Here is a 113,586-nt window from a genome sequence, read left to right as displayed (position 1 = left end):
GTCCCGGCCACGGATAGTAGGGGCTGCGGACGAACACCGATCGCCGGTTCTTGGTGTCGTACGACGTGATCATGAAGGGCCCGTTACCCACGGGCATCCGGCCGAATTCCTCGCCGAGGCGTTCGACCTCCTCCCGCGGCAGGGCCGCCGCGTAGGGCTGGGCCATCAAACTCGTAAACGTCACGTCCGGCGCCGACAGCTCCACGATCAGGGTGAGATCATCCTGCGCATAGACGCCGGGAAGCGCGGTCGAGATGCCGGCGAGATAGTCCTCACTTCCCACTATCGAGCCGAAATAGCCTGACGCCCAAGACTCTGTCGCCGGATCGAGGAGTCGCCGCCACGCGTACACGTAGTCGTCGGCGACGACGGGACGTCCGTTGTGGAACTTGACGTCGGGACGCAGTCGAATGACGTACCGAGTACCGTCTTCGGAAATCTCCGGGAGCGCGGCTGCCGCTGCGGGCGCGGGCCCTCCCGCCTGTCCCTCGAACCGGAACAGCGGGAGATAGAGCAGGCTTGTCACGGCCTCCCACGAGTGCAGGTCGTAGCCGAGTTGCGCGTCGTAGGAGTTGCCCTCCGCGGTCCACGCGGTGACGACACTTCCACCGCTGCGGCCGTGCACGACATCGCCGGGCCCCGGCGGTGCCCCCGGGATGCCGGACGGGGGTCCGACCATCTGAGCGCCGGGGGCTGTAGTGCGTCCACAGGACGCCAGTGCGAGCGCTACTGCGCCCACGCCGCCGAGCGCGAGAAATTTTCGGCGACTGACTGCATCGAAACTCACGGATCCGCTCCTTCTAGGGCCTCGAGTCGGTAGGTTCTCACCACCCCGGCCTGCAAACTTTCAATCTGTGAAAGCCACTTTCGTTATTCATAGTAGCGCTGAAGTGACCGGCGCCACAAGGCTTCACAGGGAATCGACACCGAGAATTTCGTCTGAAATCCGGAGCCAGCGCTGAATGTTTTTGACCTCGAGAAATTCACGGAGACCGTGCATTCCGAGTTCTCGACCGTTACCCGATTGCTTGTACCCGCCGGTCGGCGCGAGCACGTTGAACGGTCCACCGTTGACGACTACGCGACCCGTCTCGAGACGGCGTGCGAGTGCCAGTGCGCGATCGTCGTCAGCGGACCACACCGCACCGCTCAACCCGTATATCGAACTGTTGGCGATCCGCACGGCGTCCTCGTCGTCTTCATAGGAAATCAGCAGGGCAACCGGCCCGAAGATCTCTTCGGTTGCAATTGTCATTTCTGGATCGATTTCGGAGAAGACCGACGGAAGTATCCAGAATCCGTTCTCCATCCCGGCCGGAATCCGGTCCGGCGGGCATACCCCGCCGACCACGAGACGTGCGCCCTCGGCGAGGCCGGATTCGAGATGACCGATCACGGATTCGTATTGCGCACGCGTCGCGACGGGCCCGATGTGATCGCCTGCCAGTCGTGGATCGCCGATCGTCCAACGGGACGCGATCTCGGCCGACAACTCCACTGCTTCGTCGTAGCGGGCGGCAGGGACGAGAATGCGGGCACACGACGTACACGTCTGCCCCGAGTTGAAGAACACATCGGCGAGGGCACCGGACAGCACCCCGGCAAGGTCCGTGACATCGTCGACGATGATCGCCGCGGACTTGCCGCCGAGTTCGAGCCCGACTCGTTTGATCGAGTGCGCGGCGGCGATCGACACCTGCCGGCCGGCGTTCGTGGACCCGGTGAGCGAGACCGCGGCAACGTCCGGATGCGCGACAAGCGCCGCGCCCACCACGGACCCGTGACCGGGGACGAGATTCACCAGACCGGCCGGTGCACCACATTCCCGTGCGACTTCCTCGATCGTGGCGACCAGCAGGTACCCGTCGAGCGGTGCGTCGATGCTCGGTTTGAAGACCACCGTGCACCCGCTCGCGAGGGCCGCGGCGATCTTGACCGACGCGAGGTAGAGCGGATAGTTCCAGGGGGTGATCGCCGCCACGACGCCGATCGGCTCGTGGACGATCAGCGAGTTCCCCAGCGTCTCCTCCCACTCGAATTCGTTCACGAGTTTCGCGTAGGACTCGAAAACGGCGACCGCGAGATCGGTCTGCGTGTCGCGTGCGTTGTCTGCCGGCGCGCCCATCTCCAGGCTGATCGCTTCGGCGAATTCGTTACGTCGCAGTCGAATGCGCTCCGCAACCGCCTCGAGGAGCTGGGCTCTGAACTGAGGTGATGTGCGCGACCATCGGAGCCCCGCAGTTCGGGCGGCGTCGACGGCGAGATCGACATCAGCTGCGCCGCCGATGGCGACCTCGCCGCAGACCCGGGCGGTTGCCGGGTTCACCACCTCGGCGACCGCCGGGTCCACCGGCGGACGCCATTGTCCGCCGATGGACAGGCAGTCGTACCGAACCGCGGCCGAACCGGGCGCGAGTTCGGCGGTCACGCGCCTCGGATCCCTTCCGAGTACTTCTCGAGCACCCACTTCTGGAACCCGCCGATGAGCGCCTCGGACTGGAGCATGATCCGCCCTTCGGTCAACGACCCCGAACGGATACCTTGCTGTACCGACTCCACCAGCACACGATCCTCGACGCCGACCTGATCGTCGAATACCAGCATGTCGTCGATCCACTGCTGGGTGACGTCCGCGCTGAAGAAGTAGTCGAGGATCCCGTGGCAGTCGTCGGGACCCGTCGGCACCATCGGACCGATCGACAGGTTCGGCAAACCAGGATTGATGTTGATCTTCAGGTTGGGGAAGATGGCGAAGTATCGACCTTCCGGAACCGCGCCGTCTCGTCCCGTGTACCCCTCGGAGCGAGGGACCGCGTTCTCGGGCAGCGGACGCAACGGTCCGTTCTGCCACGCGAAGGTGTGCTCCAGTTCGAGCTGATAGGCGTCCATCTGGGTGTCCAGCACGTCGCTGAATCCGGGGTGCGCGGTCGGGCAGTGATAGCACTCCAGGTAGTTCTCCATCGCGACCTTCCAGTTGCAGGCGATGTCGTACTCCGACCGGAAGTGAAACCTCAGGTCGTCGACGTCGATCCCGGCAGCCGCGATCAGGTCCGGCACCTCACCCAATTGATCGAACAGATCGGCCGGGGAGTCGGCGAGATGCGCGAACAGGAAGGGCCCCCACGTCTGCGCGGACGCCTTGCGCAGTCCCAACTGCTGTTGTGGAAAGCACTCCTCGGATGCCGAACGCGGTGCACCCTTGAGACTTCCGTCCAGACCGTACGTCCAGGCGTGGTAGTGACACTGCAGGGTTCGACGCTGGCCCTTCTCGTCCAGTACGACCTTGGCCGCGCGGTGCCGGCACACGTTGTGGAACGCATTCAGCGATCCGTCCCGATCGCGAACGATCACGATGGGGACGTCACCGATGTCGGCGGTGACGAACATCCCGGTCTCTTCGACGTCTGCGGCGCGACCGACGTAGTGCCAGCTGGAAGCGAAGATCGCCTTCTTCTCCGCCTCGGCGACCTCGGGAGAGGTGTACCACTCGAGGGGAAGTGTCTTCCCTTCCACCAGGTGTTCTGCAACTCGCGCCGTCTCGTCCGTACTCACGGAGAAGCTCTCCGGTGCAACCGTATCGGTCATGATTCAACCCCTTCCCGCGGTTTGTACCGCTTGGTCTGTGTCGGCGGAGCTGTCCCCGCCGTCGTGCATGGAGACTCCGACCGATCGGCCACCGTCGGCCGCGAAAACCGCCCCGGTGACGTAACGCGATTCGTCACCCAGCAGGAATGCCGCGACGTCGCCGATGTCCTCCGGCGTGCCGAACCGGCCCATCGGGATCAGTTCCAGCATTCGCTCCTTCGCCCCGGGTGTCGAGAGAATGCCGGCCACCGCGTTGTCGGTCGGGACGAAGCCGGGTGCGAGTGCATTCACGCGGATGTCGTTCGGCCCCCACTCGCGTGCCACGGACTTCGTGAAGGCGATCATCCCGGCCTTCGCTGCGGCGGAGTGGGCCACCAGCGGTGCTCCGGTCCACGCGTAACTCGCGACGATGTTGAGAATTACCCCCGGGCGCGACTCCCGGATCAGACGCTTCGCGAAGGCTTGCGAAGCATTGAACGTGCCGTAGAGGGAGATCTCGACGACTGCTCGGAAACCACCGAACGACAGATCCACGGTCGGCGCGGTGAAGTTGCCTGCCGCGTTGTTGACCAGCGCATCCACGCTGGGGAGCGACTCGAACAGAGCGGCGACGCGGTCGTGATCCCGCACATCGACGGCGTGGACCGCACAGGTGCCCGGCGCGTCCGCGAGCCGATCGGCAGCGCTACGGAGTTTGTCGATGTCACGAGAGACGAGGACGACGTGGTGACCGTCGTCGACCATCCGCCGAGCGATACCGAATCCGATACCACTCGCTCCGCCGGTGATGACGACGGTGCGCGGATCGTGCCGGGTCATCGGTCACCCTCGCGTGCTGCTTCCAGCGCCACCACGATCTGGGGTGTCCAGGAACGCAGCGCCTTGATTCGCCGCGAGTATCGCTGCAGGGGAAATTCGAGGGTGAATCCCAGTGCGCCGAGGATCTGGTGGCAGTCCTTGGCGACACCGGCTGCCGTGCCGACCGCACGGCGCACGACGAACTCACTCGGCAGGTCCTCTGCCGCCAGCTGGAGCCCCTCCGTCGCGGTCGCCGCATCCGCGAGCTTTTTCGCGACCGAATCCAGGGCGGACAGCGGCTTTCCGAAGGCGATGCGGTTCTCGGCATGGTTCAGTGCCAGCTCGAGCGCGCCCGCAGCCAGACCAGCGGTGTAGCCAGTCATCGCGGCGTACCAGGCATCCACACTCGCGGACGGGACGGCCTGCGGCGTGACCGGAGTGGTCGACACGATCGAGACGCCCTGTGCGTCGATGTAGTTGACGGGAGTGGCTTCCACCACCTCGACGAGCTGCGCCGCGCCGCGCCCACAGAGCCACACAGTGTCACCCGGCTGTGAGTACCTCGCCAAGGTGACGTCGCCGGTCTCACCCGATGCCACGGCCACGCCGTGACCGAGAAGCGCATCGATACAGTCGACGGAGACCAGTGCCCGTCCGAGTTCGACTGCGCCGGCGCCGAGGAACTCGCTTCCCTGCTGTTCCGATGCGAGATCGAACCAGCCTGCGCGCGAGAGGTTCTCGCGCACCGCGGCATCGCGATCGTCCGAGGGACGATCGGGCGCCCAGGATCCCGATGTCGGGAAAGAACTGCAAATATTCTTCACCGACGACGCGAACTCTCGAACATCGTCTTTCGTCATCGTTACGTTTTCAGTCATCGCGCTGTCGCGATCCCTTCCGAAGTGTGTGTTGCGCTGACGAGTTCGGTCAGCTGCTGAGTGTGTTCACCGAGACGCGGTGCAGAACCGGCGTCGGGTCGGGCATGTCCGTCGATCTTGAAGATCGATCCCAGTACGCTGACGGGACCTATCTCGGGCTGTTCGATCGTCTGCACGAGTCCGTTTGCGCGCACCTGCGGTAGAGAGTGCGCTTGCGTGATCTCGCGAACGGGTCCGGCGGGAACGCCGAGTTCTTCGAACGCCGCGATCCAATGAGAGACGGTATCGGTCTTGATCACCTCGGCGAATCGGTGTTTCAGCGAACTTCGCATCTCCCGTTCCGCCTGGTCGGCGGGCACTGCCTGTGGGTTGACCGCCCACGGGTCGTCGATACCGAGTAGCGCCTGGACTTTCCGGCGCTGCGCCAGATTGAGGCAGGCCAGCGCAATGAATCCGTCCGACGCGGCGTAGCACCGGTAGTACGGCTCCAGTTCGTCCGACTCCGTCACCGTTTCGGCCAATTGCTCGAGTCTCGTCTCGTCGCAGACTCCGGGCGCGTCGTCGAACTCGCCGTCACCGACCGAGACGAACCGCTGCACCTGCACCGCCAACGACGCCCCGAGCAGCGACACCTCGAAACCTTTGGACACACCGGTCTCGTCGTGTCGCCGGAAGCGGTCGGTGAGACCGGCAAGCGCCGCCGCGAAGGTGAGCAGGCCGGCGGTCAGATCGGCCATGGCGATGCCACCGGATCGACGTGGGACCGGGTCACCACTGCGCGCATCCGCGAGCAGGAGTCCGGACGCCGCCTGCGCGATCAAGTCGTAGCCCAGAGTCTGCGACTCGGGCCCGTCGGTGCCGAATGCCGACACGCAGCACCACACCGCGTCGGGGTTGACGGATTTGACGGTGTCGCGATCCAAGCCGAACCGCAAGGCCCGCTCCGGGGGCATGTTGTGGATCACGACATCCGCGGTACGGATCAGCGCACGACTGAAGTCCTGTCCCCGTTCCGTTTTCAGGTCCGCGACCACTGACTTCTTGTTGCGATTCAGCGAGATGAACCATCGTCCGCCATCCGGAGTCAACGGCTCGTAGTGCCGCCAGGCGTCACCGTTCGGTGGTTCCACCTTGATGACTTCCGCGCCGAGATCGGCCAGCATCATCGCCGCGAACGGGCCCGCGACGTACTGCGCGTAGTCGAGGACACGCAGCCCGGCGAGCGGCTTGGCGGTCGGTACGGTCATGACGCTGCGCCTACCCTTCGCCTGGAGATGTTCTTGCGTTGAATGTCCGAAACGCCGCCCGCGATGGTGGTCGCCGCCGCTGCGCGGGCAAGTGCCGCGAGTTTGCCGTCGAGCACTGCGCCCGGGCCGCTTTCGATCAGCGCGCGGGGTCCGAGCACCTCTACGGCCGCGTCTGCCAGTTCCTGCAGCAGCAAGGCGATCGACAGTTTTGCCATCGAGGACTCGGCGCTCGCGTCCTGTCGTGCGTCGAGTCGCTCCGTGGCCCGGCGTCCGTGCAGGCGCGCGATCTGTGCGTCGCCGCGGAGCCCTGCGAGAATCTCGCGATCCTTCGGCGACGTGACCAGAGGGGCCATGTCGTCGAGAAGACGCAGGACGATGCCGACTTTCTCACTGGTGACCCTCTCGAAATCGAGTGTGCCCATGAGAATTTCCCAGCCCGCATTCTCTTCGCCGACGATCTGATCGGCCGGGATGGACACGTCCGTCAGGGTCAGTTCGCCGAGAGTTCCGCCGCCGAGCGTCTTGTGTACGTCCACGACGATGCCCGGCGTCGTGATGTCCACGAGGAAGACGGAAAGCCCACGGTGACGTGCCTCGGTGGAGCCGGTACGGACCGCGAGGTACACCCAGTCGGCGTGTTCGGCGCTCGATGTCCAGATCTTGCGGCCGTTCACGATGTACCGGTCACCGTCGCGGCGCGCCGTGGTGCGAAGTGACGCGAGGTCGGTGCCCGCTTCGGGCTCGGAGAACCCCTGACAGAAGATCATGTCGCCGGACGCGATCTGCGGGAGGAAGATCTGGCACATTTCCTCACTGGCGAACTGAAGTAGTGCATTCCCAATCGTTTTCACCGACAGGAGGTAGCTCGAGAGTGGCAGCCAGTTGTATCCGAGCTGCTCCTCGACGGCGAAGGTGAACAGTGCGTCCAGCCCGCGGCCGCCGTAACGCTGCGGCCAGTGCATCCCGATGAGCCCGGCCTTCCCGTATGCCGCATAAGCCGCGCGGGAATCGGCGTCGGAAGGTGAACCCTGATTGCTCGGCACTCCGCAGCCACTGACTGCAAACTCCTGCGCCAAGCGGGCTGCCGTTGCAGCCGTGTCCTCGAGCGTGAGAGCGGGGTTTGCGATCTCAAAGCCTGCCGTAGTCATAGGCTTGCCTCAACTCCATTTGGTTTCACTGTATGGAAGTAACTTTTGCTATATGAGAATAGCTCCGCGGATTGGCGGGTGTCAATGAAAATTGGGCGCCCGTGCGAAGGTCAGATGTCCAGGACCAGGCGCGGCGAGCAGGACCGCCCGACGCAGATCATCATGACGGCATTGGAAGCCCGCTCTTCGTCCGTGAGCACATCGTCCTGATGCTCCGGCTCACCTTCGACGACACGGGCTTCGCAACTGCCGCAATACCCTTCGCGACATGCCCACGGCCAGCCGGGGACGACCTCGAGCACCCGATCGAGAATCGACTCCCCCTCGTCCACCACGACCGTCGTCCCCGTCGAGACCAACTCGACCTCGAATCGCGCCAACCCGGACGGGGCGCCGGCATCGTCGGTTCGGCGCGTCGAGTCGCCGGGAAGGCGAGCGCTTCCGAAGCGTTCGAAATGCACGGCGCCCACATTTGCGTGATTCGCGCAGCACTCCTCGACTGCTCGCAGCAGCGGTTCCGGACCACAGCAGTAGACCTGCGTACCGGCCGGTGCGTCAGCGAGTGCCCCGGCGATATCGATCCGGCCGCGCGAGGATTCCGGCACGAAGTCCGTGTCACCCCGCAGCTGTCGAAGCTCTTCGAGGAAGGCCATCGACTCGGTCGTCCTGCCGCCGTAGACAACTCGCCAGCGCTTCCCCGCCGCCGCCACGGCACGGGCCATGGGGAGGATCGGCGTGATGCCGATGCCGCCGGCGATGAACAGGTACGACTCGGCGTCGACGAGGGGGAAATGATTCCTCGGACCGCGTACCTCGATCGTCGCTCCCGGGGCGATCGAGGAGTGAAACTCGCGGGAACCACCGCGCCCCTCGGGTTGGTCGAGCACCGCGACCAGGTAACTGCGATCATCCGCGGGATCGCCGCACAACGAGTACTGGCGAGTGAGGCCCGACGGGAGGGTGAAGTCCAGATGGGCGCCCGGTTCCCAGGCCTGCAAGGCGCCGCCATCAGCACGTTCGAAGCGAAACGACGAGATACCGTCGGCTTCGCGCCGCACTTCACGGGTCACCAAGAAGGCCGACTCCGCCCTCCCCGTTGCGCCGTTACTTTCAGGGAGAGAAATTGACTTTCGCATAGCGAGAACAGTACGGACGGCAAGAACTGGCCGTCAACAGTCAGTTGCGGCCTGGAACGACTCGAGGTCGAAGCGGTTAGCGCGCCGAGACCGCTGCTGCCACGTCGCGCAGCATGGCAATCGCCGTAACCCGGAATTCCTCGGTCGCGCGACTGAGCGGCAACGAGATGTTGATCCCGCGCAGGGTCCCGTCCGACTGGGGCGGCAACGCGATCGCGATAGAGGTCAGGCCGATTTCGTACTCTTCGTCCGAGATCGAGATCCCGGTCTTGCGAACCTCGTCCAGCCGCTTCTTCAGCTCGGGCCAATCGGCTGCGGTTCGCTTCGTCGTCCGATGATACGGACCTTCACCGATACGCTCCTTGACCTCCGCGTCGTCCAACTGGGCGAGCAACGCCTTCCCCAGCGCCGTGTTGTGCGCGGAGATCCGCGCACCGATCGTCGCCTGCGGCGTGAGCATGCGCGATCCAGTCACCCCATCCAGGTAGACCACCCACGGTCCGAGCAACATGGCCAAGTTCGTGGTTTCGCCCGACTGGTTCGACAACTCGTGCAGCTTCGGACGTATCACCACGGTCGGATCGCTGCGAGCGATCAACGGTCCCGCGAGCTGCAGCAGCGTGCTGCCCAATCGCAGATTTCGACCGCCCGCGACCGGCTCGAGGAACCCGTGACCGACCAGCGTTCCCACCAATCGGTGGACGGTCGGCATCGGCAGGCCACACCGTGACGCGATGTCACTCTGACTCAACTCCGGATCGTCCTCCGAGAAGAGCTGCAGAATCTCCAGACCGCGAGCGAGGGTCTTGACCGAGCTCGGCGAGGCTTCCGATTGCGCGCGCACGTCTGAAGTGGACATGCACGCAAAGCTACTAGCACCCCGGCCGGGCCGGGACGGCATCCCCGCCGAGCGGGACACAACCTCCTCGGCGTCGCGTACGACCGTGGCCGTCTCCATCCGACCCGGAAACCCGTGCACACCTCGCGGGAATTCGGGTCTTGACGGCCATATCCCCCGGTAGATACAGTTCTCGTCATGCGGAAGCTGATTTCATTCCTCGAAACTTCTCGCTCCTGGGGCGAGACGCGAATGACATCCGGCTGACAGCGCTCATCTCCGACCTGCGCTGCTCCGCGCCGACCCGAAAGGGTGGTGATTCGGCGCCGGTCGTCGAAATCGACAGGTGAGCAGCAGCGCCGCCGGCATTCGTGCAGCGACTCCTGCACTCCTGGCCTCCAGCCGCGTCGAGGCCTCACACACCATGAATCACACTGTGGTTCGAACTTCACGAAGCGGAGAAACAATGCTGGACGTGATAGTCCTCGGGGCCGGGCTCGCCGGCCTCTCAGCCGCGCGGGATCTCATGCATGGAGGTCTCGATGTCCGGGTCCTCGAGGCCAGGGATCGCGTCGGGGGCCGGGTCAAACAGACCCGACTCGACGACGGCCGGATCGTTCAGCTCGGCGGCGAGTTGGTCGGGAGTTCCCACACGTCGTACATCGGTCTGGTGAACGAACTCGGATTGTCGCTGCGTGACAGCTACATCTCCGAACCCGGCCGGACGGTGTGGGATATCGATGGAACCGTCATCCGTGGTGACCAGGCAGCCTGGATGACCGAGGAAGATGTTGCGGACTACGAGCGTGTGACTCAGATGATGGTCGCTCTCGCAAAGCAGGTTCAGCCCGAGAATCCGTGGGCACATCCCGACGCGAACGTGCTGGATTCCCTGTCCTTCGCCACGTGGCTCGACGAGGTTGCGGCCCGACCCGCGGTGAGTCGCATGTTCGAGCTGGCCAAGGCGGGACTGGCGGCGGACGGCACGGCCCGGACGTCGCTCCTGGCCGAGCTGCGCAAGATGTCTTCGGTCGGCGCGACCGCCCTCGAGAGGTATTACGACATCGACCAGTGGACCCGGTCGACGGTTGCGGAGGGTAGCGCAACGGTCGCGCATCGTATGGCTGCTGAGCTCGGAGACCGAATCGAACTGTCGAGCGCCGTCACCGCTCTCCACGTCGAGCCCCACCGAGTCACCGTGGAGCTCCGCGGCGGTCGCACGGTCGCCGCCGCGAATGTCGTGTGCGCGATTCCCGTCGCTCCTCTCAGGCGGGTCGCCATCACCGGGCTGTCGTCCGAGCGCCTCGAATCGCTTCACCGGATTCGCAACTCGCTCACGGCCAAAGTGGTCGCCGCGTACGAGACTTCATTCTGGCGCAGTCAGGGTCAGAGCGGATCCGCCTACGGCGATGGACTTCTCGGGTCCACCTGGGTGCAGGGGCCGGGTGTGCTGTCCGCGCTCGTGCCGCCGGCGCAGTTGTCGTTTCACCTCGCCGGAGATCAGGCTGCGCGTGACGTGGACGCCCGCACGGCATTGTCACGGATGTACGGAGAGGCCGCCGCCCACCCGACGGCACTGTTCACCGAGGAATGGTCCATCAAGCCATACTCATTGGGATACATGGCGCATTACGCTCCCGGTGATCTCTCCGCCATCGGCCCGCTACACGCGGCGCACGAACCGCCGTTCTTCGTCGCCGGATCCGACTACTGGGTCTCCGGATACATGGAGGGCGCAGTCCGGACCGGGCGTTCGGCAGCCCAGGCGGTTCTGCGGCGATAGCCCGCTCGGTCCGCCGGCAGCCCACCTGCCGACCCGAATCCGCGGCAAATTCACTTGATCGACAACATGTTCCGTCATCGCACGGGATCGCCACCGATTCCGTGCGATGACGTGCTGACGGTTCGCTGTCACAATCACGAATGAGGGAATGAATGAGCACAATCCGTAAGTCAGTGCTGCGCCGTGGGGCCCGCGTTGCCGGCCTTGGTGCCGCCGCGGTTGTAGTCCTCGGCCTGATGTCCACGGGTGCGGCCAACGCCGACACCTTCGTGCCGCTGCCGGGTGGCGAAAAGGTCGTCAACGCGGGAAGCGTCACGGCCAAGATCGCCCGCAACGCGGAGAGCGCTCTGGTTTCTCCGTCGCTCGCCGCCAATGGTGCGGGCCGCACAGCATGGGTGTCGGGTGACGTGTTCGCCGAGCTCGGCGGCGAGATCCCGGAGGAAGGCGCAACGCTGACCACCGGTTACATCGTGGGTTGCCAGGCCGACATCACCGGCCTCGAGGGTGGTCTGAGTGCCGATCTCGGTCTCGACTCGCTCGGCCTGGGTGGTTCGCTGTCGATTCCGATCAGCGCCGGTGAGGTGAAGTTCGCGAAGGTGAAGTCCAAGACGGACCTGAAGCCGGGTGTGTCCGCGATTCAGTACCGCGACCAGCAGATCGAGGTCCAGGGTTGCGGCGGCTACGCGCAGGCCCGCGCGTACACGGTCCTCGAGATTCCGGGGAACCACTACGTCAAGTCGACCCTCTACGGGCAGCCGTTCAGCATCGGCTGATTGCTCGTAAGCAGATCCCACTTCACGACTTCTCGCGTCAGCGACTTTCACCCTAGAGGGGAACAATGAACAGCAAGACCCTGCGCCACGGCGCCAAGGCTGCCGGCGTGGTCGCCGCGGCCACCGTCGCGATCGGCCTCTTCTCCACCGGTGCGGCCAACGCCGACACCTTCGTTCCGTTGCAGGACGGCACCGTCACGCAGACGCTGCTCGACGGCACCGTGGTGACCGTGCGCCAGACCGGCAACACCGCGAACATCAGCCCGTCGATGGGTTCGACCCCGCTGCACCGCAACGTGTGGGCATCGGGCTCGATCGACGTCTCCATCGACGGCGGGACCGCGGAGGGTGGCAACATCGACGCCGGGTACATCGTGGCGTGCCAGCTCAACTTCGGTGGCTCCGTCAACGGTGAAGCAGGTGCCAGTCTGACGCCGTCCGACCTCATCGGTGCGGCCACCGGCGGCGCTGCTGCCGCGATTCCGGCCGAGGGTGGTGCCGGCAGCGGCATCACGATCGGACCCGGCCAGGCCACCAACGTGCCGATCCTCGATGTCGAGTACACGGACAGTTATGGCGCCGAGGCGCACACCAGCGACTTCGATTTCGAAGGCAACAGTGGTGGCTTCACCTACTCCGACGAGACGTTCGGCGTCTCCGGTTGCGCCGGCTACGCGCAGGCACGCTCCTATGCGACCGTTTCGGTCTCGACCGACTCGGTCGACGGCGCCGTGACCCTGTGGGGACAGCCGTTCAGCCTCGGCTGACCGCCGGGCACACGGAGGAGCCCACTGCGTTACCGCACGGCGTCGAACGCGCGGCTGCGCTCTACGATCCGCTGCGCGCGGGCGAGCCTGGGCAGATCACTGCCGTCGCCGATGTTCCGGCCGTCGGAGCCCAGACGTTCGATGATGGCGAGTGCCCAGCTGATCTCGTCCCGGCCCGGGCTCAATGCGGCATTGATCGTCGCCGCGTGACTCTCTGCGAGACAGAGCTTTCCGGTCATACCCATCTCTGTCGCAGCGCCAACGCCGGCAATGACGTCGGCGCTGTTTTCGCCGAGGGTGGGCCCGTCGATCGGTGCCGCGATCCCCGCGACTCGGCTCGCGATCACCAGCTGGGATCGAGGGAAAGCCAGGGCAGTAGGAGTGTCGGACATTCCGGTGTCACGACGGAAGTCACCGGTCCCGAAGGCGAGCCGGACGACGGACCGCTCCGCGGCGATGGACCGGTTGCAACGCGCTGACGTCCTCGTTCCAGTGCGTAGTCGTGGCGTCGTTGATGCGAACCCATCCGTTGTCGTCCTCGAGCCAGCGTCTGGTCATGAGGCGGGCCTGCTCCTTGTTCCGCTCCGGCACGCCGTCTTCGATATCGATGATGACCACGTCGGCGTCCGAGTTGTGTGCTGCGCGAAGCCGTTCGTGGTCCACCGCCGGTGCGAGGAGCCATGACCGGGCAAGTCCGTAGGGGATCGCGGGCGTCGAGATAGTCACAGTTGACCTTTCCAGCGGGGCAACGGTCGCTGCCGGGACCGGTGTCACGAAATGTTGTGGCGGTGTCGCTCGTCGAACCGGTGGATCTCGTCGATGACGGTCTCGACGATGCGTGGCCCGGCACCACTGACGGAGGTCGCGACCGCGAGTATGCCGACCGCACCGGGTTTGTCGGCCGGGTGGGGTGTCCAGGCGGGGACCACGCCGCAGTCGACCGTCACGCCGGGCGCCGGCTCTACCCCGCGCCCGTCAGGCGTGCCCGACATTCGCCGGGCGGCGCCGAGCGCAGTACGGGTCGCGGATTCGAGCAGTTCCGCGGCGGCACCGTCGGTCCGGGAGCAGCACATCAGATTTCCGGCGTCGTCGACCACGCTGACGGCGACAGCGGCGTCGAATGTCGCGGCATGGCGCCGAGCGAGATCGAGGGCGAGTTGCGCACGTGATGCGGTGAGTGCCATGGCGTTCTCCGGTGATAGATCGCGGACGATGCGGCTCAGCTCACCTTCTTGATCAGGTCGGCGAGCTCGGCCAGTTCGACGGCGTCGAGGTCGGTCAACGGCGCGCGGACGGGGCCGGCAGGTCGGTCGATCACCTTCATGCCGGCCTTGATGATGCTGACCGCGTACCCCTGCTTCTTGTTACGCAGGTTGCAGTACGGGATCACGAACTCGTTGAGCGCGTTGATGACGAACGCGTTGTCTCCGCTGCGGAGCGCATTGTAGAAGTCGATCGCGAACTTCGGCACGAAGTTGTAGATGGCCGAGGAGTAGGTGGTGACGCCCAGCGCGAGATACGGCAGTGCGAACATTTCGGCGGTGGGCAGTCCGCCGACGTAGGTCAGCCGGTTGCCGAGACTCGCGTAGATGCGCGTCATCTGCTCGATGTTGCCGACACCGTCCTTGAAACCGACCAGGTTCGGGCAGCTGTCCGCGAGCTCCGCGACGGCGGCCTCGGTGTAGACGGCGTTGGCGCGACTGTAGATCGTCACACCGAGAGTGGTTGCGGCACAGACCTCTTTGACGTGGGCGACGAGGCCGTCCTGGCTCGCCTCCGTGAGATACGGGGGCAGCAGCAGGATGCCGTGCGCGCCGACGCTCTCCGCCGACCGGGCCATCTGCACGGCGGTGGCCGTGCCGTACCCGGCGGGCGCGATCACCGGAAGACCGTCGGGTGCCTCCTGCACCGCTGCCCGGACCACCTGCTCCACCTCCGGCGGGGTGAGCGAGAAGAACTCGCCCGTGCCACCTGCGGCGAACAACCCCGAGGCGTCGAACTGCCCGAGCCAGCCGATGTTCCCGCGGTACGCGGCCTCGTCGAACGAGTGGTCATTCTTGAAATGGGTGACCGGGAATGACAACAGACCGGAGCCGAGCTTGTGGGCGATCTCGTGGGGGGACGCAGTGGCCATGGGTTTCGTTCTCCTCGTTCGCAATCGCGTCACTGTCGGTGCGCGCTGTGTCCACAAGGCTAGGAGCGACAACCATTCAAGTCCAACACTAGTTCTGGATCTATTGATGCCCAAAAGGTATTGCGCTCCCTGGACGAACGGGACGCTCGTTCGATCTGACGCAACGAGCGTCCCGTTCGTTCAGGAGAGGTCGAGGGCGGTGCGGACGACGGCATCGGTGTCGATGCCGTGGTAGCGGTAGACGTCGTCGAGGGAACCGACCTGCCCGAACCGGCTGACACCGAGCGCGGCCCCGGGGACGTGGTTGATGCCGGTCAGGAACGCGAGGGTGTGCGGGTGCCCGTCCAGGACGGTCACCATCGGTGTGGCCCGGCCGGCGGGGAATACCTGGTCCAGGATCCAGGACGGGCCGTCGGCGAGGCCGCGGCGGGCCTGCACCGCCTCGAACAACAACCCGGGACTGGTCACACACACCACATCCGCGGCGATGCCCTGCTCGGCCAACCGGTCCGCGGCGGTGAGGGTTTCGGTGATCACCGCACCCATGCCGACCAGCGTGACCGCCGGATCGTCGGTGCGGCGGAGGATGTACGCGCCGGCGACCACCTGACGGCGGCGACGTTCCCGGGCCGCGGGGTCGGTGGGGACCGCGGCGAGGGTTTGATCGACCGGGCGGGTCGACAGCCGCAGGTACGACGAGGAGCCGTCCGGGCGGCCCAGCCGGGAGATGCTGTCGAGCAGCGTCCACTCGACGTCGATCGCGAACGCGGGTTCGTAGCTGACGCACCCGGGCTGCTCGAGGCCGATCGACGGGGTCTTGATCGACTGATGCGCCCCACCCTCCGCGGCCAGGGTCACCCCGGACGGGGTGCCGACCAGGATCGACTGCCCACCCGCGTAGATGCCGTAGGACCAGGGTTCGAGGGCGCGTTCGACGAACGGGTCGTACATCACCCCGATCGGGAACAGCGGCTGCCCCCACCGACTCCAGGTGGCACCGAGCTCACCCATCAACCCGACCAGGTTGGTTTCGGCGATGCCCAGTTCCATGTGCTGCCCGGTGGGCTTTTCCCGCCAGTGCATGATCGTCTCCGCGTCGTCGTCGAACCAGTTGCGCCGCTCGTTCGGCGACCACACCCCCACCTTGTTCAGCCACCCGGCCAGGTTGGTGGTGGAGGACACGTCGGGGCTGACGGTGACGACGCGTTTCGCCGCCTCGGGGGCCTGGCGGGACAGGTCGAGCAGTGCCCGGCCCAGTGCGGCCTGGGTGGTGGACGTCCCCGACGGGGTGCGGCCGATGTCGGCCGGCACCGCGGGCGGGGTGCCGAATTCGACCTTCTCCCGCCGCAACCTGTCCGCGGTCGCCGCACACACCCGGCCCGCCGCGCCGTCGGCCTCGAACCGGGCCCACGGGTGCGCCGGGTCCATGCCCAACTCCGCGGCCAGCTGCTCGTACTGCTGCACCGTCAGCAGCGACGAATGATTCTGCGGATGCCCCTGCGTCGGCAGACCGCGGCCCTTGATGGTGTAGGCGATGATCACCGTCGGGCGGGTGTCGTCGATCTGCCCGTAGGCGGCGCGCAGGGCGTCGAGGTCGTGGCCACCGAGGTTGCGGATCGCTTTGAGGAGGGTGTCGTCGTCGAGGTCGGCGATCAGCGACGCGATGCCCGCGGCGTCGGGGCCGTCGCCGGGCAACCGGTCCCGCACCTGCGCGGCGTCGCAGCGCAGCAGCCGCTGGTATTCGGGGTTGGGCATGTCCAGGATCCGGGTCCGCAGCGCCGGCCCACCGGTCCGGGTGAACAGCGACTCGAGCAGGGTCCCGAACTTCACGGTCAGCACCTGCCACCCGGCGGCAGCAAACATGGCCTCGAGCCGGCCGGCGGCGATGTTCGGCACCACCCGGTCCAGGGACTGCCGGTTCAGGTCCACGATCCACACGATCTCACCGAGTTCGGCGACGGAGGTGTCGAGGATCGCCTCCCACACCGCACCCTCGTCCAGCTCGGCGTCACCGACCAGCGAATACTGCCGACCCGTGCCCGCCGAACCGATCTGGGTATTCACGTAGCGGCGGGCGATGGCACCCCAGATCGGGGCCGTCGCACCGATCCCCACCGACCCGGTCGAATAGTCCACCGGATCGGGATCTTTCGACCTGCTGGGGTACGACTGCAGGCCACCGAACTCCCGCAACGTCGTCAGATACTTCTCGTCCAGCTCCCCGAGCAAGTAGTTGATGCCGTGCAGCACCGGAGAGGCGTGCGGTTTGACCGACACCCGGTCGCCCGGGCGGAGTTGCTCGAACCACAGCGACGTCATGATCGACACCATCGACGCGCACGACGCCTGATGACCACCCACCTTCAACCCCGACGGGTTCGGGCGAACCCGGTTGGCGTGGTGGATCATCGACGTCGCCAGCCAGAGCACGCGCTGCTCGATCTCCACGAGCGCTTCCGGGGTGGCCGCGCGCGGGGTGAGCTGCGCCGTGTGGTCGTCGATCGTGCGGGCGTCGTTCATCGTTTCGTCCTTGCCTGTGAGTTCCTGGCACCGAATCCGATCCTCCTCGGCCCAGTTCGTGAGCGAGGCGGATCGGCGGTGACGGGCAGGCGGACCTGTTGGGAACCGACCTCACCGCATCTTCGAGGTCTCGTGTGCAGATCTCTCACAACAGTCGAACATCGGAACGCACTTTGAGCACTACCGAGCGTCAGGTTTGAGCATATTGCGCATGCTCGGAGCAGCCGCCGTGGTCGGGGGTTGGCAAAATGCCCAGCACGACCGCCGCCGCTACCCTCCGGCGCTACCCTGACCTGGAGGCCACGCACACTGACCCAGGGGGAGAGCTTGACCACCACACCAGACCGTGTTCGCACGGCGTTTCCGGAGATCAGCTCGCGTGCGTGGGAGCACCCGGCGGATCGGGCGGCGCTCGTCACCCTGCGCACCTTGAAGGGATTCGACACCGTCTTCCGGACCATCTCGGGTCTGCTGCAGGAGCGCCAGCACCGGCTGATGTACCTCGCCACCTCGGTGCGCGTCGACGAACGGCAGTTCAGCGATCTCCACGACCTCCGCAGCGACTGCGTGCGCATCCTGGGCGCCGACGAGACACCTGAGTTGTTCGTGCTGCAGACCCCGGTCGTGAATGCCTTCACCATCGGCGTGGACCGGCCGTTCATCGTGGTCACCACCGGGCTGCTCGACGTGATGAATTACGAGGAGCAGCGCTTCATCATCGGCCACGAACTCGGGCACGCGCTGTCCGGGCATGCGGTGTATCGCACGATCCTCATGCATCTGATGCGCTTGGCCGGGACCATCGGCTGGATTCCGATCGGCGGGTGGGCGCTGCGGGCGATCATCGCCGCGCTCATGGAATGGCAGCGCAAATCGGAACTGTCCGGCGACCGTGCCGGATTGCTGTGCGGGCAGGACGTTCACACCGCCCTCCGTGTGCAGCTGAAGCTGGCAGGCGGTTCCCGGGTCAGCGAGATCGACACCGACGCCTTCCTGGCGCAGGCCGCCGAGTACGACGCCAGCGGCGACCTGCGCGACGGAGTCCTCAAGCTCCTCAACATCGAACTGCTCTCCCACCCGTTCTCGGTGCTGCGCGCCGCCGAGCTGAAGAAGTGGGTGGACAGCGGCGCCTACGCAGCGATCCTGCGCGGGGAATACCCGCGCCGCAGCGAGGACGACGACGCCAAGATCAGCGAAGAATTCCGCAAGGCCGCGAAATCGTACAAACAGAATTTCGATACCTCGAACGACCCGTTGATCCGCATGCTCCGTGAGATCGGCAGCGGACTGGGCACGACCGTGGACGCCGTCGGAAACGGCGTCGGCGACGTCGCGGCGGACATCAAGGAGCGGTTCACCCACTGGCGCAGGAATTCCGACGGCAAGAAGGATTCGGACGACGACAGCTAGCCCGGAATCGACCAGAGGCCGGGCGCGGTTTCGCGCGCCCGACCTCTCCGGTCAGTCGGCCATCGCCTCGGCCAGTTCCTCGACCTCCTGGATGACGGGTTCGGGCACCCGCACCGGGCCGGGGGTGTAGGTGACCGACCGCAGCCTGCCGGTGAATCGGAAGGTTCCGCGGCGTTCCCGCAGATCCCACACGACGGGTCCGCGGGCGTCGACTCCCACCGAGATCCCGGTCCACGGCGCCATGCCGACCAGCTGGAACTGGTCGTCGAGGGTGGCCACGTCGGTGGTGACCCCGGCCGAGTCGGTGAGGGCGATGGTGAAGTTCCACCGGACGGATTCGGTGGCCTCCGCCCGGACCTGCACACCCACCACATCCGCACCGAGGGGCGCGGAGGTGTGCGCGACGCGGCCGTAGCTGTTGACCGCGAACACGATCCGGCCGTCCTCGACGTAGAGCACGTATCCGCCGTGAGGGTCACCGTGGGCGACGAGCACCCCTTCGTCGCCTGCGGCGATCGCGTGGGTGGCGACGTCGATGGTGAAGTCGCGGTACTGGATCAGCACACTGGACCGATAGCGTTCCAGCGTCGGCGTGCCCGCGAGGATCTTCACCGGCTCCGCGAGTCGGCGCTCGTCGGGCCGCCGCTGCACGGCCTTGCGGTCGTTGAGGATCGGGAACACAGTGTTGTGCCACGCCGCCTGATCCCAGGCCTCGGCGAGTTCCCGCACCTTCTCGGGAAAGAGATGCGCGACGTCCGTGGTTTCGGCGGGGTCGGATTCGACGTCGAACAGCTGCCACTGCGGATCGTCGACCCGAGTCGGATCCGTGTGCAGCGACAGCAGTTTCCAGCCGTCCCGGTAGAACCCGCGGTGACCGCCGAACTCGGCGTACTGCTCCGTGTGGGGGGTGGGTTGCGCGGCGTCCCGCAGGACGTCGGCGATGCTGACACCGTCACGCTCCTGGGCGGGAAGCCCGTTCCGGTGGCTCGGAGTCTCGAGTCCGGCGAGATCCAGGAGCGTCGGGGTGATGTCGGTGACGTACGAGTAGTGCTTGCGCAGTCCGGTGTCGCCGTCGGCGCGCCCGAGTCCGGCCGGCCAGGACAGCAGGAACGGCACCCGGACACCACCGGCGAACGTCTGCCCCTTGTAGAACCGGAACGGGGTGTTCGACGCCTGCCCCCAGCCGCGCGGGTAGTGGACGCCGATCTTCTCCGAGCCGATCAGTTCCTCGTCGTGCGGAACGTCGCGCACCCAGTCCGACGGGACCGGTCCGTGCACGAATTGGCTGAAGTACGAACGCGTTCCCGCCGCGCCACCCTCGGCGGTGCCCCCGTTGTCGGACGTGAACACGATGATCGTGTTGTCGGTCTCGCCGAGTTCGTCGAGGGTGTCGAGCACCCGGCCCACGCTCTGGTCGATGCTGTCGACCATCGCGGCGTAGACCTCCTGGTACCGGGCGAACCGCAGCTGCTCCTCTTCGGTGAGCTCGTCCCACGGCGGGGCGTCGTAGCCGGGTTCGGTGTTGCGTTCGGCCATCTGGGTTCCGGGCGGAAAGAACCCCGCCTCGAGCTGCGCGTCGAAGCGGCTGCGCCGCACTGCGTCCCAGCCCTCGGTGTAGCGGCCGCGGTACTTGGCGAGGTCTTCGGGCTTGGCCTGGTGCGGTCCGTGCATCGCGATGTGCGAGAAGTAGAGGAAGAACGGCTTGTCGGCGTCATGGGCGCGCAGGCTCTTGATGCGGGCGACGGCCTTGTCCGTGATGTCGTCGGTGACGTAGTAGTCCGACGGATACTCCTCGACGTCGACCACGGAGTTGTCGGAGATCAGCTCGTTCGGGTAGTAGAACGAATTCAACCCTTCGAGCGAGCCGTAGTAGCTGTCGAATCCACGCTGCAGGGGCCAGGAATCGCGGGTGCGACCCGGCGCGAGGTTGGTATCGCGCGCGAGATGCCATTTGCCCACCGCGTGCGTGGCATAGCCGTTCGCGCGCAGAATCTCGGCGAGGCTGAGTGCGTCGTCGGCGAGTTCCATCCGCAGCCCGGGGAAGCCGGGGTCGAAGTTGGCGACGCTGCCGTAGCCGGCGCGGTGCGGGTTCAGGCCGGTGAGCAGCGCCGCGCGGGCCGGTGAGCAGACCGAGGTGGTGTGATAGTTCGACAGCCGGTAGCCGCTGTCGGCGAGCCGGTTCAGGTTGGGGGTGTCGATCTCGGAGCCGAACGGCCCGATGTCCGAGTAGCCCATGTCGTCGATGAGGATGACCACGATGTTCGGCGCGCCGGCGGGGGCTTTCGTCTCCGGCTTCCACCACGGCGTCGACTCCGCACTCGTCCGCCCGATGTGTCCGCCGAATCCGTCGTACCCTCGCGCGCCCGGAGGGATCTGCTGTTCGCCGGAACCCTGCCCGTTCCCGTTCGCTGTCGAATCCGTCACAATCACAATCCCTTTCACTATCCGAGGCATGTTTCCCCAGAGAATCGGAGAAATATTTCCCCGTGCAATCCGGGAAATACTACGGTCGCCCACGAGCCCGTCGAGTAGTTAGAATCATGCAGATTTCAACCACTGTGCGAACTTGGTCGGGCATCCGAGCCGGTGCTAGCTTCGATCCCATGGGCACCCCGACCAGCTGCGACCGCGTCTCCATGCGGTGTCGCTGCCGTAGCTGAACGTCCCCTCACGCCTCTCGTCGTCCGGACAACTCGTTCCGGGGTGTTCACGGGTCCCGCGTATCCCCTGCCCTTCCCACTTCCCTTCGGGTGACTCTTAGGACACAGCAATGTCTTCTCGTTTCCGCACGTCGACCGCGCACCGGCGCCGGGGCCTTCTCGTGTCGGCGGTTGTCGCCGCCCTCGTGGTGCTGGCCACCGGGTGCACCTCGGCGGTCGTCCTGCAGCGGTCGGGTACGGAATCGGTGCTCCAACCGGGAGAGAACGTGCCCACGGGCGGGATGGCGCGGATCGGGGTCGGTGCCGACCTGATCCCCGCGACGTTCCTGTCGCTGGGAAACAACCCGACCAACGGTGGGGTCTCGGCCAACGTCTTCGACACTCTGGTCCAGTACCCGCACGGCAGCCTCGAGCCCGAGCCGCGGCTGGCCACGTCGTGGCAGCTGTCGGACGACGGACGTCGACTGGAGTTGGCGCTGCGCGACGATGTCCGCTTCCACAACGGCAAGGAATTCACGTCGAGGGACGTCGAATTCACGTTGCGGACCTACACCGATCCCAGTTGGAACGCGCAGTTCCGGCGCACCGCGGCGACGATCGCCGCATTCGACACCAGCGACCCTCACCGCATCGTGCTCACCTTGTCGCAGCCGACCGGGAACATCTTCGACCTCCTGGCGGTCGCGCCCATCCTGGACGGCGACACCGTCGACGGGCTGAAGGAGGGGCGGGTGTTCAACGGCACCGGTCCGTTCACCTTCGTCTCCTGGCAGCCGAAGGTCGCGCTGTCGCTGGCCCGCAACGCCGACTACTGGGGCGAGCCGCCCCACCTGGACGGAGTGACGTTCACCGTCGTCTCCGACGATCAGGCGCTGGTGACCAAATTGCGGACCGGCCAGATCGACGCCGCCTACGATCTGCCCTCCCTCGATGCCGAACTCGCCGTGTCCCGTGGCGGATTCCGCTCCCACGTGCTCGAGGGGGCGGAGTCCGATCAGTACATCGGGATCAACGTCTCCGCACCGCCACTGACCGACGTCCGGGTCCGGCAGGCGATCGCGTACGCGATCGACCGGGACCGCATCCTCGCCGACGTGTACCGGGGCAAGGGTTACGCCTCCAGCCTGCCGTGGCCGCGGACCTCGCCCGCCTACGACGAACAGACCGCGAACACCTACGGCCGGGACGTGGAACGGGCCCGCGCACTCGTCGCCCAGATCGGTGACGTCCCGACCATCCCGCTGAACTACCCCGCCGACCGCACCTCCCGGATCATCGCGGAGATCATCCAGGCGAACCTTCGCGACGTGGGCATCGACGTCGACCTGATCCCCACCGACGCAGCCCAGATGACCAGCCTGCTGGTGGCCGGCCAGTTCCCGGGGCTGTGGGTGACCCAGCACGGTTTCGGGCAGATGACCCCGTCCACCCTGGCCGTGGCCGCCTTCCCGTTCAACGCGGTGAAGAACGCCTCCAACTTCCTCGACCCGGAGTATCAGGCGCATGCGGTGTCGGCCTGGCAACAGCAGGACCCCACGTCCCCCGCGGCGATCGACGCCTACCGCGCGCTGAACGCCGACCTGCTGGAGTCGCTGTTCCTGGTGGAGATCGGGGTGGTGCAGACCGAGGTCGTGGTGTCCACCGATCTCGGCGGGTTCGACTGGTCCCGCACCAACGATCCCCGCTTCGACTCCACGTACCTGCTGCGCACCTGATCCGACGACCGCCCGCACACCCACCGACACAGGACTCGACATCATGGTGACCTATCTGGCCAGGCGGCTCCCGTCGGCCGTCCTCGTACTCTTCCTCGCCTCACTCCTCATCTTCGCGATCCTCCGCCTGGTTCCCGGCAGCCCGGAGGAGACGCTCGCCGGGGCGGACGCCTCACCGGAACAGTTGGCGGCCGTGCGTGCCGATCTCGGTCTCGACCGGCCGCTGGTGGCGCAGTACCTGTCCTGGCTCGGCTCGCTGTTCCGCTTCGACCTCGGCAAGTCCTACATCGTCGGAGGGTCGATCGGTGACCTGATCGCCTACGGTGCCCAGAACACGGTCGTGCTGGCAGCGTCCGCCCTGCTGATCGCGGTGGTGTTCGCGCTCGTCGTCAGCACCGCTTCGGTGATCTTCCGCAATCGGGTGCTCGATGCCGTTGTGACGGTGAATAACTCGATCGCGGCGGCACTGCCCATCTTCATCACCGGAACGCTGCTCGTGCTCGTGTTCGGGATCCTGTGGCCGATCCTGCCGTCCGGCGGGACCCCACCGGACGGGTTCCTGACCCGGCCCGACATCGCCGCGCAGTATCTGATCCTCCCGGCGATCACCCTGGCGATCCCGGCGGGCGCCGCCCTGACCCGATTCCTGGTGGAGGCCTTGCACACCGAACTGCGGCAACCGTATGTCGTGACGGCACAGTCGATCGGCGTCGGCCGTCGCCGCATCGTGCTGGCGCACGCGCTGCCGAACGCGCTGCCGTCGGTGTTGACCGTTCTCGGACTGACGGTGGGCGGGCTGCTCGGCGGGGCCGTGCTCGTGGAATCGATCTTTGTCTGGCCCGGACTGGGGCTACTCACCGAGGAGGCGATCAACAGCCGTGACTATCCGCTCGTGCAGGTGTTGCTGGTCCTCTCCGTGGCGGTGTTCGTGGTGCTGCAGCTGCTCACCGACGTCGCGCACGCCTGGCTGGATCCCCGTATCCGATTGGGAGGACCGGCATGAGTGAGCTGGTCGATCGTGATCTGACAGCCCCGGAAGCATCGCTCCCCAGCGGCCCGGCGGACCTCCGGCCCGGCCTCGTCCCGGAGACCCCGGCGGATCGGGATCCACGCCGCAGCACGGAACCGTTGTGGCGCAGCCTGACGCATGGCCGAGGTCTGGCCGGCGCGGTGCTCGTCGGGATCGTCGTGCTGCTCGGGGCGCTCGCCCCGGTGCTGGCTCCGTTCGCGCCGGACGAGCAGTTGGACGCGTCGTTCCTCCTCGGCCCGAGTTCCACACACTGGCTGGGCACCGACGACGTGAACCGCGACGTGCTGTCCCGGGTGTTGTTCGGGATCCGCGCCGACCTGGTGATCGTGTTCGTCGCGGTGCCCGCCGGCGCGATACTCGGATCACTGATCGGTCTGGTGGCCGCCATCCGGGGTTACACCGACGTCGTCGCGCAGCGCGTATTCGACGTGATCCTCGCGTTCCCGGCACTCGTTCTGGCGATCGCTCTGACCGCCGTGCTCGGGCCCGGAGTCCGCGCGATCGTGCTGGTGATCGTCCTCGCCGAGATACCCGTGTTCGGCAGGCTCATACGTACGTCTGTATTGAGGGTGCGCGAACTTCCCTACGTCGAGGCCGCCGTGGTCTCGGGTGCGAGCACCGGCTGGGTTCTCCGCAAGCATGTTCTGCCGAATTCGATCGAGCCACTCGGAGTTCAACTGGCACTGTCGATGTCGGTCGCCGTGTTCATCGAAGGCGCGATGAGCTTCCTCGGCATCGGTGTGGTGCCACCGACTCCGTCGCTCGGCTCCATCCTCAGCGACGGGAACCGCCATCTCGAGACCAACCCGCTGTTCGCGGTCGGCCCCCTGGTGGTCGTCTCCCTGCTGACCCTCGGCTTCCTGCTGATCTCCCAGGCGTTCGCGCACGCCCGGCGCCTGTAGAAAGGACCACCCTCGTGACCGCAGCATCCACCACTCCCGCCCTCGAGGTGACGGACTTGCAGGTGGCGTTCAGCCATCCGCGCCCGGCTGTCCGGAGCATCGGTCTCCGCGTGAACCGGGGCGAGATCGTCGCGCTCGTCGGCGAATCCGGATCCGGCAAGTCGATCACTGCCCGCGCCGCGATGGGACTGCTCCCGCACACCGCAATCGCGACCGGCTCCGTGAAGGTCGACGGCGTCGAGGTGCTCGGTGCATCCGAACGCGAACTCGAGGCCATCCGCGGCGGACGGGTCGCGATGGTCTTCCAGGAGCCGCAGACGGCGCTCAATCCTGTGCGCACGGTCGGCTGGCTGATCGGTGAGGCCCTGCGTGCCCACGGCCACTCGGGCCGGAAGCAATTGCGCGATCGTGCGATCGAACTGCTGACCCTGGTGGAGATCCCGGAACCGGACAAGCGCGTCGACTACTTCCCGCACCAACTCTCCGGCGGCCAGAAGCAGCGTGTCGTCATCGCCCTGGCACTGGCCAACGACCCTGTCCTGCTCCTGGCCGACGAGCCCACCACGGCGCTCGACGTCACGGTGCAAGCCGAGATCCTCGCGCTGCTCCGCCGGCTGCGGGACCGCACGAATGCCGGCATCCTGCTGATCACCCACAACCTGGGTGTCGTCGCCGATATCGCCGACAGCGTGGTGGTACTCCAACTCGGCGAGGTCGTCGAACGCGGTGAGGTCACCGAGATCTTCGCTCGACCCGAGCACGGGTACACCCTCCACCTGCTGGACTCGGTCCTGCGGCTGCCGCAGCCGACCGACGTTGCAGAACCGGTCGCCGAGGTCGCCGACCCGACCACCCCGGTCCTGCACGTCGACACCGTGTCGGTCGTCTACCCGGGCCGGCGCGGTCAGGCCGCGTTCCGCGCGCTCGACAGCGTCTCGCTCGAGCTTGCCGCGGGTGAAGTGCTCGGCGTGGTCGGTGAATCCGGTTCGGGAAAAACCACTTTGGGTCGCACGATCGCCGGATTGATTGCACCGGCGACCGGGACGATCCGCGTGGACGGCCGAGATGTCGCCGCCACCCGCGGATCCGCGCTACGAGCACTGCGTCGTCGGCTGGCGTTCGTGCCGCAGGATCCCGCCGCCTCACTCGATCCCCGCTTCACGCTCGAGGAGAGCATCGCCGAGCCCCTCGACATCCACCGCATCGGCACCCGCGCCGAACGGCGCAAGAAGGTAGTCGACCTGCTGGATGCGGTAAGGCTGCCGGCGTCCTTCGCCACGCGGCTCCCGTCCGAGCTGTCCGGCGGGCAGCGCCAACGGGTCGCGTTGGCCCGGGCCCTCGTGCTCGAGCCCACCCTGCTGATCGCCGACGAACCGACCAGCGCCCTGGACGTCTCCGTGCAGTCCGACGTGCTCGAACTGTTCGCCACCCTCCAGCGGGAGCTCGGTTTCGCGGCCGTGTTCATCAGCCACGACCTCGCCGTGGTCGAGCGGGTGTCCACCACCGTCGCCGTGCTGCGGGCCGGACAGCTGGTCGAGACCGGGCCCGCCACGCGAGTGCTGACCCGCCCTCAGCACGACTACACCCGGCGGCTCGTGGCCGCTCTGCCCATACCGGACCCCGTGGCGCAGCGTGCCCGGCGACAAGCGACGGCAACGTTGTGACCTGCATCGCCGAAAAGCAGGCGCAGAACGTGATCTGCGCTATGAAAGCGGCGACATTTACACGGGCGTAAGAAATCCAGGACAAGCTTTGCGAAGGCTTGTCCACCGGCGGTCGCCGGCAGCGGCAGGCGCTGGTGAATGTGCTCCTGCCCACGTGTGACCGTCCAGAAAGCTGTACCACTGTGCTCCAGCTCATCTCGATACTCGGCTTTCTCCGAAGGGTCGGCTCCACTGCTCTACCGTCGGTGCGTGCTTCGCTGCTTCGCTTCGCGGGGTACCTGGTGCCGATCGCACAGACGGCGGTCACCGCGGGGGCGGCGTGGTGGGTGTCGGTCGAGGTGGCCGGACACGAGCAGCCGCTGCTGGCCCCGCTGGCGGCGGTGGTGTGCCTGAGCGTCGCGCGGGGTGCCCGCAGTCGCCGGGCCGGCGAGCTGATCGCGGGTGTCACCATCGGAACGATCGTCTCGGACGTCGTCGTGCGGTACATCGGCAACGGACCGTGGCAGATCTGCCTCGTGGTGGCGGTGGCGATGTCGTGTGCGGTGCTCCTCGACGGTGGTTCGGTGATCGTCCTGCAGGCGGGTTCGTCGGCGGCGCTGGTCGCGGCCATGGCATCCGCCACCGCCGCGCACCCGTTCGACCGGGTCGTGGACGCCTTGATCGGGGGCGCGCTCAGCCTGGTGGCGCTGTCCGTGTTGCCCACCGACCCCGTGCGACGGACGCGACGGTGCGCCGCCGCCGTGCTGGACAGCGTCGCCGCAGCCCTCCGGCAGACGTCGAAGGGCCTGGCCGCCGGTGATGTGTCCGCACTGGAGGATGCACTTGCACTCGCCCGTTCGACGCAGTCGACCATCGACAGCATGCGCGTCGAACTCCGCTCCGGCTCCGAGGTGGCCCGCATCTCCCCGATCCACTGGCGGGGACGACGCCGCATCGGCCGGCTCGCATCGATCGCCGACCCGATCGACAACGCCGCACGCAACACCCGGGTTCTGGTGCGGCGGGCCCTGATCGCCACGTACGACGGCGAGCGAGTGGACCCGCAGCTGGCGGACGCCGTCTCCGATCTGGCGCACCTCGCCGACCGGATGCGGCTGATGATTCTCGCGACTCCCGCGAAGAAGCCCAACGAAATCCAGATCAGCGACGAACTCGAACGATTCGCGCGCTCACTGCCGCAGCAGGAGATCTCGGCGGGATTCTCCGCGGCGGTCGTCTCCGCGCAGGTCCGATCGATCGTCATCGACTTCTTCGAAGTGTGCGGCATCCCCCGCGCCGTCTGCAGGCCGATGCTGCCCCGTCCCGCCCACTACGCGGGCGCCGCGTAGCCCGGCGGGGGTGCCCGTCTCGTACAGGGACTGACCGCGTCCGAGATGTCGCTCCACAAACCACGTCGATCGAGTTCCGCGATCATGTGATCGGCTCCGGCCAGGATGTGTGTTTCCACGAGCGTCTTGGCCGACCTGGCGGCGCGCTTGCGCAGAGCGGCAAGCAGGCGCGCCTCCTGTGGGGTCGAGATTTGGGCGTCGTGGAGGTTCGGCAGGTTCGCAGTGACCGAATCCAGGAGACGGACAAGCCGAGGAGAGCCGGCGGCGGCGTTGACTTTGCGATGGAAGGCGTGCCCGAGTGCGGCGACATCGTCGGCGTCACCGTGGGCGATCGCCTTCTGGTGGTCTCGGAGAATGGTCGTGAGCTCGTCGAGGTCGGTAGGGCCGATGTTCTCGGCGGCTCGCGAGGCGAGTTCACCGGCCAGCAGCGCATGGGCCCAGACGAGGTCGCGCACATCCTGTTTGGTGAATGGAGCAACGACATAGCCGCGGCGAGGGATCGTCTTTACGAACCCCTCACCGCACAGTTTCAGAAGTCCCTCGCGGACGGGAGTAGTGCTTACTCCGACAGCCTCCGCGATCCGTTCGATGCGTACGAACTCTCCTGGTCGCGCCTTCCCGGCAAGAATCATCTTCCGTACATAGGAGGCCACTTCGTCGGGCAGTTGCTGGAGCGCGGAGGCTGGTTGATCGAGCATCGTCGGTGGACATCTTTCCAGTGTCGGATGGGCCTTGATCAGTGGGCAGCCCGGCTCAGACTGCTTGCGTAGGCGAGGATCTCACGGGCGGTTTTGATGTGGGCGTAGTCGACGTGCATGTCTTCGTACCGGACGGCGGCCAGCCCTTGGGCTTCGACTTCCTCGAAGGCCTCGATCATGCCCGAGTAGAACGCGATTTCGGCGTCGGACGGGCTGAACACCTCGTTGGCGAGTGCGATGTGCGAGGGATGGATCAATACCTGGCCGCGGAAGCCGAGTTCGCGGTTGCGTTCGGAGAAGTTCCGTGCCCCGTCGTGGTCGGTGAGGTCCTGCCACACCCCGACCAGCGGGAATTCGAGACCGTTGGCGCGGGCGGCGAGCAGGGCCCGGCTGCGCAGATACAGGGTCTCCTCCCCGGTTGGGGTGAACTGGAACCCGACGGATCTGGAGACGTCGGCGTCGCGGGCGGTCCCTGCGAACAGGGTCGCCACCCGAGGCGAGGCGACGGCGATCTTCTCGCAGTTCGCATACGCCTCCGCAGTCTCGAGGCAGCAGATGAACTCGAGTTTGCCGGCGTCGACGCCGTTGGCCCGTTCGAAATGGGTGACCAGGGCGTCGAACCGGACGATGTCGTGGGGCCCATAGGTTTTCGGCAGCACGAAGCCGTCGAGTCCGGGGACGGCGACAGCGGCGATGTCGTCGCCAGTGATCCCGGTGTCCAGTGCGTTCAGCCGCACGTACAGTCCGACATCCGCCCCGGCGTCCCGTAGTTGCGCGATGGTCCGGGCGGTCACTGCGCGTCCCTGGTCCTTCAGGTGCTCGGGTACAGAGTCCTCGAGGTCGAGGATCAGGCCGTCGGCACCGGCGGCAATGGCCTTCTCGGCCCACCCCTCCCGATGCCCGGGGACGAACAACAACGAACGAAGCGGTCTCATGGTGTCTTCTCCAGTTTCTTGTGTAGTAATTCCATTCGGATGGCGTCGGTGTCGGCGCCCAACGCCGGGACCCGGCCCGCTGTCGTGGTCCACCCCTGTGCGAGGGCGGGCGGCACCAGGGCAGGGACCGGGCCGGCCGGGGTGTCGACGTTGCGCCAGCGGCCGCGGGCGGCCAGTTGCGGGTGCTCGGCGAGGCCGCGGATCCCGTTGAGTCGGGCGTTGCCGATCCCGGCCGCATCGGCGGACTGCTGGATCTCGGCCAGGGTGCGCTGCGCGCACCAGGCGGCGACGATCGCGTCGAGTGCGGTGCGCTCCCGGACACGGTCGTCGTTGCGGGCGTACCGCGGGTCGTCGGCGAGGTCCGGGCGGCCCAGAAGGTCGGCTGCCAGGCGCCGCCATTCCCGGTCGCTGGTGGTGCCGAGCACCGCGGTCAGGCCGTCGGCGGTCGGATAGGCCCCGTAGGGTGCGACCATCGGCGAGCCCATGCCGACCGGCTCGGGTTCGGCACCGCCGTGGATCACCTGGTTGAGGGCGAAACCCATCATCTCGGCGACCACGTCGAGCATCGCGATCGGGATGACCGCGCCGCGCCCGGTCCGCTCCCGCTCGTACAACGCGGCCAGGATGGCCGAGTACGCATACAGTGCGGTGCCGATGTCGGCGATCGGAATCCCCGGTTTGGCCGGTTGCCCGGGCAGGCCGGTGATGGTGCAGGACCCGGCCTCGGCCTGGATGAGCAGGTCGTAGGCTCGTTTGTGATCGAGCGGTCCGCCGCGCCCGTACCCGGAAATGTCGACGATGATCAACCGTGGGTACCGCCGGGCCAGCTCGTCCACCCCGAGACCGAGCCGGCCGAGCGCACCGGGGGCGAGGTTGCTGACGATCACATCCGCCCGGGTCAGCAGATCACCGAGGAGATCGTGATCGGCCGGGTCCTTCAGGTCCAGTGCAACGGACTGTTTGCCGTGGTTGAGCCACACGAAGTGCGCGGCCAACCCGCGCACCGCCCGGTCGTAGTGCCGGGTCGAGTCCCCGACCCCGGGTTGCTCGACCTTGATCACCCGGGCACCCAGGTCGGCGAGGTGCCGGGTGCACAGCGGTGCGGCGATGGCCTGCTCGAGGCCCAGCACGGTCACCCCCTCCAACGGCCCGCTCATGCGAACCTCGGCTCACGCTTGTCACGGTGCGAGGCAACACCCTCGGTCACGTCCGGGCCCCCGAAGCCGTAGAACTCGAAGCCCAGGGAGGCGTCGAAGAGCGGCATCGCCTGCCGGTACCAGTTGTTCAGGGCGTGCTTGGTGAACCGCAACGCGCTGCGTGACCCGCGTGCCAGGTTCTCGGCAATGCCCAGGGCGCGGTCCTGCACGGCGTCGTCGTCCACACACACCGAGACCATCCCGATCCGTTCGGCCTCCTCGCCGGTGAGGACCTCGTTGGTGAGCAGGTGATACTTCGCCTTGGCCATCCCGCACAGCAGCGGCCAGCAGATCGCGGCGTGATCGCCGGCGGCCACCCCGATCCGCACGTGCCCGTCGACGATCTTCGCCCGCCGACCGGCCACCGACACATCCGCCAGCAGGGCGGCGACCAGTCCGGCCCCGACGGCGGGCCCGTTGATCGCGGAGACGATCGGTACCGGGCATTCGATGATGTTGCGGACCAGATCGCGGGCCTCGTGCATCACACGGGTGCGGGTGTCCCAGTCCTTGACCATCGCGTCGATGAGGTCGAAGCTGCCGCCGGCGGAGAAGGCGCGGTCGCCGGCGCCGCGGATCAGCACCGCCCGCACCGACTCGTCCCGGGCGATCGCCGCCCACACATCCGCCAGCTCGCGGTGCATGTCCGCACCGACCGCATGCAGATCCGGCCCGTCGAGCACGATCCGCAACAACCCATCCGACGGACGATCGATCGCCAACGTCGGGAACTCGTCATACGTCTTCACTGCACTACCTCGACACTCTTCTCGCTTATGTTGTGCAACGGGATGTCTTCGAGCGGTGTCGCCGGGTCGAGTGACGACATGTCCCCCACCGGGTCCCCGAGGAACCGCGCCCGGATGGCGCGGCGCATGATCTTGCCGTTCTTCGTCTTCGGCAGCGTCGCGACCGTTAGGACGGTCGGCGCAAAGGACTTACCGGCGTTCCGCAGCGCCGTAGCCTGCAGATCGTCGGGATCGACACCACCCTCGCGCACCACGGCGAACGCGACGGCACACTGACCACGCAGCTCGTCCGGTACCCCGATCACCGCGACCTCCACGATCCGCGGATCCCGCAGCAGCGCCGCCTCGATCTCCGCCGGACCTACCCGACGACCCGACAGTTTGATCGTGTCATCGGACCGGCCATGGATCCGCCACACCCCGGCCGTGTCGACGCTGGCGAGGTCACCATGCACCCACACGTCGTCCCACCGCTTCCAATACGTTTCGAGGTACCGGTCACGGTCCTGCCAGAACGCGTGGGTCATGCCCGGGAACGTGTTCCGGACGGCGAGCTCCCCCACCTCGCCGACTAGGGGCGCACCGTCCTCCCCGAGGACGACCGCATCGACGCCCGGCAGCGCCCCGTTGAACGCGGCGGCGGCCGTGGGCAGGAACGGGTACCCGATGACGATGCCGCCGCCGACCTCGGTTCCGCCGCTGTAATTGATGATCGGCCGGCGCGTCCGCCCGACCTCCTGGAACAGCCACCACCACGTGGGCTCGTCCCACGCTTCCCCTGTGGAAACGAACGAGCGCAGCGTGGGCATCTCGCGCACCGCTCTGTCGCCGCCTGCCATCAACGCGCGGGCCGCGGTCGGGGCGATGCCCTGAACGGTGACCCCGTTGCGTTCGACGATCTCCCACATCCGGTCCGCGGCCGGGTAGGTGGGCAGACCCTCGACCATCACGATGGTGGCACCGAGCTGCAAAGGCCCGGTCATCAGCAGCGGGCCCACCAACCACCCGAGGTCGGTGATCCAGGAAACCACGTCGTCGGCATGGACATCGAACCCGTAGGCGAAGTCCACTGCGGCCTTCACCCCGAAACCGCTGTGCGAGTGCACAATCCCCTTCGGGCGACCCGTCGTACCGGACGTGTAGACGATGGTGAGCGGGTCGTTCGCCTCGGTCGCCGCCGTCTCCACCGGTGCCGGATTCGGGTCCAGATCGTCGAAATAGACATCGCGACCCTCGGCCATTGCGACATTGGTACCGAGGTGGCGGAGGACGACGACGGTGCGGACCGACGGCGCCGATTCGAGCGCCTGATCCGCGGTCTCCTTCATCGGCACCGGCTTGCCGCGACGGGTCGTGCCGTCCGCGGTGATCAACATGACCGCCTCGGAGTCCTGCAGCCGGGTGGCCAGCGCGTCCGGCGCGTACCCGGAAAAGGTGGGGACCGAGATGGCTCCGATCATCGCGATCGCCAGAAACGCGATCACCGCCTCCGGGACCACGGGGACGAACAGCACCACCCGATCCCCGCGCGTGACGCCGAGTCGGGTCAGGTTCGCCGCGAACCGGCGCACCTCCCGATCCAGTTCGGCGTAGGTCAACGTCCGCCGTTGCCCGCTGTCCCCCTCGTAAACCACCGCCGTCTTGTCCATGAGTTGGCCGACAGCGTGCCGGTGCGCGCACAGGTTCGCGACATTGAGGTGCCCGCCGGTGAACCACCGCGGGAACGGTTTACCGTCGGACTCGTCACGGACCTTCTCGAACGGCGCGTCGAAGGTGATCTGCAGATCGTCGACGACATTGCGCCAGAACCGTTCCGGGTCGGCAACCGCCGACCGGTTCAGCTCGTCGATGCTCTCGTGTCCCCAGCGCCGCATTGCCGACAGCAACCGGCTGCGGTCGACTACCCTCTCGCTCGGAATCCAGGCGTACCGCCGGTCGGTGTCCTCTTGACTTGTGGTCATGGCGTTCTCTCCTCGACGTGTGCGACCGGTCAGGCGTGGACCGGTTCGGCCGCCGTGCGCTTGAGCATCAGCCCGGCCCGGCGGCACTCGCACACCACCTCGTCACGCTGGTTGATGCCGTAATGACGGAACTGAACAATGCCGGAATCGTTACGGCTCTTGGACTCCCGCTTCTCGAGGATCTCGGTGCGCACCCGGATGGTGTCGCCGTGGAACACCGGCTTGGGGAACTTGACGTCCTCGTAGCCGAGGTTGCCCAACGTGGTGCCCTGCGTGGTCTCTGGCACCGAGATACCCGACACCAGGCCGAGGATGAACAGGCTGTTGACCAGACGCTGCCCGTAGATCGAGCCCCTGCTGTATTCCGCGTCCAGATGCAGCGGCGCCAGGTTCAACGTCATCGTGCTGAACAAGACGTTGTCCGTCTCAGTCACGGTGCGGCGGGTCGGGTGGTCGATGACCAAACCCGGCTCGAGCTCTTCAAAGTACAGACCGGGCATGGGAAGTCCTTTCAATTTCGGCAGCATCGCTGCTGCCGGTGTCAGTACGTAGTGCGCGAGTTGCGCACTACGTGTTGCGGTAACAGTGTTTTCACGACCATGGGGTCAAACCCGTTCACTGGCCGTTTCGGTGGAGGTCTCAGGGCTCGAGTTCGTACCACTGCTTCGCAGCAGCACGCGGTTCTTCTGGTCGAACAGGACACCGACAACGACGAGGAGCGCACATCCCATCAGGAGGAGGGAGACACCCCAGGTGGCGTGTCCGGGGGAGAGGGTGACGATCGTCAAGGCCGCCAGTGGGGCGAGACCGCCCGCGATGGCACCACTGACCTCGCGTCCGGCCCCGAGACCCGAGGCTCGCACGTCGGTGGGGAATTGCTGTGCCATGAAAGGACTCGACGCCACGATCATGATCGGGGCCAGGATGCCGGTGCCGAGAATCAAGATAGCCCAGACGAATACCGGCTTCCCGGTATCGAGCACCCAGAACATCGGGAATGCAATCAACAGAACGCTGACAGCAGCGAACAGCATGATCCGCCGGATATCGACCCGGTCACACAGCCTGCCCACCAGGGGCACCACGGCAATTGCCACCGCGCTGGCCAATGCGACGCCGAACGACCCCACGTTCGCAGGCACATCCTGGAACTCACTGAGGTAGGAGAGCGAGAACGTCTTGAACGTGTAGGAAATCGCCGCGTAGCCCGCATACACTGCCGCAACAACCAACAGCCCACGCCAATCGGATCGCAGTAGATCACCGAAGATTTTGCGGCTCCTACGTTGGGGTCGAGCTGCTGCAACACGCTCGAATTCCGGGGTCTCCGGCATGTTACGGCGTATCCAATAACCGACTCCGACGAGCACGAAGCTGGCAATGAAAGGGATTCGCCAGCCCCAGCTGTACAGGAACTCGTCGCCGAAGCTGGTGACTGCGGTAACCGACAATGAGGCGGCCAGCAGTCCGATCTGGACACCGAGCGCAGGAAGCGAGGTGTAGCGGCCCCGGGTCTTCGCACCGGCATGCTCGTAAGACACGGCGATGGCGCTCCCGAACTCGGCGCCCGCACCGAATCCTTGAATCACCCGAAGAATCACCAAGAGAACCGGTGCGGCGACTCCGATCGTTGCGTAGGAGGGCAACAGCCCGATCAGACCCGAGGCTCCTCCCATGATCAAGAGGCTGAGCGAGAGCACAGTCTTGCGACCGATCTTGTCGCCCATGATGCCGAAGACGACCCCACCGAGCGGACGGGCCAAGAACCCGACGGCGAACGTGGCGAATGCAGCCAAGGTGCTTCCGGCGGAGTTGCTCGACGGGAAGAACACCTGCCCGAAAACCAGCGCTGCCATGGACGAATAGAGGAAGAAGTCGAACCACTCCAGCGCGGTGCCGATCACGACGGCCGCGCCGATTTTCTTCATGGGTGTTGGCGGTATTGCCTGTCCGGGAACGTCTCCTGGCTGCGACATCGATTCGATTCCTTTCGGATGCTGAGTCATTGCGTACCTTGCGACTGCTTGATCGCGTGCGTGGTTACCAGTTCCGCGATCTCGTTCGCGTCGAATCCCCAGTCGCGCAGGGCCTCGTCGGTGTGCTCCCCGGGCCGCGCTGCCGGGAGGGTGACCTGTCCCGGGGTGCGCCCGAAGCGCGGCGCCGGCGCCGCCTGCAGCACGCCGTCGAGCGGGACGAATGCCGAGCGAGCGACGGCGTGCTCGTGTTCGAGCGCCTCGTCGAGGGTCAGGACCGGGGAGAAACAAGTCTCCAGCGCCTGCAGCCTCGTCACCCATTCCTGGCGGGTCCGGGTCCGGAAAATCTCGGCGAACCGCTTGCGGGTGTCCGCCCAACCGCTCTGATCCATCTGATCCGGCAGTTCGTCCAGGGACAGGCCGAGGGCTTCGACCAGCACCGCGTAGAACTTCGGCTCGTTTCCGGCCACCGCCACCCACAGGCCGTCCGAGGTCTCGTAGGTGCCGTAGAACGGCGCGCCCCCGTCGAGCCGGTTGGACTCGCGGCGGTCGTGCCACGCATCGATCTGCCGCAGCCCGTGGAACATCGACCCCAGCAGCGAGGCGCCGTCGACCATGGCCGCGTCGACGACCTGACCCTTTCCCGAGCGGGAGGCCTCGAGCACGCCCGCGACGATCCCGAACGCCAGCAGCATCCCACCGCCACCGAAGTCGCCGACGAGGTTGAGCGGCGGGACCGGACGGCCCTCCGGGCCGATGGCGTGCAGCATTCCGCTCAGAGCGAGGTAGTTGATGTCGTGTCCGGGTACCTGGGCCAGCGGGCCCTCCTGACCCCACCCGGTCATCCGCCCGTACACCAGGCGCGGATTCCGGGCCAGGCACTCCTCGGGGCCGATGCCGAGGCGTTCGGCGACCCCGGGCCGGCTGCCCTCGATCAGGGCGTCGGCCTGTTCGACCAAACGAAGGACGACTTCGGCACCGTCGGGGTTCTTCAGGTCGACGGCAACCGAGCGCCGCCCGCGCCGGTTGACGAAGTCGATCGCACGCGCACCGTCGGGCTGCGCACCGACGTGGTCGGCACGGTCGATGCGCAGGACCTCCGCGCCCATGTCGCTCAGCATCATCGCGCACCAGGGGCCGGGGCCGATTGATCCGATCTCGACGACCTTTATCCCGTTCAGCGGTCCCATGTCAGTTGTACTCCACGGTCTTGCCGACGACGCGCAGTGCATCGACGGTCTCCTCGACGAGCCGGTCGAGCACCTCGGCGGCTCCGGGTAGGTCGTTGATCATTCCGGCGCCTGCTCCCGACGGCAGGCTCATGTGGGACTTCAGGTGAGCGCGCATGGCGGCGTACTTGAAGGGCATCGTCAGCACCCGCTGGACCGGGTAGGGGGACAGCTCGTTCTCGTGGCCCTCCCACACCTCGGTGAAGCGGTTGCGCAGCATCCGCACGTGCAGCCCGTCGAACAGCAGCGAGCGCAGCGTCGAGTCGTATCCGGCCTCGACTACGGCCTCCTTGAACTCGTCTTCCGATCCGGATTCCTTGGTGGCGAGGAACCGGGTACCGACCCACACTCCCTGTGCTCCGAGGGTCAGGCACGCGGCGATCTGCGCGCCCTTCACCAGCCCACCGGCCGCCACGACGGGCACTGTGGAGAACTCGAGCACTTCAGCCAGCAGGGTGATCAGGCCGACATCGCCGGTGTGACCGCCGCCCTCGGTGCCCTGCACGATGATGAGGTCGGTGCCGCTGCGGATGGCGCTGCGTGCGTGCTTGGCCTGACCGACGATGCTCATCACCTTCGCGCCCTTGGCGTGGCAGGCCTCGACTACCCAGGTGGGAGTGCCAAGCGCGCAGGCGATGATCTCGACACCGTGATCGAGGGACAGCTCGAGCTTCTTCTTGTTGTCGGCGAGGCTGATCGCCTGGTCGGTCGTCGGCACGACCTCGATCCCGTTCTCCCCCAGTTCCTTCTTCAGTGTCTGGAGCGGGCCGGGCAGCTCCGGGATCTGTACGTCGTCCAGGCCCTTGGGCGCGTTCGCGGGAAAGCCGAGATCGACGCACAACGGCCGATCACTGAGGGTGCGGAACAACTTGATTTCCTCGTCGAGTTCCGCTGGCGTGATGTCGATTCCGCCGATCGATCCCAGACCGCCGGCATTCGATACGGCCGCTGCGATACGCCCATAGGCGACGTTCCCCATCCCGGCCTGCATGATCGGCACATCGATGCCCAGCAGGTCACAGAGCGGCGTCCTCAAAATGGGTGACATGGTGTTCCTTTCGTTCGTTCTTCGTCGCGACCGTGGGTCGGACGCAAAACTCAAGAGATGCTGGTGATTTGGGCGGGTGCGCGGTGGACGACCCGACTCGCGTGCAGTGCGCGTACATCGTCGTCGCTGTAGCCGGCTTCGTGCAGGACCTCGTCGGTGTGCTCGCCGAGGTCGGGCGCATAGCCGCGTGGGCCGGTGTCGGCCGCCGCGAATCGGATGGGGTTGTTCGGCGCGCGATAGCTACCGTGTGTCGGGTGGGTCAGGCTGATCACCGCGTCGTTGGCGATGACCTGAGGATCCTCGAGTGCGTCCTCGAGGCGGTGGATCGGGCCGCACGGCACCCCGGCGGCTTCGAGGTCGATCAACCAGGAATCTGCTGGGCGTTTGCCGAAGATGGTCTGCAGGCGCTCGCACAACTCTCCGCGGTGCTCGATTCGCCCGGTGTTGGTCCGGTATCTCGGGTCGCGGAAGTCGCCGTACTCGTCGAGCATCGGCAACAGCTTCTGCCAGAACTTGTCGCTGAGGCAGGCTAGGACGAAGTACTTCTGATCCGAACCGAGAAACGGCTGGTACGGCACGAGCTGCGGATGCCCACCACCCTGCGGGCGGAACGGGACCCTCGTCTTGTCGTACACCGTAATGTAGTTCGCGAACGTCGCCACTTGACCGTCGAGCAGATTGATGCTGATCTTGTCGCCGTGACCAGTTCGGTCACGCAGCCGCAGCGCCGCGCACACGCCGAAGCCGAGGAGGAAGGATCCGACGAAGTCGGCGATCGGAACCCCGACCTTCACCGGACCACCACCGACCTCCCCGGTGACGCCCATCAACCCGCTCAGCGCCTGCGCCAGGATGTCCATACCCGGCTGGTGGGCGCGGGGACCTGTTTCCCCGAAAGCGGTGATAGAGCAGTAGATCAGGCGGTTGTTGAGTCCACGCAAGGTGTCGTAATCGATGCCCATTCGCTCGACGGCGTCCGGCCGGAACGCGACGACGAAGACGTCGGCGTCGCGGACCAACCGGGTCAGCACTTCGTAGCCCCGCTCGCTCTTCAGGTCCAATGCAATGGATCGCTTGCTGCGATTGACCCCGAAGAAGTACGCGCTCTCACCCTCACCGAAAGCGCTGTCGACATACCGGAAGCTGTCGCCCTCCAGCGGCTCGACCTTGATGACATCGGCGCCGAGGTCGCCGAGAAGTGAAGTGCCGTAGGGACCGGCCCCGACCTGAGACAGGTCGACAACCCGTACACCCGTCAACGGGAGGACGTCACCGGCGTCGGCCAGGCCGTTCGCCCGGTCGTTGTTCTTCGACATTGCGTGCTCCTTGTCGTGAATTGGTTCGGTTGCAGGAACCGCGGTCTCAGGTCGGTCCCGGGCTGGATTCACAGTGGCGGTCGGTCCTCACCAGCCGCCGAAGGACAACCCGCCGTTGACACTTACCGTCTGCCCATTGATCTGCCCGGCTTCGTCGGAGACCAGGAATGCGACAACGTCGGCGACCTCGTCGACGGTCGGAGGCCTCCCCTGCGGGAACCGTTCGGCTGCCTTGGCGAACAGCTTCTGCTGAAAGTTCTTGTTCGAGAAGATGCGATCCCAGGACGGCGTGCCGGACGTGAGTGTCATGGCGACGCTGTTCACCCGGATCTGCCAGCGGCCAAACTCCCTGGCGAATACTTTGGTCATCAGGATGTATGCGGCACCTGCCGCGCCCATCACAGATTCCCCCGGCGTCGGGTGTCGTGCGGCGTCGGTCGAGAGCATGACGATCGAGCCACCCCGGGCGCGCAGTGCCGGAATCGCGGCGTGGACCGGGAAGAGCCGTGGGTACAGGCGCGAGTTGAACGCCGCCTGGATCTCGTCCGGGGTCATCTCCGCGAACGGTTTCGCGCCGGGCTGCCCCTCGGCCCCGGCACTGATGACGATGTCGAGAGCGCCACCGCTCCGCGCGGCGGCCCGGTCGACGGCCGCGCCGATACTGCCGGCGTCTCCGGAATCGGCGGCCTCGAAGTGGACGTCGTCGGATACCGCCTTCAGACGAGCGAGCGCATCCTCTCCACGTTCGGGGGTGCGACCGGTCACGGTGACGCTTGCACCCGCGCGCGCCAGCCGGATGCCGGCCTCCAGCCCCACGCCGCCGGTACCCCCGCTGATGAGGGCCGCTTTGCCCGCCAATTCATGTTCCTTCATTGTGTTTACCTTTCGAGATCGGGCCACCGCCGGCCGGATGGCCGCGGCGGTTGGATGCCGGATTCAGGATGGGAGAGTCGATCTCAACGTTGCGCGATGTTCCGGCGCAGCAACCGCGATGAGGCGTTCCGCGCGCTCACGGAGAGTTGTCGCACGGAGATCGGCGATGCCGAATTCCGTTACGACGAGATCGATGTCGCTCTGCAGCGAGGTCACCGGCCCACTGAGTCTGCCGACGACCTGGCTGGTGTCCCCGGACGGACTAGTGGCCGCCATCGCGACGATGGCGAGACCGGACTTTGCAAGACGGGTGGCGCGAAAGGTATCCACCTGGCTGCCCACGGCACCGACGTAGCGCCCCTTTATCACCTCGGAGTTGACCTGGCCGAGGAGATCGACCTCCAGCGCCGAGTTGACCGCGACATAGGGGTTGCACTCTGCCACTGCCGTCGCCGACAGAAGCTTGCTTATCGGCACGAACTGGATCGCGTCGGAGTCGTGGACGAACGAATACAGCGCTGGGTCGCCCAGAGCCATCCCTGTCACGCAGGCCCCTTCCGCGGTGTCCAGGGCACCAGCGTCGTGCAGGTCGAGCAGCCAGTTGCCGACCAGGCCCGAGCGCACCCGCAGTCGTTGGTGGGCAAGGAGTTCGGTCGCGATCGCGTCTGCCAACGTGCCGATCCCGAGCTGGATCGTTGCACCGTCGGGGATCATGGAAGCGACGTTGCGGGACAGAACCCGCTCGGCCGTAGACGGCGGCCGGGACGGAGTGCCCACGACGGGACGGTCGGTGGCTATCGATGCCGTGATCTGCGAGCGATGCAGCCGCCATTGCCCGCGCGTCGACGGCAGGTTCTCATTGATCTCCGCGAGAACCACCCGGGCCGACTGCGCTGCGAGAGCCACATAGTCCACGGAGGCGCCCACACTGTGATACCCGTCCGCGTCGGCAGGCGGCAGCTGCAGCAGGACGACATCGGCCGGGATTCGGCCGCTGACCACGTGCTGTTCGAGCTGGCTGTAGTGGCATGGCATGACGTCCATCAGCCCGTTGGCCGCCAGCGGCCGCAAAGGGCCGTGCGCTGCATATCCGACAACCCGCGGCCGACCGGCGGTGACCTTCCCCCACGCATCGCTGAGCGAATAGCCGCACACCGCCGTCAGTCGCTCACACTCACCCGCCGCCTCGATGAGCCGGGCGACAAGTTCCGGAGGTTCCGCCGCTGCCTGACCGATCACCACGGTGTCGCCGGGCAGGAGGTAGTCGGCGATGTTCAGTTCTGCCCTACGTCCCACCTGAGGCAGGCCCTCGGCGGGGGTGTGTGAGGGGAGGTGTTCCTGCTGGTCACACTGACCCTGTTGTCGGAAACTCATGAGCACCATCGTGCGTTGATGAGACGCCGATCACTCGGGGGTGAATACCTGTATCCATACCTGTACGCGGTTCCGCTTACTCCCGCGTCTGGCTACGTTCGGCTACCCACACCGCGATCTGGGCACGCGAACGGAAGCCGAGCTTGGTGAGGATCCGTTCGACATGGCCTTCGGCCGTTCGCTGGGCGATCACCAGCTTGCCGGCGATGTCGCGGTTACTCATACCGCCGGCGACGAGCTCGGCAACCTCGGTCTCTCGAGGAGTGAGCCGGACAGGCTCGGAGGGGGGACGCGCCGCGGGTGGTTGGCTCGGGCCACCGACCGCGTACTCGAGTGTCTCTTCGACAGAGAATCCGGCACCGCGACTGAACGCAGCGTGGTAACTAGCTTCGCTCAACGCCTGGCGGATTGCCTGGTCGACGAGTTCCGTGTCGAGGCTGCGGACCACGGCCTTCGCGAAGATGGCCGCGGAACCGCGCCATCTCGCATCGGCCGCTCCCCACAGACACGCGGCCCGCTCGAAGTCCCCCTCGGATGCGGCCACAGCGGCCAAAGCCTCACAACACATCGCAATTCCGGCGACGAAACCGACCGAGTGAAAGAGGGTCAGGGCCTCACGCAGCCGTACAGTCGCTCGTTCCTGCTCTCCTTTGCGCCAATCCTGGAGCCCAGCGATCCACAGGCCACTTGCGGTGCGGAAAGGTGAACCGTGCTCTATGGCCAGTGCGAGCGAGTCCTCTGCGAACTCGGATGCTCGACGATCGCCCATGCCGAACGCTGTGACGGCCGCCCGATACAGGGCCTCACAGGCCCCGGCAGCGTTGCCCACCTCCCGGCAGATAGCTGCGGCTTCCCGTGCGAGTTCGAGCGTTCGAGCACTGTCGCCCCGGAAGAAACTTGCTCTCGCGATGCTGCAGGCAGCGTCGGCAAGGACCTGCTGAAGACCCAACTGCTTTGCCAGAGCTTCGGACTCGATTGCCCGCCGCTCCCCTTCGTCGCCGTCGCCCATGAGTGATGCGGCATAGCTGCACGCCGCCGAGGCGCGAGCCCTGATCTCGCTCGGTTCGAGGTCGAGATCCAGTGCGGTGCTCAGCCACCGGTACTCCTCGACGACGAAACTCGCGCCCACCCGATAGAGTTGTAGTGGCGAGACGATCTCCAGAACCGCCGTGAAATCCTGCAACTCGGTCTGGCAGAACTCCACGGCAGCACGGATGTTCGCGTGTTCCCTCCGCGCACTGCGCGACCACTCGAGTTCACGCGGACTGAAGTAATCCGTGCTCCCCCGGAGCGCGAGAGCACGGAAGTAATCGCGATGACGCAACCGTACGACTCGCTCCTCACCGGACTCACGCAACCGCTCGGCACCGAACTCGCGAAGAAGCCCGAGCATTTGAAGTCGGGCCGCACGCCCGTGCGCCTCGCCGTCTCTCGTCACGATCGACTTGTCCACGAGTCCGGCTATCAGTTCGAAGACCTCTTTTCGGGGAACGGCATCGCCGGCGCACACCTCCTCTGCGGCGCCCACCGTGAAGCCGTCCGCGAACACGGAAAGCCGCGCCCACAGGTCCTGTTCGGCAGCTGAGCACAGTCGGTAACTCCAGTCGACCGTCGATTCCAGCGTCCGATGCCGCTCCGGGGTGGTGCGCAACGCACTCACCAGCACGTGGAAGGAATCGTCGAGCCGAGCGAGGATGTCCTCCAGCGAATAGGCCCGCAACCGGGCGGCGGCGAGTTCGATCGCCAGCGGAACGCCGTCGAGGCGCTGGCAGATGCTCGTCACGAGCTCCCGGTTACCCTCGTCGATCGCAAAGCCTGGAAGCGCCGCGGCAGCCCGCTCCGCGAACAGGGCCACGGCATCGGAACCCGCAGCAAGCGGCCGCCCGGGCACGGGTGTGGGCAGGGGCCGGACCGGGAGGACCAGTTCACCCTCGACGCCCAGCACCTGTCGGCTCGTGGCCAGGACCCGGAGAGTCGGCGCTGCCGTGAGGAGCTTGCTCAGCAACGCGGCGACCGGCTCGATTATGTGCTCGCAGTTGTCGACGACCAGCAGCAGCTGCTTGCCCTGGAAGTGATCGACGAGGTCGATGACCGGGTCAGTGGTGGTGTGGAAGAGCCCGAGCGCGGAAGCCATGACCGACGGCGCCATCTCACCGGTGGCAAGATCGGCCAACTCCACCAGCCACACGCCGTCGGAAAAAGACCGACGAACCTCGGCAGCGATCTGCCGGGCCATGCGGGTCTTGCCGACTCCGCCCGGTCCGGTCAAGGTCAGCAAGCGGGCCGACCTCAGCAGTTTTCCGGCTTCGGCAAGCTCCCGGCGGCGGCCGACGAAGCTCGTGACCTCGGCCGGCAGGTTTCCTCGAACGCGCGCCGTCATGTTCGCATCGTGCCACCACCCCGGGCGACTGTGAACCGGGCCGGCTGTTCGGCTCTCCCGGCTCTGGGGCGATCTGCCGAAAGGGCCCGAGTGGTCGGTCGCGGCGACCTCAGGGCATCTCGAGCCGGCACTGTTCCGGCGCGCGAGAGTTGTCGATGACGCAGAACCGGTTGCCCTCGGTATCCTCCAGCACCACGAAGTCCGAGTCCTCGGGGTACCGGTCCCACGGCACACGCCGCGCACCGAGACCGACGAGTCGTTCGATCTCCGCGGCCTGATCCGCGCTGTCGCGGGCGTGCAGGTCGAGGTGCAGCCGAGGTTCGGGTTCCGCGTCGTGTTCGCTCTGCTGGATCGCCAGCAGTGGCCGGCCGTCGGGCAGCGTCAGGTTGGTGAAGTCGTTGTCGCCGACGGGCGGGAGCGCAGTCAATCCGAGTGCCTCGGTCCAGAACCTGGTTGCACGCCCGATGTCGCGTGCACCGATCACGGTCGTTCCCAAGATGAGCATGAACCGAATTTATCCGCTGCGCCGGGCCGGGGTGGACGATGTGGGGTGTGGAATTCGACGACCCGGTGTTGCGTCCCCTGGCCGAACGCTTGTGCGGCATCTACGGCGTCGTCGGCGTCACCCTCGGCGGCAGCCGCGCCCGAGGGACACACACGGCGGAATCCGACTACGCCCTCGGGGTCTACTACCGCGGTGCCCTCGACACCGACGGGCTGACCCACCTCGCGCAGGAATGCGCCGGCGCCGGGGCATCTGCGACGCGGACGGGTGAGTGGGGACCGTGGGTCGACGGCGGGGCGTGGCTGTCCATCGACGGCCGGGCGGTCGACTGGCTGTACCGCGACCTCGACCGGGTGACCGCGGTGTGGCAGGACACCCAGCAGGGTGTGTACGGGTTTCACGCCCAGACCGGTCACCCGTTCGGGTTCGCGGACTTCGCCTACGCGGGCGAACTCGCGTCGGCGGTGATCCTCGCCGATCCGTCCGGACGCATCGCTGCTCTTCACGCCGACATGCAGCACTACCCGGACCCCCTGCGCGAAGCCCTGGTGCGGCGACTGTGGGAGGCGGACTTCGTCACCATGCTGGCCCGCAAGGCGATCCCGCGGGCCGATGCGACGTATGTGGCGGGGTGCCTGTTCCGCGCGGTGTGCCTGTGCGCGCACGCGCTCCACGCGCATGCCCGGCGCTGGGTGATCAACGAGAAGGGGGCTGTGACCGCCGCCGGTGCCCTGCCGAACGCACCCACCGACTTCACCGCTCGCGCTCACGCCGTTCTCGGCCGGCTCGGAACGACGCCCGACGAACTGACCGCCGCCGTCACCCTGGCCGAACAACTCGTCGACGACACCCGGAACGCCTGCCCCCTGACGTGAGCCGTGCGAACCCTCAGGCGTTCTCCCCGAACCGCCCGCGGGCCTCGACCGGAATCAGCGGCTTCTCCGCCCGCGCCTTGATCTGCTGGACCGCCCACGTATTACCGTCGGGATCGGCGAATCCGAAAAAGGTTCCCCCGTCACGCTCATCGAACACGGTGATCTCGCTGACCTCGACACCTCGATCGAGCAACTCCTGGCGGGCTGCGGCGGCGTCGGCGACCACCAACTGCAGTCCCCTCATCGACCCCGGCGCCATCTCCGTCTGCGATGGGAGATCACCGATCACGATCGAACAGCCCGAACCGGTGGGGGTCAGCTGAACGACGTGCATGTGCTCGTTGGCGGTGTCGTGATCGAGATGGAAGCCGAGCTTGTCGCGGTAGAACGCGACCGATCGATCGATGTCACTGACGGGCAGAACGACCACTTCGAGTGTCCAGTCCATGATGCGAGTTCCTCCGTTTAGGCGAGGAGCAAGATTGCTCCGCATCAGATGGTGGCGCATCGATGGCGTCGCTGCCGTTGATCCGCCGAGAAACCGTCGGCGATCCCGCGGATGATGTGGATTCTTCGGTTACAGCCAGTGCTGGCGCTTGAAGACACGGAACAGGGTCACCGAGGTGGCAAGCATCAATACCAGGGCAAGCGGGTAGCCGACCGTCCAGTGGAGTTCGGGCATGTGGTCGAAGTTCATCCCGTAAATCGTTCCCACGAGTGTAGGGGCGAAAAGGATGGCAGCCCAGGCTGAGATCTTCTTGACCTCTTCGCTCTGTGCGAGGCTGGCCTCGGTGAGATGGCGCATTTCCTCGCTCTGTTGTTGCCCGACCAGGGTCGCGTGAACGGTGAGAGCGGTTTCGAGGTGTGCTCGGAACGAATCGGCCTTCTCGACCAGGCGCAGGGAATGGTCGAGTACGTCACGCAGGTGGCGTTGAAGTTCCAGGTCGACGTTGTATTTGTCGGATCCGCGTTGAAGGGCTTCGAGGATGTCGACGAGCGGGTGTGTGGCACGTTGGAACGCGATCACCTCTCGGGAGAGTTCGTAAATTCTGCGGGCGACCGCTTCCTTGCCGGTAAACAGTTGGTCTTCGATCTCGTCGAGGTCGTTTTCCAGCCCCGCGGCGACCGGCAGGTACTCGTCGACGACCTGGTCCAAGATCGCGTACAGAACCGCCTCCGGACCCAGTTTCAGCAGGTGTGGAGATCGTTCGAGCCGGTGGCGCACGCGGCTGAGGTCAGGGGATTCAGCGTGGCGGATGGTCACCACGAAGTCCGGGCCCACGAAAATGTGCACTTCCCCGAATTCGACCTTCTCCACGTCGTCGAGATAGCGGGCCGGGCGGAGGACGACGAACAGCGTGTTGTCGTACCGTTCGAGTTTGGGGCGCTGGTGGGCGGCGATGGCATCGTCGACCGCCAAGTGGTGCAGCTCGAACTCGCGCGCGACCGAGCTGATCTCGTCGAGGTCGGGCCGATACAGCCCGATCCAGGCCATACCGCCGCGCTCCCGCAGGGTCTCGTAGGTGCAGTCGAGGCTCTCGGGGTTGTCGGTACGCCTCCCGTCGACGTACACGGCGTTGTCAACGATCGTCATGTCAACCACATCCCTGACTGCGGGCGGCAACTATTGCTTGCGCCGAGGGCACACCTCATTCCACCACCGAGCGGAGCAAACGTGGCGTCAGTCTTGCGGATTCCTGCGGCATGAAAACGTCAAGATCAGGACGAAGAAATCATCGAGGCAGAGCCCTGCCCCGCCGGCGGTCCATCAGTCGTTCGTCCGGTAGAGACGCCAGAACCACCACGTCGCCCCCGCCAGACACAGTCCTCCCGAACCGAAGGCCCCCACCGCGAGGAGCATGGTTCCGAACGCACTCAACGCGATAAGGCCCGCCAACTGCAGGACAACGGAGAACTGCATACCGCGACTATCGATCACCTTGGTAGTCGACGCAAGCCGCCCTCTGCCGCTTCAGGTCGCGAAGGGGGTCCGCGCGCTTCATCGCGGGCGCATATGGATCTCGCGAAGAATGCGACGGGCCTCTTCTCACGCGCCCGCCGGCGGTCGACGCTGATCTGGTCAGTTTCACGACATCGCCTGAAGGGAAGTCTTTGTCATGGGTGATCTCCTGATCACAGTCCTGCTCCTGGGATCGTTCATCGGGGCCGCATTGATGATCCGCTACATCAATACCCGCACCGCCCGGCCCGCCACCGCCCGGCAACGCACGCGGGTGACTGCTGCGGACGAGAAGTTCCCCCGGGAGAGCCGCTCAGCCCGTCTGTGATCTGCGCCGCCGCCCACCGCCGCCGGCGTGTCAGGACTCGATTCGAATCCGTCAAGATGACATCAAGGCCCTATGATTCGCCGGTCGCTGTCCCGACTCTGATCGTGTGAGACATGCAGTCATGATCGGCCACCGAGGTGTGGCGTCGTCGCAGGCCCGTTCTCGACGCGGCGAAGGGAGAGGGAAACTTTCCGTTGCAACGGGTTTGGCAGGGCTTTCCCTCGACGCGATGGCCTCGGTGCCCTATGGGCCCGAGGCCATCGTCCTGGTACTTGCGGTGGCCGGAGGATCCGGGCTCGGGTTCACCGTCCCGGTCACCGTCGCCATCGCCGCGCTCCTCGCCGTGCTGGTCGCGTCATACCGTCAAGTGATCGCCGCCTTCCCCAACGGAGGCGGCGCCTACGCAGTAGCCCGGAGCCGACTGGGGCGGCGAGCGAGTCTGACCGCAGCGGCGTCGTTGATCGTCGACTACGTCCTCAACGTCGCGGTATCGATCGCCGCCAGTGTCGCGGCTCTGACTTCGGCGTTCCCCGCTCTGCTCCCGTACACCGTCTGGATCGCACTGACAATCCTGGTCGGCATCACCGCCTTGAATCTCCGGGGGATCGCCGATTCCGCTCGCGCGTTCATGGTTCCGACAGTCGTCTTCGTCGCAAGTATCTTCACCGTGATCGTTGCGGGGCTGCTGCGTTCGGAACCGGCCCGCACCATCGGGGAGGGCGCCGTCGGGTCCAATGCCCAGACGATCGGAATTCTTCTGCTACTCAAGGCTTTTTCGAGCGGTTGTGCCGCGCTGACGGGCGTGGAGGCGATCGCCAACGCGGTCCCGAGTTTCAAGAAACCCGGGGTGGTGAATGCCCAGCGAGCCGAGGTTGCACTCGGTCTGCTCCTCGGAACGACGCTTCTCGGGCTGGCCGTGCTGATCGAGAAGTTCTCCCTCGCCCCCGTGGAGGGCACCACCGTCCTCTCGCAGCTCACCGCGGCCTCACTCGGTGACGACGCCGGGTACTACATGGTCCAATTCGCGACGGTGGTCCTGCTGGCCCTCGCGGCGAACACCTCCTACGGTGGGCTGCCGACGCTGATGCGCGTCCTCGCCGACGACAATGTTCTGCCACACCGATTCGCCCGGCGCGCTTCTCGGGACGTGTATCGGTACGGTGTGCTCGCGCTGGGCCTTGCCGCCGGGGTGCTGCTGATCGGATCCGGCGGGAACATGAATGCGCTGGTTCCGCTGTTCGCCATCGGCGTGTTCGTCGGATTCACCCTGGCGCAGCTCGGGATGGTGCGGCACTGGCTCGCCGTGCGCACGCGGGTGGAGATGGCGGGGCGCCCTCAACGGGGCGGGGGCGGTCCTGACCGGGGTAGCGGCGCTGGTGACGACGGCAATGAAATTCGGGGAGGGCGCCTGGCTGATCGTCGTGGCCCTACCGCTGCTGGTGGCCGGCATGGAACGGGTACGCGCGGCCTACGAACACCTCGGTGACCGGCTCACCGTCGGCCCGCAGCCCATCGACCCGCGCGTCATCGGAGCGCGGCCGACGGTGTTGGTGCCGGTGTCCGGGGTGACCGAGCTCAGCCGGATGGCGTTGTCCGCGGCCGTGACCATGACGGCCCGACCGGCCGCGATTCGCGTGTGCCTGCCAGGCGAATCCACCGCCCACTTCACCCGGCAGTGGCAGGACCGGTACCCCCACACCGAACTGATCCTGATCGAGGACACCGACAACTCGGTCGGACTGTCGCTGGCCCGGTATGTCCGCACCCACTACCCCGACCAGACCACCTTCGTCGTGCTGGCCACCATCGAACCCACCACGAGCTGGCACCGGTTGTTGCCCACTCACCGGGCCGGCGAGATCGCGCACGCACTGCGCAAACACAGCAACGCGATGGTGTGCCAGGTCGCGTGTCGCATCGACCCGGCGCACCGAGATCCGCGCCTGCGCGCATGACGAGCGGCCGCGGGGTCAGCCCGGATCGCATACGTATGGATATCGCGAAGAATTCATCGGACGGTGGCCGTCGGTGGCACGGAAGGCGCACCCTGATGTGGTGCGAGAAACGCACTACCCCAACTGTTTTCCACCACGATTGGCCCCTGATCCGTCTTCGGCTCGAGGTTCGAAAGGTCATCGCATGTTGCTTCCCATGTCGCCGCTGGATTCGATGTTTCTGCTCGGAGAGTCTCGTGAGCATCCCATGCATGTAGGTGACGTGCAGATTTTCCAGCCCCCGGAGGGGGCCGATGCGCGGGATATGCGAGCGCTGCTCGACGCCGCGCTCACCGACACCGATCAGGACGTGGCCTCGAGACTGGCTAGACGGGCCAGGCGATCGTGGACCTCGCTGGGTCAGTGGGGCTGGGAATCGGACACGCGCATCGATCTCGGGCATCACGTCCGCCACGACGCCCTGCCCGAGCCCGGAGAGGAGGCGCAATTGCTGGCCCTGTGCTCTCGTCTGCACAGCACCCCGCTCGATCGCAGCCGACCGCTGTGGGAGATCCACCTGATCGAGGGATTGCGCGACGGACGGTACGCGACCTACACCAAAATCCACCACGCCGTCGCGGACGGCGTCAGCGCGATGACGATGTTGCGCCGCGCACTCAGCGAGGACCCGGACGAGCGCGGCATGCGCGCGTCGTGGCAGCACTCTCGCCCGCGGCACCCGGGCCCTCCGGTCGATGCGGTCGAGGCGGTCGATCTGCCGAGGGCTGTCATCCACGCCGCCCGCAGCACGGTCGGCGAGTTCGCCGGACTCGTCCCCGCCCTGGCCCGCACTCTCACCCGAGCGGCGCGTGAGCAGGGTGGGCCACTCTCGCTCGCTGCCCCCAAGACCATGTTCAACGTACCGATTTCCGGATCACGCCAGTTCGCGGCCCAGAGCTGGCCTCTCGAGCGGTTGCGCCTGGTCGCGAAGCTCGCCGACGCCACCATCAACGATGTGGTGCTGGCCATGTCAGCGGGGGCGTTGCGCAGCTACCTCCTCGAGCAGGACGCGCTGCCTGCGGAACCACTGGTCGCGATGGTGCCGGTCTCGCTACGCGACGAGAAGCAGGCCGCCACCGGCGAGCGCGGCGGCAACGACGTCGGGGTGTTGATGTGCAACCTCGGAACCCATCTCCCCGAGCCTGCGGATCGGCTGGACACCGTGCGCACCTGCATGCGCGAAGGCAAACAGGCGATGGCGGCGATGAGCGGTGCACAGATCCTGGCGATGAACGCACTCGGCGCGGGTCCTGCCGGGGCGAGCATCGTGTTCGGGCACAACTCGCGGCTACGTCCCCCGTTCAACCTGATCATCTCGAACGTTCCCGGCCCGCGCCACCCCCTGTACTGGAACGGAGCGCGCCTCGACGGGCTGTACCCGCTGTCGATCCCGGTCGACGGACAAGGACTCAACATCACGTGCACCAGCAACGACGACACCATCTCCTTCGGAATCACCGGGTGCCGCCGTGCCGTGCCGCAACTGCACACGCTGACGACCCACCTGGGTGACGCCTTACGCGCACTCGAACACGCTGCTGGAATCTGATGTCTCGGAACACACTCCAGTGCAGTCGGATTCGCAGTACGCCAAGACAACGGAACTGTCAATTGACGAAGATCCCGGGCCGGGACACTGCTGGACATTTGAGCCGAAGTGGCTACCAGCCGCGCAGCCGGTCCGGGTTGACGCGGACGAGCGTCGAGTAGTCGGTCCGGAACTTGTCGGGCGTGTAGTCCAGACCGGCCATGTCCTCCCGGTACTTCTCGACGTAGGTCTCCCACTCCTCCGTCGAGGGACCGTCAGCGTCGACGTGAGCTTTCCCGGTGAACACCGACACGTCACCACCCTTCGCGCTGCTGTTGAAATTGAGCGCGACCTGCGGATTCTTGCCGATGTTCGTCAGCTTGGCGGTGCCCGGTCGACTGAAGATCAGGAACTCGGTGCCCGACCAGCTGAACCACACCGGTGTCGGAACCGGCGTGTCGTTGCGACCGACGGTCGTCAACCACACGATGGCCTCGCTTGCCAGCCGGTCGGCGAGGATTCGGTCATCGCGGACGCTGAAAGAGTCATTGCGTTCTCCTGTGTCGTTTCCGATGATCCACCGGTATCAACCGCCTCATCGCGCGCAATCTTCCCAACCCTCGGTTCGACGCGGACCGAAGCTCCACTCAACCGTGCGTATGCAGCGGCTTCCCCGACAACGTCAGCATCGCTTCGCCCAGTGCTTCGTTCTGGGTGGGGTGCGCATGGACGAACGGTGCGACGTCGGTGGGCAGGGCCTCCCAGGCGACGGTCAGTTGGGCCTCGCCGATCAACTCGCCGACGCGGTCGCCGACCATGTGCACACCCACCACAGGGCTGGTGTCGCCGGCTCGGACGACCTTGATCCCACCTGAGGTCTTCAGGATCTGGCTCTTGCCGTTGCCTGCGAGGTCGTAGACCACGGTGGTGGCGTCGCCGTACCGTTCGCGGGCGGCATCTTCGGTGAGTCCGACGGACGCGACCTCCGGGTGCGAGTACGTCACACGCGGAACGAGATGCTCGGCCACGGGAGCAGGATCGAGGCCGGCGATCTCTTCGGCGACGAAGATGCCGTGCTGAAAGCCGCGGTGCGCCAGTTGAAGTCCGGCCACGATGTCCCCGACGGCATATACACCGTCGACGTGGGTGCGCAGCCGCTCGTCGGTGACGACGAACCCGCGGTCCAGGGTGATGCCGTGTTCGGCGAATCCGGCGTCACCGGTGCGCGGCCCACGCCCCACCGCCACGAGCAGAACCTCGGCCTCGAGGGTGTCGCCGTCGCCGAGTTCCACGAGAACACCGTCCGCGGTTTCCTTTGCCGCCGCGACAGTCACGCCCGTGCGGGCGGCGATACCGCGCTTGCGGAATGCGCGTTCGAGTTGCTTCGAGCACCACGGATCCTCCGCCGCGACCAGGCGAGGGAGCGCCTCGATCACAGTCACCTCCGCGCCGAACGACGCCCAGACGCTGGCGAACTCGACGCCGATCACACCACCGCCGAGAACGATGGCCTTCTTCGGGACGAACCCGAGGTTCAGGGCTCCGTCGCTGGTGACGATGCGCTCACCGAGCTCGATGGACGGCACTGTCCGGGCGTAGGAGCCGGTCGCGAGCACCACGGACGTCCCGGTGTAGCGGGTGCCGCCCACCTCGATCGTCCTGTCTCCGAGATACTTTCCGTGCCCGTTCACGACGCCGATCTTGTGATGGGCGACCAGACCCTGCAGTCCCCTGTGCAACCGGTCGATCGTGCCGTCCTTGTAGTGGTGCACCGCCTCGATGTCGATGCCGTCGAACGTCGTTCGCACGCCGAAGGCGGCACCGGTTCGCGTGGTGTCGGCGACCTCGGCGGAATGGAGCAGCGCTTTGGTCGGGATGCACCCCCGGTGCAGGCAGGTTCCGCCGATCTTGTCCGCCTCGATCAGCGTGACCGACAGGCCGAGCTGCGCGGCCCGGAAGGCGCAGGCGTAACCGCCGGAGCCGCCGCCGAGGATCAGGACATCACTGTGCGTGTCGGTCATCTACAGCCTCCCCAGCACGGTGATCGGATTCTCGATGTAGTCGGCGAACAATCTGAGGAACCCGCCCGCGACGCCGCCGTCGCACACCCGGTGGTCGAAGCTCAGCGACACCTGGGTGACCTTCCGAACGGCCAACTGCCCGTCCACGACCCACGGTTTGTCGATGATGCGGCCGACCCCGAGGATCGCGGCCTCGGGATGGTTGATGATCGGGGTCGAGCCGTCCACACCGAAGACGCCGTAGTTGTTGAGGGTGAACGTGCCGCCGGTCAGCCGTGCCGGCGGAAGGGTCCCCTCGCGGGCGAGCGCGGTCGTTTCCTGCAGTTGCCGTGCGAGTTCGACAGTGGTGAGCGTGTCGGCGTTCTCGATCACCGGGACGACCAGGCCGCGCGGTGTCTGCGCCGCGATGCCGAGGTGGACGTGACCGTATCGAACGATCTCGTTGCGTGCGGTGTCGACGGTCGAGTTCAGTTCCGGGTACTGCTTCAGCGCCGCGAGGGCCAGGCGGCCGAGCAGCGCCATCAGGCTCACGCCGGCGTCGGCGTCGAGCGCGGCGTTGATTGCCCGGCGGGCGGCGAGGAGATCGGTGGCGTCCACGTCCACCCAGGTTGTCGCGTCCGGGATTTCGCGTCGGCTCGTCGACAGCTTGTCGGCGACCGCTTTCCGCAGCCCCTTGATCGGAATCCGCTGCGCGTCGGCCGTCTCGGGCGGCGTGGTGAGTGCCCGCTCGACGTCGGCGCGGTTGATCACACCGCCGGGACCGCTCCCGGACAGCCTCGACAGATCGAGACCGTTCTGGCGCGCGAGGTTGCGGATCACCGGCGAGATGACCCGCACGCCGCCCGTGGACCTCGGCGAAGGCGTGACATCGGGACGGCGCACACGCCGCCGTCGCACACGTGTGTCTTCGCTGGTGCCGTACCCGATGAGGACGTTGCCCGAGCCGGCTCGTTCTTCCTCCCGGTACTGCTCGTGTGCGGCGGGTGTTCCGCTGACGGTGATCAGCGGGGTGCCCACCTGCAGCGTCGAGCCTTCGTCGCCGTGCAGGGAAATCACCGTGCCTTCGAACGGAATCGGCACCTCGACCGCGGCTTTCGCGGTTTCGACCTCCACGACCACCTGGTCGATGGTGACGGTGTCGCCGACCCGGACTTTCCATTCGGCGATGTCGGCCTCGGTCAGTCCCTCGCCGAGGTCGGGGAGCAGGAACACCTGATCGCTCATGCGGTCACCGCCCAGCGGGTGTCGGCGGAGTCGTTCCACTGCAACCGGTCGACGCTGTCGAGGACGCGGTCGACGCTCGGCAGGTGGAGGCGTTCGAGTTTCGGCGCCGGGTACGGGATGTCGAATCCGCTGACCCGCAGCACCGGCGCGTGCAGGTGATGGAAGCAGCGTTCCTGGACGCGGGCGGCGATCTCGGCGCCGACGCCGGCGAATCCCTGTGCCTCCTGAATGACGATGCAGCGGCCGGTCTTGCGGACCGACGCCATGACGGTCTCGTCGTCGAACGGCACGATCGACCGCAGGTCGATCATCTCGATGTCGTGACCCTCCTTCGCGGCGGCTTCGGCGGATTCGAGCGCGACGGTCACCGACGGCCCGTACGCGACGATGGTCGCGTCCCGGCCGGCACGCCGGACGGCGGCCCGCCCGATCGGCGCGCCCACCGCGAGGTCGACGTCGGCGCGGGAGAAGTACAGGCGTTTCGGTTCGAGGAAGATCACCGGGTCCGGGTCGTCGATCGCCTCGCGCAGCAGGGTGTAGGCGTCCTCGACGGTGGCCGGGGCGACGACCTTCAGACCGGGAGTGTGGGCGTAGTAGCCCTCGCTGGAATCGCAGTGGTGCTCGACCCCACCGATGCCTCCGGCGAACGGGATCCGGATGACGATCGGCACGGACAGCGCGCCCTTGGTGCGGTTCCGGATCTTCGCGACGTGGGAGACGATCTGCTCGAACGCCGGGTAGGCGAACGCGTCGAACTGCATTTCGACGACCGGCTTGAACCCGGCCATCGCCATGCCGATCGCGAAGCCGATGATGCCGGATTCGGCGAGCGGGGTGTCGAAGCACCGGTCGTCGCCGAAGTCGCGGGTCAAGCCGTCGGTGACGCGGAAGACGCCGCCGAGGGTGCCGACGTCCTCGCCGAAGACGACGACGTTCTCGTCGGCGGTGAGGGCGTCGCGCAGCGCGGTGTTCAGGGCCTGGGCCAGGGTGAGCACGGGCATGGTGTCAGTTCTCCTCGGACTCGGCGGCCAACTCGGCCTGGACCTGTGCTTGCTGCTCGCGAAGTTGCGGGGTGGGTTCGGCGAAGACGTACCGGAACAGGTCCATGGGGTCGCCGGCTCGGTCGACGTTCATGCCGGCACGCAGCGCCGACGCGGCGGCCTCGGCGTCCGCGGTGAGGGCTGCCGACGATTCGTCGTCGAGCAGGCCCTTCCCGCGCAGGTACTTCTCCAGCCGGGCCAGTGGGTCGCGTCCGAGCCACTGCTCCACCTCGGACGAGTCGCGGTAGCGGGTGGCGTCGTCGGCGTTGGTGTGCGCGTCGATCCGGTAGGTGTGGGCTTCGACGATGACCGGGCCGTTACCGGCACGGACGAATCTCGCGGCCTCGTCCATCACGGCGAGCATGGCCACGGGGTCGTTGCCGTCCACCTGCTCGGAGCCGATTCCGTAGCCGACGCCCTTGTGCGCCAGGCTGGGTGCGGCGCTCTGCCGGGCGAGGGGCACGCTGATCGCGAATCCGTTGTTCTGCACCAGGAACACCACCGGGGCCTTGAACACGGCGGCGAAGTTGAGGGCCTCGTGGAAGTCGCCCTCGCTGGTCGCGCCGTCGCCGCAGAACGCCAGGGCGACGGTGTCGTTTCCCTTGCGGTGTTCGCCGTAGGCGACACCGGTCGCGTGCAGCAACTGGGTGGCCAGCGGGGTGCACTGCGGTGCGCTGCGGTGGGCGGCGGGGTCGTAGCCGCAGTGCCAGTCGCCGGCGAGCATGCTGAGGATCTGTACCGGGTCGATGCCGCGGGCGGCGAGGGCCACCGAGTCGCGATAGGTGGGGAACATCCAGTCGCCGGGGTGCAGGCTCATCGCCGCCGCGATCTGGCAGGCCTCCTGACCACGCGACGACGGATAGACAGCCAGCCGGCCCTGCTTGGTCAGAGCTGTCGCCTGCTGATCGAAGCGCCTGCCCAGCACCATGTTCCGGTACATCTCCACCAGACGGTCGTCGGCGGGTCTCGGATACCGGGCCTCGCTCTCGGTCAGCTCGCCGGCCGCGTCCAGATACTGCACCGCACGCTCGGCGGGAAGGAACTTCCGATACGGCCTCGCCACCGGCGGCTCTACGAGCGTCACGACTACCTCCAGATGCATTGTGTTCGTCAATGCTCGCAACAGAACGACCGATAGACAACGACAAGGAAGAATCAGAGACAAACGGTCTAGAATCAGCTCATCGGGAGCAGAATGTCTCACCGGAGTGTGAGCGACCACAGCAGGGATGGACAGATGGCCGGCGACACAACCGACACGTACGAACTCGACGCGATCGATCGACGCATCATCAAGGAACTCGTCGCCGACAGCCGCATCTCGATGCGAGCGCTGGCGGAGAAGGCGCACATCTCCCGCGCGCACGCCTACGTCCGCATCGAGCGGTTGCAGGAGGCGGGAATCATCGAAGGCTTCACCACCCGGATCTCGCACTCCAAGGCGGGACTCGGCTCGTCCGCCTTCATCGCCCTCTCGATCCGGCAGGACTCGTGGCGGGGCATCTCCACCCAGCTCCGGACACTGCCCTTCGTCGAGCACTTCTCGCTGCTGGGCGGCGATTTCGACGTTCTCGTCCTGGTGCGCGCACCGGACAACAGCGCACTGCGCCATGTCGTCCTCGAACGGTTGCAGAGCCTCGAAGGGGTGCAGTCGACCAAGACGTGGCTGATCTTCGAGGAAGACAACGGGCCGGGACCGGAATGGGTTCGTTGACGGGGCGGATAGGATTCCGTCATGCGCAGCGACCTGATGAAGAACGCGGAACGCAGTGGTGAACCGGGCACCTTCGTGCTACAGAATCCCCGAATGCTCAAGGTGGACTTGGCCGGAACCAGCGGCCACTTCTTTGCCCGGCAGGGGTCGATGGTCGCCTACCAGGGTGACGTCGACTTCGCCTACCAGGGCAGCGGCGGCGTCGGGAAGTTCTTCAAGAAGGCGCTGACCGGCGAGGGCATGTCGCTGATGAAGGTGTCCGGCAGCGGCGACGTGTTCCTCGCCCGCGACGCCGACGAGATCTTCCTGCTCGAACTCGAGGACGAGTCGGTGACCGTCAGCGGTTCCAACGTTCTCGCATTCGACAGTTCGCTGAGCTGGGACATCAACCGCGTCGAAGGCGCGTCCATGCTCAGCGGCGGACTGTTCAACACCACGTTCACCGGCCGCGGCGTCCTCGCCGTCACCATCTACGGCACCCCCGTCGTCCTGAACGTGGACACCCCCACCTACGTCGACATGCAGAGCGCGGTGCTGTGGTCGACCGGCCTGAATTCGACGATCCGCAAGACCGCGAAGATGGCCGCCGCGATCGGCCGAGGTTCCGGTGAGGCCTATCAGCTGTGCCTCACCGGAAACGGCATCGTCGTCGTCCAGGCGTCGGAGGGGCACCCGGTTCCCAAACCGTGAGGGGTCTGCCGACCCAGCCTTGGTGAGGAGGGTTGAACCGTTCAGGTTGCGCAATCCTCAGATCCGGCGCATCACCGATACCACCTTGCCCAGGACGACTGCGTCGTCGCCGTCAATCGCGGTATAGGCGGGATTACGGGGCTCGAGGAAGACGTGGCCATCGCGGCGCCGCAGCACCTTCACAGTGGCCTCGCCATCAATCATCGCGGCGACGATCTCGCCGGAATGGGCTTCGTCCTGGCGGCGCACCACAACGACATCGCCATCGCAGATCGCGGCGTCAATCATCGACTCGCCGCGCACACGCAACCCGAACACGGTGCCGGAGCCGACGAGCTCGCGAGGGAGCGTCAGCATCTCATCGGCGTGCTCCTCCGCGAGGATCGGTGCGCCGGCAGCGATGTCGCCGACTACCGGTACCGTCACATTGTTGTCGGACGAGCCTCCGTGCTTCGCCTCGGACAGGAACGGGCGCACGTCCAACTGCCGAGCCATGGCCGTGCCCCTGCGGAGAAAGCCCTTTTCCTCGAGGCTCTTCAGATGCTTGGACACCGACGACGCCGACCGCAGGCCCACCGCGTCCCCGATCTGTCGGGTGCTCGGCGGGCATCCGTGTGCAGCCACCCAGTCCCGGATCGTTGCCAGAATCCGCTGCTGGCGGGGTGGCAGGGTGGAGGCGTCGAGGCCGCCGAACATGTCGAGATCGTCGTAATCGGTCACCGAAGAATGGTAGGGGGTGACGACAGCCCCCTCGAGCACGGCGTAAGGCCGGTCGATGCGTGGTGCACCTGCCGGATCGTTCGAAAACCCGGCGGCACCTCCCGAGGAGATGCCGCCGACGGAAACCTCGACCTGGCGGGGAGCCCTTTTCGCTCACCCTGCCCGGGTGCGGGCGAGAGCGCCGACCGCGACGTCGACGATCAGGAACGCGAGGAGGCTGAGGCCGAGCAGCGGAACGAACCAGCCGACGAGGACGACGCAGGCGACTCCGGCCACGGCTGCGGCCGGGTGGATTCGGCGCCAGGTTCCCCGCATCGGCGGCCTGCCCACTGCCCGCGCGGTGCCGCGGGTGGGCCGGCGCCGCCACCACAGGAGGTAGCCGCGGACGATGACCGCGAGCAGTGCCACCGCGAGGGCGGCCAGGACCAACTGGTTGAGCAGGCCGAACAGCAACCCCATGTGCAGGGCGATGCCCCAGGAGGTCAGCTTCGCCGCGAGCGGCCAGTCACCGAATCGCGACACGTCCGTCACAGTGCCCGTGGCCCCGTCGACCGCGATCGAGTCGGTCGAGAACTGCCACGGTTCGCGGGTCTGGGTGACCGTGAACGCGGTGCCCGCGTCGGCGGGAACGGTCGCCTCGACAGCACCGGTGACACCGCCCCGCCGAGCCACGTCGAGGACGGTATCGAGTTCGCCCACGGTGCTGTCGACGATTCCCGGATCCGACGCGGGGATGTGCCCTGCGCCGTGCCCGCCGTGATCGCCCGATGCGGCGGCGCCGGAAGCGGGCGCCGAATCCAGCGTCTTGTCGATCTTGGGGGTGGTCCAGCTCAGGGCGGTACGGAGTTCGTCGACGTTCTCGCCCGCGTACCGCGACCACGTCAGACCCGTGGCCGAGAGGAACACCAGGCCGACCGCGATCCAGATACCGACCACCCCGTGCCAGCTCAGGGTGCGGTTGCGTCCGCGGCTCGACCGGTCGAGCGTCCACAGCCTGGCGGCCTCCGCGTTGCGGGCCCGGGTGGTGCGGTAGCGCTGCACCCACAGGTACACGCCACCGAGCGCGATCACCCACAGCCACGAAGCGGCGAGCTCGCTGTAGATGCGGCCGGGCTCGCCCAGGTGCAGATGTCGGTGCAACTGCGAAATCCAGGTCCGCATCGGCAGCGCCCCACTGCTGCCGTACACCACCAGCTCACCCACCGACCGCGCGGTGTCGGGATCGACGAAGACCGCGAGGCGTTCGGACTCCCCCAGGCTGGGGTCGGTGAACATCACCTGGGTCGTGTCACCCGAATCGGTCGCCGGGCGCACGGCGGCGACGGCGAGATCCGGGCGAACCTGCTGCGCGGCCCGCACCTGTTCGGACATCGGCAGGTCCGGGCCGGTCGAATCGACGTGCAGGTAGTCGCGGTAGACGAGCTGCTCGACGGATGGTGCGAGGGCGTAGAGGCCGCCGCTGACAGCGGCGATCACCAGGAACGGGGCCACCAGGATCCCCGCGTAGAAGTGCAGGCGCAGGATCAGTGGCCGGAAACTGCGCGGCGGCGAGGAGTCTTTCGACGCAGGGTCGGGCGCGACCGGTGTGTCGCGTTCGAGTTCAGGGATGGACATGACGATCTCGCTTCGAATCGGGTGAGACGGGCACCCAGCGCCCTCGAGGCCGCACACTGCGGGGTGCGCTGGGCACCTCGAGGTCACAGGTCGGGGATGCGCCGACTCAGGAAGGGATCGGCACCGTGACTCACCGGGGAGTCTGCTGGTGCCGTGAGAACACGCCGAACCGACGACCACACGTCTGACGTGTGTGCCGGGAAGGCGGTGAGGAAGGATTCGACTAGACGAGAGCGGGTGGTCCGCGGGTGCCGGCGCCCGCGGCGACCAGCAGCCACAACGAGAGCTTCGCGCGGTAGACCGGGGTCGCCGTCCAGGTGCCGGTGTCGACCTGCAACGGGGCCAGGACGGCGAGAACGATGCGCGACAACGCCGCCAGCGCCCTCAGGCAGGCACGTTCGGCGGACCGGACCAGCACCGCCGCCACCGCGATCGCGGCGAGGTGCGCGGCGATCATCGGGGTGGAGAGCCCGAGGCCGTGGGAATGGTCAGCGGCCAATGCCAGCGTGGTGTGGCCGATCAGCTGCCCGGCTGCGAGCACCGACAGCACGAACAACCATTCGCGGGTGGCCACCCGAACCGCGGCGACCGAAGCGCCGACTGCGGCGCATGCCGCGAGAAGCAGCACCACCGAGCCATCGCTCGGGGGCATTCCGCCTCCACCGATGCCGTGCGCGGCGATGCTGACCGCGCCGGACAGTGAACCCACGAAGGAGCCGCGCACCCGCGCGACCACCTCCAACCGTGAATTCACCCCGCGAGGGTACCGCCTCCGATGCTCACCGCGGGACCCGGCCGCGGTGGGCGAAGCGGGTCAGGCGGTAGTCCCGGCCGCCGGGCGCAGTCGCGCGAGGACGTCCGTCAATGTGACGACACCGGTCAGTTGACCGTTGTCGGTGACGATCGCGAGATGGCTGCGGGTCTCGCGCATGGTGTGCAGTGCCTCGTACACGGCGGCGTCCGCGTCGAGGGTCAGCACCGGGCGCATGAGGTCGGCGGCCGTCACTGCGGCGCCGGCTCGCAGGCTGTCCCGGGCGTGGACCACACCCTTGATCCCGTCCTCGTCGCGCACGAGCAGCCGGAGGTGGCCGCTTCGATCGGCGGCCGCCTTGATCGCCGCCGCAGTCGCATCGGTGGCGACACTGCTCGGGGTGGTGTTCGGCCGCACCATGTCTCGCACGGCGAGCGATTGGAGTTTCAGGGCGCTGGTCAGTTGGCCGTGGTACCGCTCGTCGAGCGTGCCGACGGTCGCCGAGTGCTCGACGAGGTGACGCAGCGCGTCGGGATCCTGCCCGGCCCCGACCTGGTCGACCGGTTCCACGCCGAACCTTCGCAGACACCGGTTCGCCATCCGGTTCAGCACCGACAGCAGCGGGCGGGTGGCCCACATGAACCCGCGCATCGGGATCGCCAGCAGGGTCGCCGATTTCTCCGGGTGCGCGATCGCCCACGACTTCGGTGCCATCTCACCGACGACGAGATGCAGGAACGTGACGATGATCAGGGCGAGGATGAATCCGAGCACGTCCGCCAGCCACAGCGGGGCACCCCACCCCTCGAAGGCCGGGGTGAGCCAGTGATGCACGGCCGGCTTCGTGACGGCACCGAGCGCAAGGGTGCAGACCGTGATACCCAGCTGGGATCCCGCCAGCAGCACGGACAACTCGGATGCGCTGCGCAGAGCCGCGCGGGCCGCCCTGCTGGTGGGGGCGGCGTCCTCGAGCCGGTGGCGACGGGCAGCGATCAACGCGAACTCGATCGCCACGAAGAACGCGCTGGCCGCGATCAACCCGACGGTGACGAGCACGATGACCCACGGACTACTCATCGGTCGAGTCACTCTCCAGGATGCGGAGCCTCACGAACAGCGAGGACGGGACGTGCTTGTCGATTGCCCGCACCTCGGCGGCGAGGCTACGGACGGGTAGGTCGACGTTGTTGATCAGATAGGACGGGTCCGGGTTCAACCGGATCGCGACGACGTCACCGACGACGGGGAGACCGCCGAACCCGGCGATGACGGCACCCGCAAGCGTCTCGAAGTCACCGGGCGGGAGGTCGTGTCCGAGGATGCGCTCCACCTCGTCGATGTGCAGATCGCCGGGCATCGTCCAACCTTCGGACGCCGACCCCGTCACCGAGGCGTCGCCGTCGGGATCGTGTTCGTCGGCGATCTCACCGACGAGTTCCTCCGCGAGGTCCTCGACCGTGATGACACCCGCGAAACCGCCGTACTCGTCGACGACGAGGGCCATCTCGTCCCGGGCAGCTGTCAGCTGTTCCAGCACGTCGGGCAGAGGCAGGGACGTCGGCACGACCACGGCCGTACGGGCCCAGGACGCGGCCGTCCCGTCGGCCTGGTCGCCGAGCAGGTCGTGGAGGTGGATGACGCCGAGCAGATCGTCGGAGGAACTCCCGACCACGGGGTAGCGGGTGTGTCCCGCGCCCATCTTCTCGAGAACACTGCCCAGGGAATCGGTGGCCCGGACGGTGTCGACGTGGGCACGCGGAATCATGGCGTGCCCGGCCGTGCGGGTGGGGAAGTCGAGGATCCGGTCGAGCAGGGTCGACAGTTCCCGCGGCAGCTCACCGGCGTCGCGGGATTCGGCGACGATGTGTTCGAGGTCGCGCGCGGTGGCCGAGTGTTCGACGTCGTGGACCGGCTCGATCCGCAGCGCGCGCAGCAGCAGGTTCGACGACTGGTCGAACAGCCAGATCAACCAGCCGAAGAGTTTCAGGTAGACCGTGGTCGACAGCGCGAGCCACCGGGCCACCGGTTCGGGCCGGGCGATCGCCAGGTTCTTCGGGAAGAGCTCACCGAAGAGCATCTGGACGAAGGTGGAGAACAGGACGGCGAGGACGGCGCCGGCGCCGATCCCGACCGCGGTGGGGATGCCGACGCCGCCGAGGAGCTCACCGAGGCCGCGGCCGATCAGGGGTTCGGCGACGTAACCGACGAGCAGGCCGGTGACGGTGATGCCCAGCTGCGCGCCGGAGAGCATGAACGAGGTGTGGCGAGTGACGCCGAGGGCCCGGGCGGCGCCCACGTCTCCCGCCTCGGCCCGGGCTTTGAGCCGCGAGCGATCGACCGACATGTACGCGAATTCCTGGGCGACGAAGTAGCCGGTCAGGGCGGTGATCAGTAGAACGACGAGGACGCCGAAGCCGATGCTCAGGACGGTCACCATGGATTCACCCGCGCCCTGCGTCCGGGACTGCGGTGATCATTCTGGGGCGGGCTGGGTCTTCGGGGGCGCGAAGCGCTGGTCATGGCTCTCTCTGCAGTCGGGGTACGAATCACCCATAGTAAAGGACTCTTTACTCTTGCCGCCGACGGGATGTGACGCCACAGGAAAGTGTTACAGCCGGATTTCCGGATTGGGGCCGCGGTGAGGGTTACGAAACCTGAGCTTGTTCCGCGCGTGACCATTCGGAAATCACCGAACCGTGTACTTGTTTCAGGTCGGCGGAGTACGCAGTGCACGTTTCCCAGTCGGAGCGAACGGACATCGAAGTCTACGCCCGAGCCGTCGCCCCCCAGCATCTCATCAGCGCGTTCAGGCCCTTCGGGCGCCTCCGCCCCACGAACAACCAGGAGTCCCCTGTGACCGACATCGAGACCACCATCGCCGAGAACATCCAGAAGTCACTCGGCGAGATTCCCCACCCGGTGCTGCCGAAGGGCAGCAACATCTACGGGTCGACGAAGATCTTCCCCGACTACAAGGCCGAGGACGGCGAGTCCTACTTCACGCTGGTGCACGGCATCGCGCACGAATCCTCCGTCAGCTTCGTCGCCGTCCTGCAGGCAACCCGCGCACTGCGCAAAGGTTTCGAGTCCGCGATCTATTTCTACGGCCCCGGCGCTCTCAACTGCCTTGCAACACGCGGTTTTCCGACCACCGGCGACAACGGCTTCCCGGGCGAGCAGAACATCAACGACGCACTCGCGACGTTCATCGCCGAAGGTGGGACCGTCTTCGCGTGCCGCTTCGGCCTCGCGCTGCACGGCGGAAGGGAAGAGGACCTGATCGAGGGCGTCGTGCCCGCACATCCCCTCGATGTGCAGGACGCCATCATCCATTACTCCCGCAAGGGCGCCATCATCAACTCCACATACATGGTCTGAGGTGTGAACCATGAGCGATCTCTCGACACGAGTTGACGTAGCAGTACGTGGGATTCGGTCACTGAACGTCCCGGTGACCCGGACTTCCGGCGCCGGCCCCAGCGACGACGGCCATGTGCTGATCGGCGGGATCGGCGGCGCCATCCCCATCCGGTCCGACAGCCCGTACGAAGTCAGCGGAAACCGCCTGCTGATGAACGGCACCGACATGGGAGTGGAGATCGAGCCGGTACGCCGGCCCCGGTTCTACGACCTGGACACCGTCGACGGCATCTCCTACGAGAAGATCGCCCGGCTGCACGGGACGAACGTCCTCGCCACGACCGTGGTCCAGACCTGCATTCGATACGACCCGGCACAGCGGTGCCGGTTCTGCTCGATCGAGGCATCACTGCAGTCCGGCTCGACCATCGCGGTGAAGAAGCCCGAACAACTCGCCGAGGTCGCCGAAGCCGCCGTGCGCCTCGACGGCGTCACCCAGATGATCATGACCACGGGCACGTCGGCGGCCAAGGATCGCGGTGCCCGTCACCTGGCGCGATGCGTCGCGGCCGTCAAGGCAGTGGCCCCGGACCTCGCCATCCAGGTGCAGTGCGAACCGCCCGGCGATCTCGGGACCATCACGGATCTCCGGGACGCGGGGGCCGATTCCATCGGCATCCACGTGGAGTCCTTGGACGACGAGGTTCGGCGGCGCTGGATGCCCGGCAAGGCGACGGTTCCGCTGGACGAGTACCGGGCGGCGTGGCGCGAGGCGGTACGGGTCTTCGGACGGAATCAGGTGTCGACGTACCTGCTGGTCGGGCTCGGTGAGGATCCCGACGAATTGGTCTCGGGCGCAGCCGAACTGATCGACATGGGTGTCTACCCGTTCGTCGTCCCGTTCCGGCCGCTCGCCGGCACACTGGCCGTCGAGGAGGGGGCGCAGGCGCCGTCGCCCGCCCTGCTCGCCGACGTCACCTCGCGGGTGGCGAAGGAATTGCAGGCGGGCGGCATGCGCGGCGCCGACCAGAAGGCGGGCTGCGCCGCGTGCGGGGCCTGCAGCGTCCTTCAGAATGCCGGAGGCTGACATGTGGGACCTGCCGACCGCCGAGAGCACTCCTTCCGACTTCGCCGTCCTCACCGGGCCGTCGATTCAGGAGTCGCAGCGGAACTTCCTCGTGCAACCCGCCACCGGTCGCGTGATGACCGAGGCGTACCGACGACTGCGGCGTGAGACGTTCGTCGTGGAACAGGGACTGTTCACCGCCAGCGACCGGGACGATGTCGACGACGATCCCCGGACCGTGGTGCTCGTGGCGATCAGCACCACCGGCGAGGTGCTCGGCGGTGTTCGCCTCGCACCGATGACGGACGGCACCGACCTCGGCTGGTGGGCGGGAAGCCGCCTCGTGGTGGGTCGAAACGTCCGGAACAGCAGGGGAATCGGGAAGGCACTCGTGCGCGCCGCCTGCGCCCACGCCGAATCCCGCGGTGTGTTGCGGTTCGACGCCACCGTACAGAGCCAGAACGAAACGATGTTCGCTCACCTGGGCTGGACGCGGATGGGAGACGTCACGGTAGCGGGCGCGCCACACGTGCACATGACGTGGCCGATCGATCGAGTCGAGCGTCTGGTCCAGAGCACGAAGTCGTGTCTGGCCGACACATTGGCACCCTTCGGCGTGCACGGTGAAGCGCTCGGCGGCAGCGGGTTCCGCGGCGACGACGGCGCACCCGTACCGGGCAGCGACCTGATCGCGGCGTGTGACGCCATCCTGCCGTCCATGGTTCAGCGTGATCCCGAGTGGGCCGGTTGGTGCGCCGCCCTCGTCAATCTCAACGATCTGTCGGCGATGGGTGCCGTCCCGGTCGGAATGCTCGACTCGGTCGGCGCCCCGAACACGTCGATCCTGTCGAAGGTGATCCGTGGGCTCAGTCGGGCTGCGGAGGCGTGGAACGTACCGGTACTGGGCGGCCACACCCAACTCGGTGTTCCCGCGGCGCTGTCGGTGACGGCGCTCGGGCGCACCGCGGATCCGGTGCCCGCGGGTGGTGGCCGGGTCGGCGACGAGCTCACGCTCACGGCAGATCTCGACGGGCAGTGGCGGCCGGGATATACCGGACAACAGTGGGATTCGACGTCTCATCGCAGCTCGGACGCACTGCGGGACATGGCCTCGTTCGTCGCCCGCACCCGCCCCGCCGCGGCGAAGGACATCAGCATGGCGGGGATCGCCGGCACCACCGGAATGCTCGCCGAGGCGAGTGGACTCGGCGCCGTCCTCGACGTCGCATCGGTCCCGCGACCGCGCGGGACGACGGCGGGCGACTGGATGACGTGCTTTCCCGGGTTCGCGATGGTCACTGCCGATCGGCGGGGTAGCGCGGTGGCGCCCGCCGGACCGGCCACCTCGGCTGCCTGCGGGGAACTGACATACGAGCCGGGGGTCAGCCTTCGCTGGCCCGACGGCGTAACGACACGCGTGGTGCAATCCACGGTCACAGGATTGGGAAGAGCATGACTGACATCGGAATCTCCGTTGCGGCAGCAGAGTTCGGCCGCGACATGGAACAGGCGTACCGCACAATCGGTGAATTGATCGGGCAGGCGCGGGCGGCCGGGAGTTCGCTACTCGTGCTTCCGGAGGCCTGCCTGGGCGGCTACCTGCCCAGCCTGGGCGGAGGCGACGAAAGCGAGGAGCAGCGGCAGCGTCGGCTCCGCAGCCTCCCGCCCGCACTGGAATTGGACGGGCCCGAGATCCGGCGGGTCGTCGACATGGCCGGCGACCTGGTGATTACCCTCGGATTCTGCGAGGCCGACGGCGCCGACCGGTACAACGCCGCGGTGACGCTGCACGGCGACGGAGTACTCGGCTCGTACCGCAAGGTACACCAGCCGCTGGGGGAGAACCTCTGCTACCGCGCCGGCGACAAGTACGAGGCATTCGACACACCGGTCGGACGGATGGGCATGCAGATCTGTTACGACAAGGCCTTTCCCGAGGCCGCGAGGACGCTCGCCCTCGACGGCGCGGAGATCATCACGTCGCTGTCGGCGTGGCCCACCGCCCGCACCAACCGGGTCGAGAATCCCGAAGACGACCGGTGGAAGCAGAGATTCGACATCTACGACCGCGCGCGGGCCACGGAGAATCAAGTGGTCTGGGTGGCGTCGAATCAGGCGGGGACGTTCGGTTCGCTCCGGTTCGTGTGCAGCGCGAAGATCGTCGGCCCCGGCGGCGAGATCCTCGCCACCACAGGCGTGGAACCCGGCCTCGCCTCGGCCACGCTGGATGTGCAGGCCGAACTGGACGCGATTCGCAGCGGCGGGATGTACAACCTCCGCGACCGCCGGCCGGAACTGTACGGAGACGTCGTCGCGGACAACCGGGTGAGCGGCACCCGGCTCGACGCGACGGCCCGACCGTCGTTCCTCCGCACCACGACAGCCGAACTGGAGCCCGTCGATGCCTGAGATGACGTTCACGGTGCGGTGGCCGGACGGAAACACCCAGTCCTGCTACTCCCCGTCGCTGGTCATGCACGACCACCTGGTGGCCGGGGAGGACTACACGGTCGCCGATTTCCTCACCCGCACGACGACGGCGCTCACCGAGGCCAGTGAGCGGGTTCGTGCCAAGTTCGGGATGTACTGCACGTCCGCGTCCGAGCAGATGCAGGAACTCGAACGCGCCGGCCGCACCCTCGACCCCCAATCCCTCGTCCGGGTCCTCGAGATGAACCCGGCTTCACTCCCCGGAGAGTCGTGATGACCGAACAACACACAGTCGTCGTGATCGGCGGCGGCCAGGCCGGTCTGTCGATCAGCTGGCATCTGGTGCAGCGTGGAATCGACCACGTGGTGCTCGAACGAGACTCGATCGCCCACGAGTGGCGCGACAGTCGCTGGGACAGCTTCACTCTCGTCACCCCGAACTGGCAGTGCACCCTTCCGGGATACAGCTACTCGGGCGGCGATCCGGACGGGTTCATGAACCGCGAGCAGACCTACCAGTTCGTGCGCGGGTACGCCGACACCTTCGATCCTCCTGTGCGCGAAGGGGTCACGGTGGTCTCGGTGCGTCAGTCGGGTTCCGGAGGGTTCGACGTGGACACGACGGAAGGTCCGATGCGCGCCGACCACGTCGTGGTCGCGGTCGGCGGGTATCACACACCGGTCGTGCCCCGGTTCGCCGAACGGCTGCCCGCCGGCATCACCCAAATGCACTCGTCGCAGTACCGGAGCGCCGGCGACCTGCCCGCGGGCGAGGTGATGGTGGTCGGCAACGGCCAGTCCGGCGCCCAGATCGCGGAGGATCTTCATCTCGCGGGCCGCACCGTCCACCTCGTCACCGGTGGGGCTCCGCGGGTCGCGCGGTTCTACCGCGGACGGGACTGCGTGGCCTGGCTGCACGACATGGGCACCTACGACGTCTCGATCGCCGATCACCCGGGCGGTCTGGGCAAACGCGAGAACACCAACCACTACGTCACCGGCCGGGACGGTGGCCGCGACATCGACCTCCGTGCCTTCGCGCTCGCAGGAATGCGTCTGTACGGGCGGCTGCTCGACGTCGTGGACGGAACCCTGCGGTTCGCGCCCACGCTGGAGTCGTCGCTCGATGCCGCCGACGCCGTCAGTCAGAGCATCAAGGATTCCATCGACGCGTACATCGACCGCGCGGGCATCGATGCGCCGCGCGAGGAACGGTACGTGCCGGTCTGGCGTCCCGAACGTGAGGTCACCGAGTTGGAACTGTCGACGTCGGGCATCACGTCGGTGGTGTGGTCCATCGGTTTCCGGACCGACTACCGGTGGCTCCGCGCGGGCGTGTTCGACGGTGAGGGCCATCCCACCCACAACCGCGGCGTCACCGCGGTGCCCGGGCTGTACTTCCTCGGCCTTCCGTGGCAGCACACGTGGGGTTCGGGACGGTTCGCGGGAGTCGCGCGGGACGCGGAGTACCTGGCGGACCGCATCGAACTGGAAGCGGGTGTGTTGCCGGCGACGGCAACACTAGCCTGACGCCTATGGTGACGACACGGTTGGCAGCGTTGGCGGGGCACTTCGGCCGCGACATCGATCGCGCGCTCCTGAAGTTGCAGGCGCTGATCGAGAGTGCGACGAACGACGGGGTGGACCTGCTCGTCCTGCCCGACGCCTGCCTCGGCGGCTACATCTCGGACCTCCGGCGACCGGACACGGAGGAACTCCCACCCGCGCTCGCCGCGGACAGCCCGGAACTGCAGGCCGTCGCGAAGATGGCGGGCCGCATGACGGTCTGCATCGGGTACACGGAACTGTGCGACGGGGTGCGATACAACGCCGCCGCCTGCGTAACCGGCGACGGTGTGCTGGGCAGTCACCGCAAGGTGCATCAACCGGCCGGGGAATCCCTGGCGTACGCAGCGGGTGACTCTTTCACCGCCTTCGACACACCGGTGGGCCGGATCGGGATGCTGATCGACTACGACAAGACGTTCCCGGAATCGGCCCGCACCCTCGCGCTCGACGGCGCGCGGATCATCGCCGCGTTGTCCGCGTGGCCGGCCAGCATCACGGACCGGGCGGCGCGCATGACGCAGGACAGGCAATCACGCCTGTTCGATCTGTACGACTCGGCGCGGGCCGCCGAGAACCAGGTGGTCCTCGTGTCGTCCAACCAGACCGGAATCCAGGGTGGACTGCGGTTCCTCGGTCAGGCCAAGGTGGTGGGCCCGGGCGGCGACGTGCTCGCGCGAACGGGGACGAAGGGCGGCCTCGCCGTCGCCGAACTCGACGTCGACTACGAGGTGAACCGGGCAAGGAAGGTGCTGCGGCACCTGGAGGAGCGCCGCATCGACACCTACCGGAGCCTGCTGGACCGAGGAGAATACTGACGTGCGGATCGCGCTTCTGACCTATTCGACCAAACCGCGAGGCGGAGTCGTGCACACGCTGGCGTTGGCCGAGGCCCTCGCACGGCAGGGCGCGGACGTGACGGTCTGGACCCTGGGCAGGCACGGCGACGCCGCATTCTTCCGTCCGGTCGACCCGACTGTCACCGTGCGGGTGGTGCCGTTCGCACACGTCGACGACGAGACCGTCGGTGAGCGGATCCTCCGATCCATCGAGACGATGCGCGCCGCCTTCACAGCGGAGGCCTACGACATCGTCCACGCGCAGGACTGCATCAGTGCCAACGCCGTCGGGCGGTGCGTGCGAACCATCCACCATCTCGACCAGTTCACGACGCCCGCGCTGGCCGCCTGCCACGAGCGCGCAATCGTGGATCCGTACGCGCGGATCTGCGTGTCCGCGGCCGTCGCCGCGGAGGTCTCCGCCGGGTGGGGTCTCGACTGCGCCGTCATCCCGAACGGCGTGGACGCCGCCCGATTCGAGGAAGCCCGCGAGGACACCGGGCGCCGCTGCAGGTGGGCCGCCGAATTGGGCGACTACGTGTTGGCGGTCGGCGGTATCGAACCGCGCAAGGGCAGCATCGACCTGGTGGAGTCGTTCGCACTACTCGTGAAGGAGCGACCGGACCTGCGGCTGGTGTTCGCCGGCGGCGAGACCCTGTTCGACTACCGGGGGTACCGGGACGAGTTCGACCGGCGGGCCGCAGAGCTGGGTGTGACACCGACCATTCTCGGAACGATCGACGACGCCGAACTCCCCGCACTGGTGGCCCAGGCGCGCTCCTTCGCCTTCCTCTCCACCAAGGAAGGATTCGGGCTGGCCGCGATGGAAGCCCTGGCGGCGGGCGTTCCCGTCGTCGCACGCGACCTGCCGGTCCTGCGGGAGGTCTTCCGCGGGACGGTCCGGTACGCGTCCACTTACGAGGAGATGGCACGCGCCCTGACGGAACCTGCCGACGATTCCTCCCTCGACGAGGGGCGCGCCTTCGCTCGCTCACATCGATGGGACGACGTCGCGCAGAAACATCTCGAGTTCTACCGGGAGGTCGCGGCACACCGCTGACTCAGTCGGCGCTCTTGATGGTCTTCATCGTGATCAACGAGGTGACCCGCGACACCGCAGGGAGCCCGCTGAGCTTGGTGGCCATGAAGTTCTCGTACGTCGCGAGGTCGCGGACCGCCACCCGGATGAAGTAGTCGGGGATCCCGAACAGCCTCCGGCATTCGATCACCTCGTCGAAGGCGGCGACCCGGGACTCGAACTGCTCGATGGTCGCCTGGTCGTTCACACCGATCTCGGCGGTGACGATCACCTGGAAACCCCGATCGAGCGCTTCCTGGCTGACGATGGCCCGGTAGCCGGTGATGACTCCGTCCGCCTCGAGCTTCTTGACCCTGCGCAGGCACGGGGAGGGAGTCAGACCCACCAGATCCGCCAATTCCGTGTTGGTCAGACTCGAGTCATTCCGCAGGTGGTCCAGAATTGCGTGATCGATGTCATCCATTGAACTATTATTGCGCAGAGTGCGGAGAATGGGCATTTGCTCGCAATCGCACACCTGGATAGTTGCTATAGATTTGCGTGGTGATCGATCCAGCAACCCTCTCGACGACCGCAGTCGTCGACTCCGGCCCCCGGCAGCCCCCGGAGTGGCGTCGCGCCCTGCAGGCGTCCCTCCCCGTCGGAATCGGGCTGGTCCCCCTGGGGATCGCCCTCGGGGTGCTCGTCGTCCAGCAGGGGTTCAACCCGTGGTGGGCGATGGTCTTCACCTCGCTGATCTACGCCGGTTCCCTCGAATTCATCGCGGTCGGCATGGTGGCCACAATGACGCCGCTCCCGTACATCGCGCTGACCGCGCTGCTGGTGAATTTCCGGCACGTGTTCTACGCCTTGAGCTTTCCCCTCGACCGGGTGAAGGGCCGGCTTGCCCGTTTCTACAGCATGTTCGCGCTGACCGACGAGGCCTACGCCATGACGGTCACCGGCGACCGGAAGTCGATGTCCGGCCGGGTCATCGTGTACTCGCAGTTGTACCTCCACGCGTACTGGATCGGTGGAGCGATGCTCGGAGCGACCGCGGCGCAATGGATCCCGGAGAACATCGTCGGTCTCGACTTCGCGCTGACCGCACTGTTCGTCGTGCTGTCCATCGAGGCCATCCGCGCCCAGCGTGGTTTCGCGGTTCCCTCGATGGCTGTGATGTGCGCGCTGATCGCTCGACTCGTCGACCCCGGACACATGCTGCCGATAGCGATGGGCGCCTTCGTGAGCCTGCTCGTCATCCGCTACTTCTGGACCCGGCGAAAGGTGCGCACCGATGCCTGACCCCGGTTACATCCTCGCGGCCATCGCGATCATGGCGCTCGTCACGTTCGCCCTGCGCGCCGTCCCCTTCGCGATCGTCATGCCCTTGCGCTCGTCCGCACTCGTCGGCTATCTGGGTGTCTACCTGCCGGCCGGGATCATGCTGATCCTGGTGGCGTACTCGCTGAAGAACGTCTCCGTCACCGCCCCGTCGCACGGGATCCCCGAACTGATCGCGGTGGGTGCGACGGCCACGGTGCACCTGTGGCGCAAGAATGCGGTGCTCTCGATCGTCGTCGGGACCGGGCTGTATGTCGTCCTGATGAACTGGGCATTCGCCTGAGCCCGGCGCGCCTCACGTTTACGATGCAACCACACGGGTAGGCAGGAACCACAAGACAGTCGGCCGTTTCTCGGGAAGGACGCACTGATGAGCGAACAAGATGCACGTTCGGTGACGGGTATTCGGGACAAGGACTACAACCTGATTTGGTTCGTCGAAGCGTCACTGAGCAACGCTCTGCGTCTCGAGGGTTACATTTCGGACGCCGACATGGACGGCGACGCCGAGTTGGCCGACTTCTTCCGCCGCGCCCAGGCCGTGAGCCGGAAGGGTGGCGATCTGGGTAAGGCCATGCTGGCCGCCCGCCTGAAGAAGGAGCAGTAGGCCTCCGCCCCGACTGGCCCGAATCGGAACTCAACTGCTCTGCGTCGGCCAGGGACCGCCGCGGACAGGCCTACCCGCGGCGGTCCGCTTTTCGTTGTCGCGGAACCGCGGCTCGTAGTGATGGAAGAACACCTTGCCGACCAGGTCGCGTCGGCTGTGCACGCCGGTCTTGTCGAAGATGCTCTTCAGATGTTGCTGCACGGTCTGTGCCGACACGTGTAGTTCGGCGGAGATCTGCGAAGTCGACGCCCCTTGCAACACCATCGACGTGACCTCCTTCTCGCGCTCGGTCAGCCCGTACGCCGACATCAGCAGCGGATACAGACGGCTCGGATGTGCCGGCTCCACGATCACCGCGATCCGCCGCCTGCCCGTCGACGTCAGGCATGCCCCGTGCAGCACCAACCACGCCCCCGACCGCGACAGCACCCGCGAGATGGCCACGTCGCCCAGCCGGTCGCGGTCTTCCACGCACCGCAACACACGACCGGCGAGAGTGATCACCGCAGCCGGCAACTCCCCCCGATCCCAGTCCCCGCCCGGCAGATCCACCATCCACCGGTCGACCCCGGGCGTCGCCGATTCGATGTTCCAGTTCTCGTCGAGGACGAGTAGACCCGGCGAATCGGCATACTCCGGTTCCTCGGCCTGACCGCACAGCAGTGCACGGCGGGCACCGCCCGCGAGGACCGGCGCGATCTCCTGCACGAACGACTTCTCGGTTTCCGAGAACATCGGCATCCCCTCGTCGCGATAGAGGCTCAGCGCTCCCCAGGTTTCTCCCGAGCGCGTGCGTAACCGCGCAATCAACTCCTGGTCACCGCCGAGTGTCCGGTTCCTCCGCCAGCGCGGACTTCCCGACGGATCGCCGTGCGCGGCTTCGTGCAACGTGGAAATCCCTTCGGCGGAACGCATTACGTCGGGGACGGACTGAACGTCGTCCTCGTAGTACTCGGCGGCCAGCCATTCCCCGGGAAATTCGTCCATGCCGAAGTGATAGTGACTGGTCATCAGCATGGACACGGGGTCGAGGGTGAACCAGCACGGCGTCCAGTAGTACGGGACGACACCGGCGACGACATCCGACGCGTCCCGCCACAGCGACACCAGGCCGCGGGGTGCGGCGCACAATCGTGCGACCTTGTCTGCCGCGCACTGCACGGAATCCACGCTCACGAGTCAAGCGTACGAGCGCGGATCGGCGCCGGAAATACCAGAATTGTGGAATGGTGCGCCCGCTCCACCGCTCCTAGCGTCGGTGACACGTTCCACTCCGCCACGGCCCCGAAGAGCGAAAGGCAATCCCATGCGTATCAACAGAATCCGACGCGACCTCACGGTACTCGGCGACGAACTGGAAGTACCGGGGATCGGGCACCTACCGGTGAACGCGTACGTTCTCCACGCCGCCGAACCCGTCGTCGTCGACACCGGACTCAGCCTGCCCGGACGCGGCTTCATGGACGCCCTGGGATCGGTGCTCGACCCCGCGGACGTCGAGTGGATCTGGCTGACGCATCCGGACCGCGATCACACCGGCGCGCTGTTCGACCTACTCGACGCGGCGCCGCGCGCCCGCCTGATCACGACGTTCGCGGGCGTAGGCATCATGTCCTGCGCACGGCCCGTCCCGATGGACCGGGTCTACCTGCTCAATCCGGGTCAATCCCTCGACGTCGGCGATCGGACACTGACGGCGCTGCGGCCCCCGCTGTTCGACAATCCCAGCACCGTCGGCTTCTACGACGACCGCAGCGAGGCCTGCTTCTCGTCGGATTGTTTCGGGGCGCCGATGGAGACCGCCGAACTCGCCACCGCCAACGACGTCGGGTACTCGGCACCCAGCGCCGTCCGTGCCGCGCAGCACCTGTGGGCCACCGTCGACAGTCCCTGGGTGCACCTGGTGGACGAGACGAAGTTCCTGCGCACCGTCGCCGCGCTCCGAGCACTCGCCCCGCGATGGATCCTCAGCACCCACCTCCCCCCGGCGGACGGACGCACCGCCGAGTTTCTGGACACGCTCGCCGAGGCACCGAAGTCAGACCCCTTCATCGGGCCCGACCAGGCCGCACTCGAGCAGATGCTGGCCGGATTCGAGCCGGTCCGGTGAGGTCCACGGCAGAAAAAAGCCGCCGACACCAAAAGGTGCCGGCGGCCTCTGCGACGGTGCCGTCATATCGCCTCTCGGCAAGTGGTCGCTCTCGGCGACAATTTTAATGTGGTACCCGGGGTATGTCCGACACCGTCGACGGGTTCAACTGTACCGCCCTCGGACATATTCCGCCCCTTCCGGCGTCACACGTCGCGGTCAGCCGTCGGATACGCGATCGCGAGCAGCGCCGGCGCACCTCGGCCCGGCCAGGTGCCCTCCAGGGTGTGCGAGCCGAGGTCCGCGACCCGATCCGGATCGATCACCCGGAACACCCGGATGCCGATCGCGGCCGTCGTGATGACGGTGGCCGTTCCCTCATTCGCACAGGTCACGGCACCGACGACCGGCACGGTCGAGCCTGGTGAGCCGCTACCCGACACCCTGGTGGTCACCTCTCGGCGCTCGCCGGGTGTGGCGAACTCGAGTTCCGCCTCGGTCCCTCCCGTCAGGATGGCCGTCGATAGCGCACTCGCGTACACGGGGTCGGCGCACGCGTCGTAGACCCACCGCTCACCCAGCACGGAATGCTGCATCGTGGTGATCAGTGACGCCTCCGCTCCGGCCATCGGGGCACCGCGATAGGTCACCGGCACCTGCACGACCTGTCCGTCCGCCGTCCGGACCAGGTGGGTTTCGATGCCGACCTCCCCGGCGGGATCGTCGAACCGGTATGCCCCGACGACTTCCAGGGACGACGCGTCGGCGGACCCGATCCAGGACTGGCGAGGAACCCAGTCGCCGAGCATCTCGGCCTTGGACGGGGACAGTTGAGCGTGATGGATGAGAGCCACCCGGCCGACGGTACCGCCTCACCCGGCAACCGGCGCCGCATCGAGATCGGCGGCGTAGACGGTCATCCAGTGCGGATGCAGCCGGTAGTAGACCACGTCATTGTCCCAGTCGAAGAAATCTTCGCCGTAGAAGCTCTTGAAGTAGGCGAGCAGGTCCGGCCAGTCCGCGGCCGGCTCGCCGTCCTGGGGGTTGAGGATCTCCACCGTGCCGTGCGTGAAGACGCCCAGGTCCTCACCGCGCATGTGCGCGGCGCTGACGGCAGGCCGGGCGGCGAGGTGGCGGGCCTTGGCGGCGCCGCGCGCCGTGCCGAAGTGCCACTTCCCGTGCAGGAAGTGCCCGTCCACACCACTGATCCGCGGTTCGCCCTTGGCCGTGACGGTGGACAGGGCGAGGGTGCACATGCCGGTGACGACCCGGGTGAGCTGCTCTGCGGTCAGGGTGCTCTCGGTGTTGATGATCGAACGCAGATGTGCGGTGGAGCGGGACAGGGAGGCGTCGAGGAGGGTCTGGAGCTCTTCGAGCTCTTCTCGTGTTTCGCGCATGGAGGTCCTTGTCTGTATCCGTGTCGATCCAGGGGCGTCGACCGGTGGAATCATGCTCGCACCGAGACCCTGACATCCTGTGTCAGGAATTGGGTTTCTCGACTCAGCTCGTGGACTTGTTCCCCAGTGCGGACATTCCGGCATCGAAACTCTCCAGTGCCGCGCCGACCGCCGCCGCGACGGTAACCTCGAAGATCTGATCCTCGGTCGGTCCGGCGGCGAGGAGCCGGCGGATGTCGGTGTCGGTGATCGTGTGCGAGGCGTCGCGGACCGTCGCGGCGTACGTCTGCCACGGTTCGGGAAGCGGGTCGCCCGCCGCGGCGGCGATGCGCAGAGCCGGGTCGGTGGTGGCGGGCCGATCCAGCACCGAATGGCGGAGGTTGGCCACGACATCACCACTGTCGTCGGGTTTCTCGCCATCGGCGAGCAGGAACCCGGGAAAGCGGTAGCCGAATCGGTGCAGGGAGCGGGTGCCGCTGTGCAACTGGCCTTCTCGGAGAGTGAAGCCGAACGCGTTGGCCAGGCGGTTGACGATGTTCCACACCAGGTTGACACGCAATGCCTCCAGAAGCGCCTGTTCGGGCAGGTCGGCAACTCCGGCGATGTCGGCGCGGTCCGGCGTGCGGGTTGTCGTGTCGAGGAACTCGCGGACGGCGCTCAGTGCGGGCCGTGCCGATGCGGGATCATCCGGGTCGATCTCGCCGTGGCCCGCGATGCGGGTGAGCTCGGCGTGAGTGTCGATGCAGAACGGGCAGCGGTGCAACTGCGCGGTGCACATCGCGAGGTACTCCCGTTCCGCGGCGGACCAGTACGACTGCCCGCGCATCGCGTCGGCGGTGAGCTCCAACAGCGGACGCGTGAGGAAGCCCGGTCGGTACAGCAGGAGCTTCACGATGTCGGGGCTGTCCACACGCGACATGGTGGAAGTGAGCGTGAGGAACAACTTGGTGCGTCGGGTGTGGCCGTGGTCGAGAATCGACAGTCTCATCGGGGCTCCGTCAGGTCGAGTTCGAGCAGACGTCGGGCGAGGAATCGCCGGTCTGCGGGATTGCCGGCGAGTTCGTGTGCTCGCCGGTAGGCGATTGCCGCCTCGGTGGTCCGGCCGAGGCGGCGCAGCAGGTCGGCTCGTGCCGCGTGCAGCAGGTGGTAGCGGTCGATTCCGTCGATTCCGTCGATCAGTGCCAGTCCGTCCTCCGGACCGGACGCCATGGCTATGGCGACGGCGTGGTTCAACGCCACCACCGGTGACGGATCAACCGCGAGCAACTGGGCGTAGAGGGCGGCGATCCCCGGCCAGTCCGTGTGATCAGCCGAAGCGGCCTGAGAGTGCACAGCGGCGATCGCGGCCTGCAGTTGGTACGGACCCGGTCTTCCCAGGCGTAGTGCCCGATCCAATACGCCGATCGCTTCGATGATTTCGGCGCGATCCCAGCGTGAGCGGTCGTGATCCGACAGCAGCACCACGTCACCGGCGGAGTCGTAGCGGGCGGCGCGGCGCGAGTGTTGCAGCAGCAACAACGCGACCAGTCCGAGCGCTTCCGGTTCGTCGGGCACGAGTGTGGCGAGGAGCTTGGCGAGCCTGATCGCTTCCTCGCACAGCCTGCTCTGTTCGAGCTGCTCGGGGGAGGCGGTGTAACCCTGGGTGAAAATCAGGTACACGACCGCCAGGACCCCGGCAACCCGATCGGACAGCTGGTGATCGGTGGGGACCTCCAGACTGATGCCGGCATCGCGGATCTTGCGTTTCGCCCGCACCAAGCGCTGCGCCAGAGCCGGCTCCCCTATCAGAAACATGCGGGCGATCTGCCCGGCGGTCAGCCCGGCCACGGCCTGCAAGGTCAGGGCGACCCGCGCGTCCTCCGCCAGAGCGGGGTGGCAGCACGCGAAGATCAGGCTCAGCCGCTCGTCACCCAGGCGCAGCAGGCTGTCCTCCCCGATGTCTGTCATCGCCGTCACCACCCTGGACTGTTCACCCACTTGGGCGAGCTTCTCCCGGCCCAGCCGGGCCCGCCGCAGCCGGTCGATCGCGCTGTTGCGGGCCGCCGTGAGCAGCCAGGCGACAGGGTCGTTCGGTACCGTGTCGCCCCACTTGCGCATTGCCAGTGCAGAGGCATCCTGCAGGGCGTCCTCGGCGAGTTCGAAGTCGCCGAGCACGTGGATCAGGGCTGCGAGCATCCGGGCCCGGTGCTCCTGGTAGACCTGCTGCAGCCCGGGCTCGGCGTTCATTCGCCGTCGGCCGTCACATTCGCCGGACGGTGGTCGAGGCCCGGCACGCTGACGATGGGCCGCACCTCGATCGTGCCCTGCTCGGCCAACGGGCACAGGGCCGCCAGCTCCAGTGCTTCGTCCAGATTGCGGCAGTCGAGGACGTATGCGCCGCCGAGGTGTTCGTGGGTTTCAGCGAACGGGCCGTCGGTGATCAGTGTCCGACCGTCCCGAACGCTGACCGTGGTGGCGGTGTGTTCAGGCTGCAGTGGGTGCCCGGAGACGAAGACGCCGCGGCGACGGCACTCGTCGGCGAAGGCGTTCACCCGGGCCAGCGCCTCGGCGAAACCCGGATCACCCGGTTCGGGCCGCTCACAGTTGTAGATCAGCAGCATGTACTGCACAGGTCCTCCTCTCACCCGTATCAATTTCGGCTGTAGAGAATGACGAACAGACCAACCCTATCTCGACGTTTTCGGCCACATCGATTTTGGCGTCGACACCTTCGGTGGCCCCTTGTCCGGTGAAGAATCACAGGAAGGATCGTCCCGGCCCGCGCTCGCAGCGCGCGTTCACGTCATCGGTCAGGAGGAGGGGTCGGGCTGCGTCAGCGTCGCGGTCAGGCCCGCGAGCAGGATGTCGACTCCACGTTCGAGTTCGGCGGCGCCGTCGTAGGACGCCAGCACCGGTGCCAGGCCCCGGAGAAGGGGGAACTCGCCGATCGGCAGGCGGTGAAGGCCGAGGCGCAGAAGGTCGTCGGACTCGTCGGGACGCTCGACGAGTTCCTGCAGCTCGTTGAGGACGTGGCCGTAGAGGAAGCCGAACAACGCCCGATAGACGTGCAAGGCATCGGCGTCGGTGAAACCCGCCTTGGTGAGCAGGGTCAGGATGTTCTCGAGGGGACGCAGGGTGCCGAGTGGCCTGAGCCCGAGCGGCGTCGACAGCGGCCGGGTGACCAGTAGCGGTACCACCTGAGGATGGGCGAGTGCCAACCGGCGGAAACCCCGCGCGACCTCCCGTAGCTGGGTGGCCCAGTCGCCATCGTCGGTATCGACCTCGAGTTCTTCGAGGACAAGCTCGGCGACCCCGTCGAGCAGTGCGGCCTTGTTCGGGGCGTGGCGGTACAGCGTCATCGGGTCGCGGCCGAGTGCTTTACCGAGGCGGCGCATGGACAGCCCGTCGATTCCGTCTCGGTCGATGATCTCGAGCGCGCAGCCGAGTATCCGCTCACGGGTGATCGGGCCACCGTCGGAGTGGATCGAACGACGCTCGGGCACCTTCGCCATCACGACACCTTCCCTCCCTCCTACTGTAGGCCTAAACCGTAGATCTACAGTGTTGACAGGTGGCGAAATGCGGCGTTGACTTAGTAAGTGCAACGTAGGCCGTAGGAGGCCTCATGATCGTCCGAGATCGTCGGAGTCGCAGGCGTGTTGAACTCCGGTATCGACGCACATCGGCCGCCTCCCTGCGTCCGCGCCGGCCGGCACCCAAGAGATGAGAAGCATCGCCATGAGCATCGGGAAGAAGATCCGGCACAAGGCTGAAACCGCTGAAGGCGCCGCCAAGAAGACCGTCGGGAAGGCGCTCGGAAACGAGCGCATGGAGGCCGAGGGACGCTCACAGGAAGCCAAGGGCAAGATGAAGCAAGCCGGCGACCAGGCCAAGCAGGCAGGGCAGAAGATCAAGAGCATTTTCAAACACTGACCCGCACTGCACACCTGCCCGACAACTCAACCCCGTCCCGAAATCAGGCCGTCATCATGATCATTCTCGGAATCATCCTCGCCATAATCGGCTTGGTCGTCAGCGTCCCAGTGCTCCTGTACATCGGGATTGCGCTCATCATCATCGGAGTGGTCCTCGAGGTCATGGGCATGGCCGGGCACGCGGTCGCGGGCCGACGCCACTACTACTGACGCACAGCCGATCCGGGGTGGTTCCGGAGTCTGGAGTCGACCATGGCGATATCCGACATCAAGGAATACGCGCACCTCACCGCAGAGGACGTCGAGGCACTCAGTGCCGAACTCGACGCCATCAGGCGGGACATCACCGATTCACTCGGCGAGCGCGACGCCACCTACATCCACCGAACGATCGCCTTCCAGCGCGCGCTGGATGCCGCTGCGCGGCTGGTGATCCACACAAGCCGGGCGCGAGCCGGGTGGGTCCTCGGGACCACGGCTCTCGCGGTGGCCAAGAGCGTGGAGAACATGGAGATCGGGCACAACGTGTCCCACGGCCAGTGGGACTGGATGAACGACCCGGAAATCCACTCCAGCAGCTGGGAATGGGACATGGCGGGCCTGTCGTCCCAGTGGCAGTACTCCCACAACTATCGCCACCACGTGTTCAGCAACGTGGTCGGGATGGACGATGACCTCGGATTCGGGGTCATCCGCATCACCCGCGACCAGCCGTGGAAGCCGGACAATCTGCTGCAACCGCTGCGGAACCTGTTGTTGGCGGCCACGTTCGAATGGGGAATCGCTCTGCATGGGCTGTATTCCGAGCAGGAGCGCGCCGGCACCGCCGCCGAGAAATCTGCCCACACAAGAGCCCTGCTCGGCAAGATCGTTCGGCAGACGGGCAAGGACTACGTGCTCTTTCCCGCCCTCAGCGGGCGTCGGTGGCGGCGGACGCTGAAGGCGAACCTCGCCGCCAACCTGCTGCGAAACCTGTGGGCCTATGTCGTGATCTTCTGCGGACACTTCCCGGACGGCGCCGAGAAGTTCACTCCCGCGGAACTGGAGAACGAGACCCGGGCGGAATGGTATCTACGCCAGATGCTCGGCACCGCCAACTTCCGAGCCGGCGCCGTACTGGCATTCCTCAGCGGCAACCTCTGCTACCAGATCGAGCACCACCTGTTCCCCGACCTCCCCAGCAATCGATACCCGGAAATCGCGACGCGGGTCCGCGCATTGTGCGAGAAGTACGATCTGCCCTACACCACCGGTTCGCTTGCCAAGCAATACTTTTTGACCCTGCGCACCATCCACAAGCTGGCACTCCCGGACCGGTTTCTGTCCGCGACCGCCGATGATGCTCCCGAGACCGCGTCCGAACTGAAATTCCGCACAGCATCCACCACGCCCGCCGACGGAAGCACCGGGCGTCGCGCGGGTCTCCGCACCGCGCTGCGCGCGGACCAGCGTTGAGCTCTCGACGAATGCGTGCGCCCTGCCCTTCGCCCTCGTACGGGAAGAAGAGGTCGGCGTCCATGGACCGGCATCGCGCGTGCATCCGCCAATCCCAGTCCGATGCGGAGGATGCGACCTGCTGGAGTTCGAACCTGCGCTGAGACAGCCTGCTCGCCTTCTTTCGTGAGAAACGGTATTCGCTCGACGGGAGGTCGTGGTGATCGATGGGGCACCTTCCGGCCATTCGTTCTGTGAAAGGACTGTAAATACGGCCATTAGGTCCAGCGACGCTTCCGATCTCGTCCTGAGGCCTTGAACAGCAAAAATAGGAGCAATACGGGCCAAATCGCGGCACCGAATGCGGGTGGATGTCAACGCGGAGACTTGACCGAAGCGTACATATCAGAGAATATGGCCGTACAAATTTTGTGCGAGTGCGAGGTGGAGTGATGGGCAAGCTGAACGAGGAAGAGGCGTACCTGGTCGAGACGGTGCGCGCCTTCATCGACCGCGACGTGAAGCCGACGGTGCAGGCGGTGGAACACGCCAACGAGTACCCCGAGAAGTGGATCGAGCAGATGAAGCAGATCGGGATCTACGGTCTGGCGGTCCCGGAGGAGTACGGCGGATCACCGGTGTCGATGCCCTGTTACGCGCAGGTGACCCAGGAACTGGCCCGCGGGTGGATGAGCCTGGCCGGGGCGATGGGCGGGCACACCGTCGTCGCGAAGCTGCTGTCGCTATACGGCACCGAGGAGCAGAAGCAGCAGTACCTACCGAAGATGGCGACCGGCGAGATCCGGGCCACGATGGCGCTGACCGAGCCCGGCGGCGGGTCGGATCTGCAGGCGATGTCCACCAACGCCAAGACCGACGGCGACGACCTGGTGATCACCGGTTCGAAGACGTGGATCTCCAACGCGCGGCGGTCCGGCCTGATCGCGCTGCTGTGCAAGACCGACCCGCAGGCGAGCCCCAAGCACAAGGGCATCTCGATCGTCCTGGTCGAGCACGGTCCCGGCCTGACGGTGTCGCGGGATCTGCCCAAGCTCGGCTACAAGGGCGTCGAGACCTGTGAGCTGTCGTTCGACGGTTACCGCACCCCCGCCACAGCGATCCTCGGCGGCACCCCCGGCAAGGGGTTCGCGCAGATGATGAAGGGCCTCGAGACCGGACGCATCCAGGTGGCCTGCCGGGCCCTCGGTGTGGCCACGGCGGCGCTCGAGGATTCCCTCGCGTATGCGCAGCAGCGGGAGAGCTTCGGGAAGCCGATCTGGAAGCACCAGTCGATCGGCAACTATCTCGCGGACATGGCGACCAAGCTGACCGCCGCCCGGCAGCTGACCTGGCACGCGGCCGAGCAGTACGACAGCGGCGAGCGGTGCGACATGGAGGCCGGGATGGCCAAGCTGTACGCGTCCGAGGTGGCGATGGACATCGCCCTCAACGCGGTCCGGATCCACGGTGGCTACGGTTATTCCACCGAATACGACGTCGAGCGGTACTTCCGCGACGCCCCGCTGATGATCGTCGGCGAGGGCACCAACGAGATCCAGCGCAACGTCATCGTCTCGCAACTCGTATCGCGCGGCGGGCTCTGATTCGCGCGACTAGTTGTCCGGCTTCCAGTGAGCGGACGGCCACTCACCGCGCTCGACGGCGTCACGCATCTGGCGGACGAGCAGATCGGCCACCGCGTGGACGGCAGGCGGGATCCGGGGGGGCGCTCGGCAACGCGAGCACGACGGTGCGCTCGACCGCCGGGGAATGGAGCGGCGCCGCACTGAGCAGGCCGCTTGCGACATCACCGGCAACGGCGATGCCCGGCAGGATCGTCCAGCCGTGACCAGCTCGCACGAGTCTCTTCTGGATGCTCACCTCGTTGGTCTCGACGACGATGTTCAGGCCGATGTCGAGTCTCGCGCACGCCTCCGCTACCAATGTCCGAATTCCGTGGGGCGCACTGGGCATCACGACCGGGTGGCTCGCGACTTCCTCGAGGGTGACCGGCCGTCCGGTGTCGAGCCCGCCGTCGGGCGGGGCCACCGCCCAGAGGTTTTCGGCCAGCAGTGCTCGCACGTTGAGCGACGACGTGGATTTCAGGTTGTAGAGCAGGCCGAGGTCGATGTCACCGGCATCGAGCCACTGCCGCACGTGTCCTGCGTAGCCGGACACTATTCGCAGCCGGACGGCGGGATGCTCCTGCAATACGGCCGCGACGAGTCGTTCGGCGAGCAGTTCGGAGGTGGAGGAAAGAAGTCCGACCGTCACGATCCCCTGCAGCACCCTCGGATTCGGGCGGATCTCGGCCCGCGCCCGCTCGAGTTCGGACAGCACCCTCCGGGCGCGCTCGAGCATGAGCCGGCCGGACTCCGTCAACTCCATTCCCGCACGGCTGCGTTCGAACAGTGCAACACCCAGTTCCTGTTCGAGCGTGTGAATTTGGCGTGTCACCGCTGGCTGGACCAAGTGGAGAAGTTCGGCTGCGCGGGTCACGCTCCCGGCGTCCGCCACCGCAACGAGCGCAGTCAACTGCTTGACGTCCACCGGACGACCCACCTTCCCGAGCTACCCGCCGTCCCACACCATCAGCAAGCGATATGCAAGAGCGACATCGATCACAACGAAGAATAGCAATGGTCAGGCAGACGATGAAGTGCGCCTCAACCCAACTCGTGAGCGAATTCTCACGGTTCGGCGAGGAAGCCGATCGCCGCGGCGCCCGCGACAGCGTGCGCTTCCTCGAAGTAGGCGTGCCGTGCACCCGGGAGCAAGAGCATGCGGGAGTTCGGGATCCGCTCGGCGAGCAAGGGGGCGTTGTCGACCGGGGACAGAAGGTCGTCGGTCCCGTGCAGGACAAGGGTCGGCGCACTGATCGACGGCAGCGCATCCCACGCGTCATGACCGTTGCTGGCCCGCAGGTGGGCGAGCTTGGCGTGCGCGGGCATGTCCGGGTCCCCGAGGGTGTTGTAGGGACCGGGATTTCGACCGATCCAGTCCCGCGTGTACATCAACTCCAGCAGGGTGCGGCGCGACCGGTCGGGATCGGGTTGCGCCAGGCTCGCTCGGACTTCGCGGCTGCGCTCCACCGCGTGCGTTCCGCCGGGCGAGGTGCAGCCGAGGATCAGGGCGCGGACACGCTCCGGGTGGCGGGCGGCGACCCATTGCGCCACCCGGCCTCCCATGGACGTGCCGTAGACGTGCGCCCTCTCGAGGTCGAGGGAGTCCAGCACGCAGATCACATCGTCGGCGAACAGTACTGTGCTGTAGTCGGTCTCGGGCTTGTCACTTGACCCGGTTCCGCGGTAGTCCACCGTGATGGTGCGGAAGTGCGTGTCGAAGTCCGCGCGGACGCGGTCCCACCAGTGGTGATTGTTGGCCTGACCGGCGAGTAGCAGCAGCGGCGTTCCGTCGCCGCTGACCTGGTACGCGATACGCGTTCCGTCGGACGCCACTGCATGGGGCACTTCCGTCCCTCAGACCGTGTCTGCCGTGTGCAGCTCGGAGATCGCGCGGTCGGTGTAGCCGAGCTCCCCCAGGATGGCGTCGGTGTGCGCGCCCAGAGCCGGAACCGGGTCGAATCGAGGTTCCACACCACTGAGGTTCGCGGGCGGCAGCAATGCCCGAACCGGGCCGCCCGGGGTAGCCACCTCACGCCAACGGTCACGTCCGGCCAGGGACGGGTGGGACAGAAAGTCCGATACGGTGCCCAGCCTGCCGTTGGCGATCGACACCTTGTCGAGCAGGGCGAGGGCGTCGTCCGTGCTGAGCAGACGCGTCCGCTCGGAGATCAGAGCATTGCATTCCTCACGGTGCGCCACCCGCGCGGAGTTGCGGCAGAAGCGCGGGTCGGTGGAGATCGACTCGTCGCCGAGCACCTCGGCGCAGAACGCGGACCATTCGCGGTCGTTCTGGATCGACAGCAGGACCGTGCCGTCGGCGGTGGGGAACGGGCCGTACGGGGCGATCGTCGCGTGTTCCGCTCCGACCCGGCTCGGCTGCCGGCCACCGTATTCGGTGTAGTAGGCGGGAGATCCCATCCATTCGCCGAGCGCCTCGAACAGAGCGACCTCCACAGCGCGGGCGGTGCCGGTGGTTGCACGCGTGTACAGCGCGGACAGGATCCCGCTGTAGGCGTACATACCGGCCGCGATGTCGGCGATCGACACACCGACCTTGGACGGGCACTCGTCGGGGCCGGTCAGCGACATCAGACCGGATTCGCCCTGGACGAGCATGTCGTAGGCTTTGCGATCCGACCAGGGCCCGGTGTTGCCGTAACCGGACACGTCGCACGGAATCAGCGCGGGGTACCGCTGCTGGAGCGACTGGGCGTCGAGGTTCATCCGGGCTGCCGCGCCGGGCGCCAGGTTCTGCACGAAGACGTCCGCTGTGGACAAGAGCTTTTCGAGGATGTCGCGGCCCTCGTCGGACTTCAGGTCCAACGTCAGAGACTCCTTGGAACGGTTGAGCCAGACGAAGTAGCTCGATTCACCGTGCACGGTCTCGTCGTAACGCCGCGCGAAGTCGCCGGCGTCGGGACGTTCCACTTTGATGACGCGGGCACCGAGGTCGGCCAGCTGCCGGGTCGCGAAGGGTGCAGCAACTGCTTGTTCGATACTCACAACGGTGATCCCCGCGAGCGGTAGGGCGGTCTGCGATGCCATGGAGCCAGCCTTCCTCGAAATGTACGGCCATTTTGCCTCTATGTAGCGACCACCGTCAATCGTGTGGATGACAGGTTTTACACGTACTTGAGGTTGTCGGCCGTACCCGGCCGCGTTCTAGCCGTGGTGGCGGCGGTACGCCTCGACCGCCCCCGGATGGCGAGGGACGCCGGCCGTCTGGATCAGTGATCGGGCGTCGAGAAACTGCGCGCCGACGGTATCGGGGGGAATCAGATCCTGGGCTCGATCGATGAGAAGGTCGACGAGGGCACCGGCCACGGCGTCGGGCAGCTGCGGCGAGGCGACGAGCAGACTGGGAACCCCCACCGTCGCGGTCTCGGCGGTGTCACCGTACGTCCGGGCAGGAACCGAAACCGGTTCGTACATGGGCCCATAGATCCTGCGCATCTCGACGTACTCGACGGACAGGTCGAGTAGCCGGATCCCACCGTCCGGACCGTGCCCCGGCCGCGGAATCGCCGCCGGGGTGGGCACGCCACCGGCCCACAGCGCGGCGGCGACCGTACCGTCGCGCAGGGAGTCGAGGACGGTGGTGAGTGACACCGGGCGCACCGTCACGTCGTCGACGGTCAGTCCGCTCGCCTCGAGGACCCGCCTTCCGGTCTGTGCGGTTCCGGAACCCGGGGAGCCGAGACTGATCGTCTGACCGCGAAGATCTTTCATCGAGCGAATGGGTGAGTGTGCGGGCACCGCGCACTGGAGATAGTTCTCGTACACCCGGCCGATGGCCAGCATCGGAGTAGCCGACTCGACGGCGGAGTCGGCCAGCGTCAGCCCGATGAGTACCTCACCCGACGCCAGCAGCGACAGGTTCTCCAGGGAACCGGTGGTGTAACGCACCGTCAACCGGAGATCCCCACCCGAGGCGGGCGGGACGTCTGCAAGCAACTCGGCGAACTCGGCCTGGAATCCGTCGCGCTCCCCGGACGCGATTTCGTATGTCCCCGTGGGCTGGGTACGTGCGCATCCCGACAGTGCGACAGCTGCGGCCACACCGCCGATGAACTGTCGCCGGCTAATCATCGTCCAGCTTCTCCACGTGCGGTTCGAGCCACAAGCGTACGCGCAGTCCGCCGGCGGGGGCCTCGTCGATGACAAGACGGCCGCCGTAGGCTGCGGTGACGACCTCGACGATGGACAGGCCGAGTCCCGTTCCGGCCTGGTCGCTGGCTCGGAAGAAGCGGCCGGTGAGCTTGTCGCGCAGCTCTTCCGGAACTCCCGGACCGTCGTCTGCCACCCACACGCACACCGGAGAGCGGTCCTGTGACGGCTCCACGACGACTCCGATCTCGATGGTCGGGTGTGGGCCTGCGTACCGGGAGGCGTTGTCGATCAGCACATCGAGCACCTGGGACAGATCGTTCTCGGCGATCGCGACCGGAACACGGTCGACGTCGGGGGCTGCGACCGTGACCAGACGCGCACCACGTTCGCGGGCCGTCACCGACCAGAAGTCGACCCGGTCGGCTACCACCGACAGTGCGTCGCAGGCCGCCTCGGACCGATCGGCCCCGAATCGCGGTGTCTCGGCCGAGGCGAGCGAGAGAAGGCTGTCGAGAATGGTCTGCAAGCGTTTGGCCTCCTCGGTCACGCTGTGATAATCCTCGCGCGCACTGTCCGGTACACCGTCGTCCAGAAGGTCGAGGCGAAATTGCAACGCCGCAAGCGGGTTCCGCAGTTGATGGGCGGTGTCGGCGATCAGGCGCTGTTGCGCGTCCGCTGCCCGCAGCACAGCCGAGGACATCACGTCGAACGAATGCGCGAGGCGACGCACCTCGGGAGGCCCGCCTGCCGCCGTGGCCGGCAGCACCGACTGCGGCGGCGCGGAAGTCTGCGGCATCCCCGTGTCGGGCATCCGGCGGATGAGTTGCACGATCCCCTTGGACAGGTTCGCGAGCGGCCCGAGTACCCACCGGCTCAAGGCGATCGCGAGGACACCGAACGCGACCAGTGCCAGCACGGCGCCGGCCGCGATCACCGCCCATTGCCGGAGGATGTCGGAGCGGGCCTCGGCGGTCGAGGCACGCAGCACGATGGTGCCGTTCACCTGAGCGCCCGACCCCACCGGCTTGACGAACAGGGCCTCGTCGTCGCTCCACGGGAACAGCCGGTCGACGGTGGACACGCGCTCGTTGCGCAGTCCGCTGCGAATCGCGGCGTCGATTCCGGGTTCGTCGCCGTCGAGGCCCACGCCGAGGGTGGGTACACCCCGCGTGGAGACCACCAGCACGCCCTCGCCGTACACGTCGTCGTACGCCTCGACCTCCCCGGCGATCCTGGCGGGGTCGCCGGTCCTGACGTACTCCTCGGCGAGGACGGCGAACCGTTGGATGTCTCCCTCGCGGCCGAGTGTGAACGCCTGCGTCCGCGAGTCCGCTGTCGCGAGCGCGAGGGGAATGGCGAAACTCGCGACCGCACAGGATCCGAGTATCGCGAGAATCAGCAGTAACCGTCGGCGCATGTCGATTCGACCCCGAGGTCAGCACACCCACCGGTAGCCGAAACCACGGATGGTGCTGATCAGCCCGGGCCGGTCCAGTTTGGCGCGCAGAGTGCCGATGTGGACGTCGAGCGAACGCGAAACCGCCACGAACGCGTCCCCCCAGACCCGATCCATCAATTGCTGACGGCTGACAGCAGCCCCCGGGTTCTCGAGCAGGATCTCGAGAAGGGAGAACTCCTTCGACGTCAGGTCCACCTCGGTGCCCGCCACGGTGACGGTGCGGGAATCGAGGTCGACGCGGACGTCTCCGGTGACCACTTCTCGTGGTGCGCCGCCTTCGCCGGCCATACTTCGCCGGCGCACCACTTCGATGCGAGCGAAGAGCTCCGACATCCGCGCCGGCTTGACCAGGTAGTCGTCGGCGCCGCCGCGCAGGCCGCGCACCACCGAACGTTCGTCGTCGCGGGCGGTCAGGATGATGACGGGGACGGCGCTGACCTGGCGCAGCTGACGCAGCACCTCGAGCCCGTCGCGGTCCGGTAACCCCAGATCGAGCAGGACGAAGTCCACCTCGCCGTGGTGCAGCAACAGTTCGGACCCGAACTTCATCCGCACAGGCTGGTGCGCCTGCCGGGTCAGTCCCGCAACGAGTGCGTTGCCGACGCCGTCGTCGTCTTCGACCACCGCGATGCGCATAACCGGCATTGTCCCCCGGCCGCGGTGCGCCGGGGGAACAATGCCGGGGGACGAGGGATCAGACACGCTCGAGTCGGCGGTCGTCGCGGTCTTCCTCGCGTCCGTCGCGGACGGGATTCTCCGTCTCGGGATCGAGGGTGGTGCCGCCCTTGCCCTTGGCCATGAACAGCGCGGCGACCAGGGTCAGTGCCGAGCAACCGACGACGTAGTAGAAGAACGCCGATTCATGTCCGGCCTGCTTGAGAGCGAGCGCGAGAGGCTCGGCCGTGCCACTGAACAGGGCGGCGGTGATCGCGTGCGGCAGGCCGACACCGAGCGCGCGGACCTTCGTCGGGAACAGCTCCGCCTTGACGATCGCGCTCAGCGCGCTGTAGGCGGTCACGATGACCAGTCCGGTCATCATCAGGCCGAACGCGACGAACGCATTGGTGGTGTTGCCGAGAACGGTCAGGATCGGGACGGTCAGCACGGTCGAGCCGACACCGAAGAACAGCATGACCTTGCGGCGACCGATGCGGTCGGAGATCAGTCCGGCCACGGGCTGCAACAGCATGTAGATGAACAGTGCGGCGAAGTTGATCCACGCCACCGTTTCCGGGGCGATCCCCGAGGTGTTGATCATGTACTTCTGCAGGTACGTGGTGTACGTGTAGAACGCGACGGTGCCGCCGATCGCGAGGCCGAACACCATCGCGAGTTGCTTAGGGTACTGCAGCAGCAGTCGCAGGGTGCCGCGCTTGGCCGACGGCTTCGTGCCGGATGCCTTCTCGGCAGCGATCTGGGCCGCTTCCTCCTTGTACTGATCCGACTCGTCCATCCCACGACGGAAGAGCATCACGGTCACGGCGGCGACAGCGCCGATCACGAACGGAATGCGCCAACCCCAGGCCTGCATCTCGTCGATGGTCAGAAGCTGCAGCAGGATGATCTGGACACCGAGCGCCGCGAGCTGACCCAGAATGATCGACACGTACTGGAAGCTCGAGTAGAAGCCGCGTCGACCCGGCGTCGCGACCTCGGAGAGATACGTGGCGCTGGAGGCGAATTCGCCTCCCACGGAGAGTCCCTGGATCAGTCGCGCCATCACCAGCAGCGCCGGCGCGAGCATGCCGATCGCCTCGAAACTCGGTGTCGCAGCGATGATCAGCGATCCCGCGGCCATCATCAGCACCGACAACGTCAGAGCGTTCTTGCGCCCGTACCGGTCCGCGTATCGGCCCAAGATGTACCCACCGATCGGGCGCATCAGGAATCCGACCGCGAAAACCAGTGCGGTGGAGAGAAGCTGGGCAGTCGTGCTGCTCTGCGGGAAGAAGGACGCCGCGAAGAACACGCTGAACGCTGCATAGACGAACCAGTCGTACCACTCGACGAGGTTGCCGATGCAGCCGCGAACCACGTTCGCAACAACCCGCCTCTCGCCGGTCGACGACGCTGGGTTCGAAGTCGTGTGTCGCATGATGTTCCTTCCTCAACTGCTGTGATGATGCATAGTCACTGACACCAATGTGGTCGCCGCCACAGCGAGAGGGAAGGGGTGAGCCGCTTTCCTTACATTCGCTTTAGACGGCACTGCTGCGGGTCGCTCGGAGCCCGGCCGAGGGCGAATCTCATCGACATCGGCTATGCGACCGTGCCACGCACGTTGTCGCCGACGTCAGCGCAGAGGGCTACCGAGATCGGAAGCCGAACTCATGGCCAGCGGGGGCGCAGGCGGCACAAATTCCGGTGTTCGGCGGATGAAGTCGGAGATACGGCTCCACATTTCCGGAGGGTTCGAGTACATCGGAAAATGTCCACTGTCCGTAATTTCGGCGACCTCCACACCATGGGTAGCCAGGTGTTCCAAATAGGACAACGATGCGTTCTGCTGTCCATACATGAACATCTTGGGCGCGGGTATCGCCAGGAAGCGGTTCATCAGATCGCCCTGGTCGGAGAGTTCCACCATCGACTCGAAGATTCCACGCACGGCAGCGGCCCGGACCTTGTGCCGCAGACTGGCGGAATACAGAGCGCTCGAGAAGTACCGCGAATTCCAGGCTCGGTCGATGAATCCGGCCAAGAAGCCTTCTGGGTCGTCGTTGGGATGGTTGATGATCTGGCGACTGAGAAAACAGTCCTCGGGTGCCACGTTCCCTTCGATGTCGATGAAGGAGGCGATCCGGTCGGGGTGTTCGTCACCCAGGATCAGTGCCGTCAGACCGCCCATCGAATGCCCGATGACGTGAAAGCGGTCGATCTCGAGTTCCTCCAGCACCCGTAGCGCCGTGGCAACGAGAAACGGAATGGAAATTCGTGAAAGGTCGGCGCAGTCGGTTTCACCGCAACCTGGAGCGTCGTAGGCGAGAATCGGATGCTCGGTGAGTTCCGCCCTCTGCATCACGTCTGCATAGTCTTCTTTTGTGGAGCCGAACCCGTGAAGGAAGACCAGAGGGACCCCGGTTCCCTCACGGAACATCGCCGAGATCTCGACTTGGACGCCGTCGATTACGAGCGGTAGTCGAAACTTGTTCATTCTCTTCAATTCTGTCACGCGGAATGTCTCCTGCTATCGGTATTCAGTGGGAGTACGCACTCTGACGGCCCGACATCGCCGGAACGTGGATGCCACGCTTCGGCACCATTTCGACGAGATCCCTGCGCCTGAAGCAAACGCTCGGCATTCGCCGCCCAGGTTGTTGCCGCGCCGGCCCTGCCTGCGCGGCCACTCGTTCAACTACTCGATCCCGGCTGCGCGCCGTGACCGGTCGTCCCACTTGGGGTCGACGCCCGCCGTGTGCGGTCCGTGTCCCTTGCGATACACCATGAGGGTCCGTTCGAAGGTGATGACGATGGTGCCGTCCTGGTTGTAGCCGATAGTGCGCACGGTGACGATGCCGATGTCCTTGTGGGACGAGGACTCTCGTTTGGTAAGGACCTCCGATTGGGAGTAGATGGTGTCGCCCTCGAACACCGGATTCGGCAGGCGCACCCGGTCCCAACCGAGGTTGGCGTGCACGTGCTGGGAGATGTCGGTGACGCTCTGCCCGGTGACGAGGGCAAGGGTGAAGGTGGAGTCGACGAGCGGCTTACCCCACGTCGTCTGACTCGAATAGTGCGCGTCGAAGTGGATCGGCGCCGTGTTCTGGGTGAGAAGCGTCATCCACGAGTTGTCGACCGGCAGCACCGTGCGGCCGAGTGGGTGCCGGTACACGTCTCCGATCTCGAAGTCTTCGAAGTAGCGGCCGGGCCAGCCGGTGACCGGGGGCGCCGACTGCTCGACCTGGGTTTCGCTGCTGCTCAAGGTAGTTCTCCTTCGGTAGTTCGTCGCCGACGACGCGACCCGGCCGACGGCGGAGGGAAGAGTGTGTGTTCAGGACCTGACCGCTGCGTACTCGCCGAGCCACGTCAGGATGCTGTCGGTGTGTTCCCCCAGACCGGGTACGGGGCGCATCTCGTGTTCGGCGCCCATCACCGTCACCGGGGGGAGTAGTCCTTCGAGCGGTCCGACGGGGGATTCGAATTGTGCCCACCGGGAGCGTGCCACGAGCTGCGGGTGCTCGGCGAACTCGTCCATCGTGCGCTGCCGGGCATACGCGATCTTCGCCGCTTCCAACCTGTCGACGAGGTCCGCGCCGGTGAGGCCTGCGGCAACGTCGTCGATGACGCCATCGAGGTCGGCGCGGTGCGCGACCCGGTCGGCGTTGGTGACGAACCGCGGATCGTCGATCAGCTCCGGCGCCTGCAGCACGACACGACAGAACACGTCCCATTCGCGTTCGTTCTGCAAACCCAGGTTGACGACCTCCCCGTCCGCCGCAGTGAACGGTCCGTACGGCGCGATGGTCGCGTGGCTCGCTCCCGTCCGCTTCGGCGCCGATCCGCCGTATCGGGCGTAGTAGTCGGCGTACCCCATCCACTCGCCGAGCGCCTCGAGCATCGAGATCTCGAGGTTGGCGCCCCGGCCGGTCCGCCCACGATCGAGCAAGGCGGTGAGGATCCCCGAGTAGGCGTACATGCCGGCGCAGATGTCCGCGATGGACAGTCCGACCTTCGAGGGCTCGTCCTCGGTTCCGGTGATCGACACCAGTCCGGCCTCGCATTGGATCAGCAGGTCGTAGGCCTTGCGTGCCTCGTAGGGGCCGCCGCGGCCGTATCCGGAGATATCGCACGTGATCAGGTTCGGGTGGGTATCCCGCAAGCGCTCGGCCCCGATGCCGAGGCGTCCGGCAGCGCCGGGTGCCAGGTTCTGGACGAGGACGTCGGCGCGGTCGACGAGTTGGTGCAGGATCCGGTTGCCCTCCTCCGAGCGAACGTCGAGCTCGATGCTCTCCTTCCCGCGGTTCGTCCACACGAAATGGCTCGCCATCCCCTGGACCGTTCGGTCGTATCCGCGTGCGAGATCTCCGACACCGGGGCGTTCGATCTTGATTACCCGAGCACCGAGGTCGGCGAGGTGCCGGGTCGCGAACGGTGCCGCGATCGCCTGTTCGAGCGAGACCACCACGACACCCTCCAATGGGCGATGCACAGGGTGGGGAGCAAAATCCGAACGCTCGGTACTCACGTCATTCTCCTTGCCGGGTCGGTCGTGTCAGTGCTGTTTCACTGTCGCGCCCCTGCGTGTGTTTGTGAAATGCCGATATCCGCCGATCCTCATACGTTCCGCGTATAAGCTCAGGCAGTGAACTTGCAGGAGTTGCGATGGTTCGTCGCCCTCACCGAATCGGAGAACATCACCGCTGTCGCCGCGGAGATGCACGTCACGCAACCGACGTTGTCGCGGGCCATAGCCCGGCTGGAGACGGGGTTCGGGGTGCGGTTGTTCGACCGGCGGCACAATCGGCTCCATCTCAACCGGTACGGCGAGATTCTTCGCGCACATGCGTTGCGCGCATTGAGCGAAGTGGATTCCGCGCACAACCGGATCAGCACCCTGGCAGATCCGAACGAGGGCACCGTCTCCCTCTGCTTCCTGCACAGCCTCGGCGAGTGGCTCGTGCCGGAACTGATCAGCAGGTATCGCGCCGAACATCCCAAGGTGAGATTCGAACTACGCGGTGCTGCAGCAGATTCGGTTGCCGACGACATCCGGGTCGGCCGGTCCGATCTCGGTTTCGTAGCCCCCGAGCCCTCCGTCGACGACCTCGTGTGGACACCAGTGGCCACCGAACCGGTTCGCTTGCTCGTTCCTGTCCGTCACCGGCTGGCTCGCCGCAAAACGGTGAGTTTCGCCGAGGTCGCCGAAGACGATTTCGTGGCTCTCACGCCGGAGTACGGGCTGCGCCAGCTCACCGACCGTCTCGCCCGAGCTGCCGGCTTCGCCCCGCGAATCGCGTTCTCGGTCACCGAGGTCGGCACGATGCGCGCCATGATCGCGGCCGGAGTGGGCGTGGGAGTTGTGCCTGCTCCATCTGCGGCCGCGGACCCTCCCGACGGAACTACACTGATCGAATTGCGTGATCGCGATGCGTGGCGAACGATCGGCATGATCCAGGCCGATCGGCCCCTCACCTCCTCGGTCGCCGAAGGCTTTCACAGGTTCGTCCTCGAGACGCTCGTCGAGAACACCACGGGACCCGCCGGGCCTCCTCGACGCGGGTGATCGTGCCGGCCGTCCAGCTCTCAGTCGAAGACACCCCCGGCGCCGGGGGTCAGCGCAGGACGAACGGGTTTCCGGTCGGTGCTCCGATGTTGATCCACACGCTCTTGGTTTCGAGGTACTCGTCGATTGCCTCGGCACCGTTTTCCCGGCCGATACCGGAGTCCTTCACCCCGCCGAACGGCAGCATGAAGCTGACCGCGCGGTAGGTGTTGACCCAGACCGTCCCGGACTCGATCGCCTCCGCCATGCGGAACGCGCGGGGCAGGTCGGTGGTCCAGACACCGGCACCGAGACCGTACTTCGAGTCGTTGGCAATGGCGATCGCCTCGTCTTCGGTGTCGAACGGGATCACCGCCAGCACCGGGCCGAAGACTTCCTCTTGCGCCAACCGGGATTGATTGCTCACCCCGGTGAACACTGTCGGCTGTACGAACCACCCATCGGTTCCGGTGCCGGTGGCCACGCCGCCCCCGAGCGCGAGTTGTGCACCCTCGGCGGTGGCGATGTCGATGTACTCGAGCACCTTCTTGTGCTGGTCACGAGTCGTGATCGGACCGACCTGGGTGTCGGGGGACATCGGGTCACCGATGCGCGCTGTGGAGGCAAGCGCGACCAGCTTGGCGACGACCTCGTCGTGCACGGATCGCTGCACCAGAAGCCGGCTTCCGGCAATGCAGGTCTGACCGGACGCGGCGAAAATTCCCGAGACCGCGCCGTTGACCGCGGCGTCGAGATCGGCGTCGGCAAAGACGATGTTCGGTGACTTGCCGCCGAGTTCGAGCGAAACCCGCTTGAGACCGCGCGCCGCCGCGGCCCCGATGTGCCGCCCGGTCGCGTCCGAGCCGGTGAAGCCGACCTTGCGCACCAGGGGGTGGTCGACCAGCGGCCCTCCCACGTCGGGCCCGAATCCGGTGACCACGTTGACCACTCCCGCCGGCAGGCCTGCCTGTTCGAGGATACGAACGAATTCGAGGGTGGAGGCGGAGGTGTATTCGGAGGGCTTGACGACCACCGAACAGCCAGCGGCCAACGCGGGTGCCAGCTTCCAGGTGAGCAACAGCAGCGGCGAGTTCCACGGGGTGACGATTCCGACGACCCCGATCGGCTCGCGCCGGGTGTAGGTGAAGTATCCCGGCTTGTCGACGGGAACGACGCGGCCTTCGATCTTGTCGGCGAGACCACCGTAGTACCGGTACCACTGCGCGAGATACCGGCACTGGCCGAGCATTTCGCTGTAGAGCTTGCCGTTGTCCCGGACCTCGGTGCGGGCGAGGAGTTCGGCGTTCTCCTCGAGCGCGTCGGCGACGCGCTGCAGGATCAGACCGCGGGCGCTGGGACTCATCGTCGCCCACGACCCGGTGGTCATGGCACGGTGCGCGACCTGGACGGCGTCCTCGACGTCCTCGGCCTGCCCGCGCGCGATCTGCGCCCACGGCCGGCCGGTGAAGGGGTTGTCGGTCTCGAAGTACGTCTCGTCAGCGGACGGGCGCTGCTGCCCGCCGATGTGGAGCAGGTATTTCTGCATGGCAGGGTTCTCTCTCGGTTCGGCGTCGGCCATCAGAACGTGTCGAGGCCGAGCGCGGCGCGGAACTTGTTTTTCACCGCCGTGCCGTCGCGGGGCGGAAGGGCGCGCGGCGGCTCGGTCTGCTCGATGAACACCTGAACGAAGGTCGTACCCTCGCGGGCGGTGACGATCTGTGCGACACGGTCGACGTCGGCGATGTCGCGGACCCGTTCGGTGCGGGCAATGCCGAACGACGACGCGATGCCCGCCAGATCGGCTCCGAGACTGGAGTGGCTGCGCTGCATGCCCGTTTCGCCGAAGTGCCCGTTGTCGAGGACGACGATGGTGAGGTTCTTCGGGGCCTTGACCGCGACCGATCCGAGCGCGCCGATTCCCATGAGCTGTTCCCCGTCACCGGTGATGACGACCACGGACTCGGCCGGACGAGCGAGAGCGAGGCCCAAGCCGGTGGGTACGGCGGCACCCATGGCGCCCCATAGATAGAAGTTGCGGTCGCGCTCCCCTGCGGCGAAGACGTCATAGGACGGGGAGCCGAGACCGGTGACGACCAGTGCCTCCGGCGCCCGGTCGAGCAGTGTCGCGACGAACTCGCGTCGGTCGAGGCGTTCGCCGGCGAGGGTTCCGATGGTCGAGTTGCTGACGTTCACTTGCGCTCCCACTTCTTGCGTCCGATGAGCCGCTGACCCAGGAGCACTGCGACGCGCTCACCAGCGAGAAAAGCCTGATCGAAGGCGGCGGAGACGACCTCGCCGACCTGATCGGGGTCGTCGACCCGGAAAACTGTGATGCCCATGAGTTCGAGGGCCTGCTGCGTGGTCGAACCCATGGGGATCTGCCACGGGTTGAACTCGGCGTACTCACCACGCATGGTCACCAGCGTGAGGAACGGAAACTTGCACATCTCCAGCAGGGAGAACATGTTGACGCAGTTACCGACTCCGCTGCTCTGCATGAGCAGGACCGCGCGCTGCCCGCCGAGCCAGGCGCCGCTGACAACGCCGACGCCCTCTTCCTCGGTGGTCAGCACGACGTCTTCGATGCCGGGGTCGGCGATCGCGGCTTGGATCGCGTACGAGTGGCCGGCGTCCGGTACGTACGCGATCTGCTGGACATCTCCTTCACGCAGAACGTCGAAGACGGACTTCTGCCAGCCGGGTGCGCTGACTGTGGAATTCATGGGTGCTCCGATTCATGACGATGGACGCTCCCAAAGATCATGAAACAACATGGTGGCGGTGTGGTAATAGAATTTCGTGATACTGCTATCAAAGGTTTTGTTTGCGCGGGAGGGACCCACCGGACAGGCCTTGGTCATCTACGTTCGCGACGGCATCGCTCAGCCCGGACGTGTTCCCGGCGTTCGCACAGGGGTGGGCAACGCGCACCCTAGGGTGTCTGTCGAACCGCGTGTCCGGACGGCAGTGTTGTTGTGGCCAAGGAATACTCGACCACAACCACCAAGGACTCCGCATGTTTCGCCACACCGCCCTTCGCGCCGGCCTGATGTTCGCCGCGGTCGCATTCTCTGTCACCGGCGCAGCCGGAATCGCGCACGCCATGCCCGCCTCGTCGGGGGCGGCTGATGTCGCAGCGGTCTCACAGTCGGACCGCGATGCCCGCGACCGGGATCGGCGCGATCGTTTCGACGACGACGAGCAGGCCATGCTCTGCGAGGGTCAGGCCATCGTCGACCGGCCCAGCTGCTCGTCCTTGCCGTACTGATTCGCATCGATCGGGCGGGCCCTCCGCCGGCGCCGCTGCCGCGTTCAGTGCGGCAGCGGCGGGTGAACCGATGCCGCAGCCGCGTATCGTCTGCTGCAAGGTAACCCCGCACCCGATGGCTTCGCCCATCGGTCCGCCTACTGCGCGGGGTCTGACGATGCTCGAGCATGCCTCACCCCAGACGCTCACGGTCTTCGTCGACGACGAGCCTGTCTCCGCAGACTCCGTCTGGCACCCGGGTGACACCGTGACCACCGCCCTCTCCTGGCTCGACGAGCAGCAGCTTCCCGCCGAGCTCCGATCACTGGCCGAGGAGGGCGAGATCGGGCCGAACGGTGTCGGCCGAGGAGTCTTCTACGTCGACAGGTACCCGGGGTTCTCCCCTCAGCCCGTGCTGTCCGTGAGCGGAGTGGTCGCGACGATCGAGGTCGTCGCGAACCTCGAACTGCACACCGACCACGGCTGGAAACTGTTGCCCGACACCGTACAGATGTGGGAGGTACCCGACACGGGCACATGGCGCATGCCGAATCGGCAGTACTCGACGCCCGGCACGTCCGGTGACCTTCGATTCATCGAACAACACGAGTTCGTCGAGCGGTACGGCGTCACCATACCGACCTTCCGTCGCGATTCCCGATACTTCCGGGTGGCTCTCTACGTGGCCGAGTGAGAGCTACCGCCTACCGGAGTTCTAGCCGCACATCCCGGAACGCGAAGATGCCGACAACCCAGTCGAAAGCCGTGGGCCCGTCCTCCCTCAGAGCACGCTCGAGGTCGGCGCGCACCCTCTCCCGGTTCGTGGGGTGGCACTGCGCGAGACGCTGCTCGAGCTGACGCGCAGTCTCTGCGTACCCGAGAGCCTCGCGGGATCTGTCGCTGTACTCCCATACGAACAGGAAGCGGCCGTCATCAGGCGTGCCGTATCCACCGGTGAGGCAGTCGGCGAACGCGTCCAGGTTGCGGCCGAAGTACCCGCCTTCACCGCGTACCGCTTCTCCGACCACCGTGAAGACGTCGTCGAGCGTGTGGATGCGCGAGCCGTCGATCACGTATGTCACGGGCTGTCCGGTCATGGTTCGATCATTCCTGACGGGAGATGTAAAGGGTCCGTGACGAATCAATCGGTGTCTCTTCACTTGTCCTCAGATGTCGATCGAATGACGTATTGACTAAATTGCACGACTCCGAGACCGCGATCCCATGTTTGTTCACTCGATCGATTTTGATATTCATTGGGCATGACAACGCCGATTCCTCCTGGCTGGCACCCCGATCCTCAGGGCCAGCCTCACCTTCGATGGTGGGACGGCAGTCGGTGGACCTCCGCTACACAACCCTTCGCGGGCACGGAGAATCCGGTACCCCGCACACCGGCCTCCGGCACCGCCGACATTGTGCAAGCGCAGCGACCCCTGTCCGTGTTCAACGCCAAGAAGCGCGCTCAGGAACTTCAGACCGAGGTCGACAGACTGCAACTTCTGGTCGACCGCATGGGCCTTGCCGGGGTCTCCGCGCTCGACGCCGAATCCACCCGACTGACGGCGGAGGTCGCCCGACTTCAACACGAGAAGGTTGATCTGGATCAACAGATCACAGCGGCGCGGGGTGCGCTTATCGAGGCGCAAGTGCAGCAAGAATTGCAATCGGTCGGGCTATATCGTTACCAACACCCCGCAGAGACGTCTGTGCAACTCAAGGATGAGCTTCTCCGCGTACAGTCCGCGATCAAACAGGCTGTCAAAGACAAGACGGCAATCACCGCGACCACAAACTTTACGTTCAATAACTCCGCAGCTCAGGGCCGCAGGTTTGTCTCCGATATGTCTCGAATGATGCTCCGCGCCTATAACGCCGAGGCCGAGAACTGCGTCAAGACTGTGAAGGCCGGCAACCTGCCCGTCGCCAGCCAGAGACTGTTCAAAGCGGCTGACCAGATCTCGAAGCAGGGCCAGATGATCAGCTTGCGGGTCACCGATCATTACCATCGACTGCGGCTCACAGAACTCGAACTGGCGGCCGACTTCCACATGAAAGTTCAGGAAGAGAAGGAAGCTGAACGCGAACGCCGGGAGGAGTTGCGCGAGCAACGCAAAGCTGAGCAAGAGCTTCAGGCGGAACGCGCCAAGCTGGAGAAGGAACTCGCGCACTACCGCAATGCCCTCACCGCACTCGAAGCGAGTGGTGACACCGCGGGAGCGCAGCGTTTACGCGACAAACTCGGCGACGTTCAGCACGCTCTCGATAACGTCGACTACCGAGCTGCGAACATCCGCGCAGGATTTGTCTATGTCATCTCCAACATGGGGGCGTTCGGAATCAACACGGTCAAGATCGGCATGACCCGCCGACTCGAACCAATGGACCGCGTCCGCGAGCTTGGTGACGCATCCGTGCCCTTCCGCTTCGACGTACACGCGCTGTTCTTCGCCGATGACGCGGTGACCGTCGAGGCCAAGCTTCACCAGGCCTTCGCCGACCGCCGCGTCAACAAGGTCAATACACGGCGCGAGTTCTTCTATGCGAGCCCTGCGGAGGTACTCACAGTCCTGCAACGCGAGATTGGCGAAGTCATCTCCTTCACCGAAGAACCCGAAGCTGACGAATACCTCATAAGTATCGGAAAGAAGGATGTTTCGTTGTAGCGACAGCGGTGTCAGCGAACGGGTCGACTGTGTCGCACGAGATCGTGTACGGGCGGCGAGTGAACCGATCAACGCTGGTGGCGCGCCGTGAAGCGCTCGGACCAGCGGACCCCGGGATGCGCCGCGAGCAGTGCCCGGCGCTGACGTTCCGTCATCCCACCCCAGATGCCGAATTCGACTCGATTGTCGAGTGCGTACGCACCGCATTCCGTCAGCACCGGGCAGTGCCTGCAGAGGGCGGCGGCCTTGCGTTGCGCGGCACCTCTGACGAAGAGCTGATCCGGGTCTCCTTCTCGACACTGAGCCCGCGTTATCCACTCGAGTTCCGCTGCGGGGCGTGCGAGGTCGTGACGCCTGTTCGGTTTGCACATGAGTCATCCCCCTCTCGAAGATCGAGCACAGGTCGGGGCAGTGGGAATGTGGGTACGTTCCGGTGAAATGAGTGAAAGATCCAGTTGCGAAGAGTTTTTCGCAACGCATCGGCTCCGGTGGCGAGGTGCGATCGACGATTGCACCGATTACAGATTAACTGCACTCCGTGCCGATCGCGCGCCGAAGATCGGCACGGCCGTTGTGGGTGCAGACTGGATCCATGGTGTCGACGCAGCGCGAGCGGGAAGACAAGTACGAGGTGGGGCTCGAGTTCGTCCTGCCGGATCTCGAGGACGTGTTGCCTGCCGAGGGACGGATCGAGCAGGGCACGGTGAATCTGAACAGCGTCTACTACGACACGGATGACCGCGATCTGCTCCGTCAGAAGATCACGTTCCGCCGCCGGACCGGGGACGCCGATGTGGGATGGCAGTTGAAGGTCCCCGCAGACAAAGCACGCACCGAGATTCGCATGCCTCGAGGCGAGAGCGACGAGGTGCCCGACGAGTTGGCGACCATGATTGCGGGTGTCGCACTGGGCAAGCCCGTGCACCCGGTGGCGACGCTGAAAACCGTGAGACGCACGCAGCGACTCCTCGACCGGGACGACCGTCTGCTGGCGGAAGTGGCCGACGACCGCGTGCGCGGCGCCGTCGCCGGTGACCGCGCTGTCCTCAGCGAGTGGCGGGAGGTGGAGGTAGAACTCGGCGACGCCGGGGACGAGAAACTGCTCGGGAAGATCGGCAAACGCCTCACCCGCCGTGGTGCGCAGCCGTCCCCGTATCCGTCGAAGCTCAGCCGTGTGCTCACCGCCGCGCACCTCGCGGTCGACGGCTGGGACACGAAGCGAACGACAGTGGAAGCGGTGCTCGTCGACTATCTGGATTCCCAGGTCCAGGCGATCGTGGCAGGCGACGTGTGGTTGCGGCGTGGGCTGGACCCCGTCCACCCCACCCGCGTGGGGATCCGACGTTTCCGCAGCACGCTGCGGGTATTCCGGCGCCTGTTCGAGCCGGCCGCGCGGGCAGAACTCGACGCGGAACTCTCGTGGTACGCGGGACTGCTGGGGGAGGTGCGGGATCGGCAGGTGCAACGCGCACGCTTCGCGGACGCGCTCGCCGCCCTGCCTTCGGAACTCGTGTTGGGCCCGGTTGCCGCGCGCATCGAGAACGATCTGCTCGCCGAGCAACTCCGTCGTACGAAGGAAGTGATGGAAGCCCTCGACGGTGACCGCTACCGCGCGCTGCTGGCCACCCTGGCGCGGTGGCGCACGACGCCGCCGCTGACCGCCGCGGCGGGCGACGATCCCCGGGTTATCGAAAAGTCGGTGCGGAAGGCCGAACGCAAGGCGCTCACACGCGTCGCCGCCGCTGCTGCCGGCGACGACGATGCGGCCCTGCACCGCGCGCGGAAGGCCGCCAAGCGTGCCCGGTACGCGGCCGAACTGGCCGCACCGATTCTCGGGAAGAAAACCGCACAGAAGAAGGCGGCACGGTTCAAGAAGATGCAGCGAGTTCTCGGCGAGCACCAGGACAGCGTCGTCGCCGCGGAGACGCTCCGGACGCTCGGTGCCCGCGCCGGCACGACACCGGGCGAGAACGGATTCACGTTCGGCCTGCTGTACGGCCTGGAATTGCAGAATGCGCGGCAGGCCCGGGAGGACGCCGCCGGGCTCGCGGCGGGCGAGTAGTCGGGGTCAGCCGGCCGGAATCGGCGCGAGGTACCGCAGCGTCGGGGGCGGACCCGCACCGCAATCGACGAACCACACGCCCCCTTTCGCGGTCGCCCCCGAGGGCGGGGCGTCCGGTGCGCCTCGGGACCGCGCGAACTCGGCCAGCGCGTTGAGGATCTCCCCGTGGGTGCAGAAGGCTGCCCCGTCGGCTTCGGGTCCGTGTAATAGGGCGAACAGTTCGTCGGGCGGTGCGTCCGGTGCCAGCAGTGGGTGATCGGCGACGCGCAGACCGACCGCCTCGGCGAGCGGCAGAAGGGTCTGGCGGCAGCGGGTGGTGGGACTCGAGAACAGTGTCGCGATCTCGATGCCGCGCAGCGCTGCGACAAGGCCGTGGGCCTGGTCGTGCCCGAGCGGGCTCAGTGGACGGTCGGCGTCGGGGCCGTCCCATTTCTTCTTCTCGCCTGCATGGGCGTGCCGGACCAGGACGAACATTCTCACCTTCTCCCGGCGTAGGGATAGTCGTTGAAGACTCCCACGCGAGACGACAATTGGCCACCACGGCTTCTCGACGGTCAGGTGCGGCGGGACGAGCGGATCCCGTAGATCACGGCCCCGACACCGAGGACGATCACACCCGAGATCACCGAGGCACGAGGAAGGAACGCGGCGAGAACGAGACATCCGGCGGCGCCGACGACGGCCACCAGCCGCGGCCACGGTTTCGCGGACAAGGTCCAGGCCGACGCGTTGGCGATCAGGTAGTAGACCAGCACCGCGAACGAGGAGAACCCGATGACGCCGCGCAGATCCGCTGCCGCGGCGAGAATCGCCACCACCGCACCGACCGCCAGCTCCGCCCGATAGGGCACCGCGAACCGGGGGTGGACGGCGCCGAGCAGACGTGGCAGGTGGCCGTCCCGTGCCATCGCGAACGTGGTCCGCGAGACCCCGAGGATCAGGGCCAGCAGCGAGCCGAGCGCCGCGATCACCGCGGCGACCCGGACCGCCGATTCGAGGGCCCCGAAACCCACGGCGGCGACGGCCTGCGCGAGTGGATCCGTCGCTGCAGCGAGTGCGTCGGCGCCGAGGGCGTTCAGTACGGCGATCGCGACGCACAGGTACACGACAAGTGTGATCGCCAGGGCGATGGGGATCGCCCGGGAGATGGTCCGGGCCGGGTCCTTCACCTCCTCGCCGAGCGTGGCGATCCGGGCGTACCCGGCGAACGCGAAGAACAGGAGGCCGGCGGCCTGGAGGACTCCGGCCACGCCGTGCCCGGAGGTGATCGCGAGCCCGTCGAAGCCGGTGTCGGAACCGGTCAGGCACACGACGACGACCACTGCGAGGACGGCGAGTACCGCGAACACGATGCCCCGGGTGACCAGCGCGGACTTCTGCACGCCCAGGTAGTTCACCGCCGTGATGGCGGCAACGGCGACGACCGCGACGACGTGCTCGCGGCCGGGCCAGGCGTAGGCGCCGACGGTCAGGGCCATCGCGGCACACGAGGCGGTCTTGCCGACCACGAATCCCCAGCCCGCGATATACCCGAAGAACGGTCCCAGGCGTTCACGACCGTAGACATAGGTGCCACCGGATTGCGGGTACAGCGCGGCGAGCCGAGCCGAGGAATCGGCATTGCAGTACGCGATCACCGCGGCCACTGCCAACCCCACGAGCAGGGCGCCACCGGCGGCGGACGCGGCAGGCCCCAGCGCGGCGAAGATCCCCGCCCCGATCATCGACCCGAGGCCGATCATCACCGAGTCGAACACCCCCAACCGGCGGCGCAACTGTGGCCTCGCGGGCGGGTGCACGTCGTTGCCTTCCGAAACCTCGTCACCGGCCATGCGTGGCAGTTTCCCTTCGGACGTGCGGATGTCGGGCAGTCCAACGCTAGCGTTCGCCGGGGACCCACACGTGAACCCTTCGGGACCAAGCAGTTTCGGCACGCCGACCGGATCGCCGGCCACGGCCAGGGTTGCGACGGTCGGGGCGCGGCAGGTGCGGGCATCGCACTCGAAACACCGATAACCGCCCGAAGGGGGTGATTTCCGCCAACGGGTCGGACCATAATTGTTTCATCGGGAAAACGGATACACCGAAATCATTTCCAACCCGAGAATCATCGACCGGTGAGAAGCCGGGCGACAATCGAATCAAAGGTGACATCAGATGAACACGTTCGCATTGCGCACGGCGGTTACGTCGGCTGCGATCGCCGCCTTTTTTGCGCTCGGTTCAGGCGTCGCAGCGGCGGCACCGGCATTTCATGGAGACCCGAACACACCTGGCACACAACTCCACGTTCACAACGACCCCAATACCCCCATGGACAACAACAGTTACCAGTGCGGGGCGATCGGCGTCGGGGGCGCGGGAGTCGGATCGAACCCTCCCGGAGGAAGCGGGCAACTGAACGGCGTCTTCTTCGGCAGCGGCCCGGTTCAGGGTGGTTGCATCGGAAATGACGGGTCGGTGCACTTCCCGTCCGGACGTGCCGAGTAGTACGGCCTGATCCGCGCCCCGTCCGTCCGCTGCGTTGCACCCTGATTCGACATCTGTCAATATCGACGCATGTCGAATCAGGAGTTGTCGGACGGTGGTGCGTGTTGCTCGCCGCTCGCGCGTGAACCACTCACCGAGGACTGGGCCGGGGATCTGGCCCGGATGTTCAAGGCCCTCGGCGATCCGGTGCGCCTGCGCCTGCTGAGCCTGATCGCCAGCCACGCCGGCGGTGAAGCCTGCGTCTGCGACATCTCCGAGTCGTTCGACCTGTCGCAGCCGACGATCTCGCACCACCTGAAAGTGCTCCGCGCCGCCGGCCTGCTCGACTGCGAGCGTCGCGGCACCTGGGTGTATTACTGGGTGATCCCGTCGGCGCTGCAGCAGCTGTCCGCTGTACTGCTGACCGAGAGCGGCCCCGCCGTGCCGTCCCCCGCGTGCGCCGAGGCGCAGGCATGAGCGGGGCAACCACAACCACTACCGGGCACCCCGCCGTCGTCGGCAAACTCTCCACCCTCGACCGGTTCCTGCCGGTGTGGATCGGCGTCGCCATGGTCGGCGGACTGCTCCTCGGCCGGATGATTCCCGGGCTCGGGGACGCCCTGAGCGCCGTCGAGATCGACGGCATCTCGTTGCCGATCGCCCTCGGCCTGCTGATCATGATGTACCCGGTGCTCGCCAAGGTTCGCTACGACCGACTCGACGCCGTCACCGGCGACCGCAGGTTGCTCATCGGCTCGTTGGTACTGAACTGGGTGCTCGGTCCGGCACTGATGTTCGCCCTGGCCTGGCTGCTGCTGCCGGATCTGCCGGAGTATCGCACCGGTCTGATCATCGTCGGCCTGGCCCGCTGCATCGCCATGGTCATCATCTGGAACGACCTCGCCTGCGGCGACCGGGAGGCCGCCGCCGTGCTGGTCGCGATCAATTCGGTGTTCCAGGTGATCATGTTCGCGGTGCTCGGCTGGTTCTACCTGTCCGTGCTGCCCGGGTGGCTCGGCCTCGAGCAGACCACCATCGACACGTCGCCGTGGCAGATCGCGAAGTCGGTGCTCATCTTCCTGGGCATCCCGTTGCTCGCCGGCTACCTGACCCGCCGGTTCGGTGAGAAGGCCAAGGGCCGCACCTGGTACGAGAGCAACTTCCTCCCGAGGATCGGGCCCTGGGCGCTGTACGGGTTGCTGTTCACGATCGTGATTCTCTTCGCCCTGCAGGGTGACCAGATCACCTCCCAGCCGTGGGACGTCGTCCGGATCGCGATCCCCCTGCTGGCGTATTTCGCGATCATGTGGGGCGGCGGCTACGCCCTCGGCGCGGCGATGGGTCTGGGTTACGAGCGCACCACCACCCTGGCGTTCACCGCCGCGGGCAACAACTTCGAACTCGCCATCGCCGTGGCCATCGCCACCTACGGCGCCACCTCCGGGCAGGCCCTGGCCGGTGTCGTCGGACCGCTGATCGAGGTCCCCGTCCTCGTCGGACTGGTCTACGTGTCGCTCGCGCTGCGTTCCCGGTTCCACGCGTCCGCCACGAAAGGTTCGCTCCCATGACCACGCCCAGCGTGTTGTTCGTCTGCGTCCACAACGCCGGCCGCTCCCAGATTGCCGCCGGATTCCTCTCCCACCTCGCCGGTGACGCAATCGAGGTCCGCTCCGCCGGGTCCGCGCCGGCCGAGACCATCAACGCTGCCGCCGTGGAGGCCATGGCCGAGGTCGGGATCGACATCTCCGACCAAACCCCGAAGATCCTCACCCCCGACGCCGTCGACACCTCCGACGTGGTCATCACCATGGGCTGCGGCGACGCCTGCCCCGTCTTCCCCGGGGTCAGCTACCGGGACTGGGCACTCGACGATCCGGCAGGCAAGGGCGTCGACGCGGTTCGTCCGATCCGCGACGAGATCAAGACGCGAGTCGAAGCCCTGATCGCCGAGCTGGTCCCCGCCAGCGCCTGAGATGCGAACCGGCACCGAGCCGCCGGTCGAGTGACTAGGGTCGATCCGTATGACCACACTCAACGTCGCCGGACGGGTCGGCGCCACGGTCCTTGCGACCGTCGCGATCTCCGGCTTCCTCGCGTCAGGAACGGCGGCGGCCGCGCCGAGCACGGTGCCGTTCCAGGTCGACCCCGTCATCCCGCTCGTCGAACTGCCCACGCCCCACCTTGCCGCGACCGTCGGCGACCAACCGGGCGTCGCCGTGTTGCACGTACGCCGCACGCCGGGGGACGGAAACCCGCACTCCGCGGTCGTCCACTGGGTGAGTCTCGGCACGGGTGCGTCCGGTTCCGCATCGTTCCCGACGCTGGATGCTCAACCCGTCACCATTCGTCCGGGCTCGGGTCAGGTCGTCGCATTCGTCGACCCGCAGGCGATCGGGACACCGGGCTTCGGCACGTTCTTCGTTCCCTGACACCCGGATGACGGTCAGATCGCGGTCTCCTGCGCCGACAGTGCCATCCACGTGCCGTTCTGCTTGACGAACACGTCGGTGAAGCGTTCACGGGCCAGCACATTGCCCGACTCGGTGAGGGTGTTGACGCCATGGATCACGGCGGTGTCGCCGACGATGTCGACGGACTGCTCGGTGGCATTCATCGTGAACGTCACCGGAACGATGCTCGCGATCTCCTCGTCACGACCGAGCAGTGTTCCCTCACTCGTGATGTGCTTGAAATCGGGGCTCAGGATCGATTCGATCGTGTCACGGTCGCCGGCGGTGATGGCCGTCAGCCACCTCGCTTCCTGAGCGAGAACCGCGTCCTGTTCCTCGGTGGCGCTGACCGATGCGGTCGGCGACATCGACGCCGACGCCGTCTCACTCGTGTCGCCGCCGCATCCGGCCAGTCCACCGAACACCAGCACCACAACGACGACGCCGATCGCATTTCGTGTCGCACCGACGTTCATACCGACTCCAGGTGGCCGCGGGTTTCGGTCTCTCACAACAGTGACACACGACGCGCCGCCCGCGGCCGAAAACTACGGAGCCCCGCCCCGTACTACAGGCCCCTCCCCGGATTCAGGATTCCCGTCGGGTCGAATGCCTCCTTGACCCGGGCCATCAGCTCACGTTCGGTGGCACCCACCATCGCCTCCATGTACGGCTCCTTGAGCACTCCGATTCCGTGCTCGCCGCTGATCGATCCGCCCAGAGCCAGGCACTCGACCACCATCTCGTCGAACGACTGCAGCGCCCGTGCGGACTGCTCGCTGTCGGACGCGTCGAACACGATGGTCGGGTGCAGGTTGCCGTCCGCGGCATGGCCGAACGTGCCGATCGTCAGCTCGTAGCGCGTCGCAATGCCCTCGATGGCCTGCAGCATCTCGGGTAGCCGGTGCACCGGGACGGACAGGTCGTCGAGCAGTGTGGAGCCCCGCCGCTCCAACGCGGTCAGCGCCACACGGCGCGCCTGCATGAACGCTTCGCCCTCCACCGGGTCGTCGGTGTCGTACACCTCGGTGGCGCCGGCGTCGGCACAGGCCTGCGCGCAGATCCGGGCTTCGGCGGTGGAATCCCGTCCATCGCATTGGATCAGCAGGAGCGCCCCGGCGGACTCGTCGAGGCCCATGTGCGTCATGTCGTTGACGGCGGCGATGGTCGTGCGGTCCATCAGTTCCGCCAGACACGGTTCGGCGACCTGCCGGATCGCGAGCACCGCGTCGATGGCCTGCGCGGTCTCGGGGAAGCTGGCGACCACCGTCGCGGCGGCGGTGGGCGCCGCCCGCAACCGCATGGTCGCTTCCACGATCACCGCGAGGGTTCCCTCGGACCCGACGAGAAGTTGCGTAAGGTTCAGCCCTGCAACGTTTTTGCGCGTCGCCGCGCCCGTGTGGATGATCCGCCCGTCCGCGAGCACCGCCTTGATGCGGGCCACGTGATCGGCGGTGACGCCGTACTTGGCGCAGCAGGTGCCCCCCGCGTTGGTTGCGAGGTTGCCGCCGATGCTCGAGATGGCCCGGCTGCCCGGGTCCGGCACATACCAGAGCCCGTGCTCGGCGGCCGCCGCCGCCAGGTCGCCGTTGATCACGCCGGGCTGCACAGTTGCGGTCCGTGCGGCCGGATCGATGTCGAGGACGGCGTTCATCTTCTCCATGCTCAACACGATGCACCCGTCGAGTGCGTTCGCGGCTCCGGCGAGACCGGTGCCGGCGCCGCGGGTGACGACCGGAACACCGTGCCGGTGAGCAATTTTCAGTGCTGCCACGACATCGTCCGTGTCGCGTGCACGGACCAGCGCGAGCGGCATTCCCGCCGCGGTCAGCAGCGATTGGTCGCGCCGGTAGGCGAGCATCAGGTCGGGTTCGGTGACGACGGCGTCGCCGAGGGCGGCTGTCAGTTCGGAGACGGGGGTCAGTACGTCGAGACTCATGGAACCATCCATCCGAGTACGGGGGTCGATTGCAGGTAGATGATGATCGTGAGGAACACGAGCAGTCCCAGGCTCCACCCGACGAGTTTGCGCAGAATGGCCCCCTCACTGCCGGGAAGTCCCACCGCTGCGACGGCCACCGAAAGGTTCTGCGGCGACAGCATCTTGCCGAGCACGCCTGCCGAGGAGTTGGCGGACGCCATCAGCACCGGATCGAGCCCGGCCTGCTGTGCCGCGGTCATCTGCATGACGCCGAACAACGAGTTGGACGACGTGTCGGAACCGGTGATGGCGACGCCGATCCACCCGATCACGGGGGACAGGATCGCGAACAACCCGCCGGTGGAGGCCAGCGCCATTCCGAGACTGCCCGTCTGACCGGACAGGTTCATCACGAACGCCAGCGCCAGGACCGCAGTCACGGTGACGATGGTCCACCGCAGTTGCACGAGAGTGTCCCAGTACGCGCGGAGCGCCTCCCGGATCCCGATGCCGTAGATCACAGTGGTCACGACCGCCGACAAGAGCAGAAGTGTGCCCGTCGCCCGCAGATGGTCGAGCTTGAACGTCTGTGCACCGACAGCGTTTCCGTCCGGATCGACAATGTCGAGTCCGGGCCACGCGAAGGCGACGGTGCCGACGTCGGCGAGCCAGGACTTCACGACCGGCACCTGAGCGAGGGAGAAGATCGCAATGATCGTCACGTAGGGGGCGAGCGCATAGACGGCGCGGCGCCCGCGCCCGTAGTGGTCGAAACGACCGGGTGACGTGGGTGCCGTCGTGTCGGCTCCCGATCCCGTCGTGATGCCGACCCCGATACCGGCGCCCACGGGGGCCCGGCCGCCGTCGCGTGCCGGCACGTCGGGGGTGGCCGCCAAGGTCTCGGCGGGACTCCAGAATTTCAGCATGCCGAGCACGGCGATCACGGTGACGATTGCTGCGACCACGTCCGTCAACTCGACCGTGAAGTAGTTGGCCGTGAGAAACTGTGCGAACCCGAAGACGAGTCCGGCGACCAGCGCGACCGGCCACGTCTGGCGGACGCCGCGGCGGCCGTCGACCAGGAAGACCATCACCAGCGGGATGATGGCGGCGATGAACGGGGTCTGACGTCCCGCCATGGCGGACAGGTCGTCGAGCGGCAACCCGGTCACCCCGGCGAGCGCCAGGATCGGCGCACCGAGCGCGCCGAACGCGACCGGCGCCGTGTTCGCGAGGAGCGAGGTGCACGCGGCTTTGAGCGGTTTCATGCCCGCAGCCAGCAACATCGCCGCCGAGATCGCGACGGGAGCGCCGAAGCCGGCCAGTGACTCGAGGAGAGCACCGAAGCAGAAGGCGATCAGGATGGCCAGAATGCGCTGGTCATCGGAGATCGACCGAATCACCCGGCCCAGTTCCTCGAACCAGCCACTGACGACGGTCAGCTTGTAGACGAAGAGGGCGTTGACGAGGATCCAGAGAATCGGAAACAGCCCGTAGAAAGCGCCTTCCGCGGTAGCACTCGCCGCCTGTCCGATGGGCATCTGCCAGCCGACGATCGCCGCGCAGACCGCGAGGGCGAGTGCGATCAGGGCTGCCCGGTGCGCTTTCCACCGGAACACTCCCAGCATCACGAACATCGCCAGGAGCGGCACCGCCGCGATGACTGCCGACCATCCCAGCGACCCTCCGATCGGGTCCAGTGTCTGTTGATACATCGAGATCTCCTCTGTGATTGCCGCCACTCCGCTCACAGATTGTCAGACAAGTACTCACGACTGTCAAGAACGCATGTGCGTCGTTGTGGGAAGATCGGGTAGTTCATCCACGAGTGGAGGAGATCGACATGGCGGGACGGGTCTCGGCGCTCTCGATCGTCGACGCGCTGGCTTTGGAGCTGCGTCAACGACTGTTTTCCGGCGAACTCACCCACGACGACGCGCTGACCGAGGCCGAGGTTGCCCGCAGCTACGAAGTGGCCCGGCCGACCGCGAAAGCGGCCATCGAGAAGCTGGTGGGCGAGGGATTGCTGCAGCGCAGCACCCACAAGACCGCACGCGTGCCGAACCTCGGGCCCGATGACGTCCGCGACATCTACCGAACCCGCGAACATCTCGAAGCCGCCGTGCTGCGCGAACTGTCGAAGACCCGCATCGTTCCCGACGAGGCCGTGGACGCCAATGCGGAGATCTCGGCGATGACCGACACCACCCCGCTCGCGATCGTCGAACCGGACATGCGGTTCCACACGGCACTGGTCACCGCGATGGGCAGCCCACGGACCAGCCGCGCCTTCCGGGCGCTGGTGTCCGAAGTGCGGCTGTGCATGGTCCAGGTTCAGGGCAAGCATCTACTGACAAACCAGAGCATCGCCGCCGAGCATCAGCAGATACTCGATGCCATCGCAGCCGGCGACGGGGACGCGGCCGCGGAGATACTCACCAGCCACCTCAGCCGGGCGCGGGAACGCCTGGCCGCGGCCCTCGGTGGCATTCCCGGCCCCGAGGCCGAGCTGACCGAACCGTGAGCGCATCCCAGGCGGCGGTGCTCCGAACCTGACCGCGTGGGGAGCCGACTCCGCTACCGCTCGATCACCGACACCGATCATCGACAGCAAGTCGTCGCGACTGCTGGTGACGTATGCGGTGCCGGTGGACGGGTCGACCGTCGCATCGAGCAGTGGTCCTCACCGACATTCACCGTGGCGGTGACTGTCGGTGTCCCCAACGGGGCACCGTCGACGGCGGAGTCGCTCCGGGATTGCCCGCACGCCGCAACGGTGAAGAGCATCGCGGCCACGGTAACCCAAGGCGTCCACGTGCTCCGTGGCCCGGACGCCCTGATCACCCCTCACTCTGCGATTCCACGACCCACGCCGCGATCTGTGCACGTGAATTGAACCCCAGCTTCGTCAGGAGATGTTCCACGTGCCCCTGTGCCGTGCGGGGCGAGATCACCAGCCGAGCGGCGATCTCCTTGTTGGTCAGCCCCTCGGCGACGAGTGCCGCAACCTCACGCTCCCGCTTCGTCGGCGTGGGCGACGCACCGCCGGATGTCGGTAAGGGCGAAACCTGCTCGCCCAGTGCGTAGGCGACGGCTGCGTCGAAACCGAACGCCGCACCCTTTCTGTGGGCCGCGGCGAAAGCCTGCTCACTCATCGCCTCTCGCGTTCGGCGTTCGCACTCGTCCTGGTACACGCTCAGGCCGGGCACCAGGACCGTCGAACTGCCCACCGACCGCGTGAACTCGTCTGCGGCGCCCAACAATACGACCGATCGCTCCATGTTCCGCTCCTCGGCGGC

110 protein-coding genes and 2 pseudogenes (2 of these 112 running past the window's edge) are annotated in these 113,586 nt (G+C 66.6%); 42 read left to right on the top strand and 70 right to left on the bottom strand.

The genetic code is table 11. The annotated features are described in order from the left end of the window. The 9 genes from OYT95_RS21675 to OYT95_RS21635 form a co-directional block, all read right to left on the bottom strand. Positions 1-787, bottom strand: the 5' portion of a protein-coding gene (locus OYT95_RS21675) for an ABC transporter substrate-binding protein (RefSeq protein ID WP_268789008.1). Its footprint begins 881 nt before the window's first position; 787 of the gene's 1,668 nt are visible here — the first part of the coding sequence; it begins with the start codon at positions 785-787; its stop codon lies beyond the left edge, outside the window. Between the two features lie 123 nt (positions 788-910). Beyond that, positions 911-2,428: an aldehyde dehydrogenase family protein gene (locus OYT95_RS21670; protein WP_268789007.1), complete on the bottom strand. Its 1,518-nt coding sequence runs from the start codon at positions 2,426-2,428 to the stop codon at positions 911-913. Continuing rightward, the gene (locus OYT95_RS21665; RefSeq protein WP_268789006.1) at positions 2,425-3,585 is read right to left on the bottom strand and encodes an aromatic ring-hydroxylating oxygenase subunit alpha; all 1,161 of its coding nucleotides are present in this window, start codon (positions 3,583-3,585) and stop codon (positions 2,425-2,427) included. The genes OYT95_RS21670 and OYT95_RS21665 overlap by 4 nt, the downstream gene beginning before the upstream one ends. A gap of 3 nt (positions 3,586-3,588) precedes the next feature. Continuing rightward, complete coding sequence (locus tag OYT95_RS21660; protein WP_268789005.1) at positions 3,589-4,404, bottom strand: SDR family oxidoreductase; 816 nt, start codon at positions 4,402-4,404, stop codon at positions 3,589-3,591. Continuing rightward, positions 4,401-5,243, bottom strand: a complete 843-nt coding sequence (locus OYT95_RS21655; RefSeq protein ID WP_268789004.1) for an acyl-CoA dehydrogenase family protein — start codon at positions 5,241-5,243, stop codon at positions 4,401-4,403. The genes OYT95_RS21660 and OYT95_RS21655 overlap by 4 nt, the downstream gene beginning before the upstream one ends. Positions 5,244-5,257: 14 nt before the next feature. After that, positions 5,258-6,508, bottom strand: a complete 1,251-nt coding sequence (locus tag OYT95_RS21650; RefSeq protein WP_037242735.1) for a CaiB/BaiF CoA transferase family protein — start codon at positions 6,506-6,508, stop codon at positions 5,258-5,260. Further along, positions 6,505-7,656, bottom strand: coding sequence for an acyl-CoA dehydrogenase family protein (locus OYT95_RS21645; protein WP_037242737.1), 1,152 nt, complete (start codon positions 7,654-7,656; stop codon positions 6,505-6,507). The genes OYT95_RS21650 and OYT95_RS21645 overlap by 4 nt, the downstream gene beginning before the upstream one ends. Positions 7,657-7,766: 110 nt before the next feature. Next, positions 7,767-8,726: a PDR/VanB family oxidoreductase gene (locus OYT95_RS21640; RefSeq protein ID WP_268792259.1), complete on the bottom strand. Its 960-nt coding sequence runs from the start codon at positions 8,724-8,726 to the stop codon at positions 7,767-7,769. A gap of 142 nt (positions 8,727-8,868) precedes the next feature. Continuing rightward, positions 8,869-9,711, bottom strand: a complete 843-nt coding sequence (locus OYT95_RS21635; protein WP_268789003.1) for an IclR family transcriptional regulator — start codon at positions 9,709-9,711, stop codon at positions 8,869-8,871. 385 nt (positions 9,712-10,096) lie between these two features. Between OYT95_RS21635 and OYT95_RS21630 the strand changes: the two genes are divergently transcribed. The 3 genes from OYT95_RS21630 to OYT95_RS21620 all read left to right on the top strand — a co-directional run bounded on the left by OYT95_RS21630 (position 10,097) and on the right by OYT95_RS21620 (position 12,953). Next, complete coding sequence (locus OYT95_RS21630; RefSeq protein ID WP_268789002.1) at positions 10,097-11,413, top strand: flavin monoamine oxidase family protein; 1,317 nt, start codon at positions 10,097-10,099, stop codon at positions 11,411-11,413. 152 nt (positions 11,414-11,565) lie between these two features. Continuing rightward, positions 11,566-12,186, top strand: a complete 621-nt coding sequence (locus OYT95_RS21625) for an MspA family porin (protein ID WP_268789001.1) — start codon at positions 11,566-11,568, stop codon at positions 12,184-12,186. Between the two features lie 65 nt (positions 12,187-12,251). Further along, positions 12,252-12,953 carry an MspA family porin gene (locus OYT95_RS21620; protein ID WP_268789000.1) on the top strand — a complete coding sequence of 234 codons (702 nt, stop codon included), beginning with the start codon at positions 12,252-12,254 and terminating at the stop codon, positions 12,951-12,953. Between the two features lie 29 nt (positions 12,954-12,982). Here the strand turns inward: OYT95_RS21620 and OYT95_RS21615 are convergent. The 4 genes and pseudogenes from OYT95_RS21615 to OYT95_RS21600 all read right to left on the bottom strand — a co-directional run bounded on the left by OYT95_RS21615 (position 12,983) and on the right by OYT95_RS21600 (position 17,607). Then, positions 12,983-13,694: pseudogene (locus tag OYT95_RS21615) on the bottom strand (HpcH/HpaI aldolase/citrate lyase family protein). A gap of 29 nt (positions 13,695-13,723) precedes the next feature. Next, positions 13,724-14,137: a heme-binding protein gene (locus OYT95_RS21610; RefSeq protein ID WP_268788999.1), complete on the bottom strand. Its 414-nt coding sequence runs from the start codon at positions 14,135-14,137 to the stop codon at positions 13,724-13,726. A 35-nt stretch (positions 14,138-14,172) separates the two neighbouring features. Next, positions 14,173-15,087 carry a 5-dehydro-4-deoxyglucarate dehydratase gene (gene kdgD, locus OYT95_RS21605; RefSeq protein ID WP_268788998.1) on the bottom strand — a complete coding sequence of 305 codons (915 nt, stop codon included), beginning with the start codon at positions 15,085-15,087 and terminating at the stop codon, positions 14,173-14,175. A 180-nt stretch (positions 15,088-15,267) separates the two neighbouring features. Next, positions 15,268-17,607 (bottom strand): transketolase-like TK C-terminal-containing protein, encoded by a 2,340-nt coding sequence (locus OYT95_RS21600; protein WP_268788997.1) that lies wholly within the window; start codon positions 17,605-17,607, stop codon positions 15,268-15,270. Between the two features lie 327 nt (positions 17,608-17,934). On the opposite strand from OYT95_RS21600, the gene OYT95_RS21595 reads away from it, so the two are divergent. After that, positions 17,935-19,017, top strand: a complete 1,083-nt coding sequence (locus OYT95_RS21595; RefSeq protein WP_268788996.1) for a M48 family metallopeptidase — start codon at positions 17,935-17,937, stop codon at positions 19,015-19,017. A gap of 51 nt (positions 19,018-19,068) precedes the next feature. Here the strand turns inward: OYT95_RS21595 and OYT95_RS21590 are convergent, their stop codons facing one another. Continuing rightward, on the bottom strand, positions 19,069-21,441 hold the full coding sequence (locus tag OYT95_RS21590; protein WP_268788995.1) for an arylsulfatase: 2,373 nt from the start codon (positions 21,439-21,441) through the stop codon (positions 19,069-19,071). Positions 21,442-21,787: 346 nt separating this feature from the next. Between OYT95_RS21590 and OYT95_RS21585 the strand changes: the two genes are divergently transcribed. From OYT95_RS21585 to OYT95_RS21565, 5 genes are all read left to right on the top strand, one after another. Next, complete coding sequence (locus OYT95_RS21585; protein WP_268788994.1) at positions 21,788-23,392, top strand: ABC transporter substrate-binding protein; 1,605 nt, start codon at positions 21,788-21,790, stop codon at positions 23,390-23,392. A gap of 43 nt (positions 23,393-23,435) precedes the next feature. After that, positions 23,436-24,395, top strand: coding sequence for an ABC transporter permease (locus tag OYT95_RS21580; RefSeq protein ID WP_268788993.1), 960 nt, complete (start codon positions 23,436-23,438; stop codon positions 24,393-24,395). Continuing rightward, the gene (locus OYT95_RS21575; RefSeq protein WP_268788992.1) at positions 24,392-25,324 is read left to right on the top strand and encodes an ABC transporter permease; all 933 of its coding nucleotides are present in this window, start codon (positions 24,392-24,394) and stop codon (positions 25,322-25,324) included. Before OYT95_RS21580 ends, OYT95_RS21575 begins: the two co-directional genes overlap by 4 nt. A gap of 14 nt (positions 25,325-25,338) precedes the next feature. Then, entirely contained in the window at positions 25,339-26,988 is a 1,650-nt protein-coding gene (locus tag OYT95_RS21570; protein WP_268788991.1) for a dipeptide ABC transporter ATP-binding protein, read from the top strand. Between the two features lie 182 nt (positions 26,989-27,170). Next, positions 27,171-28,316 carry an FUSC family protein gene (locus OYT95_RS21565; RefSeq protein ID WP_037242766.1) on the top strand — a complete coding sequence of 382 codons (1,146 nt, stop codon included), beginning with the start codon at positions 27,171-27,173 and terminating at the stop codon, positions 28,314-28,316. On the opposite strand, the gene OYT95_RS21560 is transcribed toward OYT95_RS21565, so the two are convergent. The 14 genes from OYT95_RS21560 to OYT95_RS21495 all read right to left on the bottom strand — a co-directional run bounded on the left by OYT95_RS21560 (position 28,298) and on the right by OYT95_RS21495 (position 44,553). Beyond that, entirely contained in the window at positions 28,298-29,014 is a 717-nt protein-coding gene (locus tag OYT95_RS21560; protein ID WP_268788990.1) for a GntR family transcriptional regulator, read from the bottom strand. The two genes, OYT95_RS21565 and OYT95_RS21560, sit on opposite strands and share 19 nt — an antisense overlap. Positions 29,015-29,052: 38 nt before the next feature. Then, on the bottom strand, positions 29,053-29,949 hold the full coding sequence (locus OYT95_RS21555; protein WP_268788989.1) for an HpcH/HpaI aldolase/citrate lyase family protein: 897 nt from the start codon (positions 29,947-29,949) through the stop codon (positions 29,053-29,055). Further along, positions 29,946-31,106, bottom strand: coding sequence for a CaiB/BaiF CoA transferase family protein (locus tag OYT95_RS21550; RefSeq protein ID WP_268788988.1), 1,161 nt, complete (start codon positions 31,104-31,106; stop codon positions 29,946-29,948). The genes OYT95_RS21555 and OYT95_RS21550 overlap by 4 nt, the downstream gene beginning before the upstream one ends. Further along, positions 31,103-31,894 (bottom strand): enoyl-CoA hydratase/isomerase family protein, encoded by a 792-nt coding sequence (locus tag OYT95_RS21545; protein WP_268788987.1) that lies wholly within the window; start codon positions 31,892-31,894, stop codon positions 31,103-31,105. Before OYT95_RS21545 ends, OYT95_RS21550 begins: the two co-directional genes overlap by 4 nt. Then, positions 31,891-33,855, bottom strand: coding sequence for an AMP-binding protein (locus OYT95_RS21540; protein ID WP_268788986.1), 1,965 nt, complete (start codon positions 33,853-33,855; stop codon positions 31,891-31,893). Before OYT95_RS21540 ends, OYT95_RS21545 begins: the two co-directional genes overlap by 4 nt. 29 nt (positions 33,856-33,884) lie before the next feature. Continuing rightward, a complete protein-coding gene (locus OYT95_RS21535) occupies positions 33,885-34,355 on the bottom strand; it encodes a MaoC family dehydratase (protein WP_268788985.1) in 471 nt (156 codons plus the stop codon). Positions 34,356-34,460: 105 nt separating this feature from the next. Continuing rightward, complete coding sequence (locus OYT95_RS21530) at positions 34,461-35,831, bottom strand: MFS transporter (RefSeq protein WP_442972518.1); 1,371 nt, start codon at positions 35,829-35,831, stop codon at positions 34,461-34,463. Positions 35,832-35,857: 26 nt separating this feature from the next. Further along, positions 35,858-37,018, bottom strand: a complete 1,161-nt coding sequence (locus OYT95_RS21525) for a CaiB/BaiF CoA transferase family protein (protein ID WP_268788983.1) — start codon at positions 37,016-37,018, stop codon at positions 35,858-35,860. 1 nt (position 37,019) lies between these two features. Then, positions 37,020-38,105 (bottom strand): NAD(P)H-dependent flavin oxidoreductase, encoded by a 1,086-nt coding sequence (locus OYT95_RS21520; RefSeq protein WP_043824753.1) that lies wholly within the window; start codon positions 38,103-38,105, stop codon positions 37,020-37,022. 50 nt (positions 38,106-38,155) lie between these two features. Then, positions 38,156-39,421 carry a CaiB/BaiF CoA transferase family protein gene (locus tag OYT95_RS21515; RefSeq protein WP_268788982.1) on the bottom strand — a complete coding sequence of 422 codons (1,266 nt, stop codon included), beginning with the start codon at positions 39,419-39,421 and terminating at the stop codon, positions 38,156-38,158. 87 nt (positions 39,422-39,508) lie between these two features. Then, a complete protein-coding gene (locus tag OYT95_RS21510) occupies positions 39,509-40,294 on the bottom strand; it encodes an SDR family NAD(P)-dependent oxidoreductase (protein WP_268788981.1) in 786 nt (261 codons plus the stop codon). Positions 40,295-40,357: 63 nt separating this feature from the next. Then, positions 40,358-41,668, bottom strand: coding sequence for an acetyl-CoA hydrolase/transferase family protein (locus tag OYT95_RS21505; RefSeq protein WP_268788980.1), 1,311 nt, complete (start codon positions 41,666-41,668; stop codon positions 40,358-40,360). Positions 41,669-41,744: 76 nt separating this feature from the next. Further along, positions 41,745-44,048: an ATP-binding protein gene (locus tag OYT95_RS21500; RefSeq protein ID WP_268788979.1), complete on the bottom strand. Its 2,304-nt coding sequence runs from the start codon at positions 44,046-44,048 to the stop codon at positions 41,745-41,747. A 109-nt stretch (positions 44,049-44,157) separates the two neighbouring features. Next, positions 44,158-44,553 (bottom strand): VOC family protein, encoded by a 396-nt coding sequence (locus OYT95_RS21495; protein WP_043824754.1) that lies wholly within the window; start codon positions 44,551-44,553, stop codon positions 44,158-44,160. 38 nt (positions 44,554-44,591) lie between these two features. Between OYT95_RS21495 and OYT95_RS21490 the strand changes: the two genes are divergently transcribed. After that, positions 44,592-45,428: a nucleotidyltransferase domain-containing protein gene (locus tag OYT95_RS21490; RefSeq protein WP_268788978.1), complete on the top strand. Its 837-nt coding sequence runs from the start codon at positions 44,592-44,594 to the stop codon at positions 45,426-45,428. Between the two features lie 13 nt (positions 45,429-45,441). Here OYT95_RS21490 and OYT95_RS21485 read toward each other — a convergent pair whose 3' ends face one another. The 3 genes from OYT95_RS21485 to OYT95_RS21475 all read right to left on the bottom strand — a co-directional run bounded on the left by OYT95_RS21485 (position 45,442) and on the right by OYT95_RS21475 (position 47,349). Beyond that, positions 45,442-45,876 carry a VOC family protein gene (locus tag OYT95_RS21485; protein ID WP_012690106.1) on the bottom strand — a complete coding sequence of 145 codons (435 nt, stop codon included), beginning with the start codon at positions 45,874-45,876 and terminating at the stop codon, positions 45,442-45,444. Between the two features lie 129 nt (positions 45,877-46,005). After that, on the bottom strand, positions 46,006-47,022 hold the full coding sequence (locus OYT95_RS21480; RefSeq protein ID WP_268788977.1) for a magnesium and cobalt transport protein CorA: 1,017 nt from the start codon (positions 47,020-47,022) through the stop codon (positions 46,006-46,008). A 174-nt stretch (positions 47,023-47,196) separates the two neighbouring features. Continuing rightward, complete coding sequence (locus OYT95_RS21475) at positions 47,197-47,349, bottom strand: hypothetical protein (protein WP_037242774.1); 153 nt, start codon at positions 47,347-47,349, stop codon at positions 47,197-47,199. Between the two features lie 196 nt (positions 47,350-47,545). On the opposite strand from OYT95_RS21475, the gene OYT95_RS21470 reads away from it, so the two are divergent. The 3 genes and pseudogenes from OYT95_RS21470 to OYT95_RS21455 all read left to right on the top strand — a co-directional run bounded on the left by OYT95_RS21470 (position 47,546) and on the right by OYT95_RS21455 (position 51,259). Next, positions 47,546-47,716, top strand: coding sequence for a hypothetical protein (locus OYT95_RS21470; RefSeq protein ID WP_268788976.1), 171 nt, complete (start codon positions 47,546-47,548; stop codon positions 47,714-47,716). 121 nt (positions 47,717-47,837) lie between these two features. Beyond that, positions 47,838-49,671, top strand: a pseudogene (locus OYT95_RS21465) (APC family permease). Positions 49,672-49,855: 184 nt separating this feature from the next. After that, entirely contained in the window at positions 49,856-51,259 is a 1,404-nt protein-coding gene (locus tag OYT95_RS21455) for a WS/DGAT/MGAT family O-acyltransferase (protein ID WP_268788973.1), read from the top strand. A gap of 112 nt (positions 51,260-51,371) precedes the next feature. On the opposite strand, the gene OYT95_RS21450 is transcribed toward OYT95_RS21455, so the two are convergent. From OYT95_RS21450 to pdhA, 5 genes are all read right to left on the bottom strand, one after another. Next, a complete protein-coding gene (locus OYT95_RS21450) occupies positions 51,372-51,725 on the bottom strand; it encodes a TIGR03667 family PPOX class F420-dependent oxidoreductase (RefSeq protein WP_268788972.1) in 354 nt (117 codons plus the stop codon). Positions 51,726-51,885: 160 nt separating this feature from the next. After that, positions 51,886-53,259 (bottom strand): dihydrolipoyl dehydrogenase, encoded by a 1,374-nt coding sequence (gene lpdA, locus OYT95_RS21445; RefSeq protein WP_268788971.1) that lies wholly within the window; start codon positions 53,257-53,259, stop codon positions 51,886-51,888. Beyond that, complete coding sequence (locus tag OYT95_RS21440; protein ID WP_268788970.1) at positions 53,260-54,483, bottom strand: dihydrolipoamide acetyltransferase family protein; 1,224 nt, start codon at positions 54,481-54,483, stop codon at positions 53,260-53,262. It abuts the gene before it with no gap. Continuing rightward, positions 54,480-55,484, bottom strand: coding sequence for an alpha-ketoacid dehydrogenase subunit beta (locus OYT95_RS21435; RefSeq protein ID WP_268788969.1), 1,005 nt, complete (start codon positions 55,482-55,484; stop codon positions 54,480-54,482). Before OYT95_RS21435 ends, OYT95_RS21440 begins: the two co-directional genes overlap by 4 nt. A gap of 4 nt (positions 55,485-55,488) precedes the next feature. Then, on the bottom strand, positions 55,489-56,625 hold the full coding sequence (gene pdhA, locus OYT95_RS21430; protein ID WP_268788968.1) for a pyruvate dehydrogenase (acetyl-transferring) E1 component subunit alpha: 1,137 nt from the start codon (positions 56,623-56,625) through the stop codon (positions 55,489-55,491). Positions 56,626-56,760: 135 nt separating this feature from the next. Between pdhA and OYT95_RS21425 the strand changes: the two genes are divergently transcribed. Beyond that, on the top strand, positions 56,761-57,237 hold the full coding sequence (locus OYT95_RS21425; RefSeq protein ID WP_037242789.1) for an Lrp/AsnC family transcriptional regulator: 477 nt from the start codon (positions 56,761-56,763) through the stop codon (positions 57,235-57,237). Positions 57,238-57,258: 21 nt separating this feature from the next. Continuing rightward, positions 57,259-57,927, top strand: coding sequence for an AIM24 family protein (locus OYT95_RS21420; protein WP_037242791.1), 669 nt, complete (start codon positions 57,259-57,261; stop codon positions 57,925-57,927). 57 nt (positions 57,928-57,984) lie between these two features. On the opposite strand, the gene lexA is transcribed toward OYT95_RS21420, so the two are convergent. From lexA to OYT95_RS21395, 5 genes are all read right to left on the bottom strand, one after another. Continuing rightward, positions 57,985-58,647 carry a transcriptional repressor LexA gene (gene lexA / locus OYT95_RS21415; protein WP_268788967.1) on the bottom strand — a complete coding sequence of 221 codons (663 nt, stop codon included), beginning with the start codon at positions 58,645-58,647 and terminating at the stop codon, positions 57,985-57,987. A 153-nt stretch (positions 58,648-58,800) separates the two neighbouring features. Next, complete coding sequence (locus OYT95_RS21410) at positions 58,801-60,261, bottom strand: PepSY-associated TM helix domain-containing protein (protein ID WP_268788966.1); 1,461 nt, start codon at positions 60,259-60,261, stop codon at positions 58,801-58,803. A 223-nt stretch (positions 60,262-60,484) separates the two neighbouring features. Further along, positions 60,485-61,015 carry a hypothetical protein gene (locus OYT95_RS21405; protein ID WP_174233804.1) on the bottom strand — a complete coding sequence of 177 codons (531 nt, stop codon included), beginning with the start codon at positions 61,013-61,015 and terminating at the stop codon, positions 60,485-60,487. 60 nt (positions 61,016-61,075) lie between these two features. Continuing rightward, positions 61,076-62,089, bottom strand: coding sequence for a hemolysin family protein (locus tag OYT95_RS21400; protein WP_112299882.1), 1,014 nt, complete (start codon positions 62,087-62,089; stop codon positions 61,076-61,078). Next, the gene (locus OYT95_RS21395; RefSeq protein ID WP_268788965.1) at positions 62,082-63,449 is read right to left on the bottom strand and encodes a hemolysin family protein; all 1,368 of its coding nucleotides are present in this window, start codon (positions 63,447-63,449) and stop codon (positions 62,082-62,084) included. The genes OYT95_RS21400 and OYT95_RS21395 overlap by 8 nt, the downstream gene beginning before the upstream one ends. Before the next feature lie 416 nt (positions 63,450-63,865). Here OYT95_RS21395 and OYT95_RS21390 point away from each other — a divergent pair, with 416 nt between their 5' ends. The 8 genes from OYT95_RS21390 to OYT95_RS21355 are packed head-to-tail and all read left to right on the top strand — an operon-like array spanning position 63,866 to position 71,333. After that, the gene (locus OYT95_RS21390) at positions 63,866-64,390 is read left to right on the top strand and encodes an MSMEG_0572/Sll0783 family nitrogen starvation response protein (protein ID WP_112300354.1); all 525 of its coding nucleotides are present in this window, start codon (positions 63,866-63,868) and stop codon (positions 64,388-64,390) included. A gap of 10 nt (positions 64,391-64,400) precedes the next feature. Then, positions 64,401-65,459 (top strand): MSMEG_0568 family radical SAM protein, encoded by a 1,059-nt coding sequence (locus tag OYT95_RS21385; protein WP_268788964.1) that lies wholly within the window; start codon positions 64,401-64,403, stop codon positions 65,457-65,459. A gap of 1 nt (position 65,460) precedes the next feature. Beyond that, on the top strand, positions 65,461-66,894 hold the full coding sequence (locus tag OYT95_RS21380; RefSeq protein WP_268792258.1) for an MSMEG_0567/sll0787 family protein: 1,434 nt from the start codon (positions 65,461-65,463) through the stop codon (positions 66,892-66,894). Next, positions 66,891-67,847 (top strand): carbon-nitrogen hydrolase family protein, encoded by a 957-nt coding sequence (locus OYT95_RS21375; protein WP_268788962.1) that lies wholly within the window; start codon positions 66,891-66,893, stop codon positions 67,845-67,847. Before OYT95_RS21380 ends, OYT95_RS21375 begins: the two co-directional genes overlap by 4 nt. Then, positions 67,840-68,142 (top strand): MSMEG_0570 family nitrogen starvation response protein, encoded by a 303-nt coding sequence (locus OYT95_RS21370; RefSeq protein ID WP_037242810.1) that lies wholly within the window; start codon positions 67,840-67,842, stop codon positions 68,140-68,142. Before OYT95_RS21375 ends, OYT95_RS21370 begins: the two co-directional genes overlap by 8 nt. Further along, positions 68,142-69,398, top strand: a complete 1,257-nt coding sequence (locus OYT95_RS21365; RefSeq protein ID WP_268788961.1) for an MSMEG_0569 family flavin-dependent oxidoreductase — start codon at positions 68,142-68,144, stop codon at positions 69,396-69,398. The genes OYT95_RS21370 and OYT95_RS21365 overlap by 1 nt, the downstream gene beginning before the upstream one ends. A 5-nt stretch (positions 69,399-69,403) precedes the next feature. Then, complete coding sequence (locus tag OYT95_RS21360; protein WP_037242814.1) at positions 69,404-70,252, top strand: carbon-nitrogen hydrolase family protein; 849 nt, start codon at positions 69,404-69,406, stop codon at positions 70,250-70,252. A gap of 1 nt (position 70,253) precedes the next feature. Then, positions 70,254-71,333: an MSMEG_0565 family glycosyltransferase gene (locus tag OYT95_RS21355; protein WP_268788960.1), complete on the top strand. Its 1,080-nt coding sequence runs from the start codon at positions 70,254-70,256 to the stop codon at positions 71,331-71,333. A gap of 1 nt (position 71,334) precedes the next feature. Here the strand turns inward: OYT95_RS21355 and OYT95_RS21350 are convergent, their stop codons facing one another. Beyond that, positions 71,335-71,775: an Lrp/AsnC family transcriptional regulator gene (locus tag OYT95_RS21350; RefSeq protein ID WP_005254660.1), complete on the bottom strand. Its 441-nt coding sequence runs from the start codon at positions 71,773-71,775 to the stop codon at positions 71,335-71,337. 77 nt (positions 71,776-71,852) lie between these two features. Here OYT95_RS21350 and OYT95_RS21345 point away from each other — a divergent pair, with 77 nt between their 5' ends. The 3 genes from OYT95_RS21345 (at position 71,853) to OYT95_RS21335 (ending at position 73,242) form a co-directional block, all read left to right on the top strand. Further along, positions 71,853-72,596 (top strand): AzlC family ABC transporter permease, encoded by a 744-nt coding sequence (locus OYT95_RS21345; protein ID WP_268788959.1) that lies wholly within the window; start codon positions 71,853-71,855, stop codon positions 72,594-72,596. After that, complete coding sequence (locus tag OYT95_RS21340) at positions 72,589-72,918, top strand: branched-chain amino acid transporter permease (RefSeq protein WP_268788958.1); 330 nt, start codon at positions 72,589-72,591, stop codon at positions 72,916-72,918. Before OYT95_RS21345 ends, OYT95_RS21340 begins: the two co-directional genes overlap by 8 nt. A gap of 87 nt (positions 72,919-73,005) precedes the next feature. Further along, positions 73,006-73,242 carry a hypothetical protein gene (locus OYT95_RS21335; RefSeq protein ID WP_037242822.1) on the top strand — a complete coding sequence of 79 codons (237 nt, stop codon included), beginning with the start codon at positions 73,006-73,008 and terminating at the stop codon, positions 73,240-73,242. A gap of 30 nt (positions 73,243-73,272) precedes the next feature. On the opposite strand, the gene OYT95_RS21330 is transcribed toward OYT95_RS21335, so the two are convergent. Continuing rightward, on the bottom strand, positions 73,273-74,403 hold the full coding sequence (locus tag OYT95_RS21330) for a helix-turn-helix transcriptional regulator (RefSeq protein ID WP_112300353.1): 1,131 nt from the start codon (positions 74,401-74,403) through the stop codon (positions 73,273-73,275). Positions 74,404-74,548: 145 nt separating this feature from the next. Between OYT95_RS21330 and OYT95_RS21325 the strand changes: the two genes are divergently transcribed. Further along, on the top strand, positions 74,549-75,352 hold the full coding sequence (locus OYT95_RS21325) for an MBL fold metallo-hydrolase (protein WP_268788957.1): 804 nt from the start codon (positions 74,549-74,551) through the stop codon (positions 75,350-75,352). Between the two features lie 185 nt (positions 75,353-75,537). Here OYT95_RS21325 and OYT95_RS21320 read toward each other — a convergent pair whose 3' ends face one another. The 6 genes from OYT95_RS21320 to OYT95_RS21295 all read right to left on the bottom strand — a co-directional run bounded on the left by OYT95_RS21320 (position 75,538) and on the right by OYT95_RS21295 (position 80,219). Continuing rightward, entirely contained in the window at positions 75,538-76,185 is a 648-nt protein-coding gene (locus OYT95_RS21320) for a CG0192-related protein (RefSeq protein WP_268788956.1), read from the bottom strand. Positions 76,186-76,203: 18 nt separating this feature from the next. Then, positions 76,204-76,728, bottom strand: coding sequence for a pyridoxamine 5'-phosphate oxidase family protein (locus tag OYT95_RS21315; RefSeq protein WP_268788955.1), 525 nt, complete (start codon positions 76,726-76,728; stop codon positions 76,204-76,206). A 103-nt stretch (positions 76,729-76,831) separates the two neighbouring features. Then, positions 76,832-77,716 carry a hypothetical protein gene (locus OYT95_RS21310; RefSeq protein ID WP_268788954.1) on the bottom strand — a complete coding sequence of 295 codons (885 nt, stop codon included), beginning with the start codon at positions 77,714-77,716 and terminating at the stop codon, positions 76,832-76,834. Then, positions 77,713-78,954: an RNA polymerase sigma factor gene (locus OYT95_RS21305; protein WP_268788953.1), complete on the bottom strand. Its 1,242-nt coding sequence runs from the start codon at positions 78,952-78,954 to the stop codon at positions 77,713-77,715. The genes OYT95_RS21310 and OYT95_RS21305 overlap by 4 nt, the downstream gene beginning before the upstream one ends. Next, a complete protein-coding gene (locus OYT95_RS21300; RefSeq protein WP_235214757.1) occupies positions 78,951-79,328 on the bottom strand; it encodes a YciI family protein in 378 nt (125 codons plus the stop codon). Before OYT95_RS21300 ends, OYT95_RS21305 begins: the two co-directional genes overlap by 4 nt. 189 nt (positions 79,329-79,517) lie before the next feature. Next, complete coding sequence (locus OYT95_RS21295; RefSeq protein ID WP_037242837.1) at positions 79,518-80,219, bottom strand: TetR/AcrR family transcriptional regulator C-terminal domain-containing protein; 702 nt, start codon at positions 80,217-80,219, stop codon at positions 79,518-79,520. A gap of 226 nt (positions 80,220-80,445) precedes the next feature. On the opposite strand from OYT95_RS21295, the gene OYT95_RS21290 reads away from it, so the two are divergent. From OYT95_RS21290 to OYT95_RS21275, 4 genes are all read left to right on the top strand, one after another. Continuing rightward, on the top strand, positions 80,446-80,640 hold the full coding sequence (locus OYT95_RS21290; protein ID WP_037242839.1) for a CsbD family protein: 195 nt from the start codon (positions 80,446-80,448) through the stop codon (positions 80,638-80,640). Positions 80,641-80,696: 56 nt separating this feature from the next. Further along, the gene (locus tag OYT95_RS21285; RefSeq protein ID WP_167344071.1) at positions 80,697-80,852 is read left to right on the top strand and encodes a DUF6131 family protein; all 156 of its coding nucleotides are present in this window, start codon (positions 80,697-80,699) and stop codon (positions 80,850-80,852) included. Between the two features lie 42 nt (positions 80,853-80,894). Next, complete coding sequence (locus OYT95_RS21280) at positions 80,895-82,097, top strand: fatty acid desaturase family protein (protein ID WP_268788952.1); 1,203 nt, start codon at positions 80,895-80,897, stop codon at positions 82,095-82,097. Positions 82,098-82,528: 431 nt separating this feature from the next. Continuing rightward, entirely contained in the window at positions 82,529-83,680 is a 1,152-nt protein-coding gene (locus tag OYT95_RS21275; RefSeq protein ID WP_268788951.1) for an acyl-CoA dehydrogenase family protein, read from the top strand. A gap of 61 nt (positions 83,681-83,741) precedes the next feature. On the opposite strand, the gene OYT95_RS21270 is transcribed toward OYT95_RS21275, so the two are convergent. From OYT95_RS21270 to OYT95_RS21225, 10 genes are all read right to left on the bottom strand, one after another. Then, positions 83,742-84,626 carry a LysR substrate-binding domain-containing protein gene (locus OYT95_RS21270; RefSeq protein WP_268788950.1) on the bottom strand — a complete coding sequence of 295 codons (885 nt, stop codon included), beginning with the start codon at positions 84,624-84,626 and terminating at the stop codon, positions 83,742-83,744. Between the two features lie 140 nt (positions 84,627-84,766). Continuing rightward, positions 84,767-85,546, bottom strand: a complete 780-nt coding sequence (locus tag OYT95_RS21265; RefSeq protein WP_268788949.1) for an alpha/beta fold hydrolase — start codon at positions 85,544-85,546, stop codon at positions 84,767-84,769. Between the two features lie 9 nt (positions 85,547-85,555). Next, entirely contained in the window at positions 85,556-86,746 is a 1,191-nt protein-coding gene (locus OYT95_RS21260; RefSeq protein WP_268788948.1) for a CaiB/BaiF CoA transferase family protein, read from the bottom strand. Positions 86,747-86,863: 117 nt separating this feature from the next. Next, positions 86,864-87,790 (bottom strand): TAXI family TRAP transporter solute-binding subunit, encoded by a 927-nt coding sequence (locus OYT95_RS21255; protein WP_268788947.1) that lies wholly within the window; start codon positions 87,788-87,790, stop codon positions 86,864-86,866. Further along, positions 87,783-89,228 (bottom strand): sensor histidine kinase, encoded by a 1,446-nt coding sequence (locus OYT95_RS21250; RefSeq protein ID WP_037242852.1) that lies wholly within the window; start codon positions 89,226-89,228, stop codon positions 87,783-87,785. The genes OYT95_RS21255 and OYT95_RS21250 overlap by 8 nt, the downstream gene beginning before the upstream one ends. Before the next feature lie 18 nt (positions 89,229-89,246). After that, on the bottom strand, positions 89,247-89,906 hold the full coding sequence (locus OYT95_RS21245; RefSeq protein WP_268788946.1) for a response regulator transcription factor: 660 nt from the start codon (positions 89,904-89,906) through the stop codon (positions 89,247-89,249). Between the two features lie 58 nt (positions 89,907-89,964). Then, on the bottom strand, positions 89,965-91,365 hold the full coding sequence (locus OYT95_RS21240) for an MFS transporter (protein ID WP_268788945.1): 1,401 nt from the start codon (positions 91,363-91,365) through the stop codon (positions 89,965-89,967). 198 nt (positions 91,366-91,563) lie between these two features. Further along, entirely contained in the window at positions 91,564-92,442 is an 879-nt protein-coding gene (locus OYT95_RS21235) for an alpha/beta fold hydrolase (protein WP_268788944.1), read from the bottom strand. Between the two features lie 183 nt (positions 92,443-92,625). Then, positions 92,626-93,192, bottom strand: coding sequence for a MaoC family dehydratase (locus OYT95_RS21230; RefSeq protein ID WP_037242855.1), 567 nt, complete (start codon positions 93,190-93,192; stop codon positions 92,626-92,628). 69 nt (positions 93,193-93,261) lie between these two features. Then, entirely contained in the window at positions 93,262-94,455 is a 1,194-nt protein-coding gene (locus OYT95_RS21225; RefSeq protein ID WP_268788943.1) for a CaiB/BaiF CoA transferase family protein, read from the bottom strand. 117 nt (positions 94,456-94,572) lie between these two features. Between OYT95_RS21225 and OYT95_RS21220 the strand changes: the two genes are divergently transcribed. After that, entirely contained in the window at positions 94,573-95,493 is a 921-nt protein-coding gene (locus tag OYT95_RS21220) for a LysR family transcriptional regulator (protein WP_052033711.1), read from the top strand. A gap of 49 nt (positions 95,494-95,542) precedes the next feature. On the opposite strand, the gene OYT95_RS21215 is transcribed toward OYT95_RS21220, so the two are convergent. From OYT95_RS21215 to OYT95_RS21205, 3 genes are read right to left on the bottom strand one after another with little or no spacing between them, the layout of a single operon-like run. Beyond that, positions 95,543-97,018, bottom strand: coding sequence for an aldehyde dehydrogenase (locus OYT95_RS21215; RefSeq protein ID WP_268792257.1), 1,476 nt, complete (start codon positions 97,016-97,018; stop codon positions 95,543-95,545). A 32-nt stretch (positions 97,019-97,050) separates the two neighbouring features. Beyond that, complete coding sequence (locus OYT95_RS21210; protein WP_081792725.1) at positions 97,051-97,665, bottom strand: thiamine pyrophosphate-dependent enzyme; 615 nt, start codon at positions 97,663-97,665, stop codon at positions 97,051-97,053. After that, positions 97,662-98,195, bottom strand: coding sequence for a thiamine pyrophosphate-binding protein (locus OYT95_RS21205; protein WP_037242860.1), 534 nt, complete (start codon positions 98,193-98,195; stop codon positions 97,662-97,664). Before OYT95_RS21205 ends, OYT95_RS21210 begins: the two co-directional genes overlap by 4 nt. A gap of 293 nt (positions 98,196-98,488) precedes the next feature. Between OYT95_RS21205 and OYT95_RS21200 the strand changes: the two genes are divergently transcribed. After that, positions 98,489-98,740 carry a hypothetical protein gene (locus OYT95_RS21200; protein WP_037242862.1) on the top strand — a complete coding sequence of 84 codons (252 nt, stop codon included), beginning with the start codon at positions 98,489-98,491 and terminating at the stop codon, positions 98,738-98,740. Positions 98,741-98,855: 115 nt separating this feature from the next. Continuing rightward, a complete protein-coding gene (locus tag OYT95_RS21195; protein ID WP_268788942.1) occupies positions 98,856-99,413 on the top strand; it encodes a hypothetical protein in 558 nt (185 codons plus the stop codon). Positions 99,414-99,423: 10 nt separating this feature from the next. Here the strand turns inward: OYT95_RS21195 and OYT95_RS21190 are convergent, their stop codons facing one another. Next, positions 99,424-99,816, bottom strand: a complete 393-nt coding sequence (locus OYT95_RS21190; RefSeq protein ID WP_037242866.1) for a barstar family protein — start codon at positions 99,814-99,816, stop codon at positions 99,424-99,426. 165 nt (positions 99,817-99,981) lie between these two features. Here OYT95_RS21190 and OYT95_RS21185 point away from each other — a divergent pair, with 165 nt between their 5' ends. After that, complete coding sequence (locus OYT95_RS21185; protein ID WP_112299856.1) at positions 99,982-101,385, top strand: DUF4041 domain-containing protein; 1,404 nt, start codon at positions 99,982-99,984, stop codon at positions 101,383-101,385. A 68-nt stretch (positions 101,386-101,453) separates the two neighbouring features. Here OYT95_RS21185 and OYT95_RS21180 read toward each other — a convergent pair whose 3' ends face one another. Next, positions 101,454-101,756: a WhiB family transcriptional regulator gene (locus OYT95_RS21180; RefSeq protein ID WP_112299855.1), complete on the bottom strand. Its 303-nt coding sequence runs from the start codon at positions 101,754-101,756 to the stop codon at positions 101,454-101,456. A 221-nt stretch (positions 101,757-101,977) separates the two neighbouring features. Here OYT95_RS21180 and OYT95_RS21175 point away from each other — a divergent pair, with 221 nt between their 5' ends. Then, on the top strand, positions 101,978-103,447 hold the full coding sequence (locus OYT95_RS21175; RefSeq protein ID WP_268788941.1) for a CYTH and CHAD domain-containing protein: 1,470 nt from the start codon (positions 101,978-101,980) through the stop codon (positions 103,445-103,447). A gap of 6 nt (positions 103,448-103,453) precedes the next feature. On the opposite strand, the gene OYT95_RS21170 is transcribed toward OYT95_RS21175, so the two are convergent. Both OYT95_RS21170 and OYT95_RS21165 read right to left on the bottom strand, forming a co-directional pair. Beyond that, complete coding sequence (locus OYT95_RS21170; RefSeq protein WP_128640721.1) at positions 103,454-103,921, bottom strand: SixA phosphatase family protein; 468 nt, start codon at positions 103,919-103,921, stop codon at positions 103,454-103,456. A gap of 80 nt (positions 103,922-104,001) precedes the next feature. Continuing rightward, positions 104,002-105,279 carry an APC family permease gene (locus OYT95_RS21165; protein ID WP_268788940.1) on the bottom strand — a complete coding sequence of 426 codons (1,278 nt, stop codon included), beginning with the start codon at positions 105,277-105,279 and terminating at the stop codon, positions 104,002-104,004. A 325-nt stretch (positions 105,280-105,604) separates the two neighbouring features. Between OYT95_RS21165 and OYT95_RS44450 the strand changes: the two genes are divergently transcribed. From OYT95_RS44450 to OYT95_RS21140, 5 genes are all read left to right on the top strand, one after another. Beyond that, entirely contained in the window at positions 105,605-105,937 is a 333-nt protein-coding gene (locus tag OYT95_RS44450; protein WP_112299852.1) for a hypothetical protein, read from the top strand. 69 nt (positions 105,938-106,006) lie between these two features. After that, positions 106,007-106,393, top strand: coding sequence for an ArsR/SmtB family transcription factor (locus tag OYT95_RS21155; protein ID WP_268788938.1), 387 nt, complete (start codon positions 106,007-106,009; stop codon positions 106,391-106,393). Next, positions 106,390-107,484, top strand: a complete 1,095-nt coding sequence (gene arsB, locus OYT95_RS21150) for an ACR3 family arsenite efflux transporter (protein WP_268788937.1) — start codon at positions 106,390-106,392, stop codon at positions 107,482-107,484. Before OYT95_RS21155 ends, arsB begins: the two co-directional genes overlap by 4 nt. Next, the gene (locus tag OYT95_RS21145; protein ID WP_268788936.1) at positions 107,481-107,888 is read left to right on the top strand and encodes an arsenate reductase ArsC; all 408 of its coding nucleotides are present in this window, start codon (positions 107,481-107,483) and stop codon (positions 107,886-107,888) included. The genes arsB and OYT95_RS21145 overlap by 4 nt, the downstream gene beginning before the upstream one ends. Before the next feature lie 49 nt (positions 107,889-107,937). Continuing rightward, entirely contained in the window at positions 107,938-108,345 is a 408-nt protein-coding gene (locus tag OYT95_RS21140) for a hypothetical protein (protein WP_128640719.1), read from the top strand. 14 nt (positions 108,346-108,359) lie between these two features. Here OYT95_RS21140 and OYT95_RS21135 read toward each other — a convergent pair whose 3' ends face one another. The 3 genes from OYT95_RS21135 to OYT95_RS21125 all read right to left on the bottom strand — a co-directional run bounded on the left by OYT95_RS21135 (position 108,360) and on the right by OYT95_RS21125 (position 112,002). Next, the gene (locus tag OYT95_RS21135) at positions 108,360-108,842 is read right to left on the bottom strand and encodes a nuclear transport factor 2 family protein (protein ID WP_268788935.1); all 483 of its coding nucleotides are present in this window, start codon (positions 108,840-108,842) and stop codon (positions 108,360-108,362) included. Between the two features lie 92 nt (positions 108,843-108,934). Beyond that, on the bottom strand, positions 108,935-110,305 hold the full coding sequence (locus tag OYT95_RS21130; protein WP_268788934.1) for an FAD-binding oxidoreductase: 1,371 nt from the start codon (positions 110,303-110,305) through the stop codon (positions 108,935-108,937). Further along, positions 110,302-112,002, bottom strand: coding sequence for an L-lactate permease (locus OYT95_RS21125; RefSeq protein ID WP_268788933.1), 1,701 nt, complete (start codon positions 112,000-112,002; stop codon positions 110,302-110,304). Before OYT95_RS21125 ends, OYT95_RS21130 begins: the two co-directional genes overlap by 4 nt. A 128-nt stretch (positions 112,003-112,130) precedes the next feature. Here OYT95_RS21125 and OYT95_RS21120 point away from each other — a divergent pair, with 128 nt between their 5' ends. Further along, positions 112,131-112,811: a GntR family transcriptional regulator gene (locus OYT95_RS21120; protein ID WP_268788930.1), complete on the top strand. Its 681-nt coding sequence runs from the start codon at positions 112,131-112,133 to the stop codon at positions 112,809-112,811. 316 nt (positions 112,812-113,127) lie between these two features. On the opposite strand, the gene OYT95_RS21115 is transcribed toward OYT95_RS21120, so the two are convergent. After that, a protein-coding gene (locus OYT95_RS21115) for a protein kinase domain-containing protein (protein ID WP_268788929.1) crosses the window boundary here: on the bottom strand, positions 113,128-113,586 show its final stretch. Its footprint extends 2,781 nt past the window's final position; the window shows 459 of its 3,240 coding nt (coding positions 2,782-3,240); the start codon falls outside the window, past its right edge; it ends in the stop codon at positions 113,128-113,130.

This window comes from Rhodococcus sp. JS3073, from assembly GCF_026810085.1.
Classification (GTDB): domain Bacteria; phylum Actinomycetota; class Actinomycetes; order Mycobacteriales; family Mycobacteriaceae; genus Rhodococcus_F; species Rhodococcus_F wratislaviensis.
The sequence above is the reverse complement of the archived record's forward strand: the minus strand, read 5'-3'. Positions and strand labels throughout refer to the sequence as shown.

What these genes read in the sequence shown, in the direction of transcription:
- OYT95_RS21280 (WP_268788952.1), top strand. Translation starts at nt 80,895, where the DNA reads ATGGCGATATCCGACATCAAGGAATACGCGCACCTCACCGCAGAGGAC.
- lpdA (WP_268788971.1), bottom strand. Translation starts at nt 53,259, where the DNA reads ATGACCGACACGCACAGTGATGTCCTGATCCTCGGCGGCGGCTCCGGC.
- OYT95_RS21400 (WP_112299882.1), bottom strand. Translation starts at nt 62,089, where the DNA reads ATGAGTAGTCCGTGGGTCATCGTGCTCGTCACCGTCGGGTTGATCGCG.
- OYT95_RS21500 (WP_268788979.1), bottom strand. Translation starts at nt 44,048, where the DNA reads ATGACGGCGCGCGTTCGAGGAAACCTGCCGGCCGAGGTCACGAGCTTC.
- OYT95_RS21515 (WP_268788982.1), bottom strand. Translation starts at nt 39,421, where the DNA reads ATGTCGAAGAACAACGACCGGGCGAACGGCCTGGCCGACGCCGGTGAC.
- OYT95_RS21215 (WP_268792257.1), bottom strand. Translation starts at nt 97,018, where the DNA reads ATGCAGAAATACCTGCTCCACATCGGCGGGCAGCAGCGCCCGTCCGCT.
- OYT95_RS21620 (WP_268789000.1), top strand. Translation starts at nt 12,252, where the DNA reads ATGAACAGCAAGACCCTGCGCCACGGCGCCAAGGCTGCCGGCGTGGTC.
- OYT95_RS21475 (WP_037242774.1), bottom strand. Translation starts at nt 47,349, where the DNA reads ATGCAGTTCTCCGTTGTCCTGCAGTTGGCGGGCCTTATCGCGTTGAGT.
- OYT95_RS21125 (WP_268788933.1), bottom strand. Translation starts at nt 112,002, where the DNA reads ATGTATCAACAGACACTGGACCCGATCGGAGGGTCGCTGGGATGGTCG.
- OYT95_RS21530 (WP_442972518.1), bottom strand. Translation starts at nt 35,831, where the DNA reads ATGTCGCAGCCAGGAGACGTTCCCGGACAGGCAATACCGCCAACACCC.
- OYT95_RS21130 (WP_268788934.1), bottom strand. Translation starts at nt 110,305, where the DNA reads ATGAGTCTCGACGTACTGACCCCCGTCTCCGAACTGACAGCCGCCCTC.
- OYT95_RS21645 (WP_037242737.1), bottom strand. Translation starts at nt 7,656, where the DNA reads ATGACTACGGCAGGCTTTGAGATCGCAAACCCCGCTCTCACGCTCGAG.
- OYT95_RS21580 (WP_268788993.1), top strand. Translation starts at nt 23,436, where the DNA reads ATGGTGACCTATCTGGCCAGGCGGCTCCCGTCGGCCGTCCTCGTACTC.
- OYT95_RS21185 (WP_112299856.1), top strand. Translation starts at nt 99,982, where the DNA reads ATGACAACGCCGATTCCTCCTGGCTGGCACCCCGATCCTCAGGGCCAG.
- OYT95_RS21290 (WP_037242839.1), top strand. Translation starts at nt 80,446, where the DNA reads ATGAGCATCGGGAAGAAGATCCGGCACAAGGCTGAAACCGCTGAAGGC.
- OYT95_RS21660 (WP_268789005.1), bottom strand. Translation starts at nt 4,404, where the DNA reads ATGACCCGGCACGATCCGCGCACCGTCGTCATCACCGGCGGAGCGAGT.
- OYT95_RS21165 (WP_268788940.1), bottom strand. Translation starts at nt 105,279, where the DNA reads ATGGCCGGTGACGAGGTTTCGGAAGGCAACGACGTGCACCCGCCCGCG.
- OYT95_RS21360 (WP_037242814.1), top strand. Translation starts at nt 69,404, where the DNA reads ATGGTGACGACACGGTTGGCAGCGTTGGCGGGGCACTTCGGCCGCGAC.
- OYT95_RS21195 (WP_268788942.1), top strand. Translation starts at nt 98,856, where the DNA reads ATGGCTTCGCCCATCGGTCCGCCTACTGCGCGGGGTCTGACGATGCTC.
- OYT95_RS21335 (WP_037242822.1), top strand. Translation starts at nt 73,006, where the DNA reads ATGAGCGAACAAGATGCACGTTCGGTGACGGGTATTCGGGACAAGGAC.
- OYT95_RS21505 (WP_268788980.1), bottom strand. Translation starts at nt 41,668, where the DNA reads ATGAGTTTCCGACAACAGGGTCAGTGTGACCAGCAGGAACACCTCCCC.
- OYT95_RS21305 (WP_268788953.1), bottom strand. Translation starts at nt 78,954, where the DNA reads ATGAACGCCGAGCCCGGGCTGCAGCAGGTCTACCAGGAGCACCGGGCC.
- OYT95_RS21435 (WP_268788969.1), bottom strand. Translation starts at nt 55,484, where the DNA reads ATGCCCGTGCTCACCCTGGCCCAGGCCCTGAACACCGCGCTGCGCGAC.
- OYT95_RS21410 (WP_268788966.1), bottom strand. Translation starts at nt 60,261, where the DNA reads ATGTCCATCCCTGAACTCGAACGCGACACACCGGTCGCGCCCGACCCT.
- OYT95_RS21255 (WP_268788947.1), bottom strand. Translation starts at nt 87,790, where the DNA reads ATGATTAGCCGGCGACAGTTCATCGGCGGTGTGGCCGCAGCTGTCGCA.
- OYT95_RS21495 (WP_043824754.1), bottom strand. Translation starts at nt 44,553, where the DNA reads ATGCTCATCTTGGGAACGACCGTGATCGGTGCACGCGACATCGGGCGT.
- arsB (WP_268788937.1), top strand. Translation starts at nt 106,390, where the DNA reads ATGAGCGGGGCAACCACAACCACTACCGGGCACCCCGCCGTCGTCGGC.
- OYT95_RS21375 (WP_268788962.1), top strand. Translation starts at nt 66,891, where the DNA reads ATGACTGACATCGGAATCTCCGTTGCGGCAGCAGAGTTCGGCCGCGAC.
- OYT95_RS21525 (WP_268788983.1), bottom strand. Translation starts at nt 37,018, where the DNA reads ATGGGACCGCTGAACGGGATAAAGGTCGTCGAGATCGGATCAATCGGC.
- OYT95_RS21550 (WP_268788988.1), bottom strand. Translation starts at nt 31,106, where the DNA reads ATGAGCGGGCCGTTGGAGGGGGTGACCGTGCTGGGCCTCGAGCAGGCC.
- kdgD (WP_268788998.1), bottom strand. Translation starts at nt 15,087, where the DNA reads ATGGCCACTGCGTCCCCCCACGAGATCGCCCACAAGCTCGGCTCCGGT.
- OYT95_RS21325 (WP_268788957.1), top strand. Translation starts at nt 74,549, where the DNA reads ATGCGTATCAACAGAATCCGACGCGACCTCACGGTACTCGGCGACGAA.
- OYT95_RS21455 (WP_268788973.1), top strand. Translation starts at nt 49,856, where the DNA reads ATGTTGCTTCCCATGTCGCCGCTGGATTCGATGTTTCTGCTCGGAGAG.
- OYT95_RS44450 (WP_112299852.1), top strand. Translation starts at nt 105,605, where the DNA reads ATGAACACGTTCGCATTGCGCACGGCGGTTACGTCGGCTGCGATCGCC.
- OYT95_RS21420 (WP_037242791.1), top strand. Translation starts at nt 57,259, where the DNA reads ATGCGCAGCGACCTGATGAAGAACGCGGAACGCAGTGGTGAACCGGGC.
- OYT95_RS21610 (WP_268788999.1), bottom strand. Translation starts at nt 14,137, where the DNA reads ATGGCACTCACCGCATCACGTGCGCAACTCGCCCTCGATCTCGCTCGG.
- OYT95_RS21190 (WP_037242866.1), bottom strand. Translation starts at nt 99,816, where the DNA reads ATGACCGGACAGCCCGTGACATACGTGATCGACGGCTCGCGCATCCAC.
- OYT95_RS21340 (WP_268788958.1), top strand. Translation starts at nt 72,589, where the DNA reads ATGCCTGACCCCGGTTACATCCTCGCGGCCATCGCGATCATGGCGCTC.
- OYT95_RS21490 (WP_268788978.1), top strand. Translation starts at nt 44,592, where the DNA reads ATGTGGGGTGTGGAATTCGACGACCCGGTGTTGCGTCCCCTGGCCGAA.
- OYT95_RS21470 (WP_268788976.1), top strand. Translation starts at nt 47,546, where the DNA reads ATGGGTGATCTCCTGATCACAGTCCTGCTCCTGGGATCGTTCATCGGG.
- OYT95_RS21485 (WP_012690106.1), bottom strand. Translation starts at nt 45,876, where the DNA reads ATGGACTGGACACTCGAAGTGGTCGTTCTGCCCGTCAGTGACATCGAT.
- OYT95_RS21665 (WP_268789006.1), bottom strand. Translation starts at nt 3,585, where the DNA reads ATGACCGATACGGTTGCACCGGAGAGCTTCTCCGTGAGTACGGACGAG.
- OYT95_RS21385 (WP_268788964.1), top strand. Translation starts at nt 64,401, where the DNA reads ATGAGCGATCTCTCGACACGAGTTGACGTAGCAGTACGTGGGATTCGG.
- OYT95_RS21655 (WP_268789004.1), bottom strand. Translation starts at nt 5,243, where the DNA reads ATGACGAAAGACGATGTTCGAGAGTTCGCGTCGTCGGTGAAGAATATT.
- OYT95_RS21585 (WP_268788994.1), top strand. Translation starts at nt 21,788, where the DNA reads ATGTCTTCTCGTTTCCGCACGTCGACCGCGCACCGGCGCCGGGGCCTT.
- OYT95_RS21510 (WP_268788981.1), bottom strand. Translation starts at nt 40,294, where the DNA reads ATGAAGGAACATGAATTGGCGGGCAAAGCGGCCCTCATCAGCGGGGGT.
- OYT95_RS21140 (WP_128640719.1), top strand. Translation starts at nt 107,938, where the DNA reads ATGACCACACTCAACGTCGCCGGACGGGTCGGCGCCACGGTCCTTGCG.
- OYT95_RS21555 (WP_268788989.1), bottom strand. Translation starts at nt 29,949, where the DNA reads ATGAGACCGCTTCGTTCGTTGTTGTTCGTCCCCGGGCATCGGGAGGGG.
- OYT95_RS21650 (WP_037242735.1), bottom strand. Translation starts at nt 6,508, where the DNA reads ATGACCGTACCGACCGCCAAGCCGCTCGCCGGGCTGCGTGTCCTCGAC.
- OYT95_RS21300 (WP_235214757.1), bottom strand. Translation starts at nt 79,328, where the DNA reads ATGCTGCTGATCTACAACTGTGAGCGGCCCGAACCGGGTGATCCGGGT.
- OYT95_RS21175 (WP_268788941.1), top strand. Translation starts at nt 101,978, where the DNA reads ATGGTGTCGACGCAGCGCGAGCGGGAAGACAAGTACGAGGTGGGGCTC.
- OYT95_RS21625 (WP_268789001.1), top strand. Translation starts at nt 11,566, where the DNA reads ATGAGCACAATCCGTAAGTCAGTGCTGCGCCGTGGGGCCCGCGTTGCC.
- OYT95_RS21560 (WP_268788990.1), bottom strand. Translation starts at nt 29,014, where the DNA reads ATGCTCGATCAACCAGCCTCCGCGCTCCAGCAACTGCCCGACGAAGTG.
- OYT95_RS21245 (WP_268788946.1), bottom strand. Translation starts at nt 89,906, where the DNA reads ATGCGCATCGCGGTGGTCGAAGACGACGACGGCGTCGGCAACGCACTC.
- OYT95_RS21205 (WP_037242860.1), bottom strand. Translation starts at nt 98,195, where the DNA reads ATGAATTCCACAGTCAGCGCACCCGGCTGGCAGAAGTCCGTCTTCGAC.
- OYT95_RS21395 (WP_268788965.1), bottom strand. Translation starts at nt 63,449, where the DNA reads ATGGTGACCGTCCTGAGCATCGGCTTCGGCGTCCTCGTCGTTCTACTG.
- OYT95_RS21260 (WP_268788948.1), bottom strand. Translation starts at nt 86,746, where the DNA reads ATGGCATCGCAGACCGCCCTACCGCTCGCGGGGATCACCGTTGTGAGT.
- OYT95_RS21365 (WP_268788961.1), top strand. Translation starts at nt 68,142, where the DNA reads ATGACCGAACAACACACAGTCGTCGTGATCGGCGGCGGCCAGGCCGGT.
- OYT95_RS21315 (WP_268788955.1), bottom strand. Translation starts at nt 76,728, where the DNA reads ATGCGCGAAACACGAGAAGAGCTCGAAGAGCTCCAGACCCTCCTCGAC.
- OYT95_RS21155 (WP_268788938.1), top strand. Translation starts at nt 106,007, where the DNA reads ATGTCGAATCAGGAGTTGTCGGACGGTGGTGCGTGTTGCTCGCCGCTC.
- OYT95_RS21535 (WP_268788985.1), bottom strand. Translation starts at nt 34,355, where the DNA reads ATGCCCGGTCTGTACTTTGAAGAGCTCGAGCCGGGTTTGGTCATCGAC.
- OYT95_RS21285 (WP_167344071.1), top strand. Translation starts at nt 80,697, where the DNA reads ATGATCATTCTCGGAATCATCCTCGCCATAATCGGCTTGGTCGTCAGC.
- OYT95_RS21295 (WP_037242837.1), bottom strand. Translation starts at nt 80,219, where the DNA reads ATGGCGAAGGTGCCCGAGCGTCGTTCGATCCACTCCGACGGTGGCCCG.
- OYT95_RS21575 (WP_268788992.1), top strand. Translation starts at nt 24,392, where the DNA reads ATGAGTGAGCTGGTCGATCGTGATCTGACAGCCCCGGAAGCATCGCTC.
- OYT95_RS21170 (WP_128640721.1), bottom strand. Translation starts at nt 103,921, where the DNA reads ATGTTCGTCCTGGTCCGGCACGCCCATGCAGGCGAGAAGAAGAAATGG.
- OYT95_RS21440 (WP_268788970.1), bottom strand. Translation starts at nt 54,483, where the DNA reads ATGAGCGATCAGGTGTTCCTGCTCCCCGACCTCGGCGAGGGACTGACC.
- OYT95_RS21600 (WP_268788997.1), bottom strand. Translation starts at nt 17,607, where the DNA reads ATGAACGACGCCCGCACGATCGACGACCACACGGCGCAGCTCACCCCG.
- OYT95_RS21240 (WP_268788945.1), bottom strand. Translation starts at nt 91,365, where the DNA reads ATGCGACACACGACTTCGAACCCAGCGTCGTCGACCGGCGAGAGGCGG.
- OYT95_RS21275 (WP_268788951.1), top strand. Translation starts at nt 82,529, where the DNA reads ATGGGCAAGCTGAACGAGGAAGAGGCGTACCTGGTCGAGACGGTGCGC.
- OYT95_RS21120 (WP_268788930.1), top strand. Translation starts at nt 112,131, where the DNA reads ATGGCGGGACGGGTCTCGGCGCTCTCGATCGTCGACGCGCTGGCTTTG.
- OYT95_RS21310 (WP_268788954.1), bottom strand. Translation starts at nt 77,716, where the DNA reads ATGAGACTGTCGATTCTCGACCACGGCCACACCCGACGCACCAAGTTG.
- OYT95_RS21520 (WP_043824753.1), bottom strand. Translation starts at nt 38,105, where the DNA reads ATGTCACCCATTTTGAGGACGCCGCTCTGTGACCTGCTGGGCATCGAT.
- OYT95_RS21425 (WP_037242789.1), top strand. Translation starts at nt 56,761, where the DNA reads ATGGCCGGCGACACAACCGACACGTACGAACTCGACGCGATCGATCGA.
- OYT95_RS21540 (WP_268788986.1), bottom strand. Translation starts at nt 33,855, where the DNA reads ATGACCACAAGTCAAGAGGACACCGACCGGCGGTACGCCTGGATTCCG.
- OYT95_RS21380 (WP_268792258.1), top strand. Translation starts at nt 65,461, where the DNA reads ATGTGGGACCTGCCGACCGCCGAGAGCACTCCTTCCGACTTCGCCGTC.
- OYT95_RS21145 (WP_268788936.1), top strand. Translation starts at nt 107,481, where the DNA reads ATGACCACGCCCAGCGTGTTGTTCGTCTGCGTCCACAACGCCGGCCGC.
- OYT95_RS21350 (WP_005254660.1), bottom strand. Translation starts at nt 71,775, where the DNA reads ATGGATGACATCGATCACGCAATTCTGGACCACCTGCGGAATGACTCG.
- OYT95_RS21480 (WP_268788977.1), bottom strand. Translation starts at nt 47,022, where the DNA reads ATGACGATCGTTGACAACGCCGTGTACGTCGACGGGAGGCGTACCGAC.
- pdhA (WP_268788968.1), bottom strand. Translation starts at nt 56,625, where the DNA reads ATGCATCTGGAGGTAGTCGTGACGCTCGTAGAGCCGCCGGTGGCGAGG.
- OYT95_RS21370 (WP_037242810.1), top strand. Translation starts at nt 67,840, where the DNA reads ATGCCTGAGATGACGTTCACGGTGCGGTGGCCGGACGGAAACACCCAG.
- OYT95_RS21180 (WP_112299855.1), bottom strand. Translation starts at nt 101,756, where the DNA reads ATGTGCAAACCGAACAGGCGTCACGACCTCGCACGCCCCGCAGCGGAA.
- OYT95_RS21630 (WP_268789002.1), top strand. Translation starts at nt 10,097, where the DNA reads ATGCTGGACGTGATAGTCCTCGGGGCCGGGCTCGCCGGCCTCTCAGCC.
- OYT95_RS21200 (WP_037242862.1), top strand. Translation starts at nt 98,489, where the DNA reads ATGTTTCGCCACACCGCCCTTCGCGCCGGCCTGATGTTCGCCGCGGTC.
- OYT95_RS21250 (WP_037242852.1), bottom strand. Translation starts at nt 89,228, where the DNA reads ATGCGCCGACGGTTACTGCTGATTCTCGCGATACTCGGATCCTGTGCG.
- OYT95_RS21135 (WP_268788935.1), bottom strand. Translation starts at nt 108,842, where the DNA reads ATGAACGTCGGTGCGACACGAAATGCGATCGGCGTCGTCGTTGTGGTG.